Source organism: Thiofilum flexile DSM 14609 (assembly GCF_000380185.1).
GTDB classification, from domain to species: Bacteria; Pseudomonadota; Gammaproteobacteria; order Thiotrichales; family Thiotrichaceae; genus Thiofilum; species Thiofilum flexile.
This window is the reverse complement of the sequence record NZ_KB904802.1, coordinates 1-115,343: the sequence shown is the minus strand read 5'-3', so window position 1 is coordinate 115,343 and position 115,343 is coordinate 1. Positions and strand designations below refer to the sequence as shown.

Sequence of the window (115,343 nt, the reverse complement as noted above, 5' to 3'; positions counted from 1 at the left end):
ACCGCATTCCCTTCATTCCCAGCTATTCAAACGCTCTATTTCGTCTACGGCTATAGCTACCGTTTATTTACCCTGTTGAGAGGCATATAATGCCTGCCTTTCAGAATTGAATAGTAAAGGTATTTGTGATGGCAAAAGATATTAGTAAGGTTGTACTGGCCTACTCCGGTGGTTTAGATACCTCCATTATTGTCAAGTGGCTGCAAGAGAACTATCACTGTGAAGTGGTCACTTTCACTGCTGACATTGGTCAAGGTGAAGAAGTTGAACCCGCGCGTGCTAAAGCGCTAGCTATGGGTATTAAACCAGAGAATATTTATATTAATGATTTGCGCGAAGAGTTTGTACGCGATTTCGTTTTTCCTATGTTCCGTGCCAATACCATTTATGAAGGTGAATATTTACTAGGCACCTCGATTGCCCGCCCCCTGATTGCTAAGCGTTTAGTTGAAATTGCCAATGAAACTGGAGCCGATGCGATCTCTCACGGTGCGACCGGCAAAGGGAATGATCAAGTGCGTTTTGAGTTAGGTGCATATGCCCTAAAGCCCGGCGTGAAAGTGATTGCACCATGGCGCGAGTGGGATATGGGTTCACGTGATTCGCTCATGGCTTATGCTGAAAAGCACCAAATTCCGGTAGATTTCAAAAAAGCAGGTAAAAAATCCCCCTACTCGATGGATGCTAATCTGCTGCATATCTCCTATGAGGGTGGCATTTTAGAAGAGCCTTGGGCAGAAGCCGAAGAAGATATGTGGCGCTGGAGTGTGTCCCCTGAAGCAGCTCCCGATAAAGCCACCTATATTGATCTCACCTATGAAAAAGGCGATCCGGTAGCCCTAAACGGCGAACGTTTAAGCCCGGCTGAAATGCTCACTCGCCTGAATAAACTCGGCGGTGAAAATGGTATTGGGCGTTTAGACCTCGTGGAAAACCGTTATGTAGGGATGAAGTCACGCGGTTGTTATGAGACTCCCGGCGGTACGATTATGCTGAAAGCGCATCGTGCAATTGAATCCATTACCCTTGATCGTGAAGTTGCCCATTTAAAAGATGAACTCATGCCCAAATATGCGAGTCTAATCTATAATGGTTATTGGTGGAGTCCAGAACGTCAAATGTTACAGACCATGATTGATGCCTCACAGGCTCACGTTAATGGTGAAGTTCGTTTGAAGTTGTATAAAGGTAATACCATAGTAGTTGGCCGCCGCTCAAGTGATAGCTTATTTGACACTAAAATCGCCACCTTTGATGAAGACGGTGGTGCTTATAATCAAAAAGATGCCGAAGGGTTCATTAAGCTAAATGCGTTACGGATGCGCATTGCTGCAAATAAAGGTCGCTAACTAATTGCTTTAGGGCTTATTACCGCTCACTAATCAACACTCTATTGAGGACTACTGAATAGAGTGTTTATAAGGTAGATGATAAAAAATATGCAGCGAGTTAGTATTTTTGTTGATGTGCAAAACATCTATTACACCACGCGTCAAGCGTACGGTCGTCATTTTGATTACAATCGTTTTTGGGCTAAAGTGACTCAGAATCGCCATGTGGTCGAGGCGAATGCCTATGCCATTAAGCGCGAAGATGATAAACAACAACAATTCCAGAATATTCTTCGGGGCATTGGCTTTAATGTGAAGCTCAAACCCTATATCCAACGCAGTGATGGCTCAGCCAAAGGTGATTGGGATGTAGGGATTACTGTAGATGTGATGGAAGCGGCACCCGATACCGATATTGTGGTCTTAGCCTCTGGTGATGGTGACTTTGAGTTACTCTTGCGCCGCGTGATGCAGCGCTATGATGTGACCACTGAAGTCTATGGTGTACCTTCATTGACGGCTAATAATTTAGTCCAATGTGCCTCGCAGTTTTATCCAATCGATACACCATTTTTATTACCGGCAAAACCGATGCCGGTTAGCTAACACTAGTTCACGGCAGGAACACCGACTCGCTTGAGCTTATAGCCTTTTTGCTCTAAAAAGTGAATGATGCTCTCTGCGCCTCCTAAATGCCCCGCCCCGACTGCAAAAAAGTATTGGGTATTAGGGTATGCTTTTAATTTCGCATCAATGCGATCTGCCATAATTTTATTACGTTCGTTTAATAGGATTTGCACAAATTTCTGTTGCAGGGTCTGATCGGTATTTGGCGCTGATAATTGCTGCATTAATTCCACTAAATTATCCGCATTCCCGGCTAAATACCATTGCATCATTAACTCATTAACATCCCGCGCTTCATAGGCATCTAAAGACTCCTCCAGCATACGAATCTGCTCATCCTCGCTAAAGCGATCAAAATAGCCAATTTGCTCAAAAGCTGTTTCTAATCCTCCTACCTCTTTATTAAGTCCTTGCGCTTGATGATATAGCTGAATATCTAAGGCAGTGCCTGTAGAATCATCTGGTGTGGCAACTAATGTGGATACCACCCAAGTTTTTAAATTTCCTAAAGACTTAACATTCAGAAAGGCACTTGTGGCACGTAAATGTTCATCGAGGCGGGCTAATAGCGGTTTAGGTAATACTTGGCTTAATACCTTGCCATCGGTTCTCATCATCGCTTGGCGAGCCGCTAATAATTCAGCAAACTCCATAGGAATTTCGGTATAGACCGCATCACTACTACGCAGGGCTAAATTAACGGCCAGCGGGAGCTTCTCTAGGCGCTTATCAGCTAAGTGAATGGTGCCAAATAACCAGATAGGTGTTTCTCCTTCAATGACCCATAGCATAGGTTGCTTTATTTCTGTTAAGCGCTTGGCATGTACGGCTCCACTCATACTGAGCAAACAAAGGATAATAATCCAACTCGTACCTAGCAAACGTCTAGCACAACCCAACATAATGTTATTCCTCATATTAAACCGTACTTTAGGATTCAGCTAGCGTTGAAAAAATCCGCGTGCTTGTAAAAACGCTTGCATATGCTCACGACATTTACCATAAATCGCTTGGTAAGTTTGAGTAGACCAGTTACTAGTGCGCTGATTACCGGCACGAGCGGCATAGTAGTCCTGCATGGTCTGATCATACGCTTGAATAACACTCGGCAAGCGGCTTGTATCATATTGATCATCATGCAAAATTGCACTCACTGGCAAACGCGGCTTTACCGCTGGATCTTGATCAGGCCAACCTAAACATAGACCAAAAACAGGGTAAACTAGAGCCGGTAAATCCAACACCTCGCTCACCAAGGCAATATTATTTCTAATCCCCCCAATACAGACTCCACCTAAGCCTACAGATTCCGCTGCGGTTAGCATATTTTGGGCGAGTAAAGCCACATCAATCGTGGCAACTAAACTATGCTCGGTATAGCCCTGCCAAGCCTCTTGATGCAGCTCTCCGCAGTAATTGACCCGTGTTAAATCTGCACATAGGACTAAAAACGCTGCTGCTTGTTTAATCCATACCTGATCACCGGCGGCCTCGGCGATTATGGCGCGTTTTTGTGGATCAAGCACTCGAATAATCGAATAAGCTTGGACAAAACTAGAGCTAGGTGCAGCCTGACCACAACGAATTAATAACTCTAATAACTCTGTTGCAATCGGTTCAGCCGTATAACGACGAATAGAGCGATGTTTCAGTAATAGTTCAATCGTGGGATTGGTATATGACATGGCTAACCTCAATCAAAGATTAACTAAGGTTAGCATGTTAACGCTAAAGGAGGGAAAATCCACTTTAGCGCTCATAAAAAGTAGATGGGTCTTTCTGGAGCAGTCTTGGCGGCAAGGATGCCGCCTTGTAGCGTACAGGGATGTATTATTCGGCGCGTCCATGCGCCTCTCAAGCTGGCGTGAAAAATCGCTCCTGACGATTTTTTCACAGCGACTGCGGAAGAAAGACTCACCTACTTTTTCAGGCTATTAACCCTTATTGCCCCGCCGGTTTATCTAATTGGAAATTGAACTCATTACTCGCCGGTGGAGTAGCTGGTTTAGTATTATCCTCGGCAGGTTTACTCGTATCGAGTTGAAAATTCATTTCATTAGCAGCCGGTGCTGGTGGGGGAGTACTCTCTGCAGGTTTAGCTCCATCTAATTGAAAGTTCATTTCATTCGAGGCCGGTGCAGGCTTGGATTCTGCTGGAGGTTTAGTGGTATTACCATTACCACCCTCGAAACTAAAGCCCATTTCATTATTACTAGAACCACTGCTAGGCGTACTAGGCTTGGATGACTCCATCATGAAATTTAACTCGCCGCCAGTAGGTAACGGTGCATGCCCCCGATCTAATAACATCGTCGTCATTTTGGGGAAGCTCATCACCACCACGACCATCACCAGTTGAATACAAACCCAAGGAATCGCTCCCCAATAAATATCACTACTCTTCACTTCTTTAGGAGCCACGCCGCGCAAATAGAACAAGGCAAAGCCAAAGGGGGGATGCATAAAGGAGGTTTGAATATTCACACTCAGCATCATACCAAACCAGACTAAAGCCCCGACAGCGGCGGCTTGTTCATTACCGCCAAATTCGGCTAACAGAACTGGGGTTAATAGCTTCTGAGCTACCGGAGCCAATAGGGGTACTAAAATGAAGGCAATTTCAAAGAAATCCAAAAAGAAGGCTAAGAAAAAGACGGATAAATTTACTATTACGAGAAAACCTACCCAACCACCGGGTAAACTCGAAAATAGATGCTCAACCCATTTACCCCCATCGACACCTTGGAAGACGACAGAGAAACAAGTAGAACCAATCAGGATAAATACCACCATGGAGGTGATACGCATGGTTGTTTTATAAGACTCGGTAATATGGCTACGTAAATCGGTGAGTTGTACCGCCCGAATGAGCATCCATACTAAAGCGATATAGAGCACGGCGACAGCGACCTTCATCATCAGTGCTCCCGCACTACCCTTATCATGAGGGAATATAATCGCCACCATAATCGCTACACCAGCCGCCGCTAAACCGGTACGTAATATCGCCCTATCCCTACCCGAAAACGCACTATGGCGTAATACAGATAGCACGACCGCACCGACCGCCCCCATTGCACCGGACTCTGTAGGGGTAGCAACTCCGAGCATAATGGTGCCTAATACAAGGAAAATAAGGACAGCCGTTGGCACAATACCCTCTAAACAACGTTTCCATAATGCCCAGCCTTTGAGTTTAATCTCCTCTGGTGGAATGCCCGGCAACCAGTCGGGTTTAATGCGCGTTAAGATAAAGGTATAAAGCATGAACAAGGCTGATTGTGTAATCGCTGGAATCCATGCACCTAAATACATACTCCCCACGTCCGCACTCGCGGTCGGCGTTTTCAATTGATCCGCCATAATGATTAATACTAGGGAAGGCGGCACAATTTGCGTAATCGTACCTGAGGCCGCTAATACCCCCGTGGCATAGCGCATATTATAGCGATAGCGCATCATGACCGGCAGAGCGATCATCGCCATGGCAATGACTTGCGCGGCGACTGTTCCAGTGACTGCGCCTAACACAAAGCCAACTAAAATAACGGAATAGCCTAAGCCCCCTTTCATGCGCCCAAAAAGCTGCCCCATGGAGTCCAGCATATCCTCGGCTAGGCCGCTTTTTTGCAGCACCGCGCCCATAAAGGTGAAAAAGGGTATGGCGAGCAATAGTTCATTGGCAACCACACTACCGAAAATACGCGCTGCAATGGCTTGTAAATAAGGCAGACTAATAAAGCCTAGCTCAATACTTAAAAAGCCAAAAAACAAACCCACCGCCATCAAAGAAAAGGCGACCGGAAAGCCCACTAACATAAATAAGATTAAGCCACCAAACATTAAGGGTGGCATGATTTCTAAACTCATTGTTCCACCTTTTCATATTTAGTGTCGAGTTGGATAGTGCCTTGTAAAGCAGCAATACGCTTAATCAGCTCCGATAGCCCTTGTAAGGTCAAGAGGAAGAAACCTAATGGCACCATGAGCTTAATCGGATAACGGGGTAAACCGCCGGAGTTACTCGATTGCTCCATGATTTCCCACGAGGGCAGGAATAAGCTCTTCCACGACAACCAAGTAATGAGAATACAGGCGGGTAATAAAAAGCAAATGAAACCAAACACATCAATCCACAAGCGGGCACGATCCGACACATGACCATAAATTAAGTCGACCCGTACATGACCGTTTTCACGTAAGGTATAGGCCGCCCCCAACATGACAGCCGAGCCAAATAAATACCACTGTAATTCCAGCGGCCAGTTATTACTAATATCAAAGCCATAACGCATTAAGGCATTGGTAGCACTCACTAAACATGCTAGCAAAATCAATATATTAGCAATACGCCCGAAGACACCATTTAAAGCATCCACAGCACGAGAAAATTGCATCAAGACTGACACGACTTATCCTCCTGTAGCGGTAATAAAGTAGGGGGTTGGTCACTACATCAATCACTACACTCTCGCTTAGTGTGTAGTGATATTGGGTAGGCGTAACGGTTAGAGTTTCTTATTAAAACTCGCACGAGCAAAGGACTGCTCGGCTACATTAAACCACTGCGCTTGATTATTACGGAATACCTTCCAATCATCATAAATCTTTTTAAACTTAGGATTTTTAGCAGATTCTTCCTCATACGTTTCAGCGGCTGCTTTAAAGCAAGCATCTAAAATTTCATCACTGAACGGACGCAATTTCACATCGCCACTTAATAAATTCGCTAAGGCTTGTGGATTACGTGCATCGTATTTAGCCTGCATATCGGTGTGTGCAACATGGGTAGCCGCTTCCCAAGCAGCTTGATATTGCTCAGGTAACTTTTCCCACTGCGCTTTATTGACATAGAAGGACAGTTGAGGCCCGCCTTCCCACCAACCGGGCGTGTAGTAATTTTTAACAATCTTGCCAAAACCTAACTTTTCATCGTCATAAGGGCCCACCCATTCGGCTGCATCAATCGTACCTTTTTCTAACGCGGGATAAATTTCGCCCCCAGGGATTTGTTGCGGAATAACCCCTAATTTACTCATCACACGTCCAGCAAAGCCCCCGACCCGGAACTTCAGACCTTCCAAATCTTTAACGGTATTAATCTCTTTACGGAACCAGCCGCCCATTTGCACGCCAGTATTCCCGCCCATGAAATTCACAACATTGTAATCAGCAAACAACTCCCGCATGAGTTTCATACCATTGCCATACATCATCCATGCAGTTTGCTGACGTGAAGTGAGGCCAAAGGGAACCGCACAATCGAAGGCAAAAGAGGGATCTTTACCAAAGTAATAATAAGAGGCCGTATGCCCAGCCTCGACCGTACCATTTTGTACCGCATCGAGTACTTGTAAGCCCGGAACGATTTCACCTGCCGCAAATACCCGCACTTTAAATTTGCCGCCAGTAATGTTGGATAAGGTTTCAGCAAAAACATCGGCTGCACCATAAATGGTATCAAGTGACTTAGGAAAACTGGAGGTCAGACGCCAATTGAGTTCCGGCAGAGCAGCAACTTCAGCGGCTAGTAAGGCAGTAGGGGCAGCGGCTAAAGCAGCAGCACCGGCAGCAGTTTGTTTTAAGAAGGAACGACGTTCCATAATGGACTCCTTTTTTCTAGCTGATTGTCTGGATGAGTAAGTTAGCTGATGAATAAGGGTTCTTATCGTACTTGAGTGCTTTAGGCATTACAAACGCTCCCTAGCATGAAAAGTAGACAAAGCCCCGCCGCTGAGCTACTTACTTAAATTGCACTCTATTTATTGACATCCTCCCCGACCTAAAGGACGGGGATTCCTACAGCTAGACGCTCATGTCCGAGCGCAAGAATGTTCTTAGCCGCATTGACATCTCTATCATGCACAGCTCCACACTCGGAGCAAGACCATTCTCTTATTCGCAAACCCGCTCTACCTTTCGGACTATTAGGGCTGATACAGCCGCAACACGAACAAGTCTGGGTAGTGTACTGTTCATTGACCTCGATAAACACACCTGACCGCGCACTCGCTTTATATTTCAGTTGTGTCTTGAGCATAAACCAACCCGCATCTAAAACACTCTTTGCCATGTTAGTTTTAGCGAGGCCGGAACTACTCACATTGCCAATGATGATTAAGCCGTTTGCTTTCACGACCTTGTTTGAAAATTGATGGATAGCCTCTAAGCGCCTATTTTTAATCTGGGCGTGAAGCGCTTTTACTCGTTTCTTTTGCTTAGCGCGTTGAGCTTTGCCTAGTTTAGGTTCTAGCTCTCGATAGAAATCACCGCGCTCTAGCTTATCCCCATTGCTACAGGTAGCGGTGTCTTTTAGACCTAGATCGATGCCGACTTCGCCCGTAGCAGTCGATTCAATGCAAGGCATCTCCACGACAATATTGAAATACCAGCGGCCTCGTGCCTCTTGGGAGAAAGAGCCTGAACGAAACTCGTATTGAGCTAGGTTATAACTATCCCATACCTTGAAGAAATGACCCGCATAGCGTACTTGCCCACTCTTCCAAACCGCAGCACCTTTTTTAAAGGGTATCCAACCTAAGGAGCGTTTAGAACCACTCGAGACTCTCCAACGCAGTTTGCTTTTCTTGAATTGCTTACGGGCTTTTTCGTGAACCGCAATGGTTTCTTGAATCGTCGAGGAGTGAATCATAAAGCCTCGTTCGGCTTTCATGCCTTTGAGTTGGCTTTGTAGATCATACGCACTGAGATAAAGTGAGTGAAAACCAAACTCCGGAATGAAAAAATGTGAATAATAGGCGGTTTCTTCATTGGCAGCATTCCACACCTGATTCACCTCATAGGCCATGCGTTCAAGGATCGGTTTGTGCTTATCCTTGATGCGAACTTTGAGGGTTTTGAGGTGGGTGGCTGATTTCATGATGTTGATTATACTACAAAAGGTGCTAACTGCTCTTACTGTAGTACTACCTTTCATCGGCTGTCGCCGATCGCCTGATATCCCCTAGCTGAAGCAAGGGGCTTTACGGCTGGTTCGGTAATAACGTTTAATACTGAGTTTTTTACCGCCCCCTGCTCAAATGATGAAATCCTCCCCATTAATGGGTTACTGGTTAACCTTATTAGGTGTTTTAGCCCTCTCGCCCGATACCCTATTTATTCGTCTAGCGGGCAGTGATCCTTGGCAAATTAGTGCGTGGCGTGGTTTTTTAAGCGGTTTTATCTTAATCGGTTATTGTTATGCAATAGGGGGACGACAGGTCATTCGAGCGCTGAAAGCCGCAGGTAGCTCTGTGATTCTAGGGCTTATCTTCGTCACGGTTTTTTCAGCCTTTGGCTTTATTTACGCTATTACCCATGCCAATGTCACCGATGTATTAGTGATAGTTGCCTTTGCGCCTCTCATCAGTGCCCTACTCTCTGCTCTGTTCTTACACGAGCAAGTTCTATTACGTACTTGGATTGCTACGGCAGTCTGTGGGATAGGTTTAGCTATTTTACTCAGTCAGCCGAGTAGTGCTGAGCATTGGGATGGTTGGCTAGCGGCTTTTATTTCTGCACTAGGGTTAGCAGCTCAATTTGTTTATATGCGTAGTCGCCCACAAACTGATCTCACCATTGTAGTGGGTTTTGGTAATATTATCAGTGGCTGCATTGCCATCGGGTTAGCTAGCAGCTTAGTCTTACAAAGTACTATCCAGCTCTTGGGGATTTTGGGCACCTCGCTTGCCATACCGATCTCATTTATCTTATTCGCTATGGCTCTACGCCATATTAGTGCGGCTGAAACCTCCTTAATTATGCTCATTGAGTCGATTTTAGGCTCCTTTTGGGTCTGGCTGTTTTTAGGGGAATTACCCTCGCTGAGTACATTACTGGGCGGGATATTAGTGCTAGGTACTCTCACGATTTATGGTGTTCTGATTTTACGGGACTTGCCTAAGGCTCCGGCACATTAGGTGGGGATAATAAAATTTCAACCGATACAGACTCTATTCAGCTTCATACTTAAATCATGGGGTTTATTTATCCATGATGAGGGTGCAGCACAGGTTTTAATCCTCCTAAAAAAGTCTTGAGAAAACTTGAGCTACTAATTCGAGGGTGACTGCACTAGTATGACTATACTTTCACTAGCTATGAGGAGCCTATGTCAGTTTGGAATCAACTTAGCCCTGATATGATTGCCCGTTGTTTACTCAAGGCGGGCACTATTACCTCGGACCTTCCCCCCGAACATTTGCAACATTTACAGCATCGTGAAGCGGGCGTATTGCTGCCTTTAGTCCGCGCTCAACAGGCCTGGCATATTTTAATGATTCGCCGTACTGCCTCCGAACACGATTATCACAGTGGTCAAGTGGCCTTCCCCGGAGGAAAAAAAGAACCTAGTGATACCTCAATCACCGCAACGGCACTGCGCGAAACCTATGAAGAAATCGGTCTGCCTCCACAAGAGGTATCTATCCTAGGTCAACTCCCCTCGCATTACAGCATATCGGCCTATCGCATTACACCCACGATTGGGGTTGCGGCTTGGCCCTATGATCTGGTACTCGCACCGGATGAAGTAGCACGCGCTTTTACTATACCCTTGGCATGGCTGGCGCAACCGGAGCATTATGAACTCCGTCACCGTACCCTACCCTCTGGTCATACGGTGCCGGTTGCTTATTTTAATACCTATGATAATGAGCTGCTGTGGGGGGCTACCGCCAAGATGGTGCTATCGTTTATTCAAGTGCTAAAAGATAATTGCCCCTTATTGAGTAATGAGCATTAAGTATGAAACTGATAGCAGACTCTATCCACACCGAAGTGCTTGCTCAGCTCAATAGGTTAGCTCAGGAGCAGGGGGTAACGATTATTAGCGCGATTGAAAGTGGTAGCCGTGCGTGGGGCTTTCCTTCGCCGGATAGTGATTATGATGTGCGTTTTATCTATGCTCATGCGCCAGAGTGGTATATACAGCTCGCCCCTGAGCGCGATGTGATTGAGTTACCTGTTAATGCTGTGCTGGATATTAGTGGCTGGGATGTACGTAAGGCAATGCAGCTAGCTAATCAGGGGAATAGCGTGATTCAGGAATGGCTGATTTCCCCACTGGTTTACCAAGAAGACACCGCGCGGGTATTGGCATTGCGTCAGCTAGTAGCGAGTACCTTTAGCGCTAAAGCGACCTTTCACCATTATCGTGCGATGGCAACAGGCATGATTACGGCACTCGATGAGCCTACTATCAAGCTCAAGCGATTTTTTTATATTAGCCGCGCGACCTTAAGTGCTTTATGGGTGCTGCAACATCATACGATGCCCACTATTGTCTTTCCTGAGCTACTCGCTGCACTGACGGATAAGGCTGTGATGTTGCAAACCTTCCAACACTTAATTGCTGAGAAAGCAATTAAAGAGGAGGCTGAAAAAACCAGTATCGATCCACTATGTTTAACGTTTATTAGAGATGCTTATCAAACGATTCTGGCACTTGATATAAACAGCCTCCCTGCTCCTCGGCATAGTTTGGATAATACGGCACTTAGGCAATATTTAGCGCCATTGTAAGGAAACTAGCGTTTAACCTTTTTGCTCCCTCACCGTAGACAGTACGGTTTCAATAGCCTCTACCACTGCCTGAGCCTTGCGGTCATCTTGCACATCAGCATGCCCCGATGCAAACCGACCTGCATCATTATCAAAATAAAGGCCATTGGCCTGAGAAAAGGCTTCTGATAAGGCTGCCTGTACCAGAATGTCGGCTCCGATACGCACATCATTACCCGCCATGCCGAAGCCTTCGCGCACCATCCGGGTGCCCAGCAGCGAGCCAGGGTTGACCGCCACCACCAGCGGGCCATGACCCTGCTGCGCCAGTCCCAGCAGCCGTGACCATTGGGTCAGCGCTAGCTTGCTTTGGGCATAGGCAGCAAAATCATCCGTGAGTTTTACCCTACCAGTCAACGCCTGCAAATTGACGGGGGACTGAGCAGCAGAGGAGAGAGTCACCACTCGTGCATCCCCCCCTAGCAATGGCAATAGCTCTTGGGTAAGTAGATACGGAGCCAGTGTATTCACCACAAAACGCACATCTAGACCACTTGGAGTGAGCGCTTCTGCCACTTTGAATACCCCAGCATTGTTGATCAATACATCGAGATGTGTATGCTCGGCGTGGATATGCTCTGCCAACGTCAAAACAGCATTTAGATCCGACAGATCAGCTACATAAGCAGTAATCGAGCCTGCACCTGATAGCGCATGAAGATTAGCCTGCACCTGTGCTAACTTGTCCGAATTACGCCCGTGCAGCAGCACATGATGCCCCTGCTCAATCAGTATCCGAGCTGTTTCAAACCCAATGCCATCGGTGGCTCCAGTGATTAGAATGGTTTTCTGCATATTTATTACCTCGTAATGGCTCCGCTTGTGGCTGTAAAACTGGGTAGAACATCATCTGCCAACCGTTGCAGGGTGGTTTCAATGTCTGCCTGATTAAAGCGTAGGTTGAGAGCGACATGATTCACCCCGATTTCCTCCAGCGCCTTCAGATAGGCTATTAACTGACGTATCCCACTGCGAAAACCTAGATGAATTGGTTGCGCCAGAGCATCTGGGTCATCAACTAGATCCACATACAACGACTGGGTCACGGGCTTGTCTAGCAATCCGGCGGCCTGAATACGTTCACGCCACCCCTGAATGATCTGTGCTTGAGTGGCGACATTACGTGGATAGGTGATCCAACCATCACCATGGCGGGCAATCCAGTCAGGACTCTGCTGACTGCCGCCAGTAATCAACAGCGGCAACCGCCCGGAGACTGGCTTGGGCAACATGTCCATCTCACCACTGGGTTGACCATAAATATTATTAAAAGCCAGTGTCGGCTCTGCCATCTGGCGCATATAGTCATAGGCTGCCCGAAAACGCTCACCCCGATTTTCAAATGGTAGATTAAGCGCGGGGTATTCATCTGGACGGTCGCCGGAAGCAATGCCCAGCAGTAATCGCCCCCCTGAGAGCACATCCACACTGGCGGCGGCCTTGGCAATATGAGCTGGATGGCGTAATGGCAGCACCACACTAGCCACACCCAGCGCAATATGTTGCGTCTGCCCCGCCAACAATCCCAAATAGACAAATGGGTCGAACAACTGCCCAGCATCCCCAAACGAGGGGACATTAAAGGGTACATCACGCAACCACAATGCCGCAAATCCAAGCTGTTCTGCTAGTTGCGCCCGCTCTAAGTGGCGCTGCATGGTGGGAGTTGGGTTGGCAGAATAAGACTCCAGCGGCACCACCAATCCGAGGCTCAAGTACCCCGAACGGAAGGTGCGATTAAACCCCTGATTAAGTATTGGAAATGGCATAATTACGCAAGGTCATCCTTGCCATCAATCAGAAAATGGTGACTGACCGACCCTGCCGTGCGTGCCCGCAGGTGCGTGGCATACTCAGGATCACTCATGAAAGCCAGCGCCGCCGCTTTGGAAGGCCATTCAAGAATGATACGCAGTGTTGCTAAATCCCCCTCACCTTCAATACGCTCATGGTTGGCGGTACGCGCCAAGTATTTACCACCATGTTTAGCTACCAAGGCATTGGCAACTGGCAAATAGCCCGGAATCCAGTCCTCAGCCGTTGGTGTCACCGCCAGTACAGAATAATAAGTCATTCGGATCATCTCCATTCATCAATAAAAAACAGCCCTTTTCAGAGCCCATCAAAGCTCAATCACGACCTTACCAATCGCCTGACCACTGGCAAGACGAGCATGGGCGGCAGCAGCATCTGCCAAGGTATAATGCTGATCCAGCAATGGCTTCAGCCCGCCTGCCTCAACGATTGCGGTCAGTTCGGTCAGAATACGCCCGTGTACCTCACGCCCTCGGTTGTGAATCATTGGAATCAACATGAATACCACATGCAGGGATAATCCCTTGAAATGGGCTGCGGACAAATCCAGCTCCACCATGGAAACCGTTGAGGCTACCTGCCCATTCAAGGCAGCAGCGGCAAACGAATTCAGCATATTGGCTCCGCCCACCGAATCAAATACCACATCAAAACCCTGACCATCGGTGCAGCGATCCACATAATCAGCTACCGTCTCGGTCTTATAATTGATAGCCTGCGCTCCCATACCCTCAATCAGCGCCAACTGCTTCTCTCCACCACCGGTAGCATACACATCGGCACCGAAATGACAGGCGAGTTGCAGAGCCACATGACCGACACCCCCAGTACCGCCGTGTACCAGTACACGCTGCCCACGGGTGATACCGGCACGCTGCAACCCCTCATAGGCGGTAATGCCCACTAAGGGCAGCGCAGCGGCTTCTCGCATGGAAAGGTTTCGGGGTTTACGAGCCAGCAGGCGGGCATCGGCAGGCATGTATTCCGCTAGCGCGCCTGGCAGATCGCCCAGACCACCAGCACAACCGTAAACCTGATCCCCCACGGAAAAGTCAGTTACACCCTCACCTAGTGCTACCACCGTACCGGCTACATCCATACCTAATACTGCCGGTAACTCAGGGGCAATGGGTAATGCCTTACCCATTTCACGAATCATTAGATCAACCGTATTGACACTGCTCGCTGCCACCCGAATCAACACCTGACCGGAACCAACCTCTGGCATAGGCAGCTCGGCAGGCTCGAATACTTCGGGAGCGCCAAACTGGCGAATAATCATGGCTTTCATGAAAAAATATCTCATCTACAAAATCAGGTGGGCATTGTATTCTTTCATTGTTTTTTTGATAATTACCCGAAATGAAGAATCAGTTTTCAGCTTTTATTGAAAATCGCTCATGAATCAGGATCAAATGCAAATTGAACATCTACGCCTATTTGTGCGGCTGGCAAGTACCCTCAACATCAGTCTAGCCGGGCAGGAACTAGGACTGTCACCTGCGGTAGCCAGCAGTTACCTTAATCGACTGGAAACGGGCCTAGGTGTACGCCTACTACATCGCACCACCCGCAAGGTCACTCTCACGCCCGAAGGCAGTGCCTTTTTGCCCTATGCCGAAGATGTGCTCGCCAGTGTGGATGCCGCCTGTACAGCGGTCGGAATCGGGAATACCCTACCCAGAGGCCTGCTGCGGGTAACGGCACCAGCCTCGTTCGGACGCATGCACCTCATGCCTGCTCTAAAGGATTTCTGGTCGCATTATCCAGATTTGATACTGGACATGCGTTTTTCCGACACCATTGTCGACCTAGTCGAAGGCGGATTTGATGTCGCCATTCGTAATAGCGAACTGAAAGACTCCAACTTGATTGCCCGCAAACTCGCTTCCGATCAACGTATTGTGTGTGCCTCACCGGATTATTTGAAACATTATGGAGTGCCAAAATCACCACAGGCGCTCACTGAGCATCAGTGCATCAATCTCATTGGTCTGGATCAGTGGATATTCTCCACCCCTGATGGCTCCGTGAACATCAAAACTCATGGGCGGTTTCGTACGGATAATGGTGAAATCATGCGTGATGCTTGTGTGGATGGGTTAGGGATTGCCATCAACTCCACCTGGAGCGTGTACCAACAGCTCACGCGTGGGGAATTAGTTCAAATATTAGCCAATTACCCACTAGCCGATGATGCAGCACTATGGGCAGTCTACCCCAGCTCACACCAACTCGCCCCCAAGGTCAGAGTATTTATAGATTATCTGATAGGGTATTTCGGTGAAGTGCCATATTGGGATCAGTGCTAAAAACAAGCGGGTAATTCGAGACCTACCCGCTGATACATTTTAATGCTCAAAAAAACTCAAAGGCTTAAAATCCACCACACAGCGCATGCTCGGAACCCAGTCCTGTAAATGCGTCGTGGTAAATAACCGCCCTTCATGTAATTGCTCCTCTACCCCATCATGAAATAACACAATCCCACCTTGTTTACGTTTGCAGACTTCGCTTAGCACATTAGCTAAAATCTTATCCCCGCGTTGATTGTCCTTATTCCAGTCAAAGGCCGAAAAAGCCCATGCGATATGTCTAAAACCTAGTGCTTGTAAATCTTTTAATATCTCTGGGCGCTCGGCACGATTAAACCAACCATCCCCATACGGTAAACGAAACAAGGGTATTTTCGTGGTAAAATACGGACTTAATACTTGGCGCGAGCGCTTAAAATCGGCACGGCGGGCGGCGGCATCCACTTGTGAGTAATGCAAATGAGCATAGGAATGTGAGCCTATCATATGCCCTGCTTGTTTAATTTGACGCAAAATTTTGCGCCGCTGCTTACACTCTGTCATGCGCTGAATACAGACATTGCTATCGTGTTGCTCCGCTTGGCAACGTTTGGCAATCTCTGGGCAATCCACCTTACGGGCAATCGCAAAAAAGGTCGCTGGAATCTTTTCTTTTTTCAGTACCTTAAGCACATCTGTGGTCTGCTGAGCGGGGCCATCATCAAAACTTAAATGTAATGGATACTTAGTGCTAGCATCACACTGAAAACGCTCCCGAACGGCTGCACAATCGACGGCCTGTGCCGCCCCCGTCCATATGACTAGACCTAAGGTGAATAATGCGGTTATTAGTTGCTGCTTCATCAAATCAGTTACCCCTACCATTAAAATAATTATCTAAACTAAGCGTTTCCAGCGAGTTACGGTAAAATGCTTGCTCAATAACAGTATATCCTCATTTGGCCTTAAATAGCGTGGTATCGACATGTTCACGTCCAAAACCATAGCCAATAATGCGAGCAGGTATGTTTCTAAACCAACGAAAACGGGCTAACCAACGCAATACTAGAGGAACGGAAGGCTCCTTACCCTTAGCACGCAGTACCGCAGAAATCACGCGATTTTGCGCGATCACCTGTAAGGACTGCATACGTTTAACACCTGCCTCACGTTTGTTTTGTACCTCGGTTAGGGTCGTTTCATCTAGTATGTGTCTGGCTTGTAAGGCTCGCCCAATCACATTAGCGGCGGCTACAGCATCTTGAATCGCCATATTAATCCCCACCCCGCCAATCGGTGACATAGCATGAGCCGCATCGCCAATTAATAAAGCCCCCGGTACATGCCAACGCTGCAAGCGATCTACCGTGACAACCAGCGTTTTCACCTCATCCCACGAGCGAATCAAAGCACTGCGCTCCTGTAGATAGGGGACTAATGCCACCACTTGTTGTTGGAAATCGGTAATCGGTTGAGTACGTAACTGCGCGTCACTGCCTTTCGGTACTAGATAGGCAATCTGCCAATAATCACCACGATTAATCATCACCATCATGTGACCCGCACCGAGCCTCCCCTCTAAGCCACTAGGATCAGTCTCCTTACGCGGCAAGCGGAACCACAGCACATCCATCGGTGCGCCAAGATTAGTCACAGGTAATTTAAGCACCTTGCGAATAGTGGAGCTTCTGCCATCACACGCCACCACCAAATCCGCACGAATCTCCAGCGCCCCCTCCGGTGTGGTAGCTAGAACGCCTTTTACTTGCTCGGATTCAGAAATAATATCGGTGGCTTCGCATTGCATGATCAAGCGAAAACTAGGCAATGCCTTAGCTTCAGAGGCCATGAAATTGAGAAAATCCCACTGTGCGATTAAACAGATATAATCAAAGGGCTTTACCCCCTGAAAATCCCCTAGCTTTAGCGATTCACCGCCAAAATTAATACACATTTCTTGTAGATGTTGCTGCGGTAAAGCATCAAAACGCTGCTTGATCCCACAGTCTCGCAATAGCTCTAGGGTCGAGCCATGCACGGTATCCCCCCGAAAATCCCGCAGAAAGTCGGCATGCTTTTCTAGCACGGTGACTTCAACCCCCATACGTGCCAGCAAATAGCCCAAGACTAACCCCGCAGGCCCGCCCCCTACGACACAGACGGTGGTTTGAAGACTTGTTTTTTCTGTCATTACCCTATTCCTTATTCATTCTTGCTTACACCGTATTTATTATTTATCACTACTATTGAATACGGCTTTCCCTAGTCCGCTTCTAGCCTATAGGGTTACAATCGATTTGTTAAGCTGCACGGTAGAGTATAGCGGGGTTTTTACTCTATCTCTGTGGTAAAAGTGTGGTTAGCTATCGGTTTCATCCTCTGGATCAGGAGCATAAATATCCAATCCTAGCTCAATACCCCGCTCACCAAGGGCTTTCATCGATTTGGCAGAAATTGATAATCCCTCATTACTTTCTACCATGAATAAGCCACAAAATAGATCCATATGGTATCTAGTTGAGAGCTGCTCCCATACACTAAGATCGGGGGTAAGTTTACTCAGCACTTCATCTATTTGTTGATCGAGATCTGCGGGCAGGCTCTCTGTTGCTTTTAAGCGCCACATTCCTATTTTGACTGTACGAACTTGTCTAGTAACTTTGCCAACAATGACCTCTCCTTTGACCTGTTGCGTAGTGGGTATATGCCCTAATAGAGCCGTTATTTCATTGGGGTCGAGATCATCTCCAGCAATTCTCAAACTCGCTAATGAACGAGCTAACCCTGCCATAATCAATACCTCACTTTTATATTTACCTACTACGATTTTCAACTAATCCGATGCTCTATAGACTGTGAGCTATTTCCTCGTGCCAAACTATCCACCGCCTTCAGCATAGTCGGTATCCGATAGCTACCATGCATACTTGCTATTTTGTTTGCGGCTTCTTCTTTGCTCATACCCAGAGCTGTTATAAATAGTGGTCGCGCACTGCCTCCACGAAATACTTCTATTGCATGAGTCGCCGCTTTAAAACGATTTTTAGCTACTCCAATAATGATTGGCGCATAGGGTAAATGCTCCAATAATCTAGCCCCTAACCCCGGCTGCCCAGACTCAGACAAATCACAATACCCATCAATAATTAATATCTCTGGCGGCTGTGGCAGTTGGGACAATAACTCTAATAATGGTGGTAATTCACGCTTATAGAAATTGCCGGGTTCATACTCGGCAATATCATTTAAAGCAATCTTATTTTCATAACTAGGTATGGCACTATCCCAATTTTCAAAAACCAGCACCGCTGCATAGGCACTGGTTTCGTTATAGTGAACGTCAAAACACGCAATCATCCTTGGCTACTCCGACAAATCCAGCTCCTCATTAATGGCCTCCAGTGTGGCAATCCGCCGACTCACGGCCTCTGCATTTTGCCCTAAATAGGCCAAAGCGATGAGCCGTAGCATGGATAGCATGGTCGCATGGGTGGGCAAAATATCGTAATTAGCCACATGACACGACAGCACATGATCAGAAAAGCGTTGCGCCTGTGGAGCATAACGGTGATCGGTAATCGTAATAATCCGCATCCGTGTCGTGCGGGCATAGGCTAACAACACTGACAATAGCCTCGGTCGTGGGCTAAAGCTCAGCAGAATCAGCACATCACGCGGGCCGGTCATGGATAGCTCGGAAGCCCAGTCTTCTCCGGTAGCCTCAATCTGATGCACCCCATGACGTAGGCGCGTAAATAGAGAGCGCCCCAAACGTGCAATACCATACTCATCGCCAAAACCTAAAAACCATATACGCGGTGCAGACTTTAGGGTACGGGCAATTTCAGGCAGTAAATCTGAGCGTATCTCCTCAAAGGTTCGAGACAGATTGCGCAACTCCAGCTCTAGATGCTCGCTCAAAGTATGACTTAAACTACCTACCCCCTTGACTGGCTCAGATTGCACATAAGGCTCACGCCGGTTACGCTCTTCACGCGCCTGTAAGCGAACTTCATCGAAATCCGTATAGCCGAGTGTGCGAAAAAAACGTGCCGTTGTTGCTTTCGATACCCCTGCTAGCGCTGCTAATTCAGTGGCGGTGTGTGTTTCAATAAGCGTTTGATTTTCAAAAAAAATATTAGCAAGCTTTTTTTCACTAGAAGTTAGCCGTGCAAATCGCTCCTGAATACGTAGGATCAATCTTGAAGCCATGCCTAATAAATTCCTCTTGACTTATGAAACTGTAGTTTCATAATCATGAAACGATGAAACGAAAAAGGTTGTACGAGTACGATGACATCCTCCAAAGAAATTAGAGCCAAAATATGGACCCGTTTGCATGATGTAGCAAAACCGGATACCCGCTTCCATCTGAACTTCGCAGAAGTCATTCCCGATTTCAAGGGGTCTGATGCAGCTACCGATCAATTAGTGACTGACCCAGCTTATCAAAATAGCCGTTTCGCTTTCATTACCCCTGATAATTGCTTAGCTGATTTACGCCGTCGCATGATTGAGGCAGGAAAGCCCTTTGTCATGTCAACCTATGGTATCTATCGCGGATTTTTATTCCTTGATCCGGCGAAAGTACCTCCAGAGGCGGCTCTTTATGCCTCTTGGTTAGATGGTATGGAGCACTTTGGTGAGCCTATCACGCTGGCTGATATTTCGCGCCGAGGTCGCTTTGACTATATGGTAACAGGTGCCTCTGCGGTCTCTAGTAATGGGGTACGTTTTGGCAAAGGCCATGGCTTTTTCGATCTCGAATGGGGCATGTTTACCAGTCTTGGCCTTGCCGATGAACAAACCCCGGTACATGCCGTGGTTCATGATGTACAGGTGGTAGAAGAACAATTACAGCCTTCAGAAACCGATATTTTAGTTGATAAAATTTTTACTCCTTCCAGCACCCATGTCATACAACGCCGTGCTAAACGCCCTAGTGGGGTGAAATGGCCGCTACTGACACCCAAACAAATTGATGACACACCGCCGTTGCAGGAGCTACGCCGCTTGCAAGGGCTTGCTTAACCCCACTCCCCAAAAGGAAGCTCTAATGTCACTCACTTTAAACCGCCGACAATTTCTTGGAATCGCTGCTGCTGGAATCGCTTTAGGTGTGATGCCGCAGTATCTTCGTGCTGCGACTAGTACACTGAGTATGCAGGCTGCTTGGATTAATGATGCCGAATTTACCGGCTATTTTCTGGGACTGGATAAGGGGTATTACACTGAGGCAGGACTAGAGCTGTCCTATTTATCCGGTGGCCCTGATGTGATCCCCGAAAGTACCCTGATTGCAGGACGGGCGGATCTAGCCTTAACCTCACCCGATACCACAATCAAGGCTATCGTCGAACAGGGCGCACCGTTTAAAATTATTGGCGCACAATATCAAAAGAATCCGCTAGGTATTGTGTCACTCGCTAAAAAACCCATTACCAAACCGCAAGATCTGATTGGCAAAACACTAGCTGTACCGCCGGTCAATGTGATTTCAGTCGAGGCTATGCTTAAAATGAACGATATTGACCCCAGTAAGGTTAATATTGTGCCCTATGCCTATGACCCCACCCCGCTCATCAAAGGTGAGATTGATGCGAGCCTCGATTTTACCACTAATGTCCCCTATACCATCAAACTAGCAGGCGAAGAAGCGACCTCTTTCTTGCTGTATGACTTTGGTTACACCATCTATAACGATACCATCGTTGTCACTGAAGAAGTGCTGGCTAAAAAACGGGATCAGTTAGTGGCCTGGTTACGGGCATCACGTAAAGCCTGGAATGAAAACTTTACCGATCCTGCGGCTTGGCCTCCGAAATTCGCTGATACTTGGTTTAAGGGCACTGGACGCTCGATAGATAACGAGATTTATTTCAATACAGCTCAAAAACCCTTGATGGAAAGCCCTAATGGTATTTTTGCCCTCACCGATGACGGCATTGAAAAGTGTTTGAGTGCTTTAGGTAAGATTGGATTAGTGGGTAAACACGACATGTTCGATACCTCCTTACTAGCAGAAATCTGATGGTTGCAGTAACGGTGACAGCGGGGATTCAGTTAGAAGGTATCACCAAAACCTTTAGTGGGCGGGGCAAGACCGTAGAAGCTTTGAGGGAGGTTTCTCTTGCCTGCCCCACGGGGTCATTTACCGCGATTATCGGCCCCTCAGGTTGTGGCAAATCAACGGTCATGCGTATTGCCCTTGGCCTTGAAAATCCAGATTCCGGTACTGTGCAAATTGCCGGACAAGCCCCCCTCTTGGCAGCACGTGCGGGTATCACTGGGGTAGCCTTTCAGGATGCAGCACTCTTGCCTTGGCGTAGTGTACGCCGCAATGTCGAGGTGCCGCTGGAGGTATTAGGGCGTTCGCTGACAACAGAAGCCCCTACTGTGCAAAAGCTGATTGAGTTAGTCGGTCTTAAGGGGTATGAAAACTCTTTACCCGGAGAGCTTTCCGGCGGTATGCGCCAACGGGTGGCTATTGCCCGCGCCCTAGTGACTCGCCCACAGGTATTATTCATGGACGAGCCTTTTGGTGCCTTGGATCAAATTTTGCGCCGTCAGATGAATGTTGAGCTACAGCGTATCTGGTCCGAAACTGGCTCAACCGCATTTCTGGTGACGCATGGCATTGATGAGGCGGTATTTTTGGCGGATCGGGTGGTGGTGATGCACGCAACACCGGGGCGTATTGTGGATGTGATTGAAGTCCCCTTTGAGCGCCCCCGCCTTCCCACGCTATTCTCAACCCCAGAATTCCATCATATCTGCGACCATATCGCGGGAGTGCTACATGGTGGGTGAAGCATTAGCGCGTCATCGTGGCCTACGTAATGCCCTTCTCCTTGTGCTGATCTGGGAAGTCATCGGCAGGCTAGGTCTAGTGGCGGGCGGTGCGTTACCGCCCCCTAGCGCTATACTCATTAAACTATGGCAAGATCGGGCGGACTATCCACTGCATATTGCGGCAACTCTGCAGGCATCGGTCACGGGTTTTGTCATCGGGAATATTATTGCCATTAGTGCGGGGGTTATCTTTGCCCTCTCACCGACACTGTTACGGATTTTTCGGGGGGTCAATATCGCTGCCTTTGCGTTACCCCCCATTGCTATAGCCCCTATTCTCACCCTGACCCTATCCGGCATGGCTCCGCGCATTACTTTAGCGGCATTAGGGGTTTATTTTGTCAGTATGACGGCAACGGTGATTGGTATTTCACAAGCAGATAGTCGTGCTGCAGACCTCATCCGTGCTTATGGCGGTGGGCGCTGGCAAGTATTGCGTAGGGTGCAGTTTCGCGGGGCACTCCCTGCCATACTAGCAGGGCTTAGAGTCGCGGCACCGGCTGCGGTATTAGGTGCGATTTTGGCTGAATTTGGAGGCGGAGGTCGCTGGGGACTAGGCACTTATCTCTTAGGTTCACTAGGGCAAGCAAACCCTGCGCGGCTTTGGGGTATTGGTCTAGTGGCTACCTTAATTGCAGGACTCAGCTATGCCGGTTTTGCCCTACTCTCGCGTCACTTTCTTGGCTCTACCCGTGCCGTGACCTTGAATACTGCTGTACCAACTGCTCAAGAGCAATCTAGCTCTAGCCTCCGGCGCGTGCTGATTATCACAGCTTCAATTGCACTACCCTTTATTATCTGGTGGGGGTTTATTAAGCTCAGTGGTGCTCCGGCTATGATCGCTAAGACACCGCTGGATGTGGTGAATTATCTATTCTTTTCTAATGCCTCGGCCACGGCACAGAGCAAGCTATTACAAGCGCTAGGGCAAACACTACCCATCACCTTTATAGGTATGGCGGCTGGGTTATTGTTTGCCTTTTTACTGGCTATTTTGTCCAAACTATTCCCGCGCGGGATAGAAGCTTTTATGCCCGTTGCCTTAGTGACTCAGACCATGCCGCTGGTGGCACTCACACCCTTATTAGTGCTGATGTTGGGACGTGGGCAGGCTCTCACGCTATGGGTTACGATTTCAGTTACCTTTTTTCCTGCATTTGTGACCTTAGCACAAGGGATAGCGCTGGTTCCTAATAGCGTGCAGGAACTACCGCGTGCCTATGGTGCTAGCCGCTGGACTGAAATGCGTATGGTAACGATTCCAGCCGCGTTGCCCTATCTATTTGCCGCTATGCGTCTGACGGTGCCACGAGCGCTACTCGGTGTGATGATTGCCGAATGGCTTGCTACCGGCAAAGGCCTAGGTAATCTGCTCAATCAATCGCGTGGCTATCTAGATTATGGCATGATCTGGACCGTGGCTGCCGTCGCCGTACTATTATCTGTGATATTTTATCAGCTAGTAGTGCTCCTTGAACGACGTGTCCTCACTCGCCTAGGTATGACAACAGCAGAGTGATATTAAAAGCACACCATCATCATTTAACCCACTTCATATTCTCCAAAGCGGCGACAAGTTCAGGGCGCATAATAAACTCATAATGCCCATCTAAGGTTTCAGGTGAAGCATCATTGCCAGATGATAATGTCCAAAACCACATAAACGTCCCATCTTCCCTTGTAGGTGGTGTATATTCTAGTACTTCAGCTATTTCGCGTCCTAGTGTCCCATACTGCAAATTAGCCGCATTATAATTGGCATAACCCACAGCTTCAGCCAGTCTCGTAGCAGTAATGGTATGGTTAGGGCTTGCATACTGAGCAGCAAGCATTTGACGATACTGTGTGTTTCGTAATCTCCCCTTATCACGCAGTTTTAACAGTGCTGCCTGATATTGTTCTGGTGTAGCAATCATGTTTCATTCTCTCTTAATTGAACATGACCGTATTCTAGCCTTACGCAATCATGCTGGGTAGTTGCTAAGCAGGCAGTATCTGTATGTTATATGTGATTTTTACCCGCTAGGTGTTGTGACTAAACGACGGGTTCTGACTCGGCGGGGTATGGCGACAACGGAATGCTCAAGAAAATAGGCTGCTCCTATTAAACTTGCTAATAGAAACAGCCTATTTAAGAATAGTAAGCTAATTAACCTTAAGCAATTTGTCCCATTAATAAACTAATGGTTTTATGTACTTCATTACGTTTAGTAGTCAGACTTTTCTTAATTTCCATTAATTCAACTACCTGCTCTAGCGTTCTAACGTGCTGTATATTGGTTTTTAAAATTTCACACGATAGGCTTAAAGGGCGTAAAAACTCCTCGGCTTTTTGGGAATCACTCACAATATGCTTACGAATACTTTTAGTGTATTCAATTACCGTATCGCAACTACGGTTTTGCGTATTCATTTTACTCTCTTTGACATCCTGATAGAGTGAATCTAGCTCTAAAACTGTCTCTTTATTATTTGTATTCTGTAAAGGAGCGGGGAAACCTTGCGGAGTAATTTCGTGCAGTCTTACTTCTAATGCTTGTTTTTTCTCTTTTACGGTTAGTAATTTACTATGGACGGATTCTAACTCTACTTTATTAGACGCAATATCTTGCTCTAATTGATTATAAGCATTGATTACCTTTTGCAGCACACTCACTGCTGGCTCATCTAAAGCGGTAGAGTCTTTATTATTATCAGCTAATTTGCTTCTATTTATACTGCTATTGAGACCCATGACTCGCGCACTACCGGCTGGACTTTCCGATCCTGAGCTGTGACTAGATGAGTGTGTGCTACCTGAGGTGGGTGAGCTAGGTTTACTATCTACACGAGCACTTGCATTGGCTCCTTCTGAGGCGGGGCTAGGTTGATTCGCTGTGCGAGTGCTAGCCGCTGCTCCTTCTGGTGTGGGTGAGCTAGGTTTACTATCTACACGAGCACTAGCACTTTCTGAGACTGGGCTAGGTTGATTCGCTGTGCGAGTAGTACTAGCGGTGCTGCCTTCTGAAGTGGATGGGATAGGTTTGCTATCCGCACGAGTACTAGCACTTACCTCTGCTGATGCGGGGCTAGGTTGATTAGCTTTATGAGTGCTAGCGGTGCTGCCTTCTGGTGCGGGTGAGCTGGATTTATTATCGCTGGGTTTGCTATCTACGCGAACGCCCCCACTGCCCCCTTCTGGGGTAGTACTCTTGGTAGTATTGCTATTATTTTGTCCTGCTGCTGGGGTTGACTGATTGAGGCTGGGGCTAGCAGTAGGACGCTGCTCAACTATTGGGGCAGGTGTTGCAACACTGTTGGTAGGCTGTTCCCACGATGACACCAAAGAGGTAACTGTAGTCAGATCAGGCATAACCCTAGTGTGACTCACCACCGGAGTGGTATGCGTATTAAGCTCTGGGAAATTAGGCACCACTGGAGCACTAGATAAACCAAAGGCATTTACAGTGGACGCTGTCACATCCGTTACGGGTCGATGGCTAGAGGACTCTAAGACATCCAGTATATCCAGCTCGTCACCTAAATGGCTCAATCCCAATTTTGCCAAATTGATGTCCATCTCCATCTCTGTTTCAGGCTTATGTTTTTGCTTACTATCGGGGGGAAAAGTGGGAGACAGATGGTTATCTGGCAAGGATTTATTAGATGATGGGTTATCATTCGACATAGCAGCCCCTATTCTTATTTTTTTTATTGTTCATGACGTTAAGCACTTAGCTTAAGCTAAGCGAGCTGATTTTTTAATGAATTCAGCCTGTGTTTTCGGGATAGATTGCGCCTATACTGTGGTCTGAAGCTATATCAAATTTTATAAATGCGAGCTGATTTATGCATCTTCTTCGTCTTATGCTGTTGTTTATTTTCCTTCATCTGTCAGTCGCAAAGGCTGCTCCTCTTACTCCTGAGCAAGTCCCTGAGCCACTGAAACCTTGGGTAGACTGGGTATTACAAGATAATCCTGAACGTAACTGCCCACGCGCCTACGCCTCAGCGCAACAATACTGTGCTTGGCCTAGTACTCTAGATTTAAACCTCAATGAACAAGGCGGAACCTTTACCCAACGCTGGCAAATTTATCAAGAAAGCACCATTCGCCTCCCCGGAGACGCGCAACATTGGCCTACTAATGTACAAACTGATCAAACTGCCGCCCTCACCGTCCTTCCTAAAGACGACTACCCTACGGTCAAGCTTGCCGCTGGTACGCATATTGTTCGGGGACAATTTCAATGGGATAAGCTCCCTAAAACCGTATTCGTCAGTCCCGAATCGGGTCTAATCCAACTCACTGTCAATGGTCGCCCCATCGCCAATCCAGAATTTAATGCAGAGGGACGTTTATGGCTGACGCAAAATACGGAGGCTAGTAGTGAGGATAATTTAGACCTGCAAGTTTTTCGTAAAATCACCGACTCCCACCCCATTGAAGTACTCACCCGTATTCAACTACGCGTTTCGGGTAAACAGCGCAATACAGATTTAAGTCCGGTGCTGTTGGAAGGATTTATTCCCTTAGCCATTAGGAGTCCGCTACCGAGTCGCATTGAGCGCAATCAACATCTACAAGTACAATTACGCCCCGGCGAGTGGACGATTGATATTATTAGCCGTGCGCCTAATAATTTAACTAGCTTTACCCTTCCTACTAGCCAGCAACCTTGGCCTAATCAAGAGGTGTGGGTGTTTGAGGCGGATAATACCTCACGCCAAGTAGAGGTTGGTGGTGTTGCTAGTATTGATCCGAATCAAACCAAATTACCTACCGATTGGAATAGTTTACCTGCGTATTTAATGAATAGTGGTGACACACTCACCCTAACCGAGCAGCATCGGGGCATGGTATCCAATAAAAGTAATGAGCTAAGCCTCAAACGTACGCTCTGGCTCGACTTTGCGGGCACTGGTTATAGTATTCAAGACCAATTACAAGGCTCACTAGCCGAGCAATCACGCCTTAATGCCACACCGGAGCTTAAGTTAGGACGCGTCACTATTAATGGTGTGCCACAACTGATCACCCAACAAGACGATACCACACCGCCCAATATTGGGGTGGAAGTGGTACGGAAAAATAATTTAAATCTTACCGCCGATAGCCGCTATGAAGGCTCCGTCAGTACTCCGCCTGCAAATGGTTGGCAACAAGAATTGCAGCAAGTCAATACTGAGTTGTATCTCCCCCCCGGCTGGCGTTTGCTACATGCGAGTGGTATGGATAATACGCCGGATACTTGGTTTTTAAGCTGGTCGCTATTGGATTTATTTCTGGTATTAATTATTGCCCTAGCCGTCGGTTATTTATATAAACCGCTTTGGGGTGTTTTTGCCCTTATTGTATTGGTCTTTATCTGGCATGAGCACGAAGCTCCACGTTTAATTTGGCTCAACTTATTGGCGGTCATTGCCCTATTGCGGGTTGTACCTAATGGCTTGCTTAAAGACTTACTGAAATACTACCGCTTGATTAGCTTAGTCGTCCTCGCTTTGATTGTGGTGCCCTATATGATTGCTAGTATTCGCATAGCACTCTACCCACAACTCGAACGGAACTACTACGGTCAAGATTATTATGGCGGCTCTAGTAATTATGCAGCCGCCCCCGAACCGGCACCTGCTGCGGAATCTGCTTATGTTACAGCAGATGTAGCCTCTGAAGATGAGGCTCTACAAAATCAAGGCAAGGCTCAAGAACGTAAGCGGGTATCTAAAGAAATGGTACAACAAAATGTTGACTCTTACCGCAAAGCAGCCAAGAAATCTAAAGTCGATCTCCAAGCTCTTGATCCTAATAGCATGATTCAAACCGGCCCTGGTCTACCCAATTGGAAGTGGTCGAGTGTGAATTTTTCTTGGTCGGGGCCGATTCGTCCTGATGAAAGTATCTATCTTCTGTTGAGTAACCCATTGATGACAGCACTCTGGAAATTTTTAGGTATTGGCCTCTTACTCATACTCGCTTGGCGTTTAATTTGGCCTAAAGGGGATAGTAATCAACCGATGACCCCACAAGCCGTCTGGCAGCAATTCAAGCAAAACCCTTGGACTAGTATCAAGGCACAATTCACCCTAAGCTTAGCCTTATGTGCTGTGGTCGGCCTCATGAGCTTCAGCCCTAAACCGACACTCGCGGCTGAAATGCCTAATGACGAAATGCTGCAAGCCCTGAAAGAGCGCTTATTGCAAGCGCCAGACTGTTTACCACAGTGTGCTCAGATTGAGGCGATGAATGCTCAAATCCAAGCTGATAGCTTACAATTACGCTTGCGAGTTCATGCCGCTAATCAGACTGCGATTCCATTACCCCTTGCTCAGGGGGCTTGGCTACCTCAACAAGTATTGATTGATGGTAATCCTAGTGCGGCTCTGAAACGCAATACCGACCAACAACTGTGGGTGGTATTAGACGCGGGTCAACACGAGATTATTCTACAAGGCGCTTTACCAAAGCGCTCTAGCTTTACCCTGAGTCTCCCGCTCAAACCTTATCGAGTCACTTGGCAAGCCAGCGATTGGTCGGTCGATGGTATTCGGGACAATGGTGTACCCGAAGGACAATTACAATTCCTACGGACGACGGGTGCGGATACTACAGCTAATTTAGATCAAGAGGCCAGCACCCTGCCTACCTTTGTGAAAGTGGAGCGGCGTTTAAACTTAGGCCTAGATTGGTATATTGACACCACGGTGACTCGCCTTTCCGATAGCACGCCCCCCTTGAGCCTCTCCATTCCCCTCTTAGCCGGGGAGCGCCCTATGAGTGAACAATTGACCGTGAAAGATGGGCAAATTAAAGCCAACTTTCGCGCTCAAGAACGAGAGCTTTCTTGGTCATCACGCCTGAATACCACGGAAAAGCTCACCTTAAAAGCCGCTGCTAATCCCGATTATTTAGAAGAATGGCAAGTTGCAGCTAGTCCGGTGTGGAATGTACAAACCAATGGTATTCCGGTTAATAATTTGGTTGAGGAAGATGGGATTAGTGTTCCTGTGTGGAAACCTTGGCCTAATGAAAGCCTAGATTTAACCATTACCCGTCCTCAGGGCGTTGCTGGTCAAACCGTCACTATTTTATCTAGTAAAGTAGAAGTAAACCCCGGTAAACGTGCCAAAGATATTGTGCTCACGCTCACTATTAGCAGTAGTCGCGGCACCCAGCACACGCTAACCCTCCCTCCAGACGTAGAAATTAAAAATCTCATTATTGATGGGAAAAAACGCCCGATTCAACAGCAAGGCGATAAGCTAATTTTGCCTCTCAATCCTGCTGAACAAACCATTATAGTGATGTGGCAAGATAATACCCCACTCTCGATATTCTACCGCTTCCCCGCAATTGACGTGGGCGTGAATAGCGTCAATAGTACCTTAAACATTAGCATGGCAGCCGACCGCTGGGTATTATGGGCACGAGGCCCCGATTTAGGACCTGCGGTATTATTTTGGGGGGTATTACTCGCGCTCTTAATCGTGTCCATTATTTTAGGCCGCTCTAAACTCACCCCGCTCAAAACCTGGCAATGGTTTCTGCTCGCCGTTGGTTTAAGTCAAAGTAGCACCTATTTATTAGTGCTCATGGTCATCTGGCTTATTGCCTTAACACAACGCACAGCACTCACACGCATTTTGTCAGTCTGGAGATTTAATACCATGCAGGTAGGATTGGTAGCACTCACCTTCTTTGCCTTAGTAGCCTTGGTAGGTGCGGTCGCAAATGGCTTATTAGGGCATCCTGATATGCAAATTACAGGCTATGGTTCTCATGCGGCTCAGCTCAATTGGTATCAAGATCGCACGGGTACTCAGTTACCGCAACCGTCGGTCTGGAGTGTCTCGTTGTGGGTCTATCGCTTGCTCATGCTGCTCTGGGCATTGTGGTTGGCTATTACGGTATTAGGTTGGTTACGTTGGGGCTGGCAAGCCTTTAGTACGGGAGGATTGTGGAAAAGTGAGCCAAAGGTGCCACCTACACCACGCGCTCCCCTAACTCCGGTAGTGCAACAGTCTACACCTACTACCCCACCTAAATAGATGTGCTAGGGACTGGGCTTAGGCATCACGCCTAAGCCCATTTAAACCCTCATTACGTCGCTGATGGCTTATCAATCTTCCGCTTCAACATCATAAACGCTAGCGCTAATCCCCCACCAATAATGGCTATCAAGATAATAATCCATAAAAACTTTTGCATATAGGTAACGGTGAGTAGGCTTAATAACAATAATAACCCCACAATATACAACTCCCACGATACCAATATACCGTCAATAAAAGTCACTAAAGCTAAAAGCAATAAAATCATTAAGCCCGTCGTTTCATAATTCAAACGTCCAGACTCTAAGAATAAATAAATCACTAATAAAGCAATAAACGCCGCACCCCACAGTGTGACTTGTTGGAGTAAAAACTTACTATTATTTTTAAAGCCCGTATGCTCGCCCTTTCTCCAGCCCCAGATAGTTGTCACAATAGCGGTAATCACTAGCATATAAGTCCAGTAGGTATAAGATTTTTCACCATTATAATTAGTAATACCTATACCTAATAAGGCTAGAAAAATAATTCCTCCAAAAAACAAAGCATCACGCTTTAAAAAGCGTTGCATACTAAAAGAGCCCTCTTGAGTCGCTAATGATCCATTAGCGGGCTGCGTGCTTTTCTCAGTCGGTTGCGTACTCATTTACATTTTCTCCTTCATTAATCAATCCTAAGCCTAGAGTCTAGTCTACTCTTTTATTCTGGTAACTAATTCACAATTTTCTACTCTAAGCTATTGTTATACTGGCAACATAATATCAACGGGGTCGAACTCATGTATACCTTAATTCGCTTAAAAATCAGTCTTATACTACTGAGCATCATATGCCTACAACCTGCCCATGCCATCCCACCACCGGATGTGCTAATGTCCTTATGGCAATCTGCTTTACAATTCATCGGTATGATTTCCGTAGTGCTAGCCGGTGCAGCACTCACCCTCAAACAATTTTTCTCACATTATTTAATAGGTTGGAAGCGCGACCTCATGTTAGGCATACTCATGCTTAGCCTGTTTGGGATCGGGGTTTGGTGGTTCAGTGCTAACAATAGCGCAGACACAGTACATGCAGCAAATACCTCCACCACGAGCGTCCCGCCAGCCCCCCAGCCGCTCGTGAATACCCCACCCCAAGCGAATAAACCCGTACTCCCTAAAGGCGAGAAGTTAGCCGTTGGTGAAATTTTAAAAAGAGAAAAGGATGAATATACCCGTAATTGGAAAATAGAAACCCTAGGTGAAATGCAACAAGAAGCACAAATGGCGCGTAAAGCAGAGCAATTACCTGCATTAAAACCTGTTATTATCGAATCCTTTACCCCACAAGCTTTATATAAACTATTACAAACAGAGCGCTCTCAGTTTTACTTACTCGATGTCAGAGAAGGTTATGAGCGCTCTCAATTTACTATTCAACACGACGCCATTGCCCGCTATGGTGATCTTATTCATGATATTATTCCACCAAACTTAGCGCGCAATAAATTAATTGTTCTCTTATGCCATTCGGGTATACGGGGCTATCTCGCCGCCAATGCTTTGCATGCCAAAGGCTATAGCAATATCGCTTTTTTACAAGGTGGTATGGCAGCGTGGAATGAAGCTAAGCTTCCTATTAATGGCAATGCCAATTATAGTCTACAACCTAAAAGCCTTAAGATTCTTAGCAAGCAGCAATTTAAAGCATTAGGGGATAAAAACTTTACTATTCAGATTGATACTAACTCACCTGCTATTAAAGGCATTAAAAACTTAACTCAATTACCCTTTGAAACGGCTTCTACTACTATGCTACAAAAAATTTACCAGCAAGCAGGTAATAAACCGATTGCTCTGGTTTGTAATACCTATGGTGGGTGCTTTCATGGTTTAAATATGTCTTATTTATTAAAACAAGCGGGCAAGCAATATGTAGGGATTTATGATGACTCAAAACAATGGCTAACACAATATGAATGAGCAGCCGAATAAATACTACTATCTTCAACTAGCCCAAGAGGCAGGTATTAATACACCTGCCTCGTGGTTAATCGATACTATACCGACTCCAGTAGAGCTAGAGAATTTTACCCAAAAAAATCAAAGTGATTACTATATAGTACGCAGTGCAGTAGCTTTAGAAGATGGTAACACCCATTCACTCGCGGGGCATTTTTGGAGTTCGGATAAAGTTAATGCGGATCAATTAGCGGCTACTATTGAGTATGGCTTTCAAGCTAATAGTGAACGTTTAAAACAACAACAAAGCTCCATAAATCCTACCCTAATGGTTCAACCGTTTATTGAACATACTATTGGCGGGGTAGCTTTTTGTCCGTGGAGCTTTTTTAGTAATTATAGCTATGTAGAGTATGCGACTACCGTACAAGCTGTGGTTGAGGGTAATGCTACACCCGCCCTAATTAGTTTAGATCCTAATTACTCTCACCCTATTGAGCCAGAAAATAATGTCTGGATTAGACCTTTACAAGATACTATTCAACATTTAAAAGGTTTATTTGATTTCCCATTAGATATTGAATGGGTATTTCATCACAATACTCAGTGCTTTACGCTATTACAAATTAGGCCGCAAACGCATTTAATCGGCACATTACAGAGTGCAACGCAATTGCCTCCCCTACCTCAAGGCCAATGGGAATATAGTGCATTATCCGAAAGTGTGGGACGTTTATCACCCCTATCATTTGATTTACTCCGTCATTTATACCAAGAAGCACGCCCTACTTTACAACTCATCGGGCATAAAGCGGCTCAAGTAGATTTTATGTATCGTTTGCCTGATGGCACGATAGTAGTAGAGCCGAATAAGGAAAAAGCATTTTACGACAACACACGAATGGGTAGTTTCTGGCGTGGATTTAAAGCCCCTAGTATTAACAACCAAGTATTAGAAGCTATTAAAGTAGGGATTGACTCTACTGATTTTAGCCTAACACGTTTAATTCAGTTTTTTAGTTTATGGCTAGCTAGTAATAGCTTAAGCCAAGGAGCGGGGCGCGATGAGGTATTTGACCCACAACGCTACGAATTATTATGGCTAAACCCACCCCCTGCATTTAAGCCTGAAATAACTCAAGACTGGAATAGTTTAAATAGGCAAATTCGCACTCTATTTTTTAATGAATTGCATAAACTAAAATTACTCATTAAAGATCAGCCCAGTGCGGTATTTTGTACTATAGCCGAGTTTCAACAAGGTCAATGGAATCAAATCCAGCGCCAACATGAGCAAGTACAAGCTGCGAGCTTTGACTATTTACCTCTATTACAATCCGCCCCTAATAACACCCTGCAATCATTAAGTGTGGCTAAGCGAGTGACGGGGGTCGTATTTAAAATCGACAATCCGTCACAGTTTCGGGGTGATATTCCTAATGGTGTGATTTTAGTAGCGCCTTATTTTGATAATCGTTGGGTGCATCGTATTAAAGATTTAACCGGAATTATTGTTGAGCGCGGTAGTCGATTGGCTCATTCAACACTGGTAGCACGAGAGGCACAGGTGCCTTATGTAGTTATTGGCAATAGTAGTTTTGTTACTTTAATAGCAAACCACACTCTTACCTTAGATACTATTAAAAACACTTTTGATTGATTAAATTATCATAAACCTATTTTAGGCTTTAATTCATTTAAGCGCTCAATGAACTTTTCTGCTATGGGTTTAAAAGTTTCATCTGGTTGGGGTAATGTTAAAATTTGCTGCCAATATTGCAAAGCAATGGGAAACATTTCTTGCCAATACTTTAAAGCGGGTGGAGTTACTAAACGGATTTCAGGCACATCATTAGGAATATGACCAGAGGCGCGTGGTGCAAATAGCATAGGGAGCATATCGTAAACGGGTGCGAGGCGTAGATTGGTGGTTTGTTCATGGAAAAAAGACAAATTGCCTAAGTGCATATCAGCATTACCAATCATGCGCCCAAAGGCTTCTAGTTTTTGCATGGTTTCAGCATCTTCGACACTGATTAAACCTTGTTTTTGTAATTCAATGGATTGAGTTGACCAAGTAGCATCAGCCTGCCCCACAAATTCGCTATCGACAGCAGCTAGAGATACCTGTCCTAAGCGTCCCTCTATTCCTACGCGGTCAAAACGCTCAACCTCTAAAAAATACTGCCCATCTATTTCTAAAAACCCTGACATTGCGCTAGCAAAACTAGCTTGATTAAGTACTTTTGTAGCCAAGCACTCCGCCTGCAACAAACTAGCCCAGCGACGAGTTATAGTATTGTTATCTGGAGCGGTAAATTTAACGATTACATTGATCGGACAATTAGGATCAAAAAGCCGTGCCACAAATTTAGGTTGTTCCCCACCCGCTGATGATCCGACCTCTTCCGCTTTCAATGCTTGAAACGCTAAATGTTTGTATAAATATTTTTTGTTAATCTCAGGGTGCCTGATTGTTAAATTGATATTGGTAGCAAGATAGGGACTTATGGGTTGTAGATTGATGGAGCTTAATATCTGATATATAGCACGGTTATTAGTAATAATAAAATTACCCACGACATCTGTACCAAATGCCTGCAATGCAAGTAGAATTTCATCATCAGACCAATCGTTAATACGTTTAGACACACCTAATATTTCAGCCATTTTATTGGCAAAGCTACGTCCAATGAACCCTTGTGGTCGCATATCATAAATCCACCAAGGTAAGCTACGGCTATAATACTGTTTTTCTACTAATCGATCACCCTTCCAAAGAATAATATAACCTTCAGGATATACAGGGATAAGGTTTCCTATCTCAGTTGGTTGACCCTTTCTTGGAATTTCCCAAATGTAAAACTCATTATATTCACGAATTTTTCTTCTTAGAGCATAGCTGGTATTTTTTACCTCACCAAACTCAATGAGTTCTGAATTTAAAATATTCAGCAATTCCTGCAAATTATTTTCATTAATATTAAAAAGCCGCAATATCTCTGTTCTAGACATTGCACCTTTTTTAAGTAGTGATCGTAGGGTACTAGCATCAGACATAAAATGGATCTTGCAATAATTAACACTTTAAAAACTATAACTGACTTAATGCTCCAAAAGCAAAAACCCCATTAATGCTCTCGCACTAACGGGGTTTTGCTCAGAACCTAACCGTTTACGACTTAATCGTAAGACACGCTTAGAATTTCATACTCTCGCGCACCACTAGGGGCTTGAACGACGGCAACATCGCCCTCTTCCTTGCCAATCAAGGCACGTGCGATCGGGGACGATACCGCAATGCGGCGCTCTTTAATATCGGCCTCAATATCACCTACAATCTGATAAGTGATGGTATCGCCGCTTTCGACTTCCTCCAACTCAACAGTCGCACCAAACACCACCTTGCCGCCATTAGCCGCACCGACTGTTTTAGTATCAATCACTTGAGCGAGTGATAAGGCGGATTCTAACTCTTGAATCCGTCCCTCATTAAAACCCTGTTGCTCACGGGCGGCATGGTATTCGGCATTTTCTTTCAAATCACCATGCGCACGAGCTTCCGCAATCGCTTGCACAATGCGCGGACGTTCTACCGTTTTTAGGCGGTGTAACTCCTGCTTGAGGCGCTCAGCACCTTGAGCTGTTATTGGAGGTCTATTCATCTACTCTCGTATCCTTGTTAAATAATGCCTTGATGAAGGTCTTGCAAACGATATACCTGCTCAGGAGCGGTATAACCCATCGCCATACATAAAGCACGCGCTCCTGCTATGGTAGTAGTGTAGGTAATTTTACGCTGCAATGCTTCCCGACGAATCGCAAAAGAATCCCGCGTGGATTGCTCACCTTCTGTGGTATTGATAATTAAATCAATCTCTTCATTTTTTATCATATCCACAACAGTTGGGCGACCCTCAAAGATCTTATTCACGACCTCACAGGCAATACCTGCTGCTTGTAGCTCACGCGCGGTACCACGGGTCGCTACCATTTTAAAGCCGCGCTCTTTCAACAAAGCACCGATTTCAGGCAAATGACGTCTATCCGCCTGCCGCACACTGACAAAAGCCACACCAGAGGTAGGATAATCCTCACCTGCTGCCCGTTGCGCTTTACCAAAGGCTTCGGCAAAGGTTTTACCCACGCCCATGACCTCGCCTGTAGACTTCATTTCAGGGCCTAAAATCGGGTCAACACCGGGGAATTTAATAAACGGGAAAACCGCTTCCTTCACAGAGTAATAAGGCGGAATTACTTCATCCGTTGCCTGCTGCGCAACTAACGACTGCTGCACCATACAACGCGCGGCAATTTTAGCTAACGGGCGACCAATCGCTTTTGACACAAAGGGTACGGTACGTGATGCACGAGGATTGACCTCTAACACATAGACCTCAGAGCCTTTAATAGCAAACTGAGTATTCATCAAGCCCACAACATTAAGGGCTTTCGCCATACGCCGTACTTGATCACGCATTTCATTGAGCACGCCTTCACTTAAAGAGAAGGTCGGTAAGGAACAAGCAGAATCCCCAGAGTGAATACCGGCTTGTTCAATATGCTCCATAATCCCGCCAATGAGTACATTCTCACCATCGCAAATCGCATCCACATCCACCTCAACCGCATCGTCTAAGAAACGGTCTAGCAGCACTGGAGAGTCATTAGACACCTCAACGGCAGTGGTCATATAGCGGCGTAATTCGCTCTCTTGATAGACGATTTCCATTGCCCGTCCACCTAAGACATACGAGGGACGAACTACTAAGGGATAACCGACGTCTTGAGCCATACGTACCGCATCCTCGGTACTGCGTGCGGTGCGATTAGGGGGTTGCTTTAAACCTAGGCGTTGAATCAATTGCTGGAAACGCTCCCGATCTTCGGCTAAATCAATCGAATCGGGGGATGTACCAATAATCGGCGCACCTAAAGCTTCTAAGTCGCGTGCAAGCTTCAATGGCGTTTGCCCACCATACTGCACAATGACACCGACCGGCTTTTCTAGATCCACGATTTCCATCACATCTTCAAGCGTTAATGGCTCAAAATAGAGACGATCAGAAGTGTCGTAATCGGTGGATACGGTTTCAGGATTGCAATTGACCATAATAGTCTCATAGCCATCCTCACGCATTGCCAGCGCCGCATGCACACAGCAATAGTCAAACTCAATCCCTTGACCAATCCGATTAGGACCACCCCCTAAGACCATAATCTTTTTCTTATTGGTGGGGTTAGATTCGCACTCCTCCTCATAGGTGGAGTACATATAAGCGGTATTAGTGGCAAACTCTGCCGCACAGGTATCCACGCGCTTATACACCGGACGCACGCCAAAGCGCTGACGCGCACTACGTACCGCACGCTCTGTTTCATCGAGCAATTTTGCTAAACGCCGATCAGAGAAGCCTTTACGCTTGAGCATACGGAACTCATCCGCATTAATATCATTCAAAAACCTATCTCTTAACCCATTCTCGATCTGGATTAGCTCTTGCATTTGCACCAAGAACCACGGATCAATACTGGTTAATTGATGAATTTCCTCTACCGACATACCAAAACGGAAGGCATCGGCTACGTATAAAATACGCTCGGCGTGCGGCTCAATCAGCTCATGGCGCAGAATATCTTTAGCTTCTGGACGCTTCAGATCCACACGCTCATTGAAACCATCAATCCCAGTCTCTAAGCCACGCAAAGCTTTTTGTAAAGACTCTTGGAAGGTACGGCCTATAGCCATCACCTCACCCACCGACTTCATTTGTGTGGTCAGGCGAGCATCGGCTTGAGGGAACTTTTCAAAGGTAAAGCGCGGAATTTTGGTGACCACGTAATCAATCGATGGCTCAAACGAAGCTGGTGTCAGCCCGCCGGTAATATCATTACGTAACTCATCAAGGGTATAACCCACCGCTAATTTAGCCGCGACTTTAGCAATCGGGAAGCCGGTTGCTTTAGAGGCGAGTGCGGAGGAGCGCGATACCCGTGGATTCATTTCAATGACAATAATACGACCATCTTGAGGATTAATCGCAAATTGCACATTAGATCCACCCGTATCCACCCCGATCTTACGCAATACGGCTAAGGAGGCATTACGTAGTAACTGATACTCTTTATCGGTCAGGGTTTGCGCTGGAGCCACCGTGATGGAATCCCCAGTATGTACGCCCATAGGGTCAAAGTTTTCGATAGAGCAGACAATAATGCAATTATCATTACGATCGCGCACGACCTCCATTTCGTACTCTTTCCAACCCAATAAGGATTCTTCTAAGAGTATTTCCGTGGTCGGTGACATATCCAAGCCACGTGCTACGATGGTTTCAAATTCTTCACGGTTATAAGCAATCCCGCCCCCAGTACCGCCTAAGGTAAAGGAGGGGCGAATAATAGTGGGGAAACCAATCTGTGTTTGCGCAGCTCGCGCCTCTTCCATGGTGTGTGCTACAAACGAGCGGGCGGAATTTAAGCCAATCTCATCCATGGCAATGCGGAAATCTTCCCGATCTTCCGCCATTTGAATCGCGGCTTCATTCGCCCCGATCATTTCCACGCCGTATTTTTCTAATACACCATTACGGGATAAGGCTAGCGCACAATTCAGTGCAGTCTGCCCGCCCATCGTCGGTAATAAGGCATCGGGGCGCTCTTTTTCAATAATCCGCGCCACGGTTTCCCAGTTAATCGGTTCAATATAAATCGCATCGGCGGTTTCCGGGTCGGTCATAATGGTCGCTGGATTGGAATTGACCAAAATAACGCGATAACCTTCTTCGCGTAATGCTTTACAAGCCTGAGCACCGGAATAGTCGAACTCACACGCCTGACCGATAATAATCGGCCCCGCGCCAATGATCAGGACACTTTTTAGGTCTGTACGTTTAGGCATCGCTATTCACTCTTAAGACGCCTGCTGGGCGTTCATTAACTCAATGAAATGGTCAAATACGGTCGCTACATCGTGCGGCCCTGGGCTGGCTTCAGGATGACCTTGGAAGCTAAAGGCCGGGCAATCGGTGCGCTCAATCCCTTGTAATGAACCATCAAATAAAGAACGGTGGGTGGCTTTAACAGTCGCCGGTAGGGTTGATTCATCTACCGCAAAGCCATGATTTTGGCTGGAAATCATCACACGTTTTGTCGCTAAATCCTGCACTGGATGATTAGCACCGTGATGACCAAATTTCATCTTGACGGTTTTAGCCCCACTGGCTAAACCTAATAATTGATGCCCCAAACAAATCCCAAAGATAGGTACTCTACGCGCTATAATTTCTCGAATCGCGCGGATAGCATAATCACAAGGCTCAGGGTCTCCGGGGCCATTGGAAAGGAATACCCCATCAGGATTCAATGCTAAAACTTCAGCGGCTGAGGTTTGAGCAGGTACTACGGTCACATGGCAACCCCGATCTACTAACATGCGTAAGATATTGGTTTTAATCCCATAATCATAAGCGACTACGCGGAATTTAGCATGGTTAGCGGTGGATTGACGCGGTACATTAGGGTCTAATTGCCAACTTCCCTCTGTCCAAGTATAAGGCTCTAACACCGTGACTTCTTTGGCTAAATCCATGCCTTTTAAGCCCGGAAAGGCTAAAGCGGCCTCGCGTGCTAAATCAGCATCTAAGGCATCGCCCGCTATAATACAACCGCGTTGAGCGCCTTTTTCACGCAAAATACGGGTGAGACGGCGTGTATCAATATCGGCGATTGCTACAACATTATTGCGTTTTAAATAATCCGGTAATGATTCTGTACCGCGCCAATTGCTATAGATGCTCGGTACATCACGAACAATTAAACCTGCGGCATGAATGGCGGTTGATTCAGTATCTTCCTGATTAACACCAACATTACCAATATGAGGATAGGTGAGGGTTACTATCTGGCGGGAGTAAGACGGATCGGTCAAAATTTCCTGATACCCCGTTAAGGCGGTATTAAAAACGACTTCACCAACGGTTTGACCGTTACAGCCGATAGAACGCCCCCGGAAGATACTACCATCTTCCAGTACTAGCAGGGCCTGCGTGTTCAAGGGAGAACCTCCGGTTTTACATACGAAACGGGATGAGACACTCGTGAGCGCTCATCCCGCAAAATTGACGGCATATATTCTACGTGTTAGGAGGCCTAGTGTCTATTCGGATGCGCTTGTTATGAAATCCAGCTATTTATCGCCACCCCTAATCCGTATACTAAAGCCTAAGTGAACCTTTAAAATTGAGATATTGCCCCATGAAAACCGTTGCCTCATTACGCTACGGCGTGATTTTCAAAAAAGCATTCTCGCGCCCTGATATCTTCACCGCCTTTGTGCGGGATATCTTGGGTATTGAAATCCAGATTGACCACGTTGAAACTGAAAAATCATTCGAGCATCCTATTGGTTCAGTCGATAGCCGTTTTGATTTGTTTGCTGAGGATAAGGTCAACCGTATCATTGTCGACATTCAGCATCGACGCTATCTTGATCACTATCACCGCTTTTTACATTATCACTGTGCTGCATTACTGGAGCAAAGCGTTAATGCCAAGGATTACCGCCCGAATACGGCAGTTTACACGATAGTGGTGTTAACCAGTGGTGATAAGCATCAGAAAGATATGCTTGCTATCGACTTTGACCCTAAAGATTGGGATGGAGTGGGCATTAGTGAAATCCCACATAAAATCCTTTTTTTAAATCCCAAATATCTCAATGAACGTACTCCAGAGCCGTGGCGTGAATGGCTGCGAGCCATCAATGATAGCCTTGATGGACAAGTTAACGAAGCGGAGTATCACAATGCTTGTGTGCAGAAAGTGCTAAAGCTAATCGAGCAAGATCAAATCACTCCCGCCGAATATGCTCGTATGAAAGACGAATACAGTGAAGAGCAACTCCGTTTTAAAGAATGGGAGGAAGCGTTAGAGAACACCTTGGAAAAAGGTAAACAACTCGGTTTAGAGGAGGGATTAGAGAAAGGCGAACGACTCGGACGTATGAAAACCGCGCAAACTATGCTAGCTAAAGGCATGACAGTAGACTTAGTAGCAGAACTCACCGGACTTTCTGTGGAGCAAATACAGTCCCTAACCTAACCCCCAAAGCTAAGGCATAAGATCTTAGCTTTGTTACTGATAAATAATGGAGTGTTATTTAAATACAACCGTCTTATTACCATCTAAAAAGACCCGATGCTCTACATGCAGCTTCACTGCCTTTGCTAAAGCCACGGTTTCGGTATCGCGCCCGACAGCGGTTAGCGCCTCAGGGCTATAGGTATGATCCACAGGCTGTACAGCTTGTTCAATAATCGGTCCCTCATCCAGATCAGCCGTGACGTAATGAGCCGTTGCCCCAATCAGTTTAACCCCGCGCTCATGCGCTTGATGATAGGGCCGCGCTCCTTTAAAACCAGGCAGAAAAGAATGATGAATATTAATCGCCCGCCCACGCAATACTTGGCACAGCTCATCCGACAAAATCTGCATATAACGGGCGAGTATCACTAGCTCTGTACCCGTTTCCTCAATAACCCGCAGCACTTCTTGCTCTTGTTGGCGCTTATTCTCTTTAGTCACAGGCAAATAAATAAAACGAATCCCTTCACGCTCCACCATCGGGCGTAAATCAAGATGATTCGCTACAACGGCGGTAATCTGCATGGGGATTTCACCCTTATGCAAGCGATAGAGTAAATCATCCAAGCAATGATCAAATTTACTCGCCATGATCAATACTTTCATGGGTACTGTACGATCTACGAGCTGCCACGTCATTTGAATGCTCTCGGCTATCGGTGCAAAACCTGCTCGAATCGTCGCTAGGGTGTCATTGCCCTCCCGAATCTGACATACCGCGCGCATAAAAAAGCGCCCACTGTCTTGATCATCAAATTGTGCTAATTCGCTGATATAGCAGCCTCGCTCAAATAGGTAGGACGTTACTTTCGCAACAATACCACTAGCAGCAGGACTACTGGCTTTTAAAATAAACTCACTCATAACCACCATTGGCTCACATTATTATAATGCCTCAAACTGTAGCAACTCAGCAGCAAGCCTGCTAGGCATAAGCAGCACAGTGCTACAATAAAAGGATAAGGCTCTCTCCTAAATACCTTGCCGATGGACTTGCTCAGAAAATAATCCTGAGTATTCTACTATGGAATAGTATCGCTTAAAGTCGACCATTTATCAGTTTTCTATCAACAAGTTATAGCTGATATTTTAATACATAGGGTTGTACACAACACTAAATCAAGTTTCATTGATGACACTGAAAAAGGGCTTGGCAAGTATTTTCTAATACTTAAATCTGCTTAACTAAACAGTAAAGTGACCCATATGAATCCTATACCTATTAACCATTCAACTAGCAGTGTAGGCTCACCCGCCACTACACCTTTACACACCAAAAACCCTATGAGTGCTAATCCTCACTCAATGGGCAAACACAACACCGAGGTTGATTTAAGCAAACTCTTGAGCTTGCTGACTCAACTCCTCCCGGTTCTCATTGCGCGGATGAATCATGCGCATAACAGCGCCTATGAAACACCGGGAGTTAACTACCTTAGCCAACCGAACAAAACCCAATCTGCGTTACTGCCCCCTAGTCTAGCGATTATTCGCCCGCCTGAATTACCAAGCGATGAGCAGGATCATGATCGTGATATTAATGAAAACCCTTTTCTCTATAAATGGATTTGCCGCGTTTTACTCGACAATGATACTTTAGAAGAAAAGAATCAAGAGCTTAAAAACCAAGAGCTTAATGATCGTGAACCGCCTCAACTGCGCTATAAAGAAAAAAACCAAACCACTTTACGTGTAACGCATACCGATCATAACGCGCACGGACAAGATAGTATTAGCTTTAACCCCATTCGTAGAACCTTTGTTTCTGCGGCGGATAAACATCAAATTAATATTATTGAGGAGGTTGATTTTTGGCAGGCCGTTGATACGAAAAAACAATTTGCTTAATTTAACTGGCATAAAAGCTGTGCTATGAATAAAATTTGGCTTTATATTCATGCCGTTTTTAATGCTAAGTTATTTAGCTACATTAATTCTCTTAGGGAGCATAAGTGCTTATACACATAATGCTCCTTTTGGTGCTTAGTGAATGCACTATTTGCGCTCCCTATTTTTATAGTGGCAGGGACAGGTCATAATATTACGCCACAATAAACTGATATTGCCCTAATTGCATATCTTGATGAGTACCTAATTGCATGAGTAAACTGGGGTCATAAATACCATCTCTTGCATTCAAGGACTCCTGAGGAAAATACAGTTGAGTGGTCAATACTCGTCCTCCTTGACGCTGTACTTTCAGATGAAAATGACGGGTTCGTCCGGGGTAAATACCGGGCATCACTGTCTTAAATTGAAAGCGACCCTGAGCATCGGTAAATATATGTCCGCGCAACCGATAGCCTTCATTATCATAATGCCCCTGCGAATCGGCATGCCATAACTCAACTAAAGCCTTAGCCTGTGGTCTACAGTGCGTATCTAATACTAGTCCTTGTAGCAAAAAGGGGCGTCCATGAGGATCATCTGCACTGAAATCTTGTTTCAAAGGCGTATTAGGCGAAAAATAAGGGCCTTCGGTTTGAGCGAGGGTAAGCTCCTCCGCCTGTCCACAGCTAGGGGTAAGCGGTAATTTCACCGCGCCTAAAGCAGGTAGTGCTATCCCACCGCCTACTAAAGCTAAAGCGCTTTTTAATAACTGACGACGTTTATCGATATAGCTCATGATTATTCCTACCATTGATTTGCATCCCTTACCTTACCATAGTGCAAGAAACAATAAATTAGCGTATGGTAATTGGCATAAAATCTGCATAGGTGACTAAAACGGTAGTCCATCAGGGGAGCTTTTTATGTCTAAATTATTAGTAACAGCGCTTGTTTTCCTAGGAAGCAGCAATGCTTTTGCTCACAATACGCCTTTTCCTCATGCTGAAATGCACTACGAAATAGCACACTTTTTGGTGCATGCACTATTTGCGCTCCCTATTTTTATTGTGGCGGGAGTAGGCTATAAAGTTTGGCAACATTACCGCTCTCGTAATGAGCAATAATCCACCTATATCAGGAGCGGGCTGGGAAGCTAGACTCGCCCTGACTTTTACCCAACAACAGCATAAAACGGTGTTAAGCCAACGCGAACAGCGCGGGCCACTAGCTTTGCAGCGGCCTTTTTATCCTGAGGGTGGGGTTTGCCATGGCTATATTCTCCATCCGCCGGGCGGGGTGGTAGGTGGTGATCAACTCACCATTGCGGTGCAAGTGCAACCAGAGGCACATGCCCTCTTAACGACTCCCGGCGCTACTAAGTTTTATCGCTCGGCAGGTTTACACGCTCATCAACAGCAATTATTTGACATAAATTCAGGTACTTTAGAGTGGTTACCCCAAGAATCGATTTACTTCCCCCATACCCTCAGCACCATCAGCACGGATATTCATTTACAAGGTAATGCGCGCTTTATAGGTTTAGAAGTTCACTGCCTAGGACGCCCAGCTAGTCATGAGCGATTTGATGCCGGACAAGTGACCATCAGCCTGCGCTTACACCGTGATGGCAAATTCTTAGTCATGGATAAACAACGGATTCATCAACTCGCTGACCTAGAATCCTCTGCTGGCCTACGCTCTAATCCTGTATTTGCGACCCTAATCGCCACCCCTTGTAATACCGAAACACTCGAAGCTGTACAAAATCTATGTCTCAATCTTGCTGATGGATTAGCCGGTGCAACCTTAATGCGAGAGGTATTGATAGTACGTTATCTAGGCCAGCATACTGCCACGGCTCATCAATTAGGGCGCTCGATTTGGGCATTGATTCGCCCCCAGATTATAGGTAAAACAGCCACTCCACCACGCATTTGGAGCACCTAAGCCTCGCTAGGTTGATGGACAAAAAAAGCTACGGAGTATTTCTGGAGCAGTCTTGGCGGCAAGGATGCCGCCTTGTAGCGTACAAGGATGTATTTACAGCGGCTGCGGAAGAAATACTCCGTAGCTTTTTTGCTTAAGCCCAAAATTGCCAAAATGGCTTAACAGCTACTGTATAACAATCATGTTCGGCAGTACTGACTTGTAAATGAATTTTTTTCTGTTGGGCTAATTTTAATAAAGGCTCTAACCAGTTTTGCTCTAATTGACTTAAAACACTTTGCCACTGATTAATATCCTCATTTAAAGCCGGTTGAATCAATTCATCTAAAACTATCAGTGTATCCCCTACACTTAAATCAACCTCACTCAGATTTTTAGGTAAATCCTGATACTCCGCTTCTAGTCCATAGGCTAATGCTTGCATAGTTAAGCCTCTGCCTATTATTTTTTGTATGGGTGTTTTAACACTAGCAGTCTGAGTACCATTTCCCCAGAGCCAAATACTATTAAAGTTAGGCTCATTAGAGCCACCTAATTGCGGTGCATACAATAACATTTGTATTTCATTTAATAAGCGATGCCAATATAAGTGTTCATTCGTATCTCCCTGAGGTAAATAGGGAAAAACATCTTCTCCTAATACCTGTGATAAAGGGGTAGTTTTAATATTAGGGATTGAGTCTAGTAATAGATAGCCATAATTATCCTTACCTAACCAAATCAAACCATCTTGGGCTAAGAAAGGGTTGAGTAATTGACTCACTTGCTCATTATCGGCTGCTGTGATGCAGGGCAAATGTGGTAATAACCTTACCCCTTTTAAGTTTGACTCTAATTGTACTAGATCAGCACAAAATAATGCTTTTTCTGGCAATGTGCCAAATTGAACTGCATAACGCCAAGCAGCTAGCGAGATAGTTTGCGTGCTCACTCCGGCTAAATACAATACGGTATTCTCTACGCCTCGGACGGGAATAGTTTGTAAGCGCTTAGAATTAAATAGGCTGTTAAAACTAGGAGCGTGCGGTTTAAAACCAAAATCACGCTCCCAGACAGATAAAGTTTGTAAGGCTTGAGGGATAATTAGGGTTATGGTAGGCATAACCTTATTTAAAAATTGACCCTAAAATACCACGCATAATTTGCTGCCCCAGTTTAGTCCCTGCCGAGCGGGCTAGATTTTTGGCAAAGGCCTCTCCGACCTCTTGTAAACTATCGGTTAGGGAGGTTTCTTTAGTAGCCTGACGGCGGGTAGGTTTTTGCTCCTTAGTCGCTTGTGCCTGTGCCGCTACCTGTTGAGCACGCGCTTGTAACACCTCATAGGCCGACTCACGATCAATCATCACATCATAGCGCCCCGCATAGGGACTAGAGCGTAATAACGCCTGCCACGTTGCATCATCTATTGGCCCAATTTGCGAATGAGGGGGAGTAATAAGAGTACGCTGCACCACACTAGGCGTGCCATTATCTTGTAGTGTAGATACCAATGCCTCTCCAACACCCATTTCCATAATGACCTGAGCCGTATTCAGTTTGGGATTAGCACGAAACGTTTCGGCGGCGGTTTTTACGGCTTTTTGATCGCGGGGCGTGAAAGCACGTAAAGCATGTTGCACCCGATTACCCAATTGCCCTAACACGGATTCGGGTATATCCAGTGGTGTTTGCGTAATAAAATAAACCCCAACCCCTTTAGAGCGAATTAACTTCACCACCTGCTCTACTTTAGTCACTAATGATTTAGGTGCATCAGTAAACAGTAAGTGCGCCTCATCAAAAAAGAATACTAATTTCGGCTTATCTAAATCACCGACTTCGGGCAAAGTCTCGAATAATTCCGATAGCATCCAAAGTAAAAAGGTAGAATATAATTTAGGGCTATTAACCAAACGATCTGCCGCTAAAATATTGACTTGACCATAGCCGCGTGCATCGGTACGAATAAAGTCCAGTAAATTAATGGCTGGCTCACCAAAAAACTTCTCGCCTCCTTGTTGTTCTAATACTAATAAGCGGCGTTGAATGGCACCAATCGAAGCTGAGCTAATCGTGCCATAGGAGTTTTGGAATTGACTGGCATTTTCTCCTAGATACTGCAACATAGCCCGCAGGTCTTTCATATCCAGCAATAAAATGCCTTCATCGTCTGCTAACTTAAACGCAATATTGAGAATACCCTCTTGTGTATCATTCAGTTCTAGCAGACGTGCGAGTAATAAGGGGCCCATCTCGGAAATAGTGGTACGAATAGGATGCCCCCGCTCCCCTGTTAAATCCCAAATAACCGTCGGGCAGCCTTCAAAAGTATGATCTTGAATACCTAGTTGTTTTAAGCGCTCTTCGACTCGGGTATTTAAGCGTCCGGGCTGGCTGATTCCGGTGAGATCACCTTTAATATCCGCCATAAATACGGGTACACCTAAGCGCGAAAAACTTTCTGCGAGTACCTGTAAAGACACCGTTTTACCCGTTCCGGTCGCACCTGCAATCAATCCATGCCGATTAGCAAAGCGCGGATTGAGATAAACACGCTCGTCCCCTTGACCCAATAAAATCCCGGCTGTCTCCGTCATGGCTGCTCCAACTGTTTTGTAAGTAGTAATGTGTAGGCAATGAGCTACTGTAGTAGACTGCTTAAAACCCTAGAGCTTGTAAGGTTTCTAAGGTAACAGCCCCCTGTGCTAAGCCTTGCTGCTGTTGATAGTGCAATATAGCATTTTTGGTGGTCGCATCCATTTTACCATTGACCACTACAGCTTGTCCGCTAACCTGTGCAAGCTGACGTTGCAGGCGTTCAATGTCTCGGCTCGTCATTTGTGCCTCACACAAACTCACTTGTCGTCGTAAACGTGCTGGACGTTCTAATACTTCGATAGGAACGGTCTGATATTCACTCGCCGCACTCGCCTCATTCCCCTCAACCGCCCACTTTTCAGCCACATGATGCAACTCTACCGTGCGATACTGTGCAGGAACTAAGCCACTCCCCTTACCTGCCTTGACCAATATTTTACGCTCGACCTCTTCAAACTCTGCTGGGATTAAACGCCAAGAAAAACGGGGTAATAAATCAACTAATTGCTGTTTGATGGTCAGCACTTGTGCCTCTTGAGACATTACACAAGGGCTATTATCGGCCTCACTTATAGGCTTTGCTTGATCTGTAGGTGTAAAACAACCCTCCCGCCAACGTAAATAGGCCGGTTTAACTTCTTGCGGATAGTGGGCAGTTCGATACTGGGCAGGTTCGACGACTAACTCATAGCGCTCACGCTTAACCGGAATTTTTTCAATCACAGTTTTATAAACAGCGGGAACGGTCTCATGGGCAAAATGCGCGGGCATAATTTGAATTTTAATGGCATTAGTAGCCGTCACAGCCGTTTTCTGGGTATAGCTTTTGGCACCCTCTCGTACTAATACCTTTTTATTTTGACTCTTAAATAGGGCGGGCTGTAATACAGTCGCCTGACACAGTGGAGCCTGAAATACTGTTTGGATACGAGCCGACGTCTTGCTATTCGTACTAGCATTCACTGCTCTAATTACAATAGCTGAATGAGTGGGGGTATTGCTGGTTATACCCACCGTAGTTGCTCTAACGTCTGGAGCTATGAGTGATTTATCTAGATAGACAACATCATTTTGGCACCCCACTAACCATAGGCTAATACCTACAACCCCCCCCGTTAGGCTGCCCCGTCCTACTAACATTCCACACCCTTGCTCGATAAATATTCAAATAAGGTTATGTTATAACACTCATCCTTTATAGCCTAGGCACTGTATAAGCTTTATTAGGATTTATAGTAGCGACAACGTTAGCAACGCCATGCAACCAGCCGTTTTAAGCTCTAATACCCTACTTTAATAATGGCTATACATTTCATTAAGCAGCGACTTGTTCCTCATAACCTACTTCACAGAGATGGAAAATCTCTCCGGTACGGCGATCCACTTTTTCAATCGCACCGTGTCCGGGTTTCCATACATAGGTAGGCTTATTTGGATTATTTTTACTAGGCGCTTTAGGGCTAGGTTTAGCTGCAGCAGCTTTAGCAGCCGCATTCGCTGCTCGCGCCGCCATAATGCGTTCTTTTGCCAGCGACGCACTATTGTTATTAGTAGCCACCACAGGTGCCTCGACCTTACCATAGTGAGCAGAGTTATCCACAATAATAGGCGCTTTAACCTTGACCTTGTTTTCCAATTGAATTTCAATGGGGGCAATATCGTGAATCACCGGAGTAATCCGAGTACGTTCTATTTCCGCGTTTACCCGATAAGCCAAAGCCCATGTGCTTAGCACAACTGCTTTATGATTCGTAAACTGATAATGCAAACCCGAAAGAGCTTGTGCATTTTGAAGAGCCGCAGCGTCATGAAACGCCAAGTGATTGGAAGCCATAAAACCATTCCCTAGTCAGCAAGCAAAGGTGATAGGTTAAGTATGGTAAAAATTTATTGACTTTGCTCACCTAGCCTAGACATTAATTGGGGATTAATAGACGAACGGTCAGGGGGCATTTAATAGACTTTGACTAGAGTGCTAAAGCAGAAAACTGCTACCATCACAGACCATTCAGAGAATAAATGACCCACCATGCAATTAGCTGTTGAACAAGTCGCTGATCATTTAGCCCGCCAATTACTGCCTATTTATTGGGTAACGGGTGATGAACCCCTGCAAGTGATGGAAACAGCCGAGCTGATTCAAGCCAAAGCGCGGGAACAGGGCTTTATCGAGCGGCAACTCCTGAGTGTTGATGCCCAATTTGATTGGGGGCAATTGACCGAAGCCGCGAGTGCGCTTTCGCTTTTTGCGCAAAGAACCTTAATTGATTTGCGTCTTTATAACGCCAAATTAGGGCAAAATGGAGCCAAAGCCCTGCAACATTATTTGCAAGTATTACCAAGCGATAAAATACTTCTGGTGCAATCCGAACGCTTAGATAAAAGCCAACGCAATGCGGCATGGTTTAAAGCACTAGACAAGGCTGGCGTTATCGTAAATGTCTGGGAGCTAACTCCTGCTAAAACCCAAGCATGGATAGCCAAACGCGCTCAACAAGCAGGGCTTAAAGCCAGCACCGAGGCTTTACGCTATTTAAGTGAACGCATGGAGGGTAATCTACTTGCCGCCCAGCAAGAAATTCAAAAACTTAAATTACTTTTTGGCGATCAACCCATTGAGGTTAAACAAATTGCCAGCACGGTAGCGGATAATGCGCGTTATAGTGTATTTGATCTTAGTGATGCGATTTTACAGCGCGACTCGTCACGCCTGATGCACGTATTTAAAATACTGCAAGCCGAAGATACCGCCCTGCCTTTGATTATTTGGGCACTAGGTGATGTTATGCGCCAAGGCTATGAAGTCGCCCATGGCTCTATGCCCCCTGCCGTAACCCCTATGCGCCGAGAAGCGTTACAACGCGCTCGCCCCCATTTGCAAAAACTGCCATGGTCGGTGGGATTTGAGGCCTTAGGCCGTCTTGAACAGCATGCAAAAGGGGTCGGTATGGATGCACCTCGGAATACCGACCGACTATGGGATGAAGCAATAACACTTGCATTATGGTGTGCAGGTATTAGCATTAGCCTTATGACTACTCAATAGGTAATTAAAACGTGACTATTGCCGCCTATATCGAACAAGTTGGACAGCAAGCCCGTGCTGCGGCACGCCTATTGGCTAAAGCTGACACCCATGCTAAAAATCAAGCGCTAGCCTTCATGGCTCAAGCGCTCTTAGATAATGAAAGCGCCTTACGCACTGAAAATGCTAAAGATTTAGCAGCCGGAAAAGCCAAAGGCTTAGACGCTGCTATGCTAGATCGCCTAACCCTCAGCCCGAAATATATTGCCACTATGGCAGAAGGGTTACGCCAAATCGCTACCCTACCCGATCCCATTGGCACCATTACTGATATGAGCTATCGCCCAACAGGGATTCAAGTGGGCAAAATGCGTGTACCGCTCGGTGTGGTAGGGATTATTTACGAATCGCGTCCGAATGTAACTGCTGATGCTGCAGCCCTGTGTTTAAAGTCGGGTAATGCCTGTATTTTACGCGGCGGCTCCGAGGCGATTTACTCTAATCAAGCCATTGCTCAATGCGTGCAACAAGGCTTACAAGCAGCGGGCTTGCCTGCACATGCGGTACAGGTGATTGATACCACTGATCGTGCAGCGGTCGGTGAATTACTACGGGCTAAGTCTTATGTGGATGTGATTATTCCCCGTGGTGGCAAAGGCCTAATTGAGCGCGTGAGCAATGAATCCTTGATTCCGGTGATTAAACATTTAGACGGAATTTGCCATGTGTATATCGACGATGACGCCGATATTCCGATGGCTATTAAAATTGCCGATAATGCCAAAACTCATCGCTATGGTACTTGTAATACCATGGAGACTTTACTCGTCGCAGAAACTATTGCCCCCCAAGTACTGCCCGCTTTAGCTGAAATTTATCATGCTAAACAAGTCGAACTCCGTGGCTGTGAAAAAACTCGTGCTATCTTACCTGCCATTAAAGCCGCAACAGAAGAAGATTGGGTCACGGAATACCTCGCACCCATTTTATCGATCCGCGTGGTAGAGGGCTTAGATCAAGCGATTGATCATATTAATACCTATAGCTCACAACATACCGACTCGATTGTGACGAATAACTACAGTAATGCACGGCGCTTTTTGCGTGAAGTGGATTCTAGCTCCGTTATGGTCAATGCTTCCACCCGCTTTGCCGATGGCTTTGAATATGGTTTAGGGGCTGAAATTGGTATTAGTACCGATAAAATCCATGCACGCGGCCCTGTCGGATTAGAAGGTCTTACTTCACAGAAATTTATTGTGCTAGGAGATGGACAAGTACGCCTATGATCGGTTTATTAGGGGGCACGTTTGATCCTATTCATTTTGGTCATTTGCGCATCGCCTTAGAAGTGGCGGATGCACTTGACCTAGAGCAAGTGCGTTTTATTCCCAATCGCGTGCCTCCCCATCGCCGCCAACCGCTCGCCTCCGGTGCAGAGCGCTTAATGATGATTCAAGCGGCAATTCAAGGGGAAAGCCGCTTTGTGGCAGATGATCGAGAGTTGCGTCAGGATAAAACTTCCTATACTGTGCACACCCTGCAAGCACTCCACCAAGAATTTCCTCATCAATCATGGGCTTTTATTATTGGAGTGGATGCCTTCTTACCCTTACAAAGTTGGTTTGAATGGCAAAACTTATTTAAATTAACTCATTTTATCGTGGTAGGCCGCCCCGGTTATGCTCTAACTAACCCCTCCGAAACCGCATGGTTTCAACCTTACTTGGTTGACTCCGTTGCTGATCTAACTCGACACTCCGTCGGTAAAGTTTTACCTATTGGCATTCAAGGTCTAGACATTTCAGCGACTCAATTGCGTAACATGATTGCACGGGAGCAAAACCCCCGTTATTTAACCCCTGATTCAGTCTGCGCTATGATTAAGGCTCAGCAACTGTATAAAAACAAGGTGTGAATGGAACTAGAATTATTAAAGGCACTGGTGATTACCAGTCTTGAAGACCTTAAAGCACAAAACATTACGGTGCTCGATGTACGTGGAAAATCCACGATTACTGACCTCATGATTATTGCCACCGGAACCTCTAGCCGCCATGTCGGCTCGCTGGCCTCAACGGTCGCTTTAAAAGCGAAAGAAGCCGGACATCCTCCTCTAGGTGAAGAAGGTGGAAGTGGTTCAGAGTGGGTATTAGTGGATCTCGGCGATATTATTGTTCATGTCATGACCGCCTCAACCCGTGATTTTTATAATCTCGAAAAACTCTGGGGTGTCAATGGCAATTTTGATCAAGCTTATACCCAAGCCTTAGCAGGTTAAAGGTTAAGCGGTGCGTGTTCATTTACTCACTATCGGTAGTAAAATGCCTGCTTGGGTCAGTACCGCTACTGATGAGTATCTGAGCCGCATGCCGTCGCATTGTCGAGTAGTTCTACAAGAAATTAGTGCTGAAAAACGCACTAAAACGGCTGATTTGAAAAAAATCCGCGAACTTGAAGGTGACAAGCTACTGGCTGCTATTCCAGCGGGTAGCCTAGTCATCGCCCTTGATGTCTTAGGTAAAGCGTGGAGTACCGAACAACTCGCGGGGCAACTCAATAACTGGATGGTCGGTGGACGGGATGTGGCACTTCTTGTCGGTGGCCCTGAGGGTTTATCGTCCGCCTGTATCGAGCGCGCAGAACTACGCTGGTCATTATCTCCCCTGACTTTTCCGCATCCCCTAGTGCGAGTGATTGTTGCCGAGCAATTATTTCGCGCTTGGAGTATCCTATCCAATCATCCTTATCATCGCGCTGATTGAATTAACACTATGCAACCGCAAATTATTTTAGCCTCGCAATCGCCGAGACGCCGTGAACTATTGACTCAAATTGGGGTCACTTACCGTGTTGAAGTTGCGGATATTGACGAAACTCCCCGCCCTGATGAATCGCCTTTTGAACTCGTGCAACGGCTAGCATTAGAAAAAGCGCAGGCCGTCTGGGAGCGCAGTGATAAGACTTTACCCGTATTAGGGGCGGATACACTAGGGTTTGTAGATCATGAATTATTATTAAAACCGCTTGATTTTGAGGATGCTAGACGTATCTTAAAATCCCTTTCGCATCGAGAGCACGATATTTTAACCGCCGTGGCCTTATGTTCGGCTCAAGGGCAATCTGTACGGTTAAATCATAGTCGCGTGTGGTTTAGAGCCATCACAGAGGCTGAAATTGCCGCATATTGGGACAGCGGCGAACCACAAGACAAAGCGGGGGCTTATGGTATTCAAGGGCGTGCTGCCATCTTTATTGAACGTTTAGAAGGCTCTCATTCTGGAGTAATGGGTTTACCCTTATTTGAAACGGCGCAATTATTGCAGGCACAGGGTATCTCTTTGCTCAGTTAGGTTAAGTAGTTATTAGTCACTGGGTTGCTATTATATAAGATATTACTTATTAACGATTAACAATAAGCGTCGTCAAAATAGGGTCACGGCGCTCTCTATAATAAGAGAAATAAGATGAGTGCTGAATTATTAATAAATGTCACGCCGCAAGAATCACGGGTAGCATTACTAGAAAATGGTGTTTTACAAGAGGTGCTGATTGAACGCTCCTCTAAACGCGGTATTGTGGGCAATATTTATCGTGGCACGGTGTCACGGGTTTTACCCGGTATGGAGGCGGCTTTTATTGATATTGGTTTAGATAAATCAGCGTTTTTACATGCCTCAGATTTGACGACTCCGAATCTAGATGACTTTATTAATGCCGATGGTTCACATCCCGTACCTCATCCCTTGCCACATATTGGGAGCTTTTTACATGAAGGTAAAAAACTATTAGTACAAGTCATTAAAGATCCCTTAGGTACTAAAGGCGCACGACTGACGACCTATATCACCATTCCCTCGCGCTATTTAGTCTTAATGCCAGATAGCTCTAATACGGGAGTTTCGAGCAAAATTGAAAGCCCTCAAGAGCGTGAGCGCTTGCGGCAATTAATGCTCGCATTACGCACCGAATTTAATGATCAATATGGTTACATTGTACGTACTGCGGCTGAAGGGATTAGCGCTGATGAGTTAAGCCGTGATATGCGTTTCTTGCGTAATCTGTGGCAAAATATTGCCCATAATGGCACTTCAAATGGGACATCTAGTAGCGCTAGCGCTTTACAAGACTCCTTAGTTTATGCTGATCTACCGCTAGTGCTGCGGGTATTGCGCGATATGGTAGGAGAGCGCATTGAGCGCGTCTTGATTGATTCCCGCGAAACCGTCAATAAGGTACTGAGTTTCAGCGAAAAATACATTCCCGATTTAGTTGCTGTTATTGAGCATTATGCGGGAGAGCGCCCTATTTTTGACCTGCATGGGGTGGAAGATGAAATCCAAAAAGCCCTACAACGTAAAGTCCCGCTCAAGTCAGGCGGCTATCTCATGATTGACCAAACCGAAGCCATGACCACTATTGATGTGAATACCGGCGGGTTTGTTGGCAATCGCAACCTTGAAGAAACCATTTTCCGTACCAATCTAGAAGCGGCGCAAGCCATCGCCCGACAATTACGTTTGCGTAATTTGGGCGGTATTATTATTTTAGATTTCATTGATATGCTGGAAACTGAGCACCGCCAGCAAGTGATGAAAGTATTAGACCGTGCTTTAGAAAAAGATTACGCCAAAACCTATATTTGCGACGTCTCCCCTCTAGGTTTGGTTGAAATGACTCGCAAACGTACTCGTGAAAGTTTAGAACATGTGCTGTGCGAATCCTGCCCAACTTGCAATGGGCGCGGCTATGTCAAAACGGCTGAGACTGTGTGTTATGAAATATTCCGAGAAATCTTGCGTGCCGTGCGCCAATTTGAGGCTAAATCCCTCTTAGTACTGGCCTCACAAGACGTGATTGATTTATTACTCGATGAAGAATCAAGCAGCCTAGCTGAGTTACAAGAATTTGTAGCAATCCCCATTCGTTTGCAGGTTGAAGCCCTCTATACGCAAGAGCATTTTGATGTGGTCTTATTATAGCTACACATAAACTACTTATTTTAAGCCCCCATAGTTTAATTCTTTTTTACTCGCCTCTTGCACAATATTTTTCTTTTTTACCCAAACTAAAAAGGCAGTATTACTACTGCCTTAAAATCGCTTCAATACGAGGGTAAGGTGATCTATCCCTATTTTTTAATCGTCACGGCTATGAAACGTGTCCGATCATCTCGTAAAATCAATACCGCTAAAGGTTTGTCTTTAGAGGCCTTACCTACTATATCGCGCAAGGTAGCAGAGTCTTTGATAGCGGTATTATCAACAGAAAGAATAATATCGCCTACCTCAATACCTGCCTCTGTGGCTGAACTATCAGGTTGCACCTCACGCACAACTACGCCTTGCTCTTTGAGGGCGCTATTTTTGTCCCGTTCGGCTTGGGTCAACTCAGCCACCGCGACACCTAAAGCGCCTTTAGTGGTTTTAGAGTCTGCTGTTGTAGTGCTCTCTTTACCCGGTAATTTTTCAATCGTGGTATTAATGACGAGTGCTTTGCCTACCCGCCATACTTCTACAGGTACAGATTTACCAATCGCCGTATTACCCACTAGTAATGGCAAGGTATTAGCCGATTCGACCCCCATGCTATTAAAGGTAGTAATCACATCACCTGCTTGTATCCCCGCTTTATCGGCTGGGCTATCTGGTAGTACACTCGCCACTAGAGCGCCTTTAGCTTGTGGCAAGGATAATGACTGCGCTAGCTTATTATCTACACTTTGAATCTCAACCCCTAACCAGCCACGGCTCACCTGACCACTGGTTTTTAATTGATCAACAACGTTTTTAACCACATTAACCGGAATGGCAAACGAAACACCCATATAACCACCACTGCGGCTATAGATTTGCGAGTTTACCCCGATGACCTGACCTTGTAGATTAAACAAGGGCCCACCGGAATTACCCGGATTCACTGCCGCATCAGTTTGAATAAAGGGCACATAATTTTCCGTAGGCAAGCTACGAGATAACGCACTGACAATCCCCTGTGTTGCGGTATGATCTAAGCCAAAAGGCGCACCAATCGCTACCACCCATTGCCCCACATCTAAACGATCCGAATCGCCTAATTGTACTATAGGCAAATTATCCGCTTTGACTCGTAGTAGAGCGACATCACTCAGTTTATCTGAGCCGACAATTTCCGCCTCTAATTCACGTTTATCGGTGAGCAGCACGGTGACTGTTTTAGCATTATCAACCACATGGGCATTGGTTACGATATAGCCATCGGTAGAGATAATAAAACCCGAACCAAAGGCTTGGGTAGAGCGCCCACCACCTCGTGGGCCACGGGGGAAGCGGTGGAAAAATTGCTGTAATTCCTCAGGTAACTCATCAAAACCCTCTGGCATACCACCTTGGTCATCTGCTTTACCATCCACACTAATACTCACCACGGCAGGGCTATTGGCCTTAATCAGCCCCGTTAGCTCCGGCAAGCCAGCAGCAACGGGAGCATTCATGAGTCCGGGAGGGGCGGGTGGTACATTCGTCTCTGCTAGACTTAGTGCTGAACCGCCCCCTAAACCTGCCACTAAAAGGGTGGTTAATAATACTTTACGACCTGTCATTAAATTAAACTGCTGCATAGCACATCTCCTGATTATTTTTTCCTTCGCCCCCTGAAAGGGTTGAGCTAATAGTGGCATAGGATGGTGCATAGATTGTGGAAACATCGTATTTTCAGGGGTTTTCTCAAAGCACTGCGTGTCTCTTTACTTTCTAATGCAAAAGTACTTAAATCCACGAAACTCAACACATTTCCTCTGTTTAGCCCTATTTCTGCCTGTAGCATTGAGAAATGGGGGCTTTTTGGTAGAAAACAAGATCTAGTCATTGATCACTGTTTCATTTTCATTAGATAACCACGCTTTTCAATTACCTAATCGGTTGATTGTTATGAATTTATTATTATCCAACTTGCAATTTGCGCTGACCATTACCACCCCTATTTTTATTATCCTAGCTCTCGGTATCTTACTGCGTCATTTAAATATTTTAACTGACGCTTTTATCGATTCCGGCTCTAAAATTGTGTTTACCGTGGCTCTTCCGGTTTTACTTTTTACCAGTATTGTACAAACCCCTGCAGATCAATCCCATGACCTTCCTTTAATTGCCTATGGACTCGTTGCTACCTTGGTAATTTATGTTCTGTTAGAACTCTTCGCTCAGCGTTGGATTCAACCCGTCGCCGATCGGGGCGTGATTGTGCAAGGTGCCTTTCGCTCTAATATGGGCATTATTGGCTTAGCGTATTGTTTAAATGCTTATGGTACAGCCGGTGTGGCAGCAGCGTCTTTATATGTCGGTTTCGTAACCATTTTATTTAATATTTTAGCGGTTATTACGCTCAGTCGTTCACTACACCGTGAGGGCGGCCTTAAGCAAACGTTCTTAGGTATTCTCAAAAATCCGTTTATTATCGCCATCATATTGGCATTAATCGTATCGGCCTTAGGTTGGAAGCTACCGCCTTTGCTAGTACAAACGGGTGATTATCTCGCTCGCATGGCCTTACCCTTAGCACTACTTTGTACAGGTGGCGCATTGAGTTTCAAAGCCTTACGCTTAGAATCACACAGCACTTTAATAGCCACCGTGATGAAGGCCGTTATAGTGCCTTTGCTGATTACAACAGGTGGGGCATTATTAGGTTTTCGGGGGATTAGTTTAGGGATTTTATTTTTAATGACCTCAGCCCCTACCGCCGCCGCTAGCTATATTATGGTACGCGCCATGGGGGGTAATGCGGTTTTAGCCGCGAATATTATTGCGCTCACCACACTCGCTTCAATATTTACCACGAGTATAGGGGTAACACTATTGAAAGGGTTAGAATTGATGTGAGTAGGATAGATAAGCAACCGTAACAATAAGCGGGTCTTTCTTCCGCAGTCGCTGTAAATACATCCTTGTACGCTACAAGGCGGCATCCCTGCCGCCAAGACTGCTCCAGAAAGACCCGCTTACTGTTACTCCACACTAAACCGTACTCATAACCGTAGTACGGCTATTTAAGCTAAATACTCAGCTCCATTCATATAGGGCTGTAGCACTTTAGGAATCTGTACTCGACCATCGGATTCTTGGTAATTTTCCAAAATTGCCACTAAAGTACGTCCTACCGCTAGACCTGAACCATTCAAGGTATGCACTAATTCCGGCTTACCCCCTTCAGAGCGGTAACGCGCCATCATACGTCGTGCTTGGAAATCGAGCGTATTAGAGCAAGAAGAAATCTCACGATATTTTTGTTGACCGGGGAGCCATACTTCTAAATCATAGGTTTTAGCGGCTGAAAATCCGGTATCACCCGCACACAAGGCCAACACCCGATAAGGCAATTCTAAGGCTTGTAAAATAGCCTCAGCATGGCTGGTCATAGTCTCTAATGCTTGCCAAGATTCTTCTGGTTTCACAACCCAGATCATTTCGACTTTTTCAAACTGATGCTGGCGGACTAAACCACGGGTATCTTTGCCATAAGAACCGGCTTCAGAACGGAAACAAGGGGTATGACAAGTAAAACGGAGCGGTAAGTCTTTTTCTGGAATAATCTCATCACGTACCAAATTCGTGACGGGCACTTCAGAGGTGGGGATGAGGTAATAACCCTGCTCATTATTCAGTTTAAACAGGTCTTCCTCAAATTTAGGTAATTGCCCCGTACCGCGTAATGAGTCTGCATTGACCATATAAGGCACATAGACCTCATTATAACCATGCTGCTCGGTATGAGTATTCAGCATAAACTGAATCAACGCACGATGCAGCTTAGCCATCGCGGTACGTAATACCACAAAACGTGAACCTGTTAACTTACTACCAGCCTCAAAATCCATCCAGCCATTGGGTGCACCTAGATCAACATGATCTTTAGGGGTAAATTCAAACTGACGTGGAACACCCCAACGGCGCACTTCAACATTATCGTTTTCGTCTTTACCGTCTGGTACGGTACTATCCAGAATATTCGGGATCATTAACGCAATGGCTTGAATCTGATCTTGTAGCGCATTTAAAGCCTGCTCAGATTGCACCAAACGCTCCCCTAAACCATCGACTTCTGCTAATAAAGGCTGGATATCTTCACCCCGCGCTTTTGCTTGTCCAATCGCTTTGGAACGTAGGGTCCGCTGGTTTTGTAATTCTTGAGTCGTACTTTGTAATTCGCGGCGTTGGGATTCCAATGACTGAATACGAGCTACATCGAGTTTAAAACCGCGTCGCGCTAATTGCTGCGCAACCTCCTCTACATCGTTTCTTAGGCGCTTTGGATCAAGCATGATTTACCTCAAAATACCTTATTATTAGGGTTAGTTTGATCAAAAATAATAAACGATGGAGGATAGCATAGCGTGACCTAGCCTGCCTCAAAATAATCACTGTCTAATTTCTTAACCTCATAAACCTCAATGGTAGATACCCCAATCGTATGCTCCACCATCAATTCAGCCAGACGAACGCCGTCGATTAAAATAATACGGGTATCAATTAAAGTGGCATATTCTTTAGCTTCACGCGAAAAGGTTGATGTAGTAATGAATACCCCTTTTTTAGCCCGTTGTCCTTGCAAAGCTCCAGCAAAACGCTGAATATCAGGACGCCCCACTGTGCCCTCCCAACGTTTGGCTTGAATATAAATCACATCTAAACCTAAGCGATCCTCATTAATAATCCCATCAATACCCCCATCGCCTGATTTACCTAAGGCTTGGCCCGCATCCAGTCGATTACCGCCGTAACCCATTTTTACCAATAAATCAATCACTAAACGCTCAAAAAAAGCGGGAGAGGCTTGTTTAACGGTTTCTAATAACTCTTGCTCTAAACTCTCACTCATCACTCGATGGGCAGAGGCTAAAATATCCTCAGGCGTATCATCAAAAATAATATCGGTATCCCAATTAATATCGCGCTCAGGATCTTTAGGACGTTTGCGCTCTTTAAAGGCTTGAAACTCAGGAAATTGCTGTAATAAGGTCAGGGTAATCCCCTCAGGGTGATTCGCTAACAGCTTCAAGCCGCGCTCAGTAATCTGCAACGCCCCCCGTTCTGGTGTACTAAGCGCACCTGCTTGTTTTAAGTAGGTACGCGCCCAACTCACCCGATTCATAAAAACGGTCTGATTACCACTTTCTAACAATTCTGTGCGCTCGCTCTGACTGAGTTGTAACTCATCCGCTAAGTAATTCACAACATCGCGTAAACGATAAACACGCTGATCAGCAACAAGGCGCAATAGGGGTAACATTAAAGCTTGATAGGAAGGCAGAGACATAGTTCTATCCAAAACTCATTAAAAAGGGATAGAGTACTTGAGGGGGTATGAAGTACTCGACAGACTCATTCTAACAAATGATGTACTTCAAAAAAGCAAAAACCTCTAACCGTCTGAAACGATTAGAGGCAGATGACTATATCTATATACTGAAGTTAGCTAAAAAGTAGCTAACTCATCATGTTCTTAGCAACCGCTAGTGCACTTATCATCATCCTTAGTGATTTCATTAATCAGTGCACCACCAGCAATCACGCCTGCACCAATCGCAGCGATACTACCAGCACTCATACCACCCAAACCAGCAGCACGAGGAACTGCGTTAGAAACCGCATTAGAAAGATTTACTGGACGATTATTAAAACCAGTACCATCACGTACAGTCTCGGTTCTCACACGTACTTTTTGAGCATTTCCACATTGGTTAGCAACGGAAAATTTAAACATCTCATTATTGCCATAGATGCGGCTATTGTCTGGAAAGTTTCTTGAAGCGCATTGATCAAATTGAACTTTTACTCTACCAGCAGCAGTAGTAATCAGGCGATCACCTTCTTGCAATACAGTACCAGTTTGTACTAAGGATTGTTTGCCTGCACGTTCAACAACGACACGCCCTTCCACTCCGCTCACTGTGGCTGCTTGAGCTACAGAAGTAATACCTGCAAGCAGTAAACTGGATAGCGTTAATATTTTTAACAATTTCATATCATATTCCTCATTAGTTTATTACTCAACTTAGACAGTTTTTATTGACTAAATTAACATCAATAACTTATATTATATTAATATAATCAAATCAAGACTATTACTAACGTAACATACAGTATGTCGCTAAACCTCACATAAAACTAGTAAATATCTGGTATTTTACCATGAAAAAAATATCAAAAAACTGGGGGTTTAATTTAAAAAAACTAATGAACCTATGTTACTTTAACTAACAAGTACTTATGTAATCATTAACTAGATCCGATTGTCACCACTGTAATATCTAACCTAGAAGCTAATAACCTTCAACCTATCCTTATATCCGAAAAACAGTGAAGTCATGCTCTAGAAGAGTTGAAAAACATACGATTAATAAACTCATCAATGACCTTACCATGAATCTCAATCAGCTTAGAGAAGCACAAGATCTTACAAGCTAAACGTTTAATCTGTGTTCGAAAAATAAGGTTCTGATGCCCAATGCTTTGAGTGTGACGCTATAGTCATCATATGTTTATCTGTTGGCAGTAACCGTGAATAGGCCTTCTAACTGCCCTCACAATAAATGGTTAAGATTGGGTTAAGTTAATTCAAGATTTAAGGGTATTTTTTTCATTTTATCAGTATTTTTCACCCAAACAGCCTATGGTATCTTTATTCTAATGGCTAGATGCCCCACATCCTCTCATTTTAGAGTGGAATATTGTCGTTATTTTAATCATTTCCAAAACATAATAGAGCCTATGACCAATACTAATACTTATGGCGCTGCTTCTATCGAAGTGCTCACCGGACTAGATCCCGTACGTAAACGCCCAGGCATGTACACTGATACCACTCGTCCTAATCACCTAGCTCAAGAAGTGTTAGATAATAGTGTCGATGAAGCCTTAGCAGGTTACGCTAATTTTATTGATGTGGTGTTATATGCCGATGGATCACTCTCTATTACGGATAATGGGCGCGGTATGCCCGTCGATCTACATCCCGAACAACAACTTCCGGGGGTAGAAGTTATTTTATGCACCCTCCATGCGGGAGGTAAATTTTCTACCGACAACTATCAATTCTCTGGTGGCTTGCATGGTGTGGGGGTATCGGTGGTCAATGCACTCTCTGAACGCCTAGAAGTTACCATTAAACGGGACGGTAAAATTTATGCCATGAGTTTTGCCAATGGCTATAAGGCTAGCGAACTTATTCTGACAGGTAGCACCACTAAAAAAGACACCGGAACGCAAGTGCATTTTTGGCCTAATGCTCAATACTTTGATAGCCCCAAATTAAGCATCAGCCGGCTACGCCATACCTTAAAGGCTAAGGCGGTATTATGCCCTAATCTCAGAGTGCGCTTCACCGATCAATCCGGCGCAGTACCCGAAATCACCGAGTGGCACTATGAAAACGGTTTGCGGGATTATCTTATGGAGGCGGTCAGTGAGTTTATTACCCTACCTGAAAAAGCCTTCACTAGCTCCCTCAAAGCCGCCACCCAAGCCTTAGACTGTGCGTTAACGTGGCTACCTGAGGGGGGTACTGCCATTCAAGAAAGCTATGTTAATCTCATCCCCACCTTACAAGGTGGCACCCATGTCAATGGTTTACGCACGGGTATCACCGATGCCTTACGTGAATTTTGTGAGTTTCGCCATTTAATTCCGCGCGGCCTCAAGCTCACGCCCGATGATGTGTGGGAAAATATCGCCTATGTTCTCTCGCTGAAAATGCAAGAACCACAATTCGCCGGACAAACCAAGGAACGCCTATCCTCACGAGAAGCAGCAGGCTTTGTGGCAGCTACTATCAAAGATGCCTTTGCCTTATACCTGAATCAAAATACTGACATTGGCGAACAAATCGCTCAACTCGCTATTAGTAATGCCAATCGTCGCCAACGCTCTAGTAAAAAGGTCATACGCAAACGCATCACAGCAGGCCCTGCCCTACCGGGGAAACTCGCCGACTGTGCGTCACAAGATATTCTCCGTACTGAATTATTTTTAGTGGAAGGTGATTCAGCCGGTGGCTCGGCAAAGCAAGCGCGGGATCGTGAGTTTCAAGCCATTATGCCTTTGCGGGGTAAAATTCTGAACACTTGGGAGGTAGAGGCAGAACAAGTCTTGGCCTCGCAGGAGGTGCATGATATTGCAGTAGCTTTAGGGGTTGATCCGGGCAGTACGGATTTATCACAGTTGCGCTATGGCAAAATCTGTATTTTAGCGGATGCGGATTCCGATGGGGCGCATATTGCTACTTTACTATGCGCCTTATTTGTTAAGCATTTCCGCCCCTTAGTTGAGGCTGGTCATGTTCATGTTGCCATGCCGCCCCTCTATCGTATTGATATCGGTAAAGAGGTGTATTACGCCTTGGATGATGTGGAAAAGCAAGCCCGTCTAGAAGTACTCGCGGCGGAGAAAAAACGCGGTGCCATTACCGTGACACGTTTTAAAGGTCTAGGGGAAATGAATCCGCTACAATTGCGTGAAACCACTATGACACCGGATACCCGTCGCTTAGTACGCCTATCTTTGGAGGATGTGGAACATGCTGACGCCATGATGGATATGTTGCTATCCAAAAAACGTGCCGCAGATCGTAAACATTGGCTAGAGACTAAAGGTAATATGGCAACGGTATAAGTTGCCTAATCACTTAACGAGTGGTCTGGCGTATATTACCTTTAGTATGCGCCAAGCGCTCATGAGCGGTGGCTATATCCACATGGGCGAGTAAGGATACCAGTGCGACTTTCACATTATAATCCGCGCTCACTAGCGCTTGTTGTGCCTGCTCAGTAGTTACCCCAGTAGCCTTCATAATAATGGTTAGGGCGCGTTGCACCAGCTTGTGATTAGTGGGTTGCATATCCACCATTAGATTGCCATAGACCTTATGTAATCTCACCATAATGGCACTGGATAAGGTATTTAAGGCCACTTTCTGAGCCGTACCAGCTTTTAAACGGGTACTCCCCACAATGACCTCGGCACCTGTGGCTAATAACACCCCAATCTCAGCCTCGCTAATCAGTGGAGTATCAGGATTATTAGCAATACCAATCGTTAAAGCCCCCACCCGACGGGCATACTGTAAAGCGCTTACTGTAAACGGGGTTTTACCCGACGCGGCAATCAGAATCACCACATCATTAGCCTTAATAGAGAGCGCACTTAAAGCCTCAACGGCGGCCTCGCTATCATCCTCTGCCCCTTCCACTGCTTTTAAGTAAGCACTCATCCCACCTGCCATCACACCGATAGCCCGCTCAGTAGGCCAAGAAAAGGTCGGTAATAATTCAGTGCTATCTAATACGCCTAAACGCCCTGAGGTTCCAGCCCCCACATAAATCAGCCGCCCCCCCTGCTCTAAACGCTGCACGGCTGCATCTACGGCTTGAGCTAGTGCAGCTTGGGCATGTTTTACTGCTTGAATTGCTAATACTTGATCATCAATAAAGGTACTCACTAGCGTATCCGTAGATTGCAAATCTAGCTCCGAGTACTTAGGGTCAATCGCTTCCGTATTCATAATACTCACTCAAATGGCTAAGACAGATATAAAGGCTTATTCGCTACCGGCACTGAATTTATGATCTCATCCTTTTGCTTATACACTGAGCTAGCCTGCAATAGACTTAATACAACACACAATATAGCCCTTGAACTAGGCTTATAGTTACTCCAGTATTTATCATTATCAATTCATCACCTAAAACGAGGATAGCGATGGGTGGTCAAGCTTTAAAAAATACCTTCACACGCCGCTACGAACGTGCCGAATACTATGTCCTGCGCGAACACATACTCACCCAGCTTCGCACCGACTTTCCCGCACGGAAAATAGCGGCGATTCAAGCCTATCGCACTAAGGACTCTTTTGGTGATCTCGATATTTTGATGGATACGGATGATCTTAATCTTGATCTTAGTGACTACATTCATACCTGCTTTAAACCTCATGAATTAGTCCGTAATACTAATGTCTACTCTTTTGACTATCAGCAATTTCAAATTGATATTATTGGCTCACCCTCAGAAGATTTTGATATTTCCCTACATTATTTTGCTTGGAATGACTTGGGCAATATTATTGGGCGGCTTTATCATAAAATGGGATTTAAATATGGTCATAATGGATTGATTTTGATTGTGCGAGAGCGTAATAATATTTTAGCTGAAATTAATCTTTCCAAAGATATTAATAAGATCTTAGCCTTTGCGGAGTTAGATACCACACTTTATGCACAGGGCTTTGATACCTTAGAAGATATTTTCAAATTTTCTGCCTCCTCACCTTATTTTAATAAAGGCATCTATCTATTAGATAATCGTAATCATGCCTCACGCATTCGCGATAAAAAACGCTCTACTTACAATGCTTTATTAAAGTGGCTGGAAACTCAGGATGATTTGCCTGCCTACCCTTGGGATAGCCTACGTGAACATGGCGGTCGAGAGATTAAACCTCTCTTTTTACAGCGTGCTTTTGAGTGGTTTCCCCATGCTAAACCGCAGTATGAAGCGTTACTCGCACAAAATGAACAGCGAAAACGTGCTAATGAAAAATTTAATGGCCTCTTGATACAAAGCTGGGTAGGACTAGAGGATAAAGCATTAGGTGCTTTTATGCGCTATTTACGTGAAAGAAGCCAAGAAGAAACCACTAATTTTACCGAGTGGCTAGATACTCATAATCTTGCTGAAATTAGAGCATGGATATTAGCACACTATAAGCTTTACTCAATAACTCATAGTTAATTAGAAAGGTATTTATTCCTAATTAACTAATGCTGGATTATTAAACAAAAATAATTATTCTTTTTTCTAGCGCTCATCTATACTCAGAATTAATAAACAGTACTAGGCAGGGCGGTGTGTGATGAAACCATGGTTATTATTCATAGCAGGATTAGTGATGATGTCATCTACTCAAGCCGCCCCCTTAGAGCCGATTCGAGAGTTACCGAAATGGGAGGAGTTTCCCGCCACACTCAAAGAAGTTCCCAGTCAAGCGCCGGTCACGGAAAAACTCTCAATTACGCAACCGGATTTATTAACACCCGAACAAACGCAAACGTTATTAAAACGTCTACCGCCCCTGCCTAAGGCTACAACGACTGAATTTAAACTACCGAATCAGCCGCAACCTGCTCCGAATACCTCCGTTATTAACTCGCCCTTTCCCGCACCTGAAACGCCCTCAGCCACGCCCCCCGTGCTACCTAAAGCTAATGAATTAAGCATAGTGCGCTTTAGTCCTAGTGGGGATGATGTAGAGGCAGCTAAACAAATTAGCGTTACCTTTAATCAACCGATGGTGGCGGTGACCTCTGGAGAGGCAGCACTCGCTCAATCAATGCCGGTACAACTCACCCCTAAGGTTGAGGGTGAGTGGCGGTGGTTAGACACTAAAACCGTAGTCTTTACGCCCAAAGCGGGACGTTTGCCCATGGCAACGCGTTTTAAACTCACGATCCCCGCGAATACTCCCGCCGCTAGTGGTGCTCGTTTAGCTCAAGCCTTTAATGCTAGTTTTTCTACCCTACCGCTTACACTGACTACGGTCTACCCTAGTAGTGAAACAGTTAATTTACAGCCTTTACTCTTATTGAATTTTAACCAGCGCATCGACCCTAAAACTCTGCTGCCAAAGCTGCAATTACAGATTGCCAATAAAAATGTTGAGCTACGATTAGCGTCTGACGCTGACATAAAAGCCAATAACACTTTACAAGGACAAGTCAAAAATTTACCGCAAGATCAATGGCTAGTGGTTCAGCCTGTTCAACCTTTGGCGAAAAATACCACCTTTAAGTTAGTCCTGCTCCAAGGTGCCGTCTCTGCCGAAGGGGTGCGAGTTAGCAATAAGGCACAAAGCTTTGATTTTAAAACCTATAGTGGCTTAAAAATTACCGACACCATTTGTGAAGGGGGATATGGCTGTCAACCGGCTACACCTTTTCACTTTCAACTAAGCCATCCTCTTGCTGATAACCTCTCACTGGAAGACTGGGTTAGCATTGAGCCTGCTATAGAAGATGTTGCCCTAGAAAACTATGGAGCTACCGTCTTCATACGGGGTAATACCCAACCGCGCACCACGTATACCGTCACTTTCAAACAAGGCCTACCCGACATCTACGAGCAAAAGCTAGCTAAGGATTTAACTCAGCAATTAAAAGTCGATGACTACCTGCCACAATTAGGCATGAATGAAGAGCGTCTGATTACTCTCGATCCGACGGTTACACCACAATTTACCTTTGTCAGCCGTAACTTCCGCAATGTAAAATGGCGGGTACAGCAAGTTGAGCCAAAAGACTGGGCAGCCTATGAAAAACTGCGCGATGAACAGGATTTAAATACGCCTACCTTACCCCCACTCCCCGGCAAAACCGTAGCCGAGCAAACCATTCCACTCACAGACCAAGTTAATGAAATTATTACTAAAACTATTGACCTCGCCCCGTGGCTAAAAGTGGGTAAAACGGGACATTTGATAGTGCTATTAGAGGGGGGAGAGGAGCTAATTAAATTACCTGTCACCGCAGAGAATGCACCTAATATTACCCCCCCATTACGTTTAATGACTTGGCTACAGGCGACTCAAATCAGTATTGATACCCGTAGCGATGATCAGCAGCTTTTAGCATGGACTGCACAACTTGCTAATGGTCAACCACTCCCGCAAGCCCAAATACGCTATATAAAAGAGAGTCAAACCACTAGCGCTACTACGAATGAGCAAGGCTTAGCTTTACTTCCTAAACCTAATACAACCGCCCCCAGTGAAAACCGTAGTACTTGGATTGAAGCACAGCTAGGTGATGATATTGCCTTTTTGCCTTTGAATAGCGAGCGCTATATTCCCTATCGTCCTAATATTCGCGCACCTAATCTAAATAACTCCAATTGGCTCTGGCATGTGCTCGATGATCGAAAGCTTTATCAGCCTAATGAACAAGTTCATATTAAAGCATGGCTGCGGGAGCTGGATAATAAAAGCCAATTGACCTTACCGAAAGCGCAAACTGTGAGTTATAAAGTCATAGATGCTCAGAATAAAACACTAGCTGAGGGGGAAACTAAAACTACTGCTTTAGGGGGATTAGACTTTGCCTTTACCATTCCCGATGCGGTCGCTTTAGGGGATGCGCGAGTAGAACTGACCTTAAAGGATGCCTCAAATACGGCTGCTAGCTTCCAGCATACTTTCCAGATTCAGGAGTTTCGTACCCCTGAGTTTGAAGTCAAAGTGGCTAAAACCTCTGATGCTACTGTGATTGGTAATACCACCCTCCAAGCAGAGGCCGAAGCGAAATACTATACCGGTGGCGGCTTAGCCAATAGTGAAGTTAATTGGCTAGCTGAAATCATCACTAGCACCTATACGCCCCCGAATCAATCTGAATGGAGCTTTGGTATCACTACCCCTTTTTGGCGGTCGTATGGTGATCAATCTACTAATGCTAACAGCGAAACCTTAGAGGGAAAAACCGATGCGAATGGTTTACATACCCTAGCACTGACTCTAAATACCCGTACACCTTTGCCTATTACGGTTGAAACCCGTGCTAGCATTAGTGATAAAAATCAACAAACCTACAGTGCCAGTACCTCATGGTTGATACACCCTGCTACTACATATGTAGGGCTAAAAACCGAACGTTACTTTGTTGAAAAAGACCAGCCTTTAGACCTTGATCTAATTACCACCACGATTGAAGGTATCGCCACCGCGCAGCAGCCTATTGTAGTGGAAGCCACAAGAATGGAGTGGTCTAAAACGGATAGCCAATTGGTGGGCACCGATATTCAAACCTGCATGGTGCAATCGGATAGTAAAGGCTTAGCGCATTGCAGCTTTAAGACGCCAGAGGGTGGGCAATATCAAATTACTGCCACCACGCAGGATCAAGATGGGCGGCGTAATATGAGCCGGATTACCCGTTGGGTAACAGGTGGGCAGCTCAGTAATGAATTGCCTCCTAGCGACAGTGAGCGCGTCACAGCACAAACCATACAACTCATTCCAGATAAATCCACGTATAAACCTAGTGATACAGCACAGCTTTCTATACAAGCCCCCTTCGCTAATGCACAAGGTTTTGCCACTGTAGAGCGTGCAGGATTAGTCGAGCATTATCCGCTGCAAATGCAAGGGACTAGCCATACATTATCCCTGCCTTTAAAACCCGAATGGATGCCGAATGTACATGTGAGTGTGGTCCTGCAAAGCAGTGTCGATAGCAAGCCCGTCTATGCAATGGGTACTACCGAGCTAACCCTCAGCACCGATGAGCGTGTATTACAAGTTAAAGTCACGCCTAAGGATAAGGTTGTTACGCCAGCGGCTGAAACAGAAGTCACAGTTGAGGTCAAGCAGGCCAATGGTCAAACGGCTGCTAATACTGAAGTGCTAGTCATGGCAGTCGATGAAGCTATCTTAGCCTTAGCTAATTATGAACTAGCCAATCCTATGAATAGCTTTTACCCAAAACGTGATGCAGGTGTAGAGGCTAATTACCTATTAGAAAACGTATGGCTAGCGTCACCTGCTGAACTCAAGAACAAACCTAAAAGCCAACCAAGACCGATGCCGATGATGAGAATGGCTGTATCTAGACCAGTACCGGTGGTTCCAACCATAGTAGTCCCCCCCACTAAGGCAATGGGCGATTACACAGGCCCTATGGGCTATGATAAGGCAACGCTCGCCATGATGAGTGACTATCAACAGCAGCAACAAGAACCAACAGCAATACTAGCCATACGCCAAAACTTTACCTCACTCGCGGCCTTTATCCCTAACCTCAAAACGAATGAGCAAGGACAAGTCACCGCGAAATTTAAGCTACCCGATAACCTCACCCGCTATCGTATTATGGCGGTTGCTGTGTCTGGCACTGATCACTTTGGTACAGGCGAGAACCAATTGACGGCACGTTTACCCCTCATGGTACGCCCTAGTGCGCCACGCTTCTTAAACTTTGGTGATCAATTTAAGTTTCCGGTGCAATTACAGAATCAAACCGATGAAGCCGTACCCGTACAGTTAGTGATGCAGGGTGAAAACCTTGCCCTACCAACACAAGGCTATGCCGTATCAGTTCCAGCTAATCAACGCATTTTGGTACAATTCCCCACTCAACCCTTAGGTGCGGGTACAGCGTGGTATCAATTCGCCGCCGTGAGTCCTGAAAAAGCGTATCAAGATGCCGCTACCGGGCAAATTAGCGTCAATACTCCCGCGACGAGTGAAGCCTTCGCGACCTATGGAGTGGTTGATCAAGGCGCTATACAGCAGCCGATACAAGCACCTAAGGATGTATGGGCGCAATTTGGAGCCTTACAGGTCAGCACCTCCTCCACGGCTATGCAGTCATTAACCGACGCCTTTTTGTACTTACATAATTACCCCTTTGAATGTACTGAACAAATTGCTTCGCGTATGCTCGCTACTTTAGCCCTGCAAGACATGCTGCAAGCCTTTAATGTACCCAATATGCCGAGCAAAGAGGCCATTGATAAAAGCATGGTGCGCGATTTAGGGATATTATTAGAGCGTCAAGTGGAATATGAGGGTAGTTTCGCACTCTGGAAACCTTATGGTGAGGTATTTCCCTATGCTAGCCTACATGCTTTACATGCTTGGATTCGAGCTAAAGCGAAAGGCTATCCCATTAATGAGGAGCGTTTTAATCAATCCCTTGAGTATGTGCGTAGTTTTAACACAACTCTGAATACTCCCCCTTATGCGGCGATAACACGGCAATACTTACTCGCTTATAGCCTCTATATTCGCACCTTAATCAACGAATACGATGTAGAGAATGCCAAGACACTGATTCAAGACGCAGGCGGTGCTGCTAAACTGCCTACCGATGTGATCGCTTGGCTCACACCTGTTATTGCTCATGATGCTAGTTTAAAACCGCTGTTAGAGGAGCTAAAACTCGCCCTAATGAATCGAGTCACGGAAACCGCATCGGGTGCTAGTTTTGGGGAGAGTCACTTTGAACAAAGCTACTACGTACTCGACTCAGAGACTCGTACTAATGCCCTAGTGTTGGATACACTGATTAAAACACAAGCGCGATCAGACCTGATTCCTAAGTTAGTCAAGCAATTACAAGCACGACGTATGAATGGGCGCTGGAATAACACACAAGATAATGCGTTTGTATTATTAGCGCTCAATCAGTATTTCCAGACCTATGAAAAGCAAACGCCAGACTTTATTGCCCGCACATGGTTAGGCAAAGACTATATGGGTGAGCAAGCCTTTAAAGGGCGTACTTTTGCTATCAATGAAACCACTATCCCCATGAGTTGGTTACTAGAACACCCTGAAGCACAGGATTTAATCCTCGATAAACAAGGTGCTGGACGCTTGTATTACCGTATTGGCATGGATTATGCGCCTAAAAGCTTAAAATTAGAGGCTAAAGACGCGGGCTTTACTGTTGAGCGTCGTTATGAAGCACTGGATAAGCCAGAGGATGTGAAGCAATTAGCCGATGGCTCTTGGCGTATTAAAGCGGGGGCTAGGGTCAGGGTGCATATTAATCTTAATGCTCCAGCTACGCGCTATCATGTGGCTTTGGTTGATCCCTTACCTGCGGGCTTGGAGATTCTGAACCCTGTTATAGATAGTAGTCTTAATCGTAGTACATTGAGACTCCTGAGTGAATCTGCAGACGAGCCAATACAGTATGATTGGGCGCTTTACTGGTTTGGACATCAAAACCTGCGTACTACTCAAGCCGAAGCGTTTGCTACCGAGTTAGGTACAGGCACTTATCAGTATAACTATATTGCCCGTGCGACCACCGAGGGCACCTTTGTTGTACCACCGGCTAAAGCGGAGGAGATGTATAACCCCGAAACCTTTGGACGTTCGAGTTCAGCTACGGTGACTGTGGAGTGATGCCTTAATTTGGCATTAAAATAGAGCGACCGTAAAGGTAGTCTGGTATTTCTGGAGCAGTCTTGGCGGCATGGATGCCGCCTTGTAGCGTACAGGGATGTATTCACAGCGACTGCGGAAGAAAGACCAGACTACCTTTACTCTACTATTCCCTTACTTTTGCAAATAATTACAGCTTATCGAGATATTATTCCAGACTATTGGCTTCTCTTCGGTTTCAATGCATACTGAAAGACTATCAATACAATAATCATAAGCTATGTACTATCTGATCCGCTGGGGATTAGCTGCCCTTCTCTCAGCTAGCAGTCTATCAGCTCAGGCTGATGTTTACTTACAAACCAAAGTATTACTATCAGGTGCTTATGATAGCAATACCGGGTTAATGAATGATGCACTACGTAGTCAAAACTACCTGCCGACTCAACAACCCTACTCAGCCAGCCCGTTTAATTATACCGGCACGGAAAGCGTAAGCTCGACTCGTCTAGCCCAAACGGGTAATCAGGCCATTGTGGATTGGGTGCTAGTGGAGCTACGGGATAAAACCGATCCGACTATAATTAGTACCCAACAAGCCGCGTTGGTGCTGCGTGATGGCACGGTCATAGATCCCCTCACTGAGCAACCCTTATTAGTTTTTAAAGATTATGATCCAGATTATTACCGCATCACCATAAAGCATCGCAATCATTTAGGCGTGACCACGCAACCTCAATTATTAGATACCACGCCGACCTTGATTGATTTTAGTGATCCCACCCTAGCAACCGAGGATAGTCTAGGACGAGAGTTAAAAGCGAATAAAGCGCTACTTTGGGCAGGTGATGCGGATACGAATACTCAATTAGTGGCTCAGGGTAGTAATAATGACACTAATGCAATTCTAGCTAATATTGTCACTGCCCCACAAAATACAAATCAGCTGTTTAATTATCGCTTAAAAGGTTATGCCACTAGCGATTTAAACTTAGATGGCTCAACACTTTATGCCGGAGCGGGTAATGATCTCAATATATTACAAGCGAGTATCTTATTAAATCCAACGAATGTTTTATTTAATAATAACTTCATTATTAATGGTACCCCTCAAGGCACCTTTGATCTCATGGCAGAAGCCTTACGTATTGGTAGTGCGGATAAAGTGAGTATAGCCGATATTGTAGAAGAGATTAATACTACACAAACGAATACTAGTCTTGCTAAACAAGAAGTGATTAAAAGTATTTTTAAGCTCAATAGTGATGGCACTCGCAATGCCAACAGTCTTGGCCCCTTAGATTGGAATCCTTCGCATGATTCTGTTGTGTTTGATTTAGTTAATTATGGTAATAATACCCCTATACTTGTTTCCAATCATGCACAAAAAACAACTAATTATAAAAAAAATACGTTAGCAGTAGCAGGTACTCAAGCAAATGGCGCACGTTATGCCTTATTAGCCTCGAATGCCTTAAGTGATTTAGTAAAAACCAGCACTACGACGAGCAGTAATCCTCCCTTTCAAGCCTTTTTAGAAAGTCTAATAGCATGGCTCACTCAAAATGAAAATTTCAAAACCACTCCTGCTAAAATTGTGATTGCGCATCAATCTGATTCCTATTGGTTTAAACAAGATGCTAGTACTAACCAATGGTTCACTACTTATTATCCTCAAGCTACCAAAAATGCTCCCGATGCCTGTGAAAGTATTAATCTCGCTAGCTGTTTAACGGATGCTGATCTATTAATAATGGGGCATGATGATGGCACTGAGGATACTCATGGTATTGCCTTTGATTTAACTGCCACCATGAATGCTGTTAAACAAGCCCAAGCAGCAGGTGTTCCGATTTTATATATTCATTACGATGGGGGTAATAACCCACTCGGCACTCAACTATTCGACTATTTTGGTGTGACAGGTACGGATAATTACTCGCGACTAGATGATTTAGTTAGCTTTGATCCCGTTACACTATTAAGTGATGCACCAAGTGGGCTAGATAAACTACCGCTGACCATCGCTACACTTATGAATGATAATACTAGTTTCACCTACAATACCTCTAACTGTATTAATAATGCAGGTAAGATAAATTGCAATCCTAGTACTGTATTAGAAGCAACGAGTGGTGGAACACAACAATCGCTATTTTATGATGGCCTCAATGCTACGCGCTCAGCCATTAATACCCTTGACCTTCAAAGAAAGAATGTTTTTAAGTTAGATAATGGTTATAGATTAATTAAATTAGCTCTGCTATTAAGTGATAAATTACGTCCATTAATTAATTACCCGATGGATAAACAAACCACGCTAGACTCTACTTTCTTAAAAGCTCAATTTGCCGATAATATTATTAATTTTAGCCGCCCTAATAATGATGCTCAGCCTGAACTGGGTAGTTTCACTACGAGTGCAAATAACCTCCTTATTGATCAACTACCGACTAAAACGATTGATATTACCCAGACACCTACGAATTTTAGTGAGTGGAGCAGTACAGGCATTTATATCCCAGCGGGTAAAACTATTACCTTAACTCGCACCGATACTAGCAATACCATTGCTAAGTTTAAAGTTAACTATCAACGCCCTACTACTCGCTTATGGAATACGGATGGCTATAGTCGCCCACAATATCTAGCTAGCACAGAAATACCTTTAGCCAGCAATCAAAGCTATAGCTTTTCAAATCCTTATGGTGGTTTATTATATGTAGGATGGAATGCTACGACTAATACCGATCCTATTGCTATTAGTGCTAGTAATGTCATCGATTCCATCATGCTATCGGCTTTTGATGATACGAGTATTCAGACTTTTATTGATGAGCTAAATAACTCACCTACTGAATGGGTTGATATCAAAACCCCTTATGCAGAACTACATAGTTTGAAATCTTATTTATTTACAGCATTCAATAGGCAGGATGGTAATACCACTAATGGCTATACGACTCAAGATATTAAAGACTATATTAGTGATATTAATACCTATTTGATTGCCGGTAATTATAATTTTGCCGGTTTTAATGGTGTAGGATTACCCGACATCAGCAATGAAACACTCGCTTTTTGTAATAGCCTAGGTTTAGATGCTGTCGTTTATGAAGGAGTCACTAAAAATCTTTGTCTAGATAGCAGTATTCATAATCGTCCGGCTATCCAACACATTAATGCGGATATTTCTTCCCTTTGCGCGGATCTCTGCTCAGGTAATCCTTTTGATGTCGGTGGCGCCCCTGCTCAACCTTTAAACTGGAGCGAAAATCATGAAATGGGACATAACTTACAACGCACCCGTTTAAAAATTTATGATGTCCGCTCATTTGAAGTCTCTAATAATATCTTCTCTTTACATACCATGTGGAAATCAGCATTGGATAAGGGTTTAACTAAAATAACCACCGATCGTACGGGTCATAAAAATGCTTTCAATATTCTACAAGCCAGTATTGCAGCCGGTACAGCTCCTAGTATTAGCCATCCTTTATGGGTTAGTTCAGGAACTTATGATAATGCCTATGATCGCTTGGCCTTTTATATGCAACTCATGTATACCGCTGGTTCTTGGGACTTTTATACTAAACTGTATATTATGGAGCGTATTTTAAGTCATGCGGTACAAAACGATGCTCGTTGGGATGCCGTTAAAAATCAATTGGGCCTAAGCCAATATACCCGCACCGCTGCGGGTAATTTAAATGCCGGTGATTTTATGTATCTAGCCACCTCTAAAATCATGCAAAAAGATTATCGGGATTATTTCGCCGCGTGGGGTATTAGTGTAAGCCAAGCGGCTAAAGATCAAGTGGCAGCTAATGGCTTTACTACCTTAGTACCTGCCGCGCTTTATTATATACCAACAGGTGAATTACCCATTACTATGCCAACACCCGCAGATCTAATTCCTTTAGATGGTGTTAGCACTTGGACTGATCCTACACCTTAATCACCTCAGAGCAGAGGCTTAATTAAAAGCCTCTGCTTTTCATTTGCCTCAAACTCATTAATATTAATCTTAATGTTGAGTTTTTTACTCGACTAATAGAAAGATAGTCTACGCTTAATCAATGACTTGCTATTTTACTTTCCAAATAATGACAGCTTATTATCTCTGACTATTGGTTTATTAAGTATTTCAAGGCATACTGGCAGAACTATTACTATTTATAATAATAAGCTGTTATGCACTATTTCATTCGCTGGGGACTAACGGCCCTTCTCTCCGTTAGCAGTCTGTCAGCTTATGCTGATGTTTATTTACAAGGTAAGGTATTACTCTCTGGTGCTTACAATAGCAGTACCGGGCTGATGAGTGATGCTTTGCGCAGTCAAAACTACTTGCCTACACAACAACCCTATACCGCCCGCCCCTTTAACTACACGGGTACAGAAAGCGTCAGTACTACTCGCCTCGCTCAAACAGGTAATCAAGCGATCGTAGACTGGGTATTAGTAGAGCTACGTGATAAAACCGACCCTAGCATGATCTATGATCAAAAAGCCGTATTACTCCAACGCGACGGTACATTAATTGATCCACAGACCGAGCAAGCACTGCTAGTTTTTAAGGATTTTGATGCCGATTATTACCGAATCACGGTCAAACATCGTAATCACCTAGGTGTGACAACGCTACCGCTTTTATTAGATAGCACACCAACTTTAATTGATTTTAGTGATCCCAAATTATCTATAGTAGAAAATAAAGGACGTGAATTAAAAGCGAGCAAGGCTTTATTATGGGCGGGTGATACCGATAATAATACTCAATTAGTGGCTCAAGGTATTAATAATGACACTAATAATATCCTAGCCAATATTGTCACTGCAGAACAAAATAGCAATCAATCCTTTAATTATCGTTCAAAAGGCTATAGCTCCACTGATTTAAACCTAGATGGATTCACCGTATATGCTGGAGCCAATAATGATCTTAATTTATTACAAGCCAGTATATTACTAAATCCAGCCAATACTTTATTTAATAATAACTTTGTGGTTCATGGCACTACACAAGGTAGTATTGACTTAATGGAGGTTGCCTTACACATAGGTAGTGCAGCTAAAGTTAGCGTGGATGAAATTGTTGATGAAATTAATGCAACACAAGCTCGTGTGAGTATTGCTAAACAAGATACTATTAAAAGCATTTTTAAGCTTAATAGTGATGGCAGTCGAAATAATGACAGTATTGATCCCATTAGCTGGGGCGTCTCACAGGATTCTGTTGTTTATAGCTTAATTAACTACGGTCGTAATATACCGCTATTAATTTCTAATCATGCCAAGAAAGTCTCTGTAGTTAGAAATAATATTCTCGCCGTTGCAGGCACTCAAACCAATGGTGCGCGTTATGCCCTATTAGGGTCTAATGCTTTACATGATATTGTACGTACTAGCACCGCTGGAATTAATAACAATCCGCCTTTGCAAGCTTTTTTAGAAAGCTTATTAGCATGGCTTACGAAAAATAATAATTTTAAAACCTCACCGGCTAAGGTCGTCATTGCACATCAACCCGATAGTACTTATTTTAAACAAGATGCTAATACACGCCAATGGTTTACTACTTATTACCCCCAAGCTACCACAAATACACCCGATAGCTGTGAAAGCATTAATTTAGCTAGTTGCCTAAGCAATGCTAGTTTATTAGTAATAGGGCGAGATGATGGTGCTGCAGATAATCATGGAGTCGCCTTTAACTTAAGCGCTATTATGAATGCTGTTAAGCAAGCCCAAGAATTAGGGGTTCCGGTATTATATATTCACTATGATGGTTCTAGTAATCTCTTAGGTAATACCCTATTAGACTACTTTGGGGTAACGAGTGCCGATAATTATTGGCGACAAGATGATTTATTAAACTTTGACCCCGCTGGTTTATTAACCAATGTACGTGCAGGATTAGATAAACTCCCTCTTACCATTAGCACACTAATGAATCCTAATACTAACTTTATCTATAATAATATTAATTGTGTTAACCATGTCGGCACCATCAATTGCGATACCAATGATATAATAGACAGTAATACTGGCGAAACTCAACAATCACTCTTTTTTGATGGAGCTGATGCCTTATCCACAGCTATTAATATCCTTGATCGACAAAAGAAAAATGCTTTTAAGCTAGATGATGGTCTAAGGTTAATTAAACTCGCTTTACTCCTGAGTGATAAACTACGCCATGATATTACTTATCCTATGGATAAACAAAACACACTCGATGCTACTTTCTTAAAAGGTATATTTGCCGATAATACGATTAACTACAATCGCCCAAACAATATAGCTCAGCCCAAAATGGGTAGCTTTGCGACAAACGATCTAATCGCAGAACTCCCTACTCAAACTAAAACCATTAATCAAGTACCTACTGAGTTTAATGAATGGACTAGCACAGGGATTTATATTCCAGCGGGTAAAACCTTTACCTTAACTCGTACCGATACCACCGATACTACTACCAAATTTAAAATTAATTTCCTCCGTCCCGGCTCCACTCGTGCTTGGAATCCTAATGGTTATGCTCGCCCTTTATATCTAGCTAGCCCAGAAATGACCTTAGCCAACAACCAAAGCTATAGTTTTTCAACACCCTATGGTGGACTACTATATATCGGCTGGAATGCCAGCGCTAATACTGATCCTATTACGATAAATGCCACTGGTGTATTAGAGTCCCCGCTCTTAGCTGCTTTTGATGATGCCAGCATTCAAGCCTTCGTTGACCATCTCAATAATACGCCTATTGGCTGGGCGGACATTAAAACGCCTTATGCTGAATTACATACGCTTAAATCTCATCTCTTTAAATCCTTTAATCTTCAAGATAACAATACTTCCAATGGCTATACCACGACTGATATTAAAAACTTTATTAGTGATTTAAATAATTATCTAATTGCGGGTAATTATAATTATGCTGGATTTAGTGGTGTGGGTTTACCTAGTATTAGTGATGAAGCACTGAGCTTTTGTAATAAGCTAGGTTTAGATGCTATTATGTATGACGGTGTTACTAAAAATCTCTGTACGGATACTACGATTCATAGTCGCCCAGCTATTCAACATATTAATGCCGACGCGATGGCTAACTGCGGATCACTGTGCTCGGGTAATCCTTTTGATGCCGGCTCACCTATTCAACCACTAGATTGGGGTGAAAATCATGAAATGGGACATAATCTACAACGCCCACGGCTAAAAATTTATGATACCCGTTCGAGAGAAGTCTCGAATAATATTTTCCCCCTACACACTATGTGGAAATCTGCAAAAGCAAAAGGTTCAACAACAATAACCACCACTCGCCCTAATCATAAAGGTGCGTTCACTATACTACAAACTAGTATTGCCGCTGCTACTGCAGCAAACTCTAGTCATCCACTCTGGGTGAAAACCGGCACTTATGATAATGCTTTTGAGCGCCTATCGTTTTATATACAACTCATGTATACCGCTGGCTCTTGGGACTTTTATACTGAAATGTATATTATGGAGCGTATTTTAACTCATGCAGTAAAAAGCGATACTCGCTGGAATGCTGTTAAAAATCAATTAGGCTTGAGCCAATATACTCGTACTGCTGCGAATAATTTAAATGCTGGTGATTTTATGTATCTAGCGGCCTCTAAAATCATGCAAAAAGATTATCGGGATTATTTCGCCGCGTGGGGTATTAGCGTGAGTCAAGCGGCTAAAGATCAAGTGGCAGCTAATGGTTTTACCACTTTAGTACCTACCCTATTCTATTATGTACAAGGTGAATTACCCGTTTCTATGCCAACCCTTGCGGATACCATTCCTTTAGATGGTGTGAGTGCTTGGGTAGACCCGACACCTTAATCCGCTTAATCACCCCCTAGCAGAGGCTAATTATTTAGTCTCTGCTACTTTCCCCATCAAGCCTAGTAGTTTATGTTAATAGCTCTCTTCAATTAGGCTAATGACAAACCATGCGCATCCTACATATTCGTTTTAAAAATCTTAATTCTCTCGTAGGCGAATGGTCGATTGATTTGACACAACCCGAATATTTATCGGATGGCCTATTTGCGATTACCGGCCCGACCGGAGCGGGGAAAAGTACGATTTTAGATGCGATTTGCTTGGGGTTATATGGTTGTACCCCCCGTTTGGAGCGTATTACTAAAAGTAGCAATGATATTATGTCGCGCCACACCGGCGAGTGCTTTGCCCAAATTACCTTTGAGACGCAACAAGGGCGTTTTGAAAGTACCTGGAGCCAACACCGCGCCCGCAAAAAACCCGAAGGCGAGCTACAACAACCCCAGCATAAACTAATTAATATTACTAAAAAACAAACCCTAGCCGAAAAGCTCACCGAGGTTGGTCATGAAATCGAGGCTATCACAGGGCTTGATTTTGAACGTTTTACCCGTTCTATTTTATTAGCGCAGGGTAGTTTCGCGGCCTTTTTGCAGGCTAAACCGGATGAGCGTTCACCGATTCTAGAGCAAATTACCGGCACCCATATTTATAGTGATATCTCGATCAAGGTACATGAGCGTTCTAGCCTCGAAGCTAAACAACTCACACAATTACAAGCGGGATTAAAAAGTCTACGCCTACTTGATCAGCAACAAGAGCAAGAGTTAAACGATCAATTAACTCAGGCTCACACAACAGCTCAAGCACTCACCACTGAAATTAAAACCACTGAAACCGCCCTACATTGGCGGCAACAGTTGACTCAATTAGAGCAAGACTTAGATCACATCACCCAAGCCAAACAGCGTCTATTAGCCAAGCAAACCGCCTTTGAACCTGAGCAAAAACGCTTACAACAAGCCTTAAAAGCCTTAGAGCTAGCCGGTGATTATCAGCCTTTGCGCTTAGTGCGTGAGCAGGTTAAAGCGCTTGCCCAACAACAAAATGAGCTAGCACCACAAATGCCTGCCGCCAAAACCACATTAGAACACGCTCAAACCGCGCTAGAACACGCTCAATATAGCTGGCAACAAGCCAAAGAAGCAGCAGCAGCTAAACGCCCCCTACTTAATCAAGCACGTGAATTAGATATAAAATTAGCGCATCAAGACAGCGAGTTACAGCGTTTAAAAAACACTTTCGCGACTCAACAAGCCGAGCATGCCTCTCATACTCAAGGGCAAGCCGCCCTAGCTAAACAGTTGAGTACCCAACAAGAAGCGCTAGATCAAGTGGTGGATTATTTGCAAACACATCGCGCCGATGAAACATTAGTCAGTGAATTGGCGGGCTTACAGCAACGTTTTAAACAATTACAACACCAACAAAATACGCTCAAGCAGCAGCAAATCGAATACCAGCAGACCCAAGCAACACAACAGCAGCTATCACAAGCCTATGAACAAGCGGAGCAAGCACTGGCTCAAAGTGCTCAACAAACCCAACAAATCAGTCATAATTTAAATACGACCCAAGCCCAACTTAATCAGCACCTACAGGATAAAACCCTCACCGCCTGGCACCATAGCGCTAATACAATCAAAGAACAGTTACAGCAGCTAGAACAATTACACACCACATTCACTCAACGCACTGAGTTAGAACCCTTATTCACTAAACTCCAGCACACCACTCAACAGACGCAAACACAATTAGAGCAAGCTAGCCAAACCCTTGAACTCAAACAAGCCCAGCACACGACCCTAGAGCTACAGGTGCAAAGCCTCACCGAGCGGCAGGGATTAGAAGAGCGTATTCGTTCTTTAGAACAGCATCGGGCGGCATTAGAAGATAATCAACCCTGCCCTTTATGTGGCGCACTAGAGCATCCCTTTGCGCGTGGTAATTTACCGCTACCATCCGATACAGCTAAGGCACTCAAAGCAGCTAAACAAGCCCAAGCCGATAGCAACACCGCCCTACAACGTTTACAACACGACATAGCACAGCTAAAAACTAACCATGCGACACAGACTGAACGTGCTGACACCTATCAAAAACAACTCAGTACCCTTACACAACGGCTCAGTGAACTAGCACAGTCGCTCAATTTAGCCCTTACAGATCTCAGCCATGAGGCTTTAACGGGCTTGATCAACGCCTACACCGAGCACTATCAAACCACTCAAAACCGCATTCAAGCCAGTGAAAGACTAGAACAAACCCTGAAAATACTGTCCCATCAGCTCACTCAAGCCCAAACCCAGCAGCAAACGGCAAAAGATCAACACCAAAAAGCTAGCTTTGCTTTGCAAGCTAACTTAAAAGCGCTACAGCATACCGAAGCGCAATGCTTAACCTCCGAGCGACAACTACACAGCGAACTCATGGAGGTGGGCAAACTATTATTACCCTTTGAGCTTCAAATAGAGGATTTAGAGCGTCTGAAAGCTACCGAACAATTACTCACTACACGGCGTAACACTTGGATACAACAAGCTGAGCAAAAACAGCAATTAACCCAAAAATTACAACAGCTTACTCAAGAGCAAGCCACTTTGAATGAGCGCTTGCAAACCCTTAACGCTGCGATAACCGACTCAGAGACTCAAGTCACAGAGCAACAAACGCACTACTCCACGCTGCGCCAACAACGCTATAACTTATTAAGTGAGCCATCGGTTGATAAAATAGAACAACAACTAAGCCACACCATTGATCAGGCTGAAAACCAATTACACAACCATCAACAAGCACAACAACAAGCTCAACTAATATTAAACCAGTTAGAAACCCAATTAGGTCAATTACAACAAAAGCAAACGGATACTCAGACCCAATTAGCTCAGCTAGAGCAAACTTTTATTTCTCGTCTACAACAAAGCGATTTCGATTCCGAAGCAGCTTATCAAGCCGCCTCTTTATCTGAAGCCGAACGCCAACAGCTCAACCAACAAGCCAAAACCTTAGAATTAGAAAATGCTGAATTAAAGAGTAAAGAGCAAGAGAAAAAACTCCAGCTAGTCAGCTTAGAAGCCAAACAATTAAGTCATGACTCCATATCAGACTTGCAAACTCAATACGACATATTGCAACAGCGCCAAAGTGAGCTATTAAAAACCATAGGTGCATTACAAAAACAATTAGACGATCATCACACCATTAAATTAGAACAAGCCAAACAAATCGAGTCTATCGAGCGCCAGCAGAAAGAATATAATCGTTGGAAAACCTTAAGTGATTTAATTGGCTCTAGTGATGGTAAAAAATATCGTAATTTTGCTCAGGGCTTGACATTTCAGATTATGATTCATCATGCTAATCATCAATTGCGTAAAATGAGCGAGCGTTATTTATTAGTACATAACTCTACTCAACCCTTAGAGTTAAATGTATTAGATACTTATCAAGCCGGGGAAATTCGCTCTACGCGTAATCTATCAGGTGGTGAAAGTTTTTTAGTGAGTTTAGCGTTGGCCTTAGGGCTTTCGCATATGGCAAGCCAAAATGTGCGTATAGATTCTCTATTTTTAGATGAAGGGTTTGGGACACTAGACCAAGAAGCCTTAGAAACCGCCCTAGAAACACTCTCTAATCTGCAACAAGAGGGTAAATTAATTGGTATTATCTCCCATGTACAAGCCCTGCAAGAGCGTATTAGTACTCAGATTCGAGTATCACCCCAAACGGGCGGACGGAGTAAGCTGATAGGGGTGGGTTGTGAGCTGAAGGGATAAATAGTCACTATTCTACAATTTCGTTACAATAACCGCTCTAACTAAAGGTATGCGCTATGAACACTCTGCCTCAAACCTCACCTCCCTATATCACCGACACTGAATATTTAATGGGGGAAAAAATTGGCACTGAGCGCCATGAGTATGTTGATGGGCAAGTATACTTAATGGCGGGTGCTAGCAAGCGTCATAATCGTATTGCTAGGAATTTTATTAATGGCTTATCAGACGCTGCTGATGATAAGGGCTGTGAGATTTACTTTTCGGATATTAAAGTCAAAGTAGAGAAGTATAAAGCCTATTATTACCCCGATGTCGTCATTAGTTGTGAGGATAATGAGGATGATTACTATCTAACTAAGCCTTGTGTGATTATCGAGGTAGCCTCAGACTCTACCATTCGCAAAGATTACTTAGAAAAATCACTAGCGTATCAAAGCATACCCTCTTTACAAGCCTATTTAATTGTGGCTCAAGATAAAATGCAGGTAGATATTTTAATACGTGATGCTAATAATGAATGGCAATTAAGAAAATTAGATAAGCCTGAGGAGTCAATTTATTTCCCTTGTTTAGATAAGCACTTAAATATTAATGAAGTATATCAACATGTATTTGGTTAAAAATATCGATTAAGCGACTGTAAAATATGGGATTGTGCATATTTTAGATTGTGGCAAAGTAGGAATTTTTTTACCTACTTTTGGTTTTCTTATATCCCTCTAGTCAGGTCAAAATCAAAAATAATCTATTCTAACTTATTGATTTAAAAGATATTATATAATTTTCATCTCTCATGCACAAAATAAACCTTGTATTAATAATACGTTAATTTAAAACAATCTAATCTGTTCGAATATCATACAAAACTCTTAGGTATCTTTCTAAAATACAGGGCACTTATGTTTAATCAATATAATCAAAATAGATTTAATAATGACTGGTTCAATACTTTTGATAGAAAGTCTTTTGCCTTAAAAAAAGGGGATAGCACAAAAATAATAGATAGCCCTGCTTATATACATCAAAAAACATTTGATGAAATTGAAGAATTTATAAAAGAAATTTTTAAATTATCTTTACCTCAAATAAATATTGATAAATTAAATACTCACAAAGCAGTGATGGGACATCTCTCTAGCTACTACCGTACTTATTATCAATTAGGTGATCATCATATCTGTTTAGCTTTTTCCTTAAATAAAGAGTTTATGCTCATAGAAGCTGGCTTTCAAATTAAGGATTTTCTTATTTATGAACCACATAATAATTTAGTGTGGTTTGAAGAACTTTTTTTAGAAAAAAAAGACATTTTTCTCCAATATAAAGATAACATAAATGTATTAATGACAAAAAATAATACTGATACATTTATTAAAATAGATGATTTTCTTCCTAATAATCAAGCTGATGGTTTTTACCTTGATGATGAAATTGATTCATATCAATTATGCTGGCGTATATCTAGAGAAGAGGTAATCAAAAATCCTAATATTGATGCTGAAATTATCCGGCTATTACCCTGCTTTTTAGATTTTGCTCAAGAGCTTGATCAACGTATAACTGAAGTGAAAAATGCGGCAGTAGAACATGCTATTGAATTTGTCAAAAATTGGATGGAGCCATTGCTTGATGATATGATCGCTCACCAAGATCATGATGACTTCAGTTTTAAAACAAAACCAGACTTTCCTTATAGTTGTGGTAGGTATTTTTTAGATCAGGTATCTGGCAATTATGATGAGTCAATTCATGCCTTAATCTATCACTTATTAATCGGTTATGAATTATTAGAAGATATCATGAGCAAACAATACCAAACCGAAGCTTGTGAATATTTACATAAACACCGAAATTCTATTTATATGCCGGATTATGTTTTTGAAAGTGAATATTTATATAGCTTATTCGGCATGATAGACTATCAATGTATTAATTTTGTAGCCAAAAAATTTATTGAAAATGGTCTTGATGTATCTGATATTTACGCTGAGTATCTGGAAGATTAAAGATTAAAGATTAAAGGTGAGCACATTTTAATTGTGCCCACCTTTTTAATTACATCGCCTTTATTTTCTCTAACTGTCCCTGTAACTGCTCCATAGCTGCCCTTTGCTCCTCAGCTTGCTTTCTTGCTGTATCGAGCACTTCAGGTTTGGCTTTCTCCACAAAGGCAGGATTATTTAAGCGGCTTTCGACTCCACTTAAATTTTTCTGCAGCTTTTCGATCTCTTTGCTGAGACGTGCCATTTCAGCGTCTTTATCAATTAATCCGGCTAAGGGAATTAAAATCCGCATTTCACCGACCAAGGCCGTAGCTGATTCGGGTGCATTACTAGCCGCCTCTAGCCATGTCACTGTACCAATCTTAGCCAATGAACGGGCAAACGCTTCACTATTAGCAAAAAGCTGTTTGTCCTGTTCCGACCAATTTTGCAGCAGAATATCCAGCACTTGACTCGGTTTAATATCCATTTCGGAGCGAATCGTGCGAATACCCACAATAAATGCTTTGGCCCATTCGATCTCAGCGACAGCTTGCGCATCCATTTTAGACTCGTCTGCAGCCGGATAAGCTTGCACCATAATCGAAGAGCCAGTGATACCTGCTAAGCCTTTGATACTTTGCCAAATTTCCTCGGTAATAAACGGCATAATCGGGTGCAATAGGCGTAGAATATTTTCTAGTACACGTACTAAGGTTTGACGTGTCCCACGCTTGGCGGCTTCATTGTCATTGGCTTTACCTAAAATCGGCTTAGTTAGCTCTAAGTACCAATCACAGTATTCATACCACACGAACTCATACAGCGCTTTTGCTGCTAAATCAAAGCGATAGTTATCGAGGTGATCGCGGGTTTCGGTAATGGTTTTTTGTAAAGCAGCCTGAATCCAGCGATCCGCCACCGAATACTCCACCGGCAAAGCGGCATCTAATCCGGTGTCTTGCCCTTCACATTGCATTTCGACATAACGCGCGGCATTCCACAGTTTATTGCAGAAATTGCGATAACCCTCTAAGCGTTGTAGATCAAAACGAATATCACGCCCAGCCGTGGCAAAAGAGGCGAAAGTAAAGCGCAACGCATCCGTACCATAGGCCGCAATCCCCTCAGGAAATTGTTTACGTGTCGCTTTTTCGATTTTGGGGGCATCTTCAGGGCGCATAAGTCCGGTAGTACGCTTTTGCACCAAGGTTTCTAAATCAATACCGTCAATAATATCCAAAGGATCGAGCACATTACCCTTAGATTTCGACATTTTTTGCCCATCGGAGTCACGTACCAAACCGTGCATATATACATCATGGAACGGCACCTCCCCCATGAACTTGCTGCCCATCATAATCATACGAGCAACCCAGAAGAAAATAATGTCAAACCCAGTCACTAAGGTAGTCGTGGGGTAAAAATCCTTGAGAGCTTGCGCATCAACATTCGGCCAACCTAAGGTCGAGAACGGCCATAAGGCAGATGAAAACCAGGTATCGAGTACATCATCATCTTGGCGCAGGGCAAAATCAGGAGCGAGATTATATTTTTGCCGTACCTCTGCCTCATTACGCCCGACATAAGCCTTACCCTCTGCGTCATACCACGCTGGAATACGATGTCCCCACCAGAGTTGGCGTGAAATACACCAATCATCTAAATTATTCATCCATTGGAAATAGGTTTTATCCCAGGTACTAGGGATGAATTTAACCCGCCCACTTTCAACAGCCTCAATCGCTGGTTGCGCTAAAGCTGCTTTTCCGCCCTTACGACCATCATCGAGGGTTTCACGGGTCAGATCGATATACCATTGATCTGTAAGGAAAGGCTCAATGACTGTACCGGAACGATCACTGCGTGGAACCATGAGTTTATGGTCTTCAATTTTAGCGAGTAATCCTAACTCATCCATTTTTGCCACAATCGCTTTACGCGCGACATAACGCTCCAAACCACGATACTCGGCCGGAACTTCATCATTTAAATGGGCATTAATGGTGAAAATATTGATCAGAGGTAGGTTATGACGTTTACCTACTTGATAGTCATTGAAATCATGCGCGGGCGTGATTTTCACACAGCCTGTACCTTTTTCAGGGTCTGCATAGTCATCCCCTACTATGGGAATTAAACGCCCTACTAGCGGCAATAGTACCTGCTTACCAATTAAATGCTGGTAACGTGGGTCGGTCGGATGCACCGCAACCGCACTGTCACCTAGCATGGTTTCAGGGCGCGTGGTGGCTACGGTTAAATACTCATTAGTGGCCTGACCCGCAGCATCGGCTACCAGATAACGAAAATGCCACATATAGCCATTTTCTTCCTCCGATACCACTTCCAAATCAGAGACTGCGGTATGTAATACGGTATCCCAATTGACCAAGCGCTTACCGCGATAGATCAACCCTTCTTCATGTAAACGCACAAAGACTTCAATGACGGCCGCTGATAAACCCTCATCCATAGTAAAGCGTTCCCGCTCCCAATCGGGCGAAGTTCCTAAACGGCGTAATTGGCTGGTAATGGTATGACCGGATTGCTCTTTCCACTGCCAAATTTTTTCAAGGAATTTTTCCCGACCTAAATCATGGCGGGTCACCCCTTGTTTATTGAGTTGACGCTCCACCACCATTTGTGTGGCAATTCCCGCGTGATCTGTACCGGGTTGATACAAGGTTTTATCACCTTTCATGCGGTGATAACGAGTCAGGGTATCAATGACCATCTGATTAAAGCCATGCCCCATATGCAACGTCCCGGTCACATTCGGTGGCGGAATCATAATGCAAAAAGGAGTACCGTTACCTTGGGGTGCAAAGTAACCCTGTTGCTCCCACTCTTGATACCAGCGTTGTTCAATGTCTTTAGGTTGATAGGTCTTATCCATGAGCGTCAGTCAGCTAATTCTTAAAAGAGAGGCATTATAGCGGTATTTAAAGACTTTGGCATACCACACTCCACTATCCCATTAAAGCTCAATCGGTCACTCCTTAACCATTTCGCCCCCACATTGGAGTAAACCTGCATTAAGCTCAAGCGTTCATTATACTGCCGACTTCCATTTGTATAACGAGGTATCAGGATGCGTATCTTAGCTCCTCTACTTATAACAATTTTATTGAGTAGTTCACTACTGGCTTTACCTGCTTATGCCGATACTAAATTAGAGCGGGTCGTGAGCCGCTATTTAGAAGGGGTGGCTAAAGTATTAAAGGGTAAAGAGCAAAGGGGTGTACGGAAAGCTGCTTTAGGGGATTTGGATAATGATGGCGATAAAGATCTAGTGGTATCGTTTTTATTAGAAGGGGTCGGTGAGGAGAAAAGTTGGGGGCAATATATTGCTATTTTCCGCAATGACCGGGGTCAATATAAAGGGATTACGGATGAGGTAGTGGGCGGTAAGTTTTTCCGTTACTTCAATCTCGAAGGGGTATTAAATCAGCGCATTATTGGGATTACTGAAACCTGCCCCAACCATACCCCACAAGGCTCCTGTGATAAACCCGCCCTTGGCACAGTGTCACTGACCTTAGTCAAAGATAAAGTGGTAGAGCGTAAATAAGTACTTTGGTCTACCTACTTAAACACTTTGTTTTCATCTGAAGTGGTCGCCCTAAGTCACACCACTTCAGATCTCTACTGATGACTATACACCAGCGGCTTGAGCGAGTTGCTCTCTGAAGTCAGGATGCGCAATTTGAATCAGTTTTTGCGCCCGTTCGCGGATACTACATCCCCGTAATGAAGCTACTCCAAACTCGGTGACAATATGATCAACCTGAGCGCGAGAAGTCACTACCCCTGCCCCTTGACTGAGACTTGGTACAATACGTGACTGCTGTCCTCTCATTGCGGTAGAGGGTAAGGCAATAATAGAGCGGCCTTTTTTCGAGAGTTGCGCCCCCGTGACAAAATCTACCTGCCCACCAAAACCAGAATAAATATTATGCCCCATGGAGTCGGCACAGACCTGTCCAGTTAGATCAATTTCAATTGCACTATTAATCGACACGGTTTGGGGGTTTTTACGGATCACGGCTGGATTATTGACATACTCAATATCCAAAAACTGCACATTAGAATTATCATCCACAAAATCATATAAATCGCGTGATCCCAGCACAAAGCCGGTCACAATCCGCCCGGTATGAATCACTTTGCGGCTATTATCGATGACGCCGGCCTCGACTAGGGGTATGACACCATCCGAGAACATTTCGGAATGTATCCCTAAGTGTTGATGATTACTTAAACCTGCTAAAGCGGCATTCGGAATCGCGCCAATCCCCATTTGCAAGCAATCACCATCTCGAATTAATTCCGCAATATAACGCCCAATTTGAGCGTGAGCGGGGCTGGTATCCTTAGCTTTTAATTGGGGGATTTCGCTCTCTACCTCTACCGCATAATCAATATCCCGCCAAGCAATCACTGCATCACCAAGAGTACGCGGCATTTGTGGATTGACTTGGGCAATAATGGTTTTAGCCGCTCGACACGCAGCTAAAGTGGCCTCGACTGAGACACCTAAAGAACAATAGCCATGCCGATCTGGGGGTGATACCTGAATCAGTGCCACATCAATCGGTTGCTCTCCACGACGAAATAGTTTGGGAATTTCAGAGAGAAACACGGGTACATAATCCGCCTTATTTTGATTAATCAGCGTACGGCTGTGTTTACTAGCAAAATAGCAACGATTACGTAAATGCCCCTCTAATTCAGGTTTAGCCAATACGTCCGCATGCTCTAAATGTAATTGTAATAACTCTACGCCCTCTAACGTCATCACATGTTCAGTGAGAGCGGCTAATAAGACATAAGGAGTGGCTGCCATAGAATGACACCAAACCCGTTGTCGAGAACGAATAGGTGATACAGCTTCTAGCGGGGTGTTACAGATTATGGTCATTGATTACAACTCTTATTGATTAATTAAATAAGTCTATTTTATTGATCAATCATGACACCAAATTGAATACCTAGCTTACTCACTAGGGTGTAGCTCAAATTTAAGCAAAATAGTATTAATAATTGAGCTAATGATCAGCTATCTAAGCCTCTATAGTATAGCCTAAATGGTTTCGCACCCAACTACTTTAGTGCTCTTTTTTGTATTATGAGGTCGCCACTCATGCGTTTTATCCCCTGACATACAGGGGAAGTAACCTGCGCCTATCAGACAAATGGACTCGATAATCTGTTAGTAGCTATTTTTTTTCATAAGAAATCTAAGCTTTTAATTACTAGTAGGTGAAAGGTACTCCATCTAACTCACATCATTATAACTAACCAATCGAGACCTCATAACCCTGCTACTGCAAGATCAATTACTAAAGGGTTAGAAAATGCTCAATCTTAACCAAATCAATACTACCCAGACTGGCACTACGGCTGGCGGTACTACTACAGGTGGTGGTAGAGGTGTAGGTAACAATCCCTCTAATCAATTATCAGCTCTCTTTCAAGGACTAGGCGGCGGCGGTTCCAGCCATGGTGGTGGTATATCACTAGGCGGCGGTGGGACTAATAATCTCATGGCAATTCTCATACAGCTCCTACAACAAATTGGAGCAGGTGGGGCTGGTGGCACAGGTGGCGGCAGTCTTAATCTAGGTGGACTCCTAGGCGGCCTTTTAGGTGGCGGCGGTGCTGGAGCTGGTGGTACAGGCGGTGCTGGTGGTACGGGCGGCACTGGCGGCGGTAGCAGTGTTGGTGGTGGTAGACCCGTTGTTGTTGGTAATGGTGCACAAGTCTGGGGTGACCCACACTTTAAAGGTGCCGAAGGTGATACCTATAATGTTAAAGGGGATGATAATAAAGTTTATAACCTCTTGAGTGATAAAGGCGTTCAACTGAACTCTACCTTTAAAGGCAACCTCATGCAGGATTTTGGTCTGACCGTTGGCAATGACAAAATCTCGTTTGATAAAGCCGGTAAACTCAAAATTAACGGTCAAGAACAAAAAGACGGCACTTACTTAAACGGTGCAGTAGAGAAAAAAGGTAGCACTGTAAAAGTCAAAGCGGGTGAATATAATCTCTCGCTCATCACTAAAGGCAGTTATATGGATGTTAAATTTGCCAGCCCCAATGTGGCTACCGATGGGGTCATGCCACATGGTCTATGGGGTCAAACCGCCGATGGTGATGGTAAGAAACGTACCGGAACGGATACCGATGGTAGCGGAGCACTTGAACGTTTAGATGGCACTATGGCGAAAAAAGGTGATAAAACCTATAAGCTTTACGAAGTAAAAGATATTTTCGACACGGGCTTTGTTAACTTCAATCGCTTCACTGGTAATAATGCGGGTGATAAGGTAGTAGCCACAGCAGCTACAGGTGAGGCTGAATAATACTTTAGCTTTACTCAACTTAAGACCTACACTAGCTACTAGTGTAGGTCTACTAGCGTTCTTATGGTTAACGATAAGAGCCTAGGGCTTCAGCCACCATTTCAGCTTGAAATGGTACAGAAGCCTCAAAACCATAGTAACTACCATATTTAGGGCGTAAGGTATTGGTGGTCTCCTCTGCTACAGCACGCAACCAACCCGCCGCAGCGGCCTCATGATTATTCATCTCTTTATTAAAATACTTACCCGCATCCACAGCCTGTTGTGCTTTCAATACTGCATCACGTAGATCAGCGACATAGGTCTGCATAAAAGTAATGTCAGCGTGACTACCGATATTCCCATGTCCACCACTGAAATATTTCCAATCCCCTGCTGCGAGCTGCTCCAAATTAGCCGTTAGATAAACCGCATTTTCCGAACCGCCAAAGCCTAAATAAGGCATCTGGTCAGGATTAGTCATATCGGGTGCATGTAGTACCCCTTCCTCGACCATGAGCCAAGCCGCTGAGTCATCGGTATGAGCCGCACGTTTAAAACCTTGGGCTTTGAGAGTCAGCTTTTCAAAACTGGCTGTACCCCCATCAAAGGCTACCGTTTCAGTTGGAGCTGGTAGGGCTGATTTCAGGTATTGCTGTTTAGCAGCAGTGGCATCGGTGGCAATAATGCGTAGTGGCTTACCAGCAGCTTTAGCCGCTTCCACAAATAAGGAGGCATCACCAATATGATCGGCATGATCATGTGAGTAAACCAAAGCCGTAACGGGCAAAGCGGTAACACTAGCAATGGCCTTTTGTACCGCAGCACCGGAGCCTTCGCCTAGTGGATCCATTAATAGTACGCCCTCATCCCCCACATAAAAGAGCGTGTTATAAAAACCAGTCTGTACCCAATAGGTGCGCTCGGTCAAACGTTGTAGAATCGTTTCACCTGCCTTATTCCGTTCGGTCAGGCGATCAATTTTTTCACCCACTATCAAAGGACGCGAGGCTGAAGGCTCTACATACTTAGTACCTGACACTGTCGCGGCATACCCCTCTTTGGGCATGAAATTAATATCAGGAGCCTGTTCTGCAGAGGCGATACTAGCTGCACTAGTGAAGAGAGTGGCACTCAACAATGCAACTGCCAGACTAGAACGTGTGGTCAGATTAGACATTGGGTTTCCTTGTATGATGAACGGGTGGTGATTGTATTACCAGTTTCATTAAAAGATAAAACACACCTAGAAAGAAACAGGAATATGTTTGCTACTACGCCCTAGTGTCATTACAATTGCGCCCTTATTGAAAATCCTTGATTAATTAGCTTTTGGAGTATCACTGTGGCTATTGAACGTACTATCTCTATTATTAAACCTGATGCAGTCGGCAAAAATGTTATCGGTAAAATCTACACTCGCTTTGAAGATGCGGGCTTACAGATTATTGCAGCACGTATGCAACACCTCACCCAAGCAGAAGCCGAAGGTTTCTATGCGGTACATAAAGAGCGCCCTTTCTTTAAAGATCTAGTGTCTTTCATGACCTCAGGCCCTGTGATGATTCAGGTCTTAGAAGGTGAGAATGCGGTCGCTAAAAACCGTGAATTAATGGGTGCTACTAACCCTAAAAATGCTGAGCCTGGTACTATTCGTGCTGATTTTGCTGACAGTATTGATGAAAATGCAGTGCATGGCTCTGATAGCCAAGAAAATGCGGCGATTGAAATTGCCTATTTCTTCGGCGACACATTATGCCCACGCACTCGCTAAGGTGAGAACGATTAAGTGACTACTTCTGCCCCTGAAATGGTTATAAGCCCTGTCTCAAACAGCGCTAAAGTTAACTTATTAGACTTTAGTCATGAGGCCTTAAAAGCCTATTTTATCTCCATCGGTGAAAAACCGTTTCGCGCCACTCAAGTGATTAAGTGGCTGCATCAAATGGGGGCAGATAGTCTCGATGCCATGACTAACCTCAGTAAGTCATTACGTGCCTATCTGCAAGAGCATGCGGAGATTCGTGCTCCTGAAGTCGTCCTTGATCAAAATGCTTCCGATGGCACCCGTAAATGGCTACTCAAACTGCCAGAGGGTAATGCCATTGAGATGGTATACATCCCTGAAGAGGATAGAGGTACGCTCTGTATTTCCTCACAAGTAGGCTGTGCTTTAGATTGCACCTTTTGCTCGACTGCACGCCAAGGCTTTAACCGTAATCTTAAAGTGTCTGAGATTATTGGACAGTTGTGGTTAGCTAGACGTTTACTGCAAGAAGAACCCAAAGGTCCACGCGTGATTACGAATGTTGTCATGATGGGTATGGGCGAACCCTTGCTCAATTTTGATGCCGTCGTACAAGCACTAGAGCTGATGCTAGATGATAATGCTTACGGTTTAAGCAAACGGCGCGTCACCGTGAGCACCTCAGGCGTTGTGCCAGCTTTAGATCGCTTAGGGGATGTGATTGATGTCACCTTAGCGGTATCCCTGCACGCACCGAATGATGAGTTGCGCAATCAACTAGTACCGTTAAATAAAAAGTATCCTATTAAGGAATTACTGGCGGCTTGTGAGCGATTTTTAGATAAAAAAGGCTCAAACCGCGAAAAAATTACTTGGGAATATGTGATGCTAGATGGGGTGAATGATAGCGATGAGCATGCGCATCAATTAGCTAAAATTCTAAAAGGTATCCCTTCAAAAATTAATCTCATCCCTTTTAATCCGTTTCCAGAGACGCGCTATAAACGCTCTAGTAATAATCGGATTCATCGATTTGGCGACATTTTAGCACAAGCCGGCTATACTGCGATAACAAGAAGAACACGGGGCGATGATATTGATGCCGCCTGTGGTCAGTTGGCGGGACAAGTCAATGATCGCAGCCGCCGCGAAATACACTTCGCCCGTATTGAAAAGGGCAATAACAATGAAAACAAGTCTTAGATGGTTGGTCATCAGTAGTGTATTAGTAGGGGTATTAAGTGCTTGTAGTAGCACCGACTCTACTACTAGTACGGCAGGTAGCAGTGGGGGCGATGCGGTTAAAGCGGCCTCTTATAATGCACAGTTAGGGGTGGGATATTTACAAAGCGGGCGCTTAGATTTAGCCAAAGAATATTTAGATAAAGCACTGAAATATCATCCACAATCAGTGGATGCTAATCATTATTATGCGTTGCTACAAGAACGCCTCAAGGATGATGCTAGTGCCACGCGCTATTTTGCTAAGGCCGTACACTTAAGTAAAACGCCCAGCCCAGAGCTTATGAATAACTATGGCTCACATCTTTGTCGAGTCGGGCAATATGATAAGGCGATTACAGCCTTTAAAACGGCATTACGTGATCCGCTGTATCGTACGCCGGAATTTGCCTATACTAATATTGGTGTATGTTTAACCAGAAAAGGGCATCCGACTGAGGCAATAAGCTATTTTCATCAGGCTTTACAGGCAAATGAAGATTTTGGTTTAGCACTCTATCAATTAGCAGAGTTGAATTATAAAAGCCAAGATTATGCCAAAGCACAAGCCTTTTGGTTTAGATATCGGGACAATGCGCCTGTAACACCAGAGTCGCTGATGTTGTGTACCCAGATCGGTAGGGCTTTAAATGATACTGCTCAGGTCGAGCAATGTACTCAAACATTATTGACACGTTTTCCTAATAGTGCTGAAGCACAACGACTTAATTAATAATCATTGATTGTGATAATGAAATCAGAGGGACTATGACACAGCCAACAGAGAACCGTACACCACAAGGATCGTCCTCTGTTCAAGCAGGCGACTTGGCTAAACAACTCAAAGCCATACGAGAAAATACGGGTTTTGATCTGGATAAAGCGGCTGAGCATATGCATTTGTCTCGCCAAATTTTAGTGACCTTGGAAAATGAGGATTTTGCTCATTTGCCCGAGCCGCCTTATGTACGGGGTTATTTACGTAGCTATGCACGTTTAGGGGAACTCGATGCCGCGCCCTTAATTCGTAATTATGAAATTTTGCGGGGTGCTGATCCTGATGCGATGGAGAAACACTTTTCGCCCTTGAACACTCAACGCACCGCTCCTCGTATTTCCCCCGAAATGGCTCGTTTGGGCGTCATTGCTTTATTAGTATTATTGTTAATCTTGATTAGCATGATTCCGGGGGTACGTAATTGGGCACAGACGACGTGGAATGAGTTTGCCTATAAGACGCAACAAGCAAATTTGCAACGCCAAGCGGGCTTAACAGGTGCGGCGAATCCGGGTATGGATAGTCCTACGGCCTCCACCGCAGGTGCAGTGACTCGCCCGACCACGCCAGCGGCTCAAGCCATAGCAGCCGATCAGCCTGTAGCAAATACACAAGATTTACCCAGCACAACCACTAGTACGGTTACTCAAAGCTCTAGCACTAGTACAGCTACGAGCACTGTTGCGCCCGCTGTGAATACACCTGCTACAACCACTAATACTGTTACAACGGATGTGAATGCACCGGCTACTTTAGCCAATGGCCTACCCAATCCAGCTGTACCTATTGCTACTGCTGCACAAGCCACCGCACCGCAGCCGCAAAGCCATGATGCGCCCACGACCAATATTGTGACTCCGCCCCCACCGCCTGCTACTGACCCTAATCCGTCTACTCCAGAGACTACTACACCTGCGGCTACCACCGATAGCAGTACCGCAGAAGCGGCTCAGGGTAATCCACTTGGTACAGAGGTCGCCATACGCATTGAGTTTGAGCAAGAAGTATGGATGCAAATTAAGGATGCTAAAGGCAAACGTATTTTTGAAGCCTTAGGTGCGCCCAATACTGTTAAAGAACTCAGTGCAAAAACACCCATGCTGTTTAGAATTGGTAATGCTACAGGGATGAAACTCTTACTTAATGGACAACCCTACGATCTCACGCCTTATACTCGTGGTAGTGTTGCGACTTTCAAGGTTGAATAATAAATGGCTAATTTAATTAAATCTGCCAAAGGGATGAATGACCTCTTACCTGAGGATATGGTGTATTGGCATACGCTCGAAACCACTGTGCGCCATTTATTTACTCGTTATGGTTTTAATGAGATTCGTACACCGATCGTAGAGGCAACTGAGTTATTTAGTCGGGCAGTAGGTGAAGTCACAGATATCGTTGAAAAGGAAATGTACACTTTCAATGATCGTGATAATGAAAAAGCCAGTCTATCCTTACGCCCTGAAGGTACAGCAGGCTGTGTCCGTGCGGGCTTAGAGCATGGTTTACTCTATAACCAACAGCAGCGCTTTTGGTACTCAGGGCCAATGTTTCGGCATGAGCGTCAACAAAAGGGACGCTATCGCCAATTCACCCAAATGGGTGCGGAAGCCTTTGGTATGGTAGGGCCTGATATTGACGCCGATATCATTGCTATGACGGCGCGTCTCTGGCAAGAACTCGGTTTAAGCGATAATCGTCTAGAACTCAATTCACTCGGTACTCCACAATCGCGTCAAGCTTATCGCGCGTTATTAGTAGATTACTTCTCCGCTTATACCGATCAGTTGGATGAAGACTCTAAACGTCGTCTACATACTAATCCGCTACGGATTTTAGATACTAAAAATCCGGCAATGAAGGCCTTAGTAGCAGGAGCACCGAGCTTACATGAACATTTAGATACCGAATCCGCCGAGCACTTTGCCCAACTGCAAGCCTTACTCACGGCAATGGGGATTGAATTTGTCATTAATCCCCGTCTAGTACGTGGCTTAGACTATTACTCCCGTACGGTATTTGAATGGATTACCCCCGATGCAGATTTAGGCTCACAAAGTACTATCTGTGCCGGCGGACGTTATGATGGTTTAGTTGAACAACTCGGTGGCGCACCGACGGCAGGCTTTGGGTTTGCCATGGGAGTAGAACGTTTAGTGCATATTCTCAAAAATCGTGCGCTCGTTCCTGCGGCTAAACCGATGGATATTTATTTTATGGTAGACCCCACCCAAGTGGTGGCGGGCATGGCATTTGCTGAGCAACTGCGCTCTGCTCTACCAACACTCACTATGATCATGAATGGCGGAGGGGGTAGCCTTAAGGCACAACTCAAACGAGCGGATAAATCCGGTGCCACCTTTGGTCTTACCTTTGATAATCCTCAGCAGCTTACCTTGAAATCGTTACGGGAACGTAGCGAGCCTGTGGTATTAACCCCAGAGGCAGCGCTGACTCAATTATCCTCCCACCTTACTCAAAAAGCATAATACTAGGGGCTAGTAATGGCGATATTAGATGAATTAAAAACCGATCAGGAAAAAGCGGAAGAGTTAAAAGCCTGGTGGCGTCAACATGGCACCTCGGTGGTTGCAGGCATAGGCTTAGCGATTGCGGCCTTATTTGGTTATGAATATTGGCAAAAATATCAAAATCAAACCATGGAAGAGTCCTCTGCTATTTACCATCAGATTCAACAAGATAAAGATGGCTTAGTACCAGAGAATCTCCTCACCAAACTACAAGCAGACTATAGTAAAACGTCCTATGCGTCTTTAGCGGCATTAGATTATGCCCGTAGTTATGCTGAAGTGGGTGACTATGATAAAGCGATTCAAGGATTACGTTGGGTCGTCGATAATGGTAGTGAAGATGCCTATAAAGAGATCGCTAAATTACGCTTAGCGCGGGTTTTAGTCGCTCAGAATAAAACTGATGAGGCTTTAAAAATTGTGGATGAAAAATTCCCTACCTCTTATCAAGCCTTGCTAGCAGATATTCGCGGCGATATTTATGCTGCTAAAAATGAGCTAGATCAGGCACGTACCGCTTACGATCAAGCACTCATGGATAATGCCGGCTCAGCCAATGAGTTGATTCAAATGAAGCGGGATAATTTAGGCAAAGCGACAACACCCCCAGCAACAAAATAATCTCCTAAAAAAGGGTGATTTCTTTAGGGGAATTTGAACGCATAGCAGCCATTCCCCTAAGAAGCTTAAACCTTAGACTTTATCGTTAAAGTAGTCGCTACAACTCAATATTTACGTCATTATCAGGCCATAACTCATTGCAATTAGCGCTAAAATGCTGGTTTTACTCTAGGCAAGGCCGTATTTAATCGCTAAGCTAGGCCGCTTATATTGAACATAACCTATATCTTGCTACCCAACTTCCCTGACCGTTTACTGTGCACCAATAGTATGCACCGTGTAGCTGTTTTTGATGTACAAGTGCTAAGGGTTTGTTATGTTAATACCTCCTTAGAGTGACCCTAAACAGGAAGAGACGCTTGTGAAAAATCCCCGCATAACTGTCACCACCTTGCGTAAAATGAAGCGAGAAGGTGAAAAAATCACCATGTTAACAGCTTACGATGCAGGTTTTGCCCGAGTGTTAGATCAGCAAGGCATCGATATTATTCTGGTAGGTGACTCATTAGGTATGGTCATTCAAGGGCATGAAACGACTGTGCCCGTCACCATGGATGAGATGGTTTACCACACTAAATTAGTGTCCCGTGTTGCCCAACATGCCCTAGTATTGGGCGATCTACCCTTTATGAGTTACACCTCCCCTGAAATGGCGCTACGCAATAGCACCCGCTTAATGCAAGAGGGTGGCGCTCATATGGTGAAATTAGAAGGGGGAGCGCCACAGGTCAATACGGTAGCTCAGCTTGCCCATTATGGCGTACCCGTTTGTGCGCATTTAGGCCTACAACCTCAATCAGTACATAAATTAGGGGGCTATCGTGTACAAGGGCGTGACGACTCCACTGCTAAACAAATACTAGCGGATGCTATCGCTTTGCAAAATGCGGGGGCGGATATGTTAGTACTCGAATGTGTACCCACTACACTAGCACAAGAAATTACTCAAACGGTTACTATTCCAGTGATCGGTATTGGTGCAGGGGTCAATTGTGATGGTCAGGTCTTAGTACTGCACGATATGTTAGGTATTAGTGCTCATGCGCCTAAATTCTCGCGTAATTTTATGGTGGGCGGAGCGACCATTCCAGACGCTATAAAAGCCTATAATGATGCAGTTAAACAAGGTACCTTCCCCTCTGCGGAGCATTGGTTCGTATGATTAAGACAGTAGTAACACCGGCTGAAGTACAGCAATTGGTACGTGAATGGCGTAGACAAGGTATTAAGGTCGCTTTAGTCCCTACCATGGGTAATCTCCATGCGGGACATTTGGCCTTAGTCAAACATGCTCAAACCTTAGGTGAGCGTGTCATTGTGTCCATTTTCGTGAATCCCACCCAATTTAATCGCCCTGATGATCTGGTCAACTATCCACGCACCTTAGACAAGGACATGGAAAAGCTCATTAGTGTGGGCTGTGATGCGGTCTTTACCCCTGAGGCTAGTGCGATGTACCCTAGCGGCGGTTTAGCCACACGTGTCACAGTACCTGGTATTAGTGATATTTTAGAAGGTGAAAAGCGCCCCGGACATTTCACAGGGGTGGCGACCATTGTCTGTAAATTATTTAACTTAGTCCAACCGGATGTGGCCTTGTTTGGGCAAAAAGACTTTCAGCAGCTCATGGTCATTCGGCAAATGGTCGCTGATCTGAATATGCCTATTGAGATTATTGAGCTACCCACGGTACGTGAAACCGATGGTTTAGCCATGAGTTCACGCAATAACTATCTTAATGCGGAGCAACGCGCTATAGCCCCACGCCTACAACAAACCTTGCAAGCCACACTCCAACGCTTATATGCGGGAGATTATACCAGCTATCAAGATTTACAGCAGTGGACTATGGATGAATTAGATAGTAAAGGTTTTAAGGCGGAGTATATTGAAATTAGGCGAGCATCTGATTTATTAGCGCCGAATCCAGAGGATAAGGATTTAGTATTACTAGCGTCTGCTTGGTTAGGTAAGGCGCGTTTAATTGATAATATTCCTTTTAAACTGCCCTAAATAAAACTGACTGCGGGTATGGATTTATTGTTATTATTATCACTTCCATACCCGCAACTCAAACGCTTTATTGTTCTTATTATTCACTCACTATACTGCCCCCATCTATTAGCATAATGAGTGAGCTACAAAAGCTTTGGATCAACTCCCCTTTAGCCCTGATGTTGACCCTGCTTTAGGATAGCTCCTTGCTTATTAATACTTAGCCCTTCCGAGCACTTGTAGTCTGCCAATAAACGACTGAATCAATACTTAAGCAGCCTGACTTTTTTAGGTCGGACGTGCAAACATTAAATCCACCTGCATAGACTCTACTGTACCCGTAGCCTTTACCTTCACTAGTTCCGGCATACGCTCACTGAGCCAAGTACACATCGCTGCGGCTAGGGAGTAGTTTTTAGCCGCTAATGCTATTAATAACTGTTGTGCTACTAACTGGCTTTTAACAATAGGATCGGGCTTTTTATGGAATACACCGCTCATTTCAATCCCCTGATCCATTTGCTTATCCATACTATCAATATAGGCAAATTGTTCAGTCGAGGGAGTTTTGCGGCGGTCATATTGCATAACTTCTTGATTATTCACCACTACGGTGACTAAGGGTCTTTGTTTTGCGTAAGATACAGGTTTTTTAGAATTTTTCATGATAATGACTCTATTATTACTATAATTAACTAAGTATCTGCTTAAAAATAAGCAGGTATTTCTAGAGCAGTCTGGCTGTTAGAAATATCCGATTACTTTAGGTACTTAAACTCAGTGTACTGTATTCAGGAATCACTGTCGTTAGGTGAATAAATTTAATTAATAATTATTTTAATAGTCAGCTTCTATTCACTTTGCTTTAAATAGGCCAATAGGGCTAACGAACCCTCTAGGCCTTGATCAGCGGCTTTTTGCAACCACTCTTTAGCCAAGATAAGGTTTTTAGGCGCACATTCGCCTTCCAGATACATAAATCCTAAACCATGCTGAGCTAAACCGTAGCCTTGCTCGGCAGAAGCTTTCATCCACTTATAGGCGGCTAATTCATTGCGTATCACGCCCAAACCATTTTGATGCATAATTGCCACCAAATGCTGTGCTTGAGCATGACCCACGTCGGCAAAGGGTGAGAGTAATCTCATGGCAAGAGCAAAGTTTTTGGCCTCAAAGGCTGCAATAGCACTGGCTAAATCAACCTCATCCGGCATAGGATTAGACATGTGTTTTCCCTTAAATAGCGTTAGGCTTGCCTCTATTAACCTAACACAAACCACTGCCTCACCCTAGACAAACTCTTTACCCCTGTAGAGGTATTTAGTATTACTAGTCCGACTTTTACACTTTACCCCTATGAACAAACCGATGATGACCGATTTAGAACTTCAGCATAATTTGCGCCAATGTATTCAAAAAGTAGCTACAGGCCCCGAATATAGTAAGGACTTAAGCTATGAAGAAGCCTATCAGGCGATGCGTTATATGCTTACGGGTCAGGCTGACCCCGTACAAATAGCGGTTTACTTTATTGCCTTACGCATGAAGCGTGAGACGGAGGCCGAAAATCGCGGCACACTACAAGCGATTATTGATACCGCGACTATTCAGACCGCCAAGGTCGCTCAGGTGGTTGATTTATCCGATCCTTATGATGGTTATGTACGGGGCATACCTGCCTCTAGTTTTGTGCCTGCGGTATTGGCTGCGTTGGGAGAATACGCGGTTATTCATGGCCTCCAGCAAGTAGGGCCTAAATACGGTGCGACTCATCATAAGATTTTACAAGCAGCCGGTCTTCAGGTGAATCTAAGCCCTGCAGCAGCCTGCCAGCAGCTAGAACAGATTGGTTGGACTTATCTGGATCAAAGCCAATTTGCCCCTGCATTGCATGCTTTAATTCCTATTCGCCAGCGCATGATTAAGCGCCAAATACTCACCACCGTAGAGACCTTAATTGGTCCGATTCGGGGTGCGGAGCAAACGCATTGTATGGGTGGCTATGTACACACGGCCTACCCCCCAATTTATGCGTATTTAGCCCGCCAAGCTGGGTTTAATAGCGCTCTATTTGTGCGTGGGGTTGAGGGCGGCATTATCCCTTCCTTGCAACAAGCCGGAAAAGCATTCTATTACCCAGCAGCGGGCGAATTAACCCAATGGGATCTAAGCCCTACTCCATTAGGTATTGAGGCCTCTACGCGTGCTATTCCCCTACCGGATGATTTACCACCTGCTCAAGATGAGCTTAGCACCACGGTCAATAGTGATGCACTAGCAGAGCGCTCAGCACAATTAGGCCTAGCGGCTCTCGGTGGTGAAAAAGGCTTAATGTACGACAGTATTGTGTATGCCAGTGCGATCCTACTCACCCATTTAGGGCGTTATCCGCAATTAACTGATGCAGCACATGCGGTTCGTACGGTACTCGATAATGGTCGCGCTTTAGCGGTGTTTAAAGCCGCCGCGTAGTTATTTAAATAGAGGATGAGAACATGAATCAGCAATATTACCAAGCCGTTGTCACTATGGAGCAAGCCGGTACGGATCCAGAATTTGTACAAGGTTTTCAATGTGGTTATTTACTCATTCCCGAACGCGAAGAGCAGCGTATTACCTCCGCCTATGAGGCCGGTTATGCAGCAGGTAAAGAGCATGATTTAGCAGCCTATAAACAATGGACTCAGACCAGAAAATAGCATCACTTGACAACGTGAGCAGCGTTCAATAGCAGCGGCTGCTCAGCGTTTTAATACCTTTTTAGCGCTCATCCTAGAAATCCTCCCCATTAGTCTTAAAGCATTCGTGCGCCCTCTTTGATCTTTCCATACTAAACCACCTAGCCCAGCACGATCAGGACGCTGATCAGATTCATAAGGAGTATTAAAATGAGTCTCATGATTAATCAACCGAGCAATATAAAAACCTCTCATACCAACCACCCTATTACCAAAGTCTCTCCTCCCCAGCCCACGAAGAGTTTTAAAGCAGAGAATACTGGTATAACACTCTCAACCTCTATGGCCAATATGATCCGCAAGATCATCACTGCTTTGCAGCAAATGGTCGGAGCGACCTCTCTACCCGTAGCAGCTCCGAGTAATCCGGGGTCTACGACTATTAACACGCCGGGATCGATTAGCGTTAAAGAAAACACCAATGGCACCACCACGCTCAATAACGCAACTTATACCAATAGTTTTCTACTCTCTGAATTTGAGAAATTTAAGAACTCACCCGATTACCCACAAATACAAACGCGCGATTTACGAGTGACAGCGTGGGGTTATCAAGGCTCAGGGTCAGCGTTGAATGCTTTTTATCATTATCTTTTAAAGAATTACCCTAATGGAGTCGCCAATACTACTGCCACTGCAGCACGCAACCTAGCTGCACCAACCTCCTTAGCGGCGACTCGTATGGCGACAAGCATTGCCACGCCCCGCATAGCAGCCGAGGCAGCACCTGTCACTGCAACGACGGCTGATACGACAGCCACTGCTGCCACAACCTCGACTGTCACCCCAGAGGATGCTGTTATTGCGGCTGCCGTTAGGGGTAATTTAAGTGATACCCCAACCAATAGAACCGCAGTAAGCTCCGCACCAGGGGCTACGGTTTAACCAGCATAGGTTCAAGGTGATAGTTGCATAGCTATCACCTAAGGCAGAGCCTCGACAATCTGTTGTGCCAAGCGCTCGACTAATACGGTTTGCGCCTTAACAATATCTCCTATCTCCTTACCTCGTACAACAGCCTGTAGATGGAATGGATGGGTGCTTACAATACGCCCATCACTGGCATATTGCAGTTGCCAAGTACCCGATAACACGGCCTCTCGCTGTGCTTGCCCATCAAATTGCGTGACGACTAAACTCACTTGATAGCGCGGGGTTTGGGTAATTTCCCAAGGAATACGTTGCACACGGGTGCTAGGTAAGCGATTTTGAATTTGCTGAGTAATAGCGGTTAAAAACTCATCTTGTAATTCCCCACCCCACTCATGTAACTCACGTACCTGTACCGTATTCGCGTCTTCACGCACCACATACCCCTTACGATCTAATACCGAGGGTAGTTTTAAAGGCCCTACACCAATGCTAGCAATTTGCGCTGATTTTTCTGGAGCGGCTGAGCCTAAGCTCATATGGCTACTCAGCGTATGATAAGCCACCTTAACATTACTCCCTCCCACTAGAGAGCAACCTGCTAAGAACATACTACATAGGAATAAACTTAACTGAACACGCATTACTCTCTCCTGCCACGAATCAGTGAATCGGGCTTACGTTCTAAACGCTCAGACAAATCACGAATGGCTCGTGCGGCGGTAGTAACCTCTTGCATCATTTCCATTAATTGATATTGAGTGGGCGAATTTTGTGCCAATAGCTTATCCATATGCCCTAATGAATTTTGTAAGCGACGCATGGTTTGCACCAAATCATTGGACACACGCCGCACATCGCCCTGCACTTCAGGCAGTGCCTTGCTCAAATTATTCGCCGCATGAGCAAAGCTATTGGTCGCGACAGGCAAGGCTTTATTCACGCTATTGGCCACACTGGTCACATCATGGCTAAATTGAGGAATCGCCTTATTGACACTATTGGCGACACTGGTCAAGTCATGGCTAGCTCGTGGAATGGCTTTATTAATGCTATTGGCCACACTGGTCAGATCATGACTTGCCTGCGGAATGGCTTTATTAATACTATTGGCCACACTAGTCACATCATGATTAAGCTGTGGAATCGCTTTATTAATACTATTGGCCACACTAGTAAAATCGTGCGAGGCTTTGGGTAAGGTTTCATTTTCTAGTGTTTGTAATACAACACGTAAATCCGCCACGGCTTTACGCGCATCCCGCATTAAGAATTGGGTATCATCAATCAATTCATTAGCATTCGTGACCGTATGGTCTAACTGTTTGCTATCCATAAAGCGCCGCACACTCGCCACTGTGCTTTTTAAGTCATTGGCAATGTCTAGCGCAATACGGGTTAAATCTTCCGATGAGGTGGAGCTAGTGGGAAATACCGTACGCGTCCCCTCCTGACTCATACGTTCAGGGCTAGCCTTACTCTCTTGAACCAGATTAATAAAGGCTTGTCCGGTTAGAATATTACCGTTTTGCAGCTTCGCCCTCACCCCCTGCTCGACTAATTTTTCCAGCATAGTTTGTGCTTGCTCTAAGGTAATATCTTCTGCAAAACGCTGCGGCTCCAATACGACTCTGACCGGAATACGGGTTTGTAAGTTGCTAGGGTCAAGATCCATTTCAATTGCTTCTACTTTACCCACTGGCACGCCTTGATATTCCACTGAGGCACCTACAGCTAAACCACGCACCGAGCCACTAAAGTGCATCACATAATAAAGCTTATCCCGATATAACCGCTCTTGACTACTTTTATAGTCTTTAAACAAATGAAAGCGACTATTCGGTTTACTTGTAGTAGAGCTATCGGCACTCTCACCATCACGCCCAGCATCAAACGCAATCCCACCAATCAATAAGGCACTCAGGGACTCCATTCTAAACTCCGCCCCCGATGGACTCATTTTAAAGTCTAAACCGCCCGCATTCCAAAAGCGGCTGTTTGGATTGACAAAGGTATAATAAGGATCATCAATAAACGCCCGCACCTCAAACTTACCTGTCTCACGCACGAGACGATAATCCACCACCTCACCCACGCGCAATTGTTTATAGAAAATCGGGGTTCCATTATCAATCGAACCTACGCTGTCGGCTTCTAAAATAAATTGCCGCCCCGGACGCTCAGGGTTCATCGGTGGCGGATCTTCGAGTGCTTGATAACATAGCTTAAAACCATCATCCGTTTCGGCACGCTCTGGTCGAGGTTGTAAACCAATATAGGATCCCGAAAATAAAGTCCCCAGACCGGATACTTCCGCCCCTTTAATACGCGGACGCACGACCCAAAATTGAGCATTACAATTCATTAAGTCCTGAATTTCCTTATTCAAGCGCATTTTGACCACGGGTAATAGCTCTGAACTATTCTCTCGTGCCGCTAAAGACACCTGTTCTACTCGTCCCACGACCACATGCTTATAGCGCACCACGGTTTGTCCCTCGACAATCCCTTCCGCACTATTAAAATACACCTCGACACTCGGCCCTTGTTGATACCAATAGGTATACAATAACCAACCCGCCAACCCTAGAGCGAGTAGTGGAATCAACCAAATCGGCGAAGGCCAACGTGAACGCTGTACTGCTACCGGCAAAGGGGCATCAATGAGAACGGGTTGCTCAGCCACGCTCAAACTCCCAAATTTGACGCTCGTCTAAGGTACGTGCTGCTAATAAGGTTAATACGACAACCCCAGTAAATGATAACGAACCCATATTGGCCTCAACATAAGCAATATTGCCAAACTGCACTATCCCTACCAAAATGGCTACCACAAAAACATCTATCATTGACCAGCGCCCAATATAATCAATCACTTTATACAATTTCATCCGCTCTCTAGAACGCCAGCGGGATCGATAATGGATTGAAATTAACAAAAAACCGATGGCTATTATCTTGACTAGCGGAATGACTAAACTCGCTACAAAAATCAATAATGCAATAGGCCATTGCCCGTGCTGCCATAATTGTAAGGCTCCCTCGGCAATAGTACTCGGACTACCCTTACCCAAAATGTATAAACTCATCACGGGCAATAAATTAGCGGGGATAAATAATACGGTCGCTGCCACTAGTAAGGCCCAAGTGATCTCCATGCGGCGTGATAAATGCTTCGTCAGGGGTAATTTTGCCCCACAGCGCACACATTGCCACGGGTGAGCCATAGCCGGTGGGCGAGCATTCAAATAATTACACACTTCACAGGCTATCAAATCATAATCAGAGGCCGTTTTAAATGCAGTGCTCATGAGGGTGTTTGGGTCTGTTTTAATTGTCCTAGGGTACGCCATACCCAAAACGGCTCAAAGGCACGGTTTAATAAGGCGATAACGATAATTTGTAAACTGAGTGAGAAAAAGGCTATTTCCATTACTAAAGACGCTAAATCACCTAATTTAATCAGTGCTACCAAGGTGCTGAGCATAAAAATTTCTAACATACCCCAAGGCTTAAACTCTTGTAAGCCGCGCAATAATAGCAATGCCCTCGCCGCTTGCCATTGTAGACGTAAGGTTAGCAAAACCCAACCGACGATCACGAGTTCTAGTAAGGGTAAGAGTAGTAGATTTAAGGCTAATAGTGCGGAAATTAAATATAAATCACCTTGCCAAAAGGCGGTGACGGCTCGCAGCATGCTAAGTTCTTGCATCATGCCCTGCGTGCGCATCATAAACAAAGGAAAGCTATTACTAATCACAAAGAGTATACAAGCCGCTAACCATAAGGCTTCACTTTGACTCTGCCAGTAGGGGTGATAGCGATATAGTACCGTTTCACAGCGCTGACAACGTGCTTGTGTTTTGGGCATAAGATTTTGAAATTGATGTACTACACCACAGGCTGGACAGGCAATAAGATGATCTGTGGTGAGCAAGGCTGACATACGTTTTGTGCTTTAGTGCTGAATAGTTTTATTAGGTAGAACGCATTAGTATAAGCCTGAAATGCAAAGAGAGGCAAAAAGCCTCTCTTTGATCTCAATACTAAACTAGCATCACAAATTAACGTAGTTTGTAGGTAATACCTGATGTAAAGGTAGTATCGGTCTTCAAATCTGTTGATTTAGTTACTTCTAATCCAGTAGATAATGCAACACGATTACCTAATGAATAATAATATTTAGTACTTAAAATATTACTAGTTGTCGTAGTTTTCACACCTTGATCATAAGATTTATTACGATTGGCTGTCCATGAATTTTTCCAATACGCTTTATTACTGATTTGTCTATCAAATGACATGACATTGTTCAGATCATAACCATTCTCATCACTATCTACCGTACCAGTGAGTGAGGCCACATTAGAGAACTGCCAGTCATTATTAATCGGGCGATGGTACTCGCCTACGATTTCAGCCGAAGGTTTACTGCTATCTTGAGTATAATTTTTAATAGTCGAACCAATACCTGCTCTAACCCGTGAACCGATCTTACGTGTTATAAAGTTACCATTATCATTCACAGCAACATCATATATCCGTAACACACCCGCCGCATCTAACTGACCATTGACTTTGCCGGAAGCATTAATGACATTTGCCATATCTGCCACCCAAGCCTCTTCATAATTAGCGGTTACTCGGCTCATACGTGCTTCGTATTCATCTTTTTTGCCAATCACACGTGCTAAGTTTTGATAATCAGTTACCGACAAATCACCAGTTAATTTACCTTGTTTACGTAGCTCTCTCACAATCCAAATAGCCTGTGACATAGGCGTTGCATCCACGATACGACCATAACCAACCCCAGCCGTTGCTGCTGCATAATAACCTGTTTTACCTTTTATATCAGCAACCTTAGCGCCACCATAGACAAAGGCACCTTTGCTATTAGGTTTAAAGTAATTAAATACGTTTGCAGACGCCGTACCACTGTAAGAATTAGATTTTTCGCCTGTCGAAGCACGAGTCGAGCTGCCATTTATATTGGATAGAAACTCAATATCGCGGATCGGATTAGAAATCACTCTCTCATAGTCAAAATTTAAATTTAAATCGTAACTAGTTTTTTGCCCTGTAGTAGTCGTTATGGTTTTATTTTTATTAGTTTTCGCGTTAAATGAAGCATCTATTTGTGCATCAGTATAGGAAGGATTCGCTTCTCTATAGTCGTACAAAGTCACTGCTTGGGCAGAAGTTGTTATTAAGCCCAATAAAATACTGCTAGCTAGCAAAGCGTAGCTCTTTTTCATGTCAAATCTCCAGAATTTTTCTTAAAATTCAAACTATTATGGTTTGTTGTATTTGACAGAACCTCCAGCAAGCCCGTCAAATAACTTTACTTTAGATCAGCATCAGCCCAGCCCTATTGTAGCAAAGCCTAATTTCCATTACCCCATACAAAGTGGTTAAATGCTAAACCTAGTTAGCTGAACTGAACAATAACAGACCACTTTATAGTAGAATAAATCATATTTTTCAACATCTTATCCATATGTTGAAAAACTAAAACCTTGCTTTTTATCTAACTATCATCGTTTAGGCGACAGCGATACCGGACAACGAGATATCAAAGGATATGATTAAGTTTCCACTCTACTCACTAGCAGACGCCACTATACAGCAGCGATCCGTTTTCGTCTTCTTAATCGTCCAACAGGTTCATTGGTGAATACTATTAAGGAGGTAAGAAGTTTTACATAGCACTGTGAATATCCTAGCACAAAAGTATAATATTAGAGCAGCAGAAGGCATTGATGATGAGCCTAAGCCATCACTAGAGTGCTTGCCCACCTTGAGCTTACAGGACACTCAGCGTGGCATATGGTAAAAAAGATGACGGGGGTAATACCCTTAATTTTTATCGCTGAATAGACTCAGTCTAAAGGCTTATATTATCCAAGGTTAAGGAATGATAAGGTTAATTATGGGGCGCTGGATTATTATTATAGGGTTATGGCTAGGGCTATTCTATACCTCGACACTTCAGGCTGAAGAGGACATTCAACAAGATCCCTATAGTGTCGAAGCATTAGCTATGGTCAATGCTAAACTCACTATCGCCGAACGCAATCTGGTGACTTGGCAAAAAAATCGGGATATTAAAGCTTTAGAAGAGCTTATGCTGCAAAGCACGCAATATGAACAAAATGCTCAAGCGTGTATTACCGAAACGGAAAAACAAAAAGCGCAAATTGATGAGTCCTTAAAATCACTCGGTGATCAGCAAAGTTCAGAAGATGTCGCTCTCAGGCAAAAACGTACTGAATTAAGCCGCCAAGTACAAGTCATTACTAAACGCATCTCTCAATGTAAACTGATTAGCCTACGTGCTAGTACTTTGCAAAAATCGGCACGGGATATTATTCAGCAAGATTTAAAAGACCGCTTATTTGCCCATCAAACCTCACTATTTAATAGCTTACAAAGTTTAATTACTAATCCCGCTCAAATACAAACAGAAGTTAAAACCCTTGCCACTGTAACCAATAATATCAATATTGCATGGGGTACTCTGCGCTATGCTTTTGCTTATGGTTTATTAGGTGGGATATTAGGTAGTTTTTGGCTTTACTATCGTAAACGGCGCTTAGCACAAAGCAAGACAAAAACGACTGAAGTGAGTAGCCCCACCTTTTATGCTGTTTGGGCTAGCATGATGCGCTTAATGCCTTTTATTTTATTTGCGCTATTTATCTATCTTTATCTTAGCTATTACTCAACCGGACAAGGACAAAAGCTATTTGAATATATATCATTATATCTATTTTTATCCTTAATTAGCTATTCTATTATGCGTGCTCCTTTGAGCGTTGGAGCAGAGATTGATGGTTTTACTCCACTGCAAAAAGCAGAGCGTACCCCTATTCAGTTTTACGTTAAACTCTTAGCATTTTCTGGTTTTATCTACCTCATTATTAGCTCTAGATTAGTCGACTTATTAGATAGTGACCTCATTAATATAGCCCGTACTATTATAGGTACAATCATAGGGTTAGCTGTTATTGCCTTAATCTGGCGCGTCAGTCGGCATTTTATCTTAGTGCAACGCATGCGCTTACAATGGCTAACCACCATAACCCTATTAGTTGGAATAGGAGCGCTTTGGTTTGGGTATCGAAATTTTTCCGAATTTTTATTTTATGGTGTATTAGGCTCACTATTCATTTTAATGCTGCTCTGGCTATTACAGCATATTCCTAATGAGCTATGTGACGGGCTAGATACCGGCAAAGTGGCTTGGCAACGCCAGTTACGGCAGAAACTAGATACCAAAGAAGGGCAGCTCTTTCCTGGGTTAATTTGGGTACGCTTGGCTATAGCTATTATTTTAAATAGCTTAGCATTACTCCTACTATTACGCTTATGGGGTGTTTCCGAGCAAAATATTATTTTATTACTGAATAAGCTACTCGATGGTATTAAAATTGGTGATTTAACCTTAGAGCCTATTCGCTTATTAAGTGGTATGTTAGCAGCCGGCTTACTAATTAGCTTTAGTCAATTTTTTAAAAAATACTTATCTGAAAGCTGGTTAAAACGTACTAATCTCAGCCGGGGTGCGCGTGATGCGATGACCACTATTTCGGGCTACATTGGTATTATTCTTGCCATAGTTATTGGGTTATCTATCGCTGGTTTAAAATTCCAGAATCTAGCCATTATTGCGGGTGCATTATCCGTAGGTATTGGCTTTGGCTTGCAAAATGTGGTGAATAATTTTGTTTCAGGACTTATTTTATTATTTGAACGCCCGATTCGACGCGGTGATTGGATTCGCGTAGGTACGGCTGAGGGTTATGTTAAAGATATTAGCATCCGCTCTACTACTATTCAGGATTTTGACCGTGCGGATATTATTGTACCTAACTCAGAACTCATTTCAGGGCGCGTGACTAATCTATTTTTAAATGATAGTTATGGGCGCGTAATTATTCCCTTACGAGTCGCCTATGGCACTCATATTGAAAACTTAATGACATTATTAGTCAATTTAGCTAAAACTCATAATGATATTATCAACAATCAAGTCGACATGCGCCCACAAGCGTTATTTAGAAGTTTTGGTGAAAGTGCTCTGAACTTTGAACTACGCTTCTTTATTCGTAATGTCGAACTGAAAAATCAAATTACGAGTCAGATGCTAGTAGAGATTGAAAAAGCGTTCCGGGAAAATGGCATTATTATCCCCTACCCTCAATATGTTGTGCATCCAATGGGAGGCGCAAATATGGCGGTGGCACCGTTAGGTAATGAACCCGCCGTAGTGCCCTAAGGAAAAAGCCCATCAACGGCAGGGCAATCGCTCAGGGCAATCGCTGCTTTGATTGAAACCTAGCGGCTAATTTATGCTAAAATAAGCCAAGTGCCATAACACCAAGGAACTCACGATGGAATGGTCAGAAGTCATTGATAATCCGCTCTTAAAGAATCTACCCTTTAAGATCGAACTCAATCGGTTTGGTAAACTACTGATCTACCCCATCAAAAATGGACAGTCTAAGATGCGAGGGAGTTATAAAAATCCGCTTCACATTGTATCGGGCTTCGATACTGATTAGCCGAGTGTAATCGGTTTCGGTTATAGTCTACCTCAATATAATCAAAGACGGTCTGGCGCAGGGCTTCACGGGTAGCAAAACGTTCGCCATGTAAGGCTTCTACCAATAGCCACTACGCGATAACCCAAAACAGGCACTCATCCTGTCAATCGAATACTGTTCTTGATGCTGTTTCATGTACTCGTACCTCGCTTGAGTTGTTGCGCGAAGTACGTCGCCGCATTTTTTAAGATCAGCANCTCCTCGGCCTGCTGAGCCAGTTGCCGTTTCAGGCGGGCATTTTCTGTCGCTAAATTTGCCTCTCGCTCACTGACCATCTTGGCATGGGTCTGCTCTTTACGCCACTGATATAATTGGGATTCATGTAAACCCAATTGTTTGGCGGCCTTAGACATGCCAATGGTGGCTGCTAGCTTCAAGGCTTCCTCTTTATATTCACGGCTATGGCGAATATAGGGCGCTTTTTTGCGGGGTTCGGTTTTGGTTGTGCTCATCAGAGTACCTCTTTAGGAGAAGAATACTCGCTTTTAGAACTGTCTACTATTCCTGGGGTAGATCACTCCCTCTAACTCGCGCGAGGAAATAACAGCCTTATATCTAGAAGCAGGCGCTCAGGAGGTGTGGATTGTCTATATTGACACTCGTATGGAAATATATACCTCCGCCGGTCAAATCGATAGCAGCACCTTTTCAGCAGCGATACAACAACAACTGTTTGAAACAAAGAATTAAGGGTCGATGTCGATGTCGGCTACTGCCCAAATGCCGTCTGCATGTTTGACCCACTACTCAATCCACACCCCTTGATACAGCGGGAGATAATTAATAGGAATGTTAAGGGAACATTAAAGGAACAAGCCAAAAATTAAAAAGCCTATCAGTAATCTAACTTACTGATAGGCTTAAGAATTCTGGTAGGCATAATTGGACTCGAACCAACGACCCCCACCATGTCAAGGTGGTGCTCTAACCAACTGAGCTATATGCCTTCAAACTGAAGAGGCTGCGATTATAACGATAATTTTATTATTCGCAAGTGCATAACCAAAAAAAACAAAATTTTACCGAAAAAGTGGCTCTTAACTGGAATTTTAAGCATACATACACTACGCTAATAGATGTAGTGTATGTTCTGGTCTAATAAAACCTGACACAAAGAAATAGGATAAACTGTCCTAAATCGAGGTGTCTATGAATCAGAAACGAGTCTACAAGAACTACTCAGTAGCCTTTAAAGAAGAAGCCGTTGCCCTTGTCACCGAGCAAGGTTATAGTGTAGCGGAGGCAGCGGCTTCGCTGGGCATTCGTCCGAATCAGCTCTATGACTGGAAGAAGAAACAGGAAGCAGCCGCAGGAGGTACAGTGTTAAGTGCCGATGAGCGCGTAGAGCTGTTACAGTTACGT

General features: G+C 44.7%; 94 protein-coding genes, 1 tRNA gene and 1 pseudogene. 49 read left to right on the top strand and 47 right to left on the bottom strand.

Annotated features, from left to right (window positions below; translation table 11 throughout):
* The first annotated feature begins 128 nt into the window (after positions 1–128).
* A complete protein-coding gene (locus A3IK_RS0115650) occupies positions 129–1,349 on the top strand; it encodes an argininosuccinate synthase (protein ID WP_020560928.1) in 1,221 nt (406 codons plus the stop codon).
* 90 nt (positions 1,350–1,439) lie between these two features.
* Positions 1,440–1,937 carry a LabA-like NYN domain-containing protein gene (locus tag A3IK_RS0115645; RefSeq protein ID WP_020560927.1) on the top strand — a complete coding sequence of 166 codons (498 nt, stop codon included), beginning with the start codon at positions 1,440–1,442 and terminating at the stop codon, positions 1,935–1,937.
* A 2-nt stretch (positions 1,938–1,939) separates the two neighbouring features.
* Here the strand turns inward: A3IK_RS0115645 and A3IK_RS0115640 are convergent, their stop codons facing one another.
* From A3IK_RS0115640 to A3IK_RS0115615, 6 genes are all read right to left on the bottom strand, one after another.
* The gene (locus tag A3IK_RS0115640; RefSeq protein ID WP_020560926.1) at positions 1,940–2,860 is read right to left on the bottom strand and encodes a TraB/GumN family protein; all 921 of its coding nucleotides are present in this window, start codon (positions 2,858–2,860) and stop codon (positions 1,940–1,942) included.
* A gap of 39 nt (positions 2,861–2,899) precedes the next feature.
* Positions 2,900–3,643 carry an oxygen-insensitive NADPH nitroreductase gene (gene nfsA, locus A3IK_RS0115635; protein WP_020560925.1) on the bottom strand — a complete coding sequence of 248 codons (744 nt, stop codon included), beginning with the start codon at positions 3,641–3,643 and terminating at the stop codon, positions 2,900–2,902.
* Positions 3,644–3,899: 256 nt separating this feature from the next.
* Entirely contained in the window at positions 3,900–5,828 is a 1,929-nt protein-coding gene (locus A3IK_RS0115630; protein WP_020560924.1) for a TRAP transporter large permease, read from the bottom strand.
* Complete coding sequence (locus A3IK_RS0115625; RefSeq protein ID WP_026221020.1) at positions 5,825–6,367, bottom strand: TRAP transporter small permease subunit; 543 nt, start codon at positions 6,365–6,367, stop codon at positions 5,825–5,827. Before A3IK_RS0115625 ends, A3IK_RS0115630 begins: the two co-directional genes overlap by 4 nt.
* 99 nt (positions 6,368–6,466) lie before the next feature.
* A complete protein-coding gene (locus tag A3IK_RS0115620) occupies positions 6,467–7,561 on the bottom strand; it encodes a TRAP transporter substrate-binding protein (RefSeq protein WP_020560922.1) in 1,095 nt (364 codons plus the stop codon).
* A gap of 179 nt (positions 7,562–7,740) precedes the next feature.
* Positions 7,741–8,838, bottom strand: a complete 1,098-nt coding sequence (locus tag A3IK_RS0115615) for an RNA-guided endonuclease InsQ/TnpB family protein (protein WP_020560921.1) — start codon at positions 8,836–8,838, stop codon at positions 7,741–7,743.
* Positions 8,839–9,019: 181 nt separating this feature from the next.
* On the opposite strand from A3IK_RS0115615, the gene A3IK_RS0115610 reads away from it, so the two are divergent.
* From A3IK_RS0115610 to A3IK_RS19755, 3 genes are all read left to right on the top strand, one after another.
* Complete coding sequence (locus tag A3IK_RS0115610; protein ID WP_020560920.1) at positions 9,020–9,877, top strand: DMT family transporter; 858 nt, start codon at positions 9,020–9,022, stop codon at positions 9,875–9,877.
* A 191-nt stretch (positions 9,878–10,068) separates the two neighbouring features.
* Positions 10,069–10,701 (top strand): NUDIX hydrolase, encoded by a 633-nt coding sequence (locus tag A3IK_RS0115605; protein WP_020560919.1) that lies wholly within the window; start codon positions 10,069–10,071, stop codon positions 10,699–10,701.
* A gap of 2 nt (positions 10,702–10,703) precedes the next feature.
* The gene (locus tag A3IK_RS19755; protein WP_020560918.1) at positions 10,704–11,480 is read left to right on the top strand and encodes a nucleotidyltransferase domain-containing protein; all 777 of its coding nucleotides are present in this window, start codon (positions 10,704–10,706) and stop codon (positions 11,478–11,480) included.
* Between the two features lie 12 nt (positions 11,481–11,492).
* Here A3IK_RS19755 and A3IK_RS0115595 read toward each other — a convergent pair whose 3' ends face one another.
* Genes A3IK_RS0115595 through A3IK_RS0115580 form a run of 4 tightly spaced genes read right to left on the bottom strand, consistent with a single transcriptional unit; the run spans position 11,493 to position 14,625 of the window.
* Positions 11,493–12,314 carry an SDR family NAD(P)-dependent oxidoreductase gene (locus A3IK_RS0115595; RefSeq protein ID WP_020560917.1) on the bottom strand — a complete coding sequence of 274 codons (822 nt, stop codon included), beginning with the start codon at positions 12,312–12,314 and terminating at the stop codon, positions 11,493–11,495.
* Between the two features lie 5 nt (positions 12,315–12,319).
* A complete protein-coding gene (locus A3IK_RS0115590) occupies positions 12,320–13,288 on the bottom strand; it encodes an LLM class oxidoreductase (protein ID WP_051081578.1) in 969 nt (322 codons plus the stop codon).
* Positions 13,289–13,290: 2 nt separating this feature from the next.
* Positions 13,291–13,593, bottom strand: coding sequence for a DUF1330 domain-containing protein (locus A3IK_RS0115585; RefSeq protein WP_020560915.1), 303 nt, complete (start codon positions 13,591–13,593; stop codon positions 13,291–13,293).
* 48 nt (positions 13,594–13,641) lie between these two features.
* A complete protein-coding gene (locus A3IK_RS0115580; protein ID WP_020560914.1) occupies positions 13,642–14,625 on the bottom strand; it encodes a zinc-dependent alcohol dehydrogenase family protein in 984 nt (327 codons plus the stop codon).
* 109 nt (positions 14,626–14,734) lie between these two features.
* Here A3IK_RS0115580 and A3IK_RS0115575 point away from each other — a divergent pair, with 109 nt between their 5' ends.
* Positions 14,735–15,646 carry a LysR family transcriptional regulator gene (locus A3IK_RS0115575; protein ID WP_020560913.1) on the top strand — a complete coding sequence of 304 codons (912 nt, stop codon included), beginning with the start codon at positions 14,735–14,737 and terminating at the stop codon, positions 15,644–15,646.
* 39 nt (positions 15,647–15,685) lie between these two features.
* Here A3IK_RS0115575 and A3IK_RS0115570 read toward each other — a convergent pair whose 3' ends face one another.
* The 5 genes from A3IK_RS0115570 to A3IK_RS0115550 form a co-directional block, all read right to left on the bottom strand.
* The gene (locus A3IK_RS0115570) at positions 15,686–16,492 is read right to left on the bottom strand and encodes a polysaccharide deacetylase family protein (protein ID WP_020560912.1); all 807 of its coding nucleotides are present in this window, start codon (positions 16,490–16,492) and stop codon (positions 15,686–15,688) included.
* Positions 16,493–16,583: 91 nt separating this feature from the next.
* Positions 16,584–17,819: an FAD-dependent oxidoreductase gene (locus A3IK_RS0115565; protein ID WP_020560911.1), complete on the bottom strand. Its 1,236-nt coding sequence runs from the start codon at positions 17,817–17,819 to the stop codon at positions 16,584–16,586.
* Between the two features lie 168 nt (positions 17,820–17,987).
* Complete coding sequence (locus A3IK_RS0115560; protein ID WP_026221017.1) at positions 17,988–18,419, bottom strand: DUF4279 domain-containing protein; 432 nt, start codon at positions 18,417–18,419, stop codon at positions 17,988–17,990.
* Between the two features lie 38 nt (positions 18,420–18,457).
* The gene (locus A3IK_RS0115555) at positions 18,458–18,985 is read right to left on the bottom strand and encodes an endonuclease V (protein ID WP_020560909.1); all 528 of its coding nucleotides are present in this window, start codon (positions 18,983–18,985) and stop codon (positions 18,458–18,460) included.
* 6 nt (positions 18,986–18,991) lie between these two features.
* Complete coding sequence (locus tag A3IK_RS0115550) at positions 18,992–19,840, bottom strand: MurR/RpiR family transcriptional regulator (RefSeq protein ID WP_020560908.1); 849 nt, start codon at positions 19,838–19,840, stop codon at positions 18,992–18,994.
* Positions 19,841–19,921: 81 nt separating this feature from the next.
* Here A3IK_RS0115550 and A3IK_RS0115545 point away from each other — a divergent pair, with 81 nt between their 5' ends.
* From A3IK_RS0115545 to A3IK_RS0115530, 4 genes are read left to right on the top strand one after another with little or no spacing between them, the layout of a single operon-like run.
* Entirely contained in the window at positions 19,922–20,659 is a 738-nt protein-coding gene (locus A3IK_RS0115545; RefSeq protein WP_020560907.1) for a 5-formyltetrahydrofolate cyclo-ligase, read from the top strand.
* Between the two features lie 25 nt (positions 20,660–20,684).
* A complete protein-coding gene (locus A3IK_RS0115540) occupies positions 20,685–21,659 on the top strand; it encodes an ABC transporter substrate-binding protein (protein ID WP_020560906.1) in 975 nt (324 codons plus the stop codon).
* Positions 21,659–22,438: an ABC transporter ATP-binding protein gene (locus A3IK_RS0115535; RefSeq protein WP_020560905.1), complete on the top strand. Its 780-nt coding sequence runs from the start codon at positions 21,659–21,661 to the stop codon at positions 22,436–22,438. The genes A3IK_RS0115540 and A3IK_RS0115535 overlap by 1 nt, the downstream gene beginning before the upstream one ends.
* Entirely contained in the window at positions 22,428–23,999 is a 1,572-nt protein-coding gene (locus tag A3IK_RS0115530) for an ABC transporter permease (protein ID WP_020560904.1), read from the top strand. The genes A3IK_RS0115535 and A3IK_RS0115530 overlap by 11 nt, the downstream gene beginning before the upstream one ends.
* Positions 24,000–24,018: 19 nt before the next feature.
* On the opposite strand, the gene A3IK_RS0115525 is transcribed toward A3IK_RS0115530, so the two are convergent.
* Complete coding sequence (locus tag A3IK_RS0115525; RefSeq protein ID WP_020560903.1) at positions 24,019–24,396, bottom strand: hypothetical protein; 378 nt, start codon at positions 24,394–24,396, stop codon at positions 24,019–24,021.
* Positions 24,397–24,635: 239 nt separating this feature from the next.
* Complete coding sequence (locus tag A3IK_RS0115520) at positions 24,636–26,147, bottom strand: hypothetical protein (protein ID WP_020560902.1); 1,512 nt, start codon at positions 26,145–26,147, stop codon at positions 24,636–24,638.
* Positions 26,148–26,308: 161 nt separating this feature from the next.
* Between A3IK_RS0115520 and A3IK_RS0115515 the strand changes: the two genes are divergently transcribed.
* On the top strand, positions 26,309–30,508 hold the full coding sequence (locus A3IK_RS0115515; protein ID WP_211209459.1) for a hypothetical protein: 4,200 nt from the start codon (positions 26,309–26,311) through the stop codon (positions 30,506–30,508).
* Positions 30,509–30,560: 52 nt separating this feature from the next.
* Here the strand turns inward: A3IK_RS0115515 and A3IK_RS0115510 are convergent, their stop codons facing one another.
* Positions 30,561–31,157 carry a hypothetical protein gene (locus A3IK_RS0115510; RefSeq protein ID WP_020560900.1) on the bottom strand — a complete coding sequence of 199 codons (597 nt, stop codon included), beginning with the start codon at positions 31,155–31,157 and terminating at the stop codon, positions 30,561–30,563.
* A 132-nt stretch (positions 31,158–31,289) separates the two neighbouring features.
* On the opposite strand from A3IK_RS0115510, the gene A3IK_RS20530 reads away from it, so the two are divergent.
* Together A3IK_RS20530 and A3IK_RS0115500 are read left to right on the top strand one after the other, a co-directional pair.
* Entirely contained in the window at positions 31,290–32,474 is a 1,185-nt protein-coding gene (locus A3IK_RS20530; RefSeq protein WP_020560899.1) for a rhodanese-like domain-containing protein, read from the top strand.
* On the top strand, positions 32,467–34,113 hold the full coding sequence (locus tag A3IK_RS0115500) for a PEP-utilizing enzyme (protein WP_020560898.1): 1,647 nt from the start codon (positions 32,467–32,469) through the stop codon (positions 34,111–34,113). The genes A3IK_RS20530 and A3IK_RS0115500 overlap by 8 nt, the downstream gene beginning before the upstream one ends.
* Before the next feature lie 8 nt (positions 34,114–34,121).
* Here A3IK_RS0115500 and yjjJ read toward each other — a convergent pair whose 3' ends face one another.
* From yjjJ to carA, 4 genes are all read right to left on the bottom strand, one after another.
* Positions 34,122–35,513, bottom strand: coding sequence for a type II toxin-antitoxin system HipA family toxin YjjJ (yjjJ, locus tag A3IK_RS0115495; RefSeq protein ID WP_020560897.1), 1,392 nt, complete (start codon positions 35,511–35,513; stop codon positions 34,122–34,124).
* A 122-nt stretch (positions 35,514–35,635) separates the two neighbouring features.
* Complete coding sequence (gene greA, locus A3IK_RS0115490; RefSeq protein ID WP_020560896.1) at positions 35,636–36,118, bottom strand: transcription elongation factor GreA; 483 nt, start codon at positions 36,116–36,118, stop codon at positions 35,636–35,638.
* A gap of 17 nt (positions 36,119–36,135) precedes the next feature.
* A complete protein-coding gene (carB, locus tag A3IK_RS0115485; protein WP_020560895.1) occupies positions 36,136–39,354 on the bottom strand; it encodes a carbamoyl-phosphate synthase large subunit in 3,219 nt (1,072 codons plus the stop codon).
* Positions 39,355–39,366: 12 nt separating this feature from the next.
* Complete coding sequence (carA, locus tag A3IK_RS0115480) at positions 39,367–40,509, bottom strand: glutamine-hydrolyzing carbamoyl-phosphate synthase small subunit (protein WP_020560894.1); 1,143 nt, start codon at positions 40,507–40,509, stop codon at positions 39,367–39,369.
* A 200-nt stretch (positions 40,510–40,709) separates the two neighbouring features.
* Between carA and A3IK_RS0115475 the strand changes: the two genes are divergently transcribed.
* The gene (locus tag A3IK_RS0115475) at positions 40,710–41,555 is read left to right on the top strand and encodes a hypothetical protein (RefSeq protein ID WP_020560893.1); all 846 of its coding nucleotides are present in this window, start codon (positions 40,710–40,712) and stop codon (positions 41,553–41,555) included.
* Positions 41,556–41,609: 54 nt separating this feature from the next.
* Here the strand turns inward: A3IK_RS0115475 and purU are convergent, their stop codons facing one another.
* Positions 41,610–42,461, bottom strand: coding sequence for a formyltetrahydrofolate deformylase (gene purU, locus A3IK_RS0115470; protein ID WP_245539496.1), 852 nt, complete (start codon positions 42,459–42,461; stop codon positions 41,610–41,612).
* Between the two features lie 342 nt (positions 42,462–42,803).
* Here purU and A3IK_RS0115465 point away from each other — a divergent pair, with 342 nt between their 5' ends.
* Complete coding sequence (locus A3IK_RS0115465; RefSeq protein WP_020560891.1) at positions 42,804–43,445, top strand: hypothetical protein; 642 nt, start codon at positions 42,804–42,806, stop codon at positions 43,443–43,445.
* Positions 43,446–43,638: 193 nt separating this feature from the next.
* Here the strand turns inward: A3IK_RS0115465 and A3IK_RS0115460 are convergent, their stop codons facing one another.
* Entirely contained in the window at positions 43,639–44,223 is a 585-nt protein-coding gene (locus A3IK_RS0115460; RefSeq protein ID WP_020560890.1) for a dioxygenase family protein, read from the bottom strand.
* Between the two features lie 127 nt (positions 44,224–44,350).
* On the opposite strand from A3IK_RS0115460, the gene A3IK_RS0115455 reads away from it, so the two are divergent.
* Positions 44,351–44,551: a hypothetical protein gene (locus tag A3IK_RS0115455; protein WP_020560889.1), complete on the top strand. Its 201-nt coding sequence runs from the start codon at positions 44,351–44,353 to the stop codon at positions 44,549–44,551.
* Entirely contained in the window at positions 44,541–45,374 is an 834-nt protein-coding gene (locus tag A3IK_RS0115450) for an urease accessory protein UreD (protein WP_020560888.1), read from the top strand. Before A3IK_RS0115455 ends, A3IK_RS0115450 begins: the two co-directional genes overlap by 11 nt.
* 133 nt (positions 45,375–45,507) lie before the next feature.
* On the opposite strand, the gene A3IK_RS0115440 is transcribed toward A3IK_RS0115450, so the two are convergent.
* The 4 genes from A3IK_RS0115440 to A3IK_RS0115425 all read right to left on the bottom strand — a co-directional run bounded on the left by A3IK_RS0115440 (position 45,508) and on the right by A3IK_RS0115425 (position 49,785).
* Positions 45,508–46,476, bottom strand: coding sequence for a hypothetical protein (locus A3IK_RS0115440; RefSeq protein WP_020560886.1), 969 nt, complete (start codon positions 46,474–46,476; stop codon positions 45,508–45,510).
* A 4-nt stretch (positions 46,477–46,480) separates the two neighbouring features.
* Positions 46,481–47,950, bottom strand: coding sequence for a helicase HerA-like domain-containing protein (locus tag A3IK_RS0115435; RefSeq protein ID WP_020560885.1), 1,470 nt, complete (start codon positions 47,948–47,950; stop codon positions 46,481–46,483).
* Positions 47,951–48,011: 61 nt separating this feature from the next.
* The gene (locus A3IK_RS0115430) at positions 48,012–49,091 is read right to left on the bottom strand and encodes a peptidoglycan-binding protein (RefSeq protein WP_020560884.1); all 1,080 of its coding nucleotides are present in this window, start codon (positions 49,089–49,091) and stop codon (positions 48,012–48,014) included.
* A gap of 175 nt (positions 49,092–49,266) precedes the next feature.
* A complete protein-coding gene (locus A3IK_RS0115425; protein WP_020560883.1) occupies positions 49,267–49,785 on the bottom strand; it encodes a hypothetical protein in 519 nt (172 codons plus the stop codon).
* Between the two features lie 195 nt (positions 49,786–49,980).
* Here A3IK_RS0115425 and holA point away from each other — a divergent pair, with 195 nt between their 5' ends.
* The 7 genes from holA to rng all read left to right on the top strand — a co-directional run bounded on the left by holA (position 49,981) and on the right by rng (position 55,958).
* The gene (gene holA, locus A3IK_RS0115420; RefSeq protein WP_020560882.1) at positions 49,981–50,997 is read left to right on the top strand and encodes a DNA polymerase III subunit delta; all 1,017 of its coding nucleotides are present in this window, start codon (positions 49,981–49,983) and stop codon (positions 50,995–50,997) included.
* An 11-nt stretch (positions 50,998–51,008) separates the two neighbouring features.
* Positions 51,009–52,265 carry a glutamate-5-semialdehyde dehydrogenase gene (locus tag A3IK_RS0115415; RefSeq protein WP_020560881.1) on the top strand — a complete coding sequence of 419 codons (1,257 nt, stop codon included), beginning with the start codon at positions 51,009–51,011 and terminating at the stop codon, positions 52,263–52,265.
* On the top strand, positions 52,262–52,894 hold the full coding sequence (gene nadD / locus A3IK_RS0115410; RefSeq protein ID WP_020560880.1) for a nicotinate-nucleotide adenylyltransferase: 633 nt from the start codon (positions 52,262–52,264) through the stop codon (positions 52,892–52,894). The genes A3IK_RS0115415 and nadD overlap by 4 nt, the downstream gene beginning before the upstream one ends.
* On the top strand, positions 52,895–53,257 hold the full coding sequence (rsfS, locus tag A3IK_RS0115405; RefSeq protein WP_020560879.1) for a ribosome silencing factor: 363 nt from the start codon (positions 52,895–52,897) through the stop codon (positions 53,255–53,257).
* Between the two features lie 10 nt (positions 53,258–53,267).
* Positions 53,268–53,741: a 23S rRNA (pseudouridine(1915)-N(3))-methyltransferase RlmH gene (rlmH, locus tag A3IK_RS0115400; RefSeq protein ID WP_020560878.1), complete on the top strand. Its 474-nt coding sequence runs from the start codon at positions 53,268–53,270 to the stop codon at positions 53,739–53,741.
* A gap of 9 nt (positions 53,742–53,750) precedes the next feature.
* Positions 53,751–54,329, top strand: coding sequence for a Maf family protein (locus tag A3IK_RS0115395; RefSeq protein WP_020560877.1), 579 nt, complete (start codon positions 53,751–53,753; stop codon positions 54,327–54,329).
* A 114-nt stretch (positions 54,330–54,443) separates the two neighbouring features.
* The gene (gene rng, locus A3IK_RS0115390; RefSeq protein WP_020560876.1) at positions 54,444–55,958 is read left to right on the top strand and encodes a ribonuclease G; all 1,515 of its coding nucleotides are present in this window, start codon (positions 54,444–54,446) and stop codon (positions 55,956–55,958) included.
* 149 nt (positions 55,959–56,107) lie between these two features.
* On the opposite strand, the gene A3IK_RS0115385 is transcribed toward rng, so the two are convergent.
* Positions 56,108–57,574 (bottom strand): DegQ family serine endoprotease, encoded by a 1,467-nt coding sequence (locus A3IK_RS0115385; RefSeq protein WP_020560875.1) that lies wholly within the window; start codon positions 57,572–57,574, stop codon positions 56,108–56,110.
* A gap of 310 nt (positions 57,575–57,884) precedes the next feature.
* On the opposite strand from A3IK_RS0115385, the gene A3IK_RS0115380 reads away from it, so the two are divergent.
* On the top strand, positions 57,885–58,835 hold the full coding sequence (locus A3IK_RS0115380; protein WP_020560874.1) for an AEC family transporter: 951 nt from the start codon (positions 57,885–57,887) through the stop codon (positions 58,833–58,835).
* 167 nt (positions 58,836–59,002) lie between these two features.
* Here A3IK_RS0115380 and serS read toward each other — a convergent pair whose 3' ends face one another.
* From serS to A3IK_RS21925, 4 genes and pseudogenes are all read right to left on the bottom strand, one after another.
* Entirely contained in the window at positions 59,003–60,274 is a 1,272-nt protein-coding gene (gene serS / locus A3IK_RS0115375; RefSeq protein ID WP_020560873.1) for a serine--tRNA ligase, read from the bottom strand.
* A 77-nt stretch (positions 60,275–60,351) separates the two neighbouring features.
* A complete protein-coding gene (locus tag A3IK_RS0115370) occupies positions 60,352–61,269 on the bottom strand; it encodes a restriction endonuclease (protein ID WP_020560872.1) in 918 nt (305 codons plus the stop codon).
* 186 nt (positions 61,270–61,455) lie between these two features.
* Complete coding sequence (locus A3IK_RS0115365) at positions 61,456–61,977, bottom strand: FecR family protein (RefSeq protein WP_020560871.1); 522 nt, start codon at positions 61,975–61,977, stop codon at positions 61,456–61,458.
* A gap of 341 nt (positions 61,978–62,318) precedes the next feature.
* Positions 62,319–62,465, bottom strand: a pseudogene (locus A3IK_RS21925) (IS1 family transposase); the annotation flags it as partial.
* Positions 62,466–62,723: 258 nt separating this feature from the next.
* Between A3IK_RS21925 and parE the strand changes: the two are divergent.
* Positions 62,724–64,622: a DNA topoisomerase IV subunit B gene (gene parE / locus A3IK_RS0115360; protein ID WP_020560870.1), complete on the top strand. Its 1,899-nt coding sequence runs from the start codon at positions 62,724–62,726 to the stop codon at positions 64,620–64,622.
* Positions 64,623–64,635: 13 nt separating this feature from the next.
* On the opposite strand, the gene murQ is transcribed toward parE, so the two are convergent.
* On the bottom strand, positions 64,636–65,511 hold the full coding sequence (gene murQ, locus A3IK_RS0115355) for an N-acetylmuramic acid 6-phosphate etherase (protein WP_020560869.1): 876 nt from the start codon (positions 65,509–65,511) through the stop codon (positions 64,636–64,638).
* Between the two features lie 197 nt (positions 65,512–65,708).
* Here murQ and A3IK_RS0115350 point away from each other — a divergent pair, with 197 nt between their 5' ends.
* From A3IK_RS0115350 to A3IK_RS0115320, 7 genes are all read left to right on the top strand, one after another.
* Positions 65,709–66,740: a nucleotidyltransferase family protein gene (locus A3IK_RS0115350; protein WP_020560868.1), complete on the top strand. Its 1,032-nt coding sequence runs from the start codon at positions 65,709–65,711 to the stop codon at positions 66,738–66,740.
* A gap of 121 nt (positions 66,741–66,861) precedes the next feature.
* Positions 66,862–72,912: an alpha-2-macroglobulin family protein gene (locus A3IK_RS0115345; protein WP_020560867.1), complete on the top strand. Its 6,051-nt coding sequence runs from the start codon at positions 66,862–66,864 to the stop codon at positions 72,910–72,912.
* Positions 72,913–73,171: 259 nt separating this feature from the next.
* A complete protein-coding gene (locus tag A3IK_RS0115340; RefSeq protein ID WP_020560866.1) occupies positions 73,172–76,849 on the top strand; it encodes an ImpA family metalloprotease in 3,678 nt (1,225 codons plus the stop codon).
* Positions 76,850–77,085: 236 nt separating this feature from the next.
* Complete coding sequence (locus tag A3IK_RS0115335) at positions 77,086–80,754, top strand: ImpA family metalloprotease (protein ID WP_020560865.1); 3,669 nt, start codon at positions 77,086–77,088, stop codon at positions 80,752–80,754.
* A gap of 110 nt (positions 80,755–80,864) precedes the next feature.
* Complete coding sequence (locus A3IK_RS0115330) at positions 80,865–84,536, top strand: AAA family ATPase (RefSeq protein ID WP_020560864.1); 3,672 nt, start codon at positions 80,865–80,867, stop codon at positions 84,534–84,536.
* 56 nt (positions 84,537–84,592) lie between these two features.
* Positions 84,593–85,159, top strand: a complete 567-nt coding sequence (locus tag A3IK_RS0115325) for a Uma2 family endonuclease (protein WP_020560863.1) — start codon at positions 84,593–84,595, stop codon at positions 85,157–85,159.
* 279 nt (positions 85,160–85,438) lie between these two features.
* Complete coding sequence (locus A3IK_RS0115320) at positions 85,439–86,545, top strand: hypothetical protein (protein ID WP_020560862.1); 1,107 nt, start codon at positions 85,439–85,441, stop codon at positions 86,543–86,545.
* Between the two features lie 49 nt (positions 86,546–86,594).
* Here the strand turns inward: A3IK_RS0115320 and A3IK_RS0115315 are convergent, their stop codons facing one another.
* Positions 86,595–89,420, bottom strand: a complete 2,826-nt coding sequence (locus tag A3IK_RS0115315; RefSeq protein ID WP_020560861.1) for a valine--tRNA ligase — start codon at positions 89,418–89,420, stop codon at positions 86,595–86,597.
* Positions 89,421–89,615: 195 nt separating this feature from the next.
* Here A3IK_RS0115315 and A3IK_RS0115310 point away from each other — a divergent pair, with 195 nt between their 5' ends.
* Complete coding sequence (locus A3IK_RS0115310) at positions 89,616–90,095, top strand: hypothetical protein (RefSeq protein WP_020560860.1); 480 nt, start codon at positions 89,616–89,618, stop codon at positions 90,093–90,095.
* Between the two features lie 84 nt (positions 90,096–90,179).
* Here A3IK_RS0115310 and A3IK_RS0115305 read toward each other — a convergent pair whose 3' ends face one another.
* Complete coding sequence (locus tag A3IK_RS0115305) at positions 90,180–91,445, bottom strand: acetyl-CoA hydrolase/transferase family protein (protein ID WP_026221014.1); 1,266 nt, start codon at positions 91,443–91,445, stop codon at positions 90,180–90,182.
* Positions 91,446–91,881: 436 nt separating this feature from the next.
* Here A3IK_RS0115305 and A3IK_RS20525 point away from each other — a divergent pair, with 436 nt between their 5' ends.
* On the top strand, positions 91,882–92,892 hold the full coding sequence (locus A3IK_RS20525) for a hypothetical protein (RefSeq protein ID WP_020560858.1): 1,011 nt from the start codon (positions 91,882–91,884) through the stop codon (positions 92,890–92,892).
* Between the two features lie 67 nt (positions 92,893–92,959).
* Here the strand turns inward: A3IK_RS20525 and A3IK_RS0115295 are convergent, their stop codons facing one another.
* Entirely contained in the window at positions 92,960–94,051 is a 1,092-nt protein-coding gene (locus A3IK_RS0115295) for an MBL fold metallo-hydrolase (RefSeq protein WP_020560857.1), read from the bottom strand.
* A 165-nt stretch (positions 94,052–94,216) separates the two neighbouring features.
* Between A3IK_RS0115295 and ndk the strand changes: the two genes are divergently transcribed.
* The 8 genes from ndk to panC all read left to right on the top strand — a co-directional run bounded on the left by ndk (position 94,217) and on the right by panC (position 101,782).
* On the top strand, positions 94,217–94,645 hold the full coding sequence (ndk, locus tag A3IK_RS0115290) for a nucleoside-diphosphate kinase (protein ID WP_020560856.1): 429 nt from the start codon (positions 94,217–94,219) through the stop codon (positions 94,643–94,645).
* Positions 94,646–94,681: 36 nt separating this feature from the next.
* Positions 94,682–95,821: a dual-specificity RNA methyltransferase RlmN gene (rlmN, locus tag A3IK_RS0115285; RefSeq protein ID WP_020560855.1), complete on the top strand. Its 1,140-nt coding sequence runs from the start codon at positions 94,682–94,684 to the stop codon at positions 95,819–95,821.
* Entirely contained in the window at positions 95,805–96,572 is a 768-nt protein-coding gene (pilW, locus tag A3IK_RS0115280; RefSeq protein ID WP_020560854.1) for a type IV pilus biogenesis/stability protein PilW, read from the top strand. The genes rlmN and pilW overlap by 17 nt, the downstream gene beginning before the upstream one ends.
* A 35-nt stretch (positions 96,573–96,607) precedes the next feature.
* Complete coding sequence (locus tag A3IK_RS0115275) at positions 96,608–97,825, top strand: helix-turn-helix domain-containing protein (protein ID WP_083915754.1); 1,218 nt, start codon at positions 96,608–96,610, stop codon at positions 97,823–97,825.
* A 3-nt stretch (positions 97,826–97,828) separates the two neighbouring features.
* The gene (hisS, locus tag A3IK_RS0115270) at positions 97,829–99,106 is read left to right on the top strand and encodes a histidine--tRNA ligase (protein WP_020560852.1); all 1,278 of its coding nucleotides are present in this window, start codon (positions 97,829–97,831) and stop codon (positions 99,104–99,106) included.
* A gap of 15 nt (positions 99,107–99,121) precedes the next feature.
* Positions 99,122–99,769, top strand: a complete 648-nt coding sequence (locus tag A3IK_RS0115265; protein WP_020560851.1) for a YfgM family protein — start codon at positions 99,122–99,124, stop codon at positions 99,767–99,769.
* Between the two features lie 361 nt (positions 99,770–100,130).
* Positions 100,131–100,931 carry a 3-methyl-2-oxobutanoate hydroxymethyltransferase gene (panB, locus tag A3IK_RS0115260; protein WP_020560850.1) on the top strand — a complete coding sequence of 267 codons (801 nt, stop codon included), beginning with the start codon at positions 100,131–100,133 and terminating at the stop codon, positions 100,929–100,931.
* Positions 100,928–101,782 (top strand): pantoate--beta-alanine ligase, encoded by an 855-nt coding sequence (gene panC, locus A3IK_RS0115255; protein WP_020560849.1) that lies wholly within the window; start codon positions 100,928–100,930, stop codon positions 101,780–101,782. Before panB ends, panC begins: the two co-directional genes overlap by 4 nt.
* A gap of 270 nt (positions 101,783–102,052) precedes the next feature.
* Here the strand turns inward: panC and A3IK_RS0115250 are convergent, their stop codons facing one another.
* Positions 102,053–102,430 carry a hypothetical protein gene (locus tag A3IK_RS0115250; protein WP_020560848.1) on the bottom strand — a complete coding sequence of 126 codons (378 nt, stop codon included), beginning with the start codon at positions 102,428–102,430 and terminating at the stop codon, positions 102,053–102,055.
* A gap of 185 nt (positions 102,431–102,615) precedes the next feature.
* Positions 102,616–102,990 carry a tetratricopeptide repeat protein gene (locus A3IK_RS19740; protein ID WP_020560847.1) on the bottom strand — a complete coding sequence of 125 codons (375 nt, stop codon included), beginning with the start codon at positions 102,988–102,990 and terminating at the stop codon, positions 102,616–102,618.
* 142 nt (positions 102,991–103,132) lie between these two features.
* Between A3IK_RS19740 and A3IK_RS0115240 the strand changes: the two genes are divergently transcribed.
* The 3 genes from A3IK_RS0115240 (at position 103,133) to A3IK_RS0115230 (ending at position 105,387) form a co-directional block, all read left to right on the top strand.
* On the top strand, positions 103,133–104,236 hold the full coding sequence (locus A3IK_RS0115240) for an anthranilate phosphoribosyltransferase (RefSeq protein ID WP_020560846.1): 1,104 nt from the start codon (positions 103,133–103,135) through the stop codon (positions 104,234–104,236).
* 23 nt (positions 104,237–104,259) lie between these two features.
* Complete coding sequence (locus A3IK_RS0115235) at positions 104,260–104,463, top strand: Alvin_2107 family globule sulfur oxidation protein (protein WP_020560845.1); 204 nt, start codon at positions 104,260–104,262, stop codon at positions 104,461–104,463.
* 189 nt (positions 104,464–104,652) lie between these two features.
* Positions 104,653–105,387, top strand: a complete 735-nt coding sequence (locus A3IK_RS0115230) for a hypothetical protein (protein WP_020560844.1) — start codon at positions 104,653–104,655, stop codon at positions 105,385–105,387.
* A 38-nt stretch (positions 105,388–105,425) separates the two neighbouring features.
* On the opposite strand, the gene A3IK_RS0115225 is transcribed toward A3IK_RS0115230, so the two are convergent.
* The 5 genes from A3IK_RS0115225 to A3IK_RS0115205 form a co-directional block, all read right to left on the bottom strand.
* A complete protein-coding gene (locus A3IK_RS0115225; protein WP_020560843.1) occupies positions 105,426–106,016 on the bottom strand; it encodes a PqiC family protein in 591 nt (196 codons plus the stop codon).
* Entirely contained in the window at positions 106,016–108,058 is a 2,043-nt protein-coding gene (locus A3IK_RS0115220) for a PqiB family protein (protein WP_020560842.1), read from the bottom strand. The genes A3IK_RS0115225 and A3IK_RS0115220 overlap by 1 nt, the downstream gene beginning before the upstream one ends.
* On the bottom strand, positions 108,051–108,683 hold the full coding sequence (locus tag A3IK_RS0115215) for a paraquat-inducible protein A (protein ID WP_020560841.1): 633 nt from the start codon (positions 108,681–108,683) through the stop codon (positions 108,051–108,053). Before A3IK_RS0115215 ends, A3IK_RS0115220 begins: the two co-directional genes overlap by 8 nt.
* Positions 108,680–109,318: a paraquat-inducible protein A gene (locus tag A3IK_RS0115210; RefSeq protein WP_020560840.1), complete on the bottom strand. Its 639-nt coding sequence runs from the start codon at positions 109,316–109,318 to the stop codon at positions 108,680–108,682. The genes A3IK_RS0115215 and A3IK_RS0115210 overlap by 4 nt, the downstream gene beginning before the upstream one ends.
* Positions 109,319–109,436: 118 nt before the next feature.
* On the bottom strand, positions 109,437–110,630 hold the full coding sequence (locus tag A3IK_RS0115205) for a hypothetical protein (protein WP_020560839.1): 1,194 nt from the start codon (positions 110,628–110,630) through the stop codon (positions 109,437–109,439).
* A gap of 659 nt (positions 110,631–111,289) precedes the next feature.
* On the opposite strand from A3IK_RS0115205, the gene A3IK_RS20520 reads away from it, so the two are divergent.
* A complete protein-coding gene (locus tag A3IK_RS20520; RefSeq protein WP_083915752.1) occupies positions 111,290–113,653 on the top strand; it encodes a mechanosensitive ion channel family protein in 2,364 nt (787 codons plus the stop codon).
* Positions 113,654–113,768: 115 nt separating this feature from the next.
* Positions 113,769–113,939: a hypothetical protein gene (locus tag A3IK_RS21605; protein WP_020560836.1), complete on the top strand. Its 171-nt coding sequence runs from the start codon at positions 113,769–113,771 to the stop codon at positions 113,937–113,939.
* On the opposite strand, the gene A3IK_RS20945 is transcribed toward A3IK_RS21605, so the two are convergent.
* From A3IK_RS20945 to A3IK_RS0115180, 3 genes are all read right to left on the bottom strand, one after another.
* Complete coding sequence (locus tag A3IK_RS20945) at positions 113,878–114,045, bottom strand: IS3 family transposase (RefSeq protein WP_083915751.1); 168 nt, start codon at positions 114,043–114,045, stop codon at positions 113,878–113,880. The genes A3IK_RS21605 and A3IK_RS20945 overlap by 62 nt on opposite strands.
* 67 nt (positions 114,046–114,112) lie before the next feature.
* Positions 114,113–114,433, bottom strand: a complete 321-nt coding sequence (locus tag A3IK_RS0115185) for a transposase (protein ID WP_020560835.1) — start codon at positions 114,431–114,433, stop codon at positions 114,113–114,115.
* A gap of 418 nt (positions 114,434–114,851) precedes the next feature.
* Positions 114,852–114,928: transfer RNA gene (locus A3IK_RS0115180), tRNA-Val, on the bottom strand.
* A 202-nt stretch (positions 114,929–115,130) separates the two neighbouring features.
* Here A3IK_RS0115180 and A3IK_RS0115175 point away from each other — a divergent pair.
* Positions 115,131–115,343 (top strand): transposase (locus A3IK_RS0115175; protein WP_020560834.1); only part of this gene is annotated, 213 nt, incomplete at its 3' end.

Coding starts and splice junctions, on each gene's coding strand:
- A3IK_RS0115440 (WP_020560886.1), bottom strand. CDS start 46,476: ATGCCTACCATAACCCTAATTATCCCTCAAGCCTTACAAACTTTATCT.
- A3IK_RS0115395 (WP_020560877.1), top strand. CDS start 53,751: ATGCAACCGCAAATTATTTTAGCCTCGCAATCGCCGAGACGCCGTGAA.
- A3IK_RS0115225 (WP_020560843.1), bottom strand. CDS start 106,016: ATGCGTGTTCAGTTAAGTTTATTCCTATGTAGTATGTTCTTAGCAGGT.
- A3IK_RS0115295 (WP_020560857.1), bottom strand. CDS start 94,051: ATGTCTAATCTGACCACACGTTCTAGTCTGGCAGTTGCATTGTTGAGT.
- holA (WP_020560882.1), top strand. CDS start 49,981: ATGCAATTAGCTGTTGAACAAGTCGCTGATCATTTAGCCCGCCAATTA.
- A3IK_RS0115590 (WP_051081578.1), bottom strand. CDS start 13,288: ATGCCATTTCCAATACTTAATCAGGGGTTTAATCGCACCTTCCGTTCG.
- A3IK_RS0115315 (WP_020560861.1), bottom strand. CDS start 89,420: ATGGATAAGACCTATCAACCTAAAGACATTGAACAACGCTGGTATCAA.
- panC (WP_020560849.1), top strand. CDS start 100,928: ATGATTAAGACAGTAGTAACACCGGCTGAAGTACAGCAATTGGTACGT.
- rng (WP_020560876.1), top strand. CDS start 54,444: ATGAGTGCTGAATTATTAATAAATGTCACGCCGCAAGAATCACGGGTA.
- nadD (WP_020560880.1), top strand. CDS start 52,262: ATGATCGGTTTATTAGGGGGCACGTTTGATCCTATTCATTTTGGTCAT.
- A3IK_RS0115640 (WP_020560926.1), bottom strand. CDS start 2,860: ATGTTGGGTTGTGCTAGACGTTTGCTAGGTACGAGTTGGATTATTATC.
- murQ (WP_020560869.1), bottom strand. CDS start 65,511: ATGAATACGGAAGCGATTGACCCTAAGTACTCGGAGCTAGATTTGCAA.
- A3IK_RS0115385 (WP_020560875.1), bottom strand. CDS start 57,574: ATGCAGCAGTTTAATTTAATGACAGGTCGTAAAGTATTATTAACCACC.
- pilW (WP_020560854.1), top strand. CDS start 95,805: ATGAAAACAAGTCTTAGATGGTTGGTCATCAGTAGTGTATTAGTAGGG.
- A3IK_RS0115340 (WP_020560866.1), top strand. CDS start 73,172: ATGTACTATCTGATCCGCTGGGGATTAGCTGCCCTTCTCTCAGCTAGC.
- A3IK_RS0115610 (WP_020560920.1), top strand. CDS start 9,020: ATGGGTTACTGGTTAACCTTATTAGGTGTTTTAGCCCTCTCGCCCGAT.
- serS (WP_020560873.1), bottom strand. CDS start 60,274: ATGCTTGATCCAAAGCGCCTAAGAAACGATGTAGAGGAGGTTGCGCAG.
- A3IK_RS0115240 (WP_020560846.1), top strand. CDS start 103,133: ATGATGACCGATTTAGAACTTCAGCATAATTTGCGCCAATGTATTCAA.
- A3IK_RS0115595 (WP_020560917.1), bottom strand. CDS start 12,314: ATGCAGAAAACCATTCTAATCACTGGAGCCACCGATGGCATTGGGTTT.
- A3IK_RS0115645 (WP_020560927.1), top strand. CDS start 1,440: ATGCAGCGAGTTAGTATTTTTGTTGATGTGCAAAACATCTATTACACC.
- A3IK_RS0115325 (WP_020560863.1), top strand. CDS start 84,593: ATGAACACTCTGCCTCAAACCTCACCTCCCTATATCACCGACACTGAA.
- A3IK_RS0115335 (WP_020560865.1), top strand. CDS start 77,086: ATGCACTATTTCATTCGCTGGGGACTAACGGCCCTTCTCTCCGTTAGC.
- A3IK_RS0115475 (WP_020560893.1), top strand. CDS start 40,710: ATGAAAACCGTTGCCTCATTACGCTACGGCGTGATTTTCAAAAAAGCA.
- A3IK_RS21605 (WP_020560836.1), top strand. CDS start 113,769: ATGGAATGGTCAGAAGTCATTGATAATCCGCTCTTAAAGAATCTACCC.
- A3IK_RS0115430 (WP_020560884.1), bottom strand. CDS start 49,091: ATGTTAGTAGGACGGGGCAGCCTAACGGGGGGGGTTGTAGGTATTAGC.
- parE (WP_020560870.1), top strand. CDS start 62,724: ATGACCAATACTAATACTTATGGCGCTGCTTCTATCGAAGTGCTCACC.
- yjjJ (WP_020560897.1), bottom strand. CDS start 35,513: ATGTCTGATGCTAGTACCCTACGATCACTACTTAAAAAAGGTGCAATG.
- A3IK_RS0115570 (WP_020560912.1), bottom strand. CDS start 16,492: ATGAAGCAGCAACTAATAACCGCATTATTCACCTTAGGTCTAGTCATA.
- A3IK_RS0115525 (WP_020560903.1), bottom strand. CDS start 24,396: ATGATTGCTACACCAGAACAATATCAGGCAGCACTGTTAAAACTGCGT.
- A3IK_RS0115540 (WP_020560906.1), top strand. CDS start 20,685: ATGTCACTCACTTTAAACCGCCGACAATTTCTTGGAATCGCTGCTGCT.
- A3IK_RS0115320 (WP_020560862.1), top strand. CDS start 85,439: ATGTTTAATCAATATAATCAAAATAGATTTAATAATGACTGGTTCAAT.
- A3IK_RS0115215 (WP_020560841.1), bottom strand. CDS start 108,683: ATGAGCACTGCATTTAAAACGGCCTCTGATTATGATTTGATAGCCTGT.
- A3IK_RS0115425 (WP_020560883.1), bottom strand. CDS start 49,785: ATGGCTTCCAATCACTTGGCGTTTCATGACGCTGCGGCTCTTCAAAAT.
- A3IK_RS0115585 (WP_020560915.1), bottom strand. CDS start 13,593: ATGACTTATTATTCTGTACTGGCGGTGACACCAACGGCTGAGGACTGG.
- A3IK_RS0115450 (WP_020560888.1), top strand. CDS start 44,541: ATGAGCAATAATCCACCTATATCAGGAGCGGGCTGGGAAGCTAGACTC.
- rsfS (WP_020560879.1), top strand. CDS start 52,895: ATGGAACTAGAATTATTAAAGGCACTGGTGATTACCAGTCTTGAAGAC.
- A3IK_RS0115575 (WP_020560913.1), top strand. CDS start 14,735: ATGAATCAGGATCAAATGCAAATTGAACATCTACGCCTATTTGTGCGG.
- A3IK_RS0115535 (WP_020560905.1), top strand. CDS start 21,659: ATGGTTGCAGTAACGGTGACAGCGGGGATTCAGTTAGAAGGTATCACC.
- A3IK_RS0115250 (WP_020560848.1), bottom strand. CDS start 102,430: ATGAAAAATTCTAAAAAACCTGTATCTTACGCAAAACAAAGACCCTTA.
- A3IK_RS20530 (WP_020560899.1), top strand. CDS start 31,290: ATGTATACCTTAATTCGCTTAAAAATCAGTCTTATACTACTGAGCATC.
- A3IK_RS0115545 (WP_020560907.1), top strand. CDS start 19,922: ATGACATCCTCCAAAGAAATTAGAGCCAAAATATGGACCCGTTTGCAT.
- carB (WP_020560895.1), bottom strand. CDS start 39,354: ATGCCTAAACGTACAGACCTAAAAAGTGTCCTGATCATTGGCGCGGGG.
- A3IK_RS0115365 (WP_020560871.1), bottom strand. CDS start 61,977: ATGAAATTGTTAAAAATATTAACGCTATCCAGTTTACTGCTTGCAGGT.
- A3IK_RS0115265 (WP_020560851.1), top strand. CDS start 99,122: ATGGCGATATTAGATGAATTAAAAACCGATCAGGAAAAAGCGGAAGAG.
- A3IK_RS0115520 (WP_020560902.1), bottom strand. CDS start 26,147: ATGTCGAATGATAACCCATCATCTAATAAATCCTTGCCAGATAACCAT.
- A3IK_RS0115460 (WP_020560890.1), bottom strand. CDS start 44,223: ATGAGCTATATCGATAAACGTCGTCAGTTATTAAAAAGCGCTTTAGCT.
- A3IK_RS0115230 (WP_020560844.1), top strand. CDS start 104,653: ATGAGTCTCATGATTAATCAACCGAGCAATATAAAAACCTCTCATACC.
- A3IK_RS0115275 (WP_083915754.1), top strand. CDS start 96,608: ATGACACAGCCAACAGAGAACCGTACACCACAAGGATCGTCCTCTGTT.
- A3IK_RS0115305 (WP_026221014.1), bottom strand. CDS start 91,445: ATGACCATAATCTGTAACACCCCGCTAGAAGCTGTATCACCTATTCGT.
- A3IK_RS0115565 (WP_020560911.1), bottom strand. CDS start 17,819: ATGACAGAAAAAACAAGTCTTCAAACCACCGTCTGTGTCGTAGGGGGC.
- A3IK_RS0115465 (WP_020560891.1), top strand. CDS start 42,804: ATGAATCCTATACCTATTAACCATTCAACTAGCAGTGTAGGCTCACCC.
- A3IK_RS19740 (WP_020560847.1), bottom strand. CDS start 102,990: ATGTCTAATCCTATGCCGGATGAGGTTGATTTAGCCAGTGCTATTGCA.
- greA (WP_020560896.1), bottom strand. CDS start 36,118: ATGAATAGACCTCCAATAACAGCTCAAGGTGCTGAGCGCCTCAAGCAG.
- A3IK_RS0115550 (WP_020560908.1), bottom strand. CDS start 19,840: ATGGCTTCAAGATTGATCCTACGTATTCAGGAGCGATTTGCACGGCTA.
- A3IK_RS0115205 (WP_020560839.1), bottom strand. CDS start 110,630: ATGAAAAAGAGCTACGCTTTGCTAGCTAGCAGTATTTTATTGGGCTTA.
- A3IK_RS0115500 (WP_020560898.1), top strand. CDS start 32,467: ATGAATGAGCAGCCGAATAAATACTACTATCTTCAACTAGCCCAAGAG.
- A3IK_RS0115560 (WP_026221017.1), bottom strand. CDS start 18,419: ATGGCAGGGTTAGCTCGTTCATTAGCGAGTTTGAGAATTGCTGGAGAT.
- A3IK_RS0115615 (WP_020560921.1), bottom strand. CDS start 8,838: ATGAAATCAGCCACCCACCTCAAAACCCTCAAAGTTCGCATCAAGGAT.
- A3IK_RS0115310 (WP_020560860.1), top strand. CDS start 89,616: ATGCGTATCTTAGCTCCTCTACTTATAACAATTTTATTGAGTAGTTCA.
- A3IK_RS0115380 (WP_020560874.1), top strand. CDS start 57,885: ATGAATTTATTATTATCCAACTTGCAATTTGCGCTGACCATTACCACC.
- A3IK_RS0115435 (WP_020560885.1), bottom strand. CDS start 47,950: ATGACGGAGACAGCCGGGATTTTATTGGGTCAAGGGGACGAGCGTGTT.
- nfsA (WP_020560925.1), bottom strand. CDS start 3,643: ATGTCATATACCAATCCCACGATTGAACTATTACTGAAACATCGCTCT.
- A3IK_RS20520 (WP_083915752.1), top strand. CDS start 111,290: ATGATAAGGTTAATTATGGGGCGCTGGATTATTATTATAGGGTTATGG.
- A3IK_RS0115620 (WP_020560922.1), bottom strand. CDS start 7,561: ATGGAACGTCGTTCCTTCTTAAAACAAACTGCTGCCGGTGCTGCTGCT.
- A3IK_RS0115210 (WP_020560840.1), bottom strand. CDS start 109,318: ATGTCAGCCTTGCTCACCACAGATCATCTTATTGCCTGTCCAGCCTGT.
- A3IK_RS0115350 (WP_020560868.1), top strand. CDS start 65,709: ATGGGTGGTCAAGCTTTAAAAAATACCTTCACACGCCGCTACGAACGT.
- A3IK_RS0115650 (WP_020560928.1), top strand. CDS start 129: ATGGCAAAAGATATTAGTAAGGTTGTACTGGCCTACTCCGGTGGTTTA.
- A3IK_RS0115605 (WP_020560919.1), top strand. CDS start 10,069: ATGTCAGTTTGGAATCAACTTAGCCCTGATATGATTGCCCGTTGTTTA.
- A3IK_RS0115580 (WP_020560914.1), bottom strand. CDS start 14,625: ATGAAAGCCATGATTATTCGCCAGTTTGGCGCTCCCGAAGTATTCGAG.
- A3IK_RS20525 (WP_020560858.1), top strand. CDS start 91,882: ATGCTCAATCTTAACCAAATCAATACTACCCAGACTGGCACTACGGCT.
- rlmN (WP_020560855.1), top strand. CDS start 94,682: ATGGTTATAAGCCCTGTCTCAAACAGCGCTAAAGTTAACTTATTAGAC.
- hisS (WP_020560852.1), top strand. CDS start 97,829: ATGGCTAATTTAATTAAATCTGCCAAAGGGATGAATGACCTCTTACCT.
- A3IK_RS0115345 (WP_020560867.1), top strand. CDS start 66,862: ATGAAACCATGGTTATTATTCATAGCAGGATTAGTGATGATGTCATCT.
- A3IK_RS0115530 (WP_020560904.1), top strand. CDS start 22,428: ATGGTGGGTGAAGCATTAGCGCGTCATCGTGGCCTACGTAATGCCCTT.
- A3IK_RS0115630 (WP_020560924.1), bottom strand. CDS start 5,828: ATGAGTTTAGAAATCATGCCACCCTTAATGTTTGGTGGCTTAATCTTA.
- A3IK_RS0115370 (WP_020560872.1), bottom strand. CDS start 61,269: ATGTCTCTGCCTTCCTATCAAGCTTTAATGTTACCCCTATTGCGCCTT.
- A3IK_RS0115515 (WP_211209459.1), top strand. CDS start 26,309: ATGCATCTTCTTCGTCTTATGCTGTTGTTTATTTTCCTTCATCTGTCA.
- A3IK_RS0115330 (WP_020560864.1), top strand. CDS start 80,865: ATGCGCATCCTACATATTCGTTTTAAAAATCTTAATTCTCTCGTAGGC.
- A3IK_RS0115455 (WP_020560889.1), top strand. CDS start 44,351: ATGTCTAAATTATTAGTAACAGCGCTTGTTTTCCTAGGAAGCAGCAAT.
- A3IK_RS0115555 (WP_020560909.1), bottom strand. CDS start 18,985: ATGATTGCGTGTTTTGACGTTCACTATAACGAAACCAGTGCCTATGCA.
- purU (WP_245539496.1), bottom strand. CDS start 42,461: ATGAGTGAGTTTATTTTAAAAGCCAGTAGTCCTGCTGCTAGTGGTATT.
- A3IK_RS0115510 (WP_020560900.1), bottom strand. CDS start 31,157: ATGAGTACGCAACCGACTGAGAAAAGCACGCAGCCCGCTAATGGATCA.
- A3IK_RS0115235 (WP_020560845.1), top strand. CDS start 104,260: ATGAATCAGCAATATTACCAAGCCGTTGTCACTATGGAGCAAGCCGGT.
- A3IK_RS19755 (WP_020560918.1), top strand. CDS start 10,704: ATGAAACTGATAGCAGACTCTATCCACACCGAAGTGCTTGCTCAGCTC.